Source organism: Serratia sp. LS-1, from assembly GCF_003719595.1.
Lineage (GTDB): Bacteria > Pseudomonadota > Gammaproteobacteria > Enterobacterales > Enterobacteriaceae > Serratia > Serratia ureilytica.
The window spans coordinates 1,078,961-1,194,303 of sequence record NZ_CP033504.1 but is presented as its reverse complement, the minus strand read 5'-3'; the positions used below and the strand labels follow the sequence as shown (position 1 = coordinate 1,194,303).

The window sequence follows — 115,343 nt, the reverse complement described above, 5'->3', positions numbered from 1 at the left end:
GATAATCGGCAGACGCCCTTGCAGTTCGGTGGAGAGGCGACGGATCACTTCGGTGCTGCGTGATTGCAACGGACGCCCACTTAACCCGCCCGCTTGTTCGCAGTAATTCAGCCCTTGGATCAATTTTCGATCCAACGTGGTATTGGTGGCGATCACGCCATCGATATTATGCCGCACCAGGCTATCGGCAATTTGGATCAATTCTTCTTCAGAAAGATCCGGCGCGATCTTTACCGCTACCGGCACATATTTGTGATGGCGCGCATGTAATTCCTGCTGCTTATTTTTAATCGCAGCCAAAAGATCGTCCAACGCTTCGCCATACTGTAAGGATCGTAACCCCGGCGTATTCGGTGAAGAGATGTTAATCGCGATATATCCGGCATACGGATAAACTTTATCCATGCAGATCAAATAATCGTCTTTGCCCTGCTCGACCGGCGTGTCTTTATTCTTGCCGATATTGATCCCAAGAATGCCGCCGAAATGGGATTTCTTAACGTTTTCAACCAGATTGTCCACGCCATGGTTATTGAACCCCATGCGGTTAATCAGGCCTTCCGCCTCAACCACGCGGAACAAGCGCGGCTTGTCGTTGCCCGATTGCGGACGCGGCGTCACGGTGCCGACTTCCACATGGCCGAAGCCCATCGCGCCGAACGCATCGATGCATTCGCCGTTTTTATCCAGACCGGCGGCCAATCCCAGCGGGTTTTTAAACGACAGCCCCATGCAGCTGACCGGTTTGGTCGGCACGGACTGACGGACAAGAAACGCTAATGGGGTGCCGGTAATACGGCTGAGCTGACGAAAGGTCACTTCGTGCGCGCGCTCCGGATCGAGCTGGAACAACGCTTTCCTGATGAGGGGGTAGTACATGGACTCTCCTGATTTCCCGGTTGCAAACCGGGGGCGTATTATCCGGTATCCCCCGCCTAATTGGAATTGATTAAAGGCAAAAAAAGCCGTTTTTACGCAATCGTTTTCCCTCTTCATCGCCAAATCGGCGCCAATCCGCTTTTACGCATATCCAAATCAAAAAATGAGATTTAAAAAACGCGCCCGGTTGCTGGTAGGTTTAAAACACTTCCCATTAATTTTCTAATTAAACCTAATTTTTAGTTATAAGGAGTGGCAATGCGCGTTATATCACTGGCCGGTAGCCCACGCATCCCATCACGTTCCGCCGCGCTGCTCTCGCTGAGTCAAAACTGGCTGCGGCAACAAGGGGTGGAGGTGACGGCCTATACCCTGCACGACTTCGATGCCGAAGATCTGCTGTACGCCAACTTCAACAGTCCGGCGATCAAGGCGTTTGCCGACCAGCTGGCGCAGGCCGACGGCCTGCTGATTTCCACACCGGTTTATAAAGCGTCGTTCTCCGGCGCGCTGAAAACCCTGCTGGACCTGCTGCCGGAACGCGCGCTGGACCATAAAGTGGTGCTGCCGCTGGCGACCGGCGGTTCTGTCGGTCACATGCTGGCGGTGGACTATGCGCTGAAACCGGTGCTGGCGGCGCTCAAAGCGCAAGAGGTGCTGCACGGCGTGTTCGCCGACGACAGCCAGATCCAGCTGACCGGCGAAAGTGCCACGCTCACCGACGCCGTGGCCGCCCGGTTGGAAGAAGCGCTCGCCAGTTTCTATCTGGCGCTTGGGCGCCGCAAACCGCCCGCGCTGCGCGTCGCCTCGCCGCTGACGGCGCGTCAAACCGCCTGAAATGCCTGGAAAAGGAGAGCCTGAATGAAACAACGCAACGCTTTGCGACGTTGGCTGAACGCAGCGGCCTTCACCGGCCTGCTGTCGCTGGTCTGGGCCAACGCCGCCGTCGCGCAGGATCCGGCGCAATTTCGCATCGGTTACCAGAAAGGATCGGTGAGTCTGGTGCTGGCGAAAAGCCACCGGCTGCTGGAAGAACGTTTTCCCACCACCCGCATCAGTTGGATTGAATTTCCCGCCGGCCCGCAGATGCTGGAAGCCTTGAACGTCGGCAGCATCGATCTGGGCAGCACCGGTGATATTCCGCCGATCTTCGCGCAGGCCGCCGGGGCGGACCTGCTGTATGTCGGCGTTGAGCCTCCCAAACCGAAGGCGGAAGTGATCCTAGTGCCGGAAAACAGCCCGATCAAAACCGTCGCCGATCTGAAAGGCCATAAGGTCGCATTTCAGAAAGGATCCAGCTCACACAACCTGCTGCTGCGATCGCTGCAAAAGGCCGGCCTGAAATTTACGGATATCCAACCCGCCTACCTGACCCCCGCCGATGCGCGCGCCGCATTCCAGCAGGGCAACGTCGATGCCTGGGCTATCTGGGATCCTTATTATTCCGCCGCGCTGCTGCAGGGCGGCGTTCGGGTGCTCGGCGACGGCACCGATCTGAACCAGACCGGTTCCTTCTATCTGGCGGCGCGCCCTTATGTCGAAGCCAATGGCGCCTTTATCAGCCAGGTCCTGACGGTGCTGACCCAGGCCGATGCGCTCACCCGCAGCGACCGGGCGCAAAGCGTGACCTTGCTGGCCAACGCCATGGGGCTGCCGGAACCGGTGATCGCCAGCTATCTGGATCACCGTCCCCCGACCGCCATCACACCGCTCGATGCGCATACGATCGCCGCGCAGCAGCAAACCGCCGACCTGTTTTACGCCAACCGGCTGGTGCCGGTGAAGGTCGACATCTCGCAACGCATCTGGCGCCCAAGCGCGCAATAAATACGGGAGAGCATTGACGATGAGCCTGAACGTTTTCTGGTTTTTACCCACCCACGGCGACGGCCACTATCTTGGCAGCGCACAGGGCGCTCGCAGCGTCGATCACGGTTACTTGCAACAAATCGCCCAAGCGGCGGACCGGCTGGGATTCGGCGGCGTGCTGATCCCCACCGGTCGCTCTTGCGAAGACTCCTGGCTGGTGGCCGCCTCGCTGATCCCGGTCACCCAGCGGCTGAAATTTTTGGTCGCGCTGCGGCCGGGTATCATCTCCCCTACGCTGGCGGCGCGTCAGGCGGCGACGCTGGATCGCCTGTCCAACGGGCGCGCCCTGTTCAATCTGGTCACCGGCGGCGATCCGGAAGAGCTGGCGGCGGAGGGGTTGCATCTCAGTCATGAAGAGCGTTACGAAGCCTCGACCGAGTTCACTCATATCTGGCGCCGGGTGCTGGAAGGTGAAACCGTCGATTTCCACGGCAAGCATATTCAGGTGAAAGGCGCCAAACTGCTGTTCCCGCCGGTGCAGCAACCGCGCCCGCCGCTCTATTTCGGCGGATCCTCCGCCGCCGCGCAGGATCTGGCCGCCGAGCAGGTAGAAATGTACCTCACCTGGGGAGAGCCGCCGGCGCAGGTCAAAGAGAAGATCGAAGAGGTGCGCGCCAAAGCGGCGGCGAAGGGCCGGCAGGTACGCTTCGGCATCCGTCTGCACGTCATCGTGCGGGAAACCACCGAAGAAGCCTGGCGCGCCGCCGATCGGCTGATCGCTCACCTCGATGAGGAAACCATCGCCAACGCGCAGCAGGCCTTTGCGCGCTTCGACTCCGTCGGCCAACGGCGCATGGCGGCGCTGCACGGCGGCAAGAAGGATAATCTGGAGATCAGCCCGAACCTGTGGGCCGGCATCGGCCTGGTGCGCGGCGGCGCCGGCACCGCGCTGGTGGGCGATGGCCCGACGGTCGCGGCGCGCATGCAGGAATACGCCGATCTGGGCATCGACACCTTTATTCTCTCCGGCTATCCGCATCTGGAAGAGGCCTACCGCGTCGGCGAACTGCTGTTTCCGCACCTCGATCTGGCGCAGGAGGAAACGCCCGCGCGCCTTCAACCAGTGCGCCCGCAGGGCGAAGTAGTGGCCAACATCTATGTTCCGCAAAAAGTGTCGCAGAGCTGAGGAGCGCCCCGATGGCAAAGAACGCGCAACGCATCCTGTACCGGCTGGCCCCTTGGGCGCTGCCGCTGGCGCTGGTGATCATCTGGCAAGTCGCCGTCGAAACCGGCTGGCTGTCCAACCGCATTTTGCCGGCGCCGAGTGCGGTGCTGGCCGCCTTCTGGCGCCTGAGCCAAAGCGGCGAACTGTGGCAGCACCTGAGCATCAGCAGCCAGCGTGCGTTGTTAGGCTTCGCCATCGGCGGCAGCATCGGACTGATTCTCGGCTTTATTACCGGGCTGTCGCGCTGGGGTGAACGCCTGTTGGACAGTTCGGTGCAAATGATCCGCAACGTGCCGCACCTGGCGCTAATCCCACTGGTGATCCTGTGGTTCGGCATCGATGAATCCGCCAAGATCTTTCTGGTGGCGCTCGGCACGTTGTTCCCGATTTATCTCAATACCTATCACGGCATCAAAAACATCGATCGCGGCCTGCTGGAGATGGCGCGCAGCTACGGTCTGAGCGGTTTTCGCCTGTTCACGCAGGTGGTGCTGCCGGGCGCGTTGCCGTCGATTATGGTCGGCGTGCGTTTCGCCCTCGGGTTCATGTGGTTGACGCTGATCGTCGCCGAAACCATCTCGGCCAACTCCGGCATCGGTTATCTGGCGATGAACGCGCGTGAATTTCTGCAAACCGACGTGGTGGTGGTGGCGATCGTGCTGTACGCCCTGCTCGGCAAGCTGGCAGACGTGGGCGCGCAACTGCTGGAACGCGTCTGGCTGCGCTGGCATCCGGCCTATCAACTGAAACAGGGAGAAGCGCTATGACCCTTCCCGCTCGCCTTGCGCAAGGCACGCCGGTGACGCTGGAGTCCATCGGCAAACGTTACGGCAACCGCACCGTGCTGGATAACATTCAGCTACGCATCTCTGCCGGGCAGTTCGTGGCGGTGGTCGGCCGCAGCGGCTGCGGCAAGAGCACCCTGCTGCGTCTGTTGGCCGGCCTGGAACAGGCCAGCAGCGGCGCGCTGCTCAGCGGCAATGCGCCGCTTGCCGCCGCCAAAGAGGATACCCGGCTGATGTTTCAGGATGCGCGCCTGTTGCCGTGGAAAACGGTGATCGACAACGTGGGTCTGGGGCTGCGCGGCCACTGGCGCGACGCGGCGCTGCAGGCGCTGGCCGCGGTCGGTTTGGCGGATCGCGCCCGCGACTGGCCGGCGGCGCTGTCCGGCGGACAAAAGCAGCGGGTCGCCCTGGCACGCGCGTTGATCCACCGCCCCCGCCTGCTGCTGCTGGACGAACCGCTCGGGGCGCTGGATGCCCTGACGCGCATCGAGATGCAAGGGCTGATAGAATCGCTGTGGCAACAGCACGGTTTTACCGTACTGCTGGTGACGCACGACGTCAGCGAAGCCATCGCGCTGGCGGATCGGGTGATCCTGATTGAAGAGGGCCACATCGGACTGGATCTGAGCATCGATCTGCCGCGGCCACGCCGTAAGGGTTCAGCCAGGCTGGCGGAACTGGAAGCTGAAGTGCTGGAGCGGGTGTTATCGCCGCCGGTCACCGCGGCCAGCCCACGCCAGGCGGCGAATTGAACGAAAAAAGGGACGGCGCAGGCCGTCCCTTTGGGTATTCACGGTGAAAAGATTAGGCGTCGAGCGCCTTGCTGATCTTCTCGTACAGATCGCCGGACAGGTTTTCCAACCCTTTCAGCTGTTCCAACGCTTTGCGCATCAGCGCCTGGCGACCGGCGTCGTAACGCTTCAGGCGAATCAGCGGTTCGATCAGGCGCGCGGCGATCTGCGGGTTGCGCTGGTTGAGATCGCTGAGGATCTCCACCAGGAATTGATAACCGCTGCCATCCGCCGCATGGAACGCCGCCGGATTGCCTGAAGCGAAGCCGCCGATCAGCGAGCGGGTGCGGTTCGGGTTGCTCAGGCTGAACGAGCGGTGTTGCAGCAGCGCACGCACCTTGCTCAACACATCCGCCGACGGGCTGCTCCCCTGCAGCACGAACCATTTGTCCATCACCAGGCCATCCTGATGCCAGCGCTCGTCGAACGCCGCCAACAGCGCATCGCGACACGGCAACTGGGCCGCAACCGCAGCGGACAGCGCCGCCAGCGAGTCGGTCATGTTATCCGCCTGGCGATACTGTTCGCTCACCAGTTGGTCCGCCAGCGCCGCATCTTCGCCGAACGCCAGATAACCCAGGCACACATTGCGCAAGGCGCGCTTGGCGATGTCGGCGTGCTCCACGCGGTAGCCGTCGGTCTTGTTGGCGTGATACACCGCCAGCCACTCATCGGCCAACTCCCGCGCCAGGCAGCGAACGATCGCTTCGTGCACCGCGGCGATCGCTTCCGGATCGATGGTGGCGAACAGTTCAGCGATTTCGTTCTCCGACGGCAGCGTTAGGATCTGCGCCGCCAGCGCCGGATCCAGCGTCTCGTTCAGCAACACCGCACGGAACGCGTCGGCCACGTGCAGCGGCAGCGACAACGGCTGCTTCTGCTGGTGCCGCGCCACGTTCAGTTTGATGTAGGTCGCAAGCAGGCTCTGCGCCGCATCCCAACGCGCAAACTCATTGCGCGCGTGCTGCATCAGGAAGGTCAGTTGCTGATCGCTGTACGGATAATCCAGTTTCACCGGCGCAGAGAATTCACGCAGCAGCGACGGCACCGGCTTGTGCGCCACGCCGTCGAACACGAAGGTCTGCTCCGCTTCGGTGACGTTCAGCACGTTGTTGACCGGCAGGCCGCCCTTCTGCAGCGCGATGACGTTGCCTTCGCTGTCGTACAGCTCGATATCCAGCGGAATATGCAGCGGCAACTTCTCAGGCTGATCGGCGGTCGGCGGGGTTTTCTGGCTGACATGCAGGCGATATTGCTGAGTTTCCGCATCGTACTCGTCGCGCACCGTCAACAGCGGCGTGCCGGACTGGCTATACCAACGGCGGAAGCGCGACAGATCCACGTTGGACGCGTCCTCCATCGCCTGTACGAAGTCATCGCAGGTGGCGGCGCTGCCGTCGTGGCGTTCGAAATAGAGCTGCATCCCTTTCTGGAAGTTCTCTTCCCCCAGCAGGGTGTGCATCATGCGGATCACTTCAGAACCTTTCTCATACACCGTCAGGGTGTAAAAGTTGTTCATCTCGATGACTTTATCCGGACGAATGGCGTGCGCCATCGGGCTGGCGTCTTCGGCGAACTGCGCGCCGCGCATCACGCGCACGTTATCGATGCGGTTGACCGAACGCGAGCCCAGATCGGAACTGAACTCTTGATCGCGGAACACCGTCAGCCCCTCTTTCAGGCTGAGCTGGAACCAGTCGCGGCAGGTGACGCGGTTGCCGGTCCAGTTGTGGAAGTATTCGTGGCCAATCACCGCTTCGATGTTCAGGTAATCTTTGTCGGTGGCGGTTTCCGCCTTCGCCAACACGTATTTGGAGTTAAAGATATTTAACCCTTTGTTCTCCATCGCGCCCATATTGAAGAAATCGACCGCCACGATCATATAAATGTCGAGATCGTATTCCAGACCGAAGCGGGTCTCGTCCCACTTCATCGAGTTTTTCAACGAGGTCATCGCCCAGTCGGCGCGATCCAGGTTGCCGCGATCGACAAACAGCTCCAGCGCGACCTTACGGCCGGAACGGGTGGTGAAGCTGTCGCGCAGCACGTCGAAGTCCCCCGCCACCAACGCGAACAGGTAGCAAGGTTTCGGGAACGGATCCTGCCATTGCACCCAGTGGCGACCATCGGCCAATTCACCCTGGCCAATACGGTTGCCGTTCGACAGCAGGAACGGATAGCGCGCCTTGTCGGCCACGATGCGGGTGGTAAAGCGCGCCAGCACGTCCGGGCGATCCTGGTAATAGGTAATATGATGGAAGCCTTCGGCTTCGCATTGCGTGCACAGCGCATCGCCGGACAGATACAGCCCTTCCAGCGCGGTGTTTTTCGCCGGGTGAATATCGTTGACGATGGTCAGAGTGAATTGTGCCGGCAACGCTTCGACGATCAGCTGGTTATCCTGCTGACGATAGGCGCTCCACGGTTGACCGTCGACCTGAATGCTCACCAGCGTCAGATCCTCGCCATCCAGCACCAGCGGTGCGCCGGCTGCGCCCTGACGTTTGATTTTACTGACGGCGGTCACGCGCGTGGTTTCCGCGTCCAGACTGAAGTCCAAATCGATGTCGGTCGTGGTGTAATCGGGCGCGCGATAATCGTGGCGATATTTTGCCTGTGGCTGTTGTGTCATAAAAACCCTTAAACGTCTCAGTGAGTTATAGGTGCCAGGCCGCTCTTCTCCTCCGCGCCGTCGCTGGGGATTTCCCCTGCGGCGCTCGGCGAACCTGATTGTGAATAAACTGTATCACAGCTGGCTGAAAAGCCCAGATCCGCCGGGCAAGCGCGATAAAGAAATCAGAGGCAAATCATAGTTCACCCACCAGATGGCAGCGCGGGTGACCAATGGCTAAATAAAAATCAGCATTTAATGCTAAAAAACCGCCTTCGCGGCGCTCCGGCATTGTTGAGGCGGCACAGGCGGCATGATGGTATAATTGCCGAATCAGGCTCAGGGATGACTCGCACTATGAAAATCAAATACGCTATCTATTTTTTCACCCTGTGCCTGATGACCTCCTTCTCGCTGTTCATCGTCGAGGAACTGCTCGAAGCCCATACCGAGTACCGCGATAACCAGCTCAACCTGTATAAGATCGATCGCGCCAAAGAAATCTCCGAGGCCTTTCAGGCTTCGCTGCAGGCTCACCGTCTCAAACGCTTGAGCCTGATCGATCCGCAAATCACTCGCGCGCAGTGTCTGGCCGCCGATCGGGTGGCGCGTGAGAAAATCGCCCGGATCCGCGAGCATCTGAATGACACGGTCGCCAGGGAGCTGGGTGTGCGGCAAAAAATCGCCGCGCTGTCGATGATCGGCCTGATGGAACAGTTGCTGGATAACGACAACCTGCAGCTTTCGCAGGTCAACAACGCCAACGCCAACCTGTTCAACATCAACAGCGCCTATTACATCTCGCAAACCAGCAAGAGCTATTACCGCTACACCTACGATACCCGAATGGTGGATACCGACTCCTTTATGTTTCTCGAGGCCATTCGCCTCAACAACCGGCTGAATATGTCGCTGACGGAGTTAAGCGATCAGATTATCGACGTCAACGTCAGCCCGCTCGATCGCAAAGACGCCTATCTGAAGTCCATTCAGTTGACCGGCGTCCTGAACGCGCTGAGCACCCGGTTGATCTTCATGAAGCTCAACTACGACGACGTGCAAACCACCAGCATCGTCAATCAGTTGCTCAGCCAGGTGTCTACCGAACGCCTCAAGCAGATTACCGATGGGCTATACACCGCCATCAATACCCAAAAGCCCTATCCCGCCGCGCTGATCTCGCGCTATGTCGACGAGTTGAGCGGGCTTTCTCAGACGCTGTATCAACGCAGCTTCGAGCTGGAAACCGTCGCTTCGCGTCACAAGATTTATGACAGCCAGACCACCATTTACGGCATGATCGCGCTCGCCGGTCTGGGGGTGCTGCTGTTCATTTTGCCGGCGCTGGTGTTCTGCACCAACATCAACCGCTGGTTGACCAAAACCCACAACAATATCGTGCGGCTGTCGCGCGGCGAGATGAATATCGATCGCAACGACGCCTTCTACAGCCGGGAACTGATCGCCATCAGCGACGCCATTCAACAGCTCAGACAATATCAGTTGGACAAGGTCTCGCTGGAAAGCGAGAAACAGCTGCTGATTAAAGAGCTTGAGGCCTCTTCCTTCCTCGATCCGCTCACCAACATTTATAACCGCCGTAAATTCTTCCTCGAATGCCAGCTATTGGGCGACGGTAGCTACCCGCAGGCCTTTTGCCTGATCGATATCGACAACTTCAAACAGCTCAACGACAGCTACGGCCACGATGTCGGTGACCGGGCGCTGGTGGAATTCGGCCATCTGTTGCAACGCGCGTTTCGCGCCAGCGACATCTTCTGCCGCTACGGTGGTGAAGAGTTCGCGGTGCTGCTGGGCAACTGTTCGTTGGACAACGCGCGGGACATCATGGAGCAATTGCGCGCCCGCACCCATCGCCTGACGCTGAATCTGGCCGACGGGCGGCAAGTGCGTTTCACCACCAGCTGCGGCATTGCGCCGGTCAACGCGTTCACTGCGCTGCAGGCGGCGATCAAACAGGCGGACGAAGCGCTTTATTTTTGCAAAAAGAACGGCAAGGATCGGGTCAGCGTGCACACCCAGGCCGGGTTTATCTGATTTGTTGTTTAAAATAATTAACATTATAATTTTTATGACTAATTAGGCTAAGTCATTCACCTTACAGGCATATCTGGCTTTTTTCCCCCGCCGCCGTCGCCAGCCCGCCATAAAGGCACGTTTAATCCTCGACCCGCTTCGGTGATTTATGGTGTGATGCAGCTTCAATAACAGGATAATCCGGGTATACTCCACCCCCACTTTTATGATTATCCGGATTTGGACACGCGCCTGACGAGGATGCTGTAACGCGCTATGACTCAATACGCTTCCCCGATTTTGACATCACTGCTTGATACCGATGCTTACAAGCTTCATATGCAGCAAGCAGTGTTCCATCGCTATCCCGCGATCAGCGTGGCGGCGGAATTCCGCTGCCGCGGCGACGAACTGCTGGGCGAATATGCCGACGAGATCCGCGCGCAGGTCGCCCTGATGAGCCAGCTGGCGCTGACCGACGCCGAATTCGCTTACCTTTCGGGCCTGCCCTTCTTCCGTCAAGATTACCTGAGCTGGCTGCGCACGTTCCGATACGATCCGCAGCAGGTGACCATCGACAACCGCGACGGCAAGCTGCAAATCCGCATCGCCGGGCCGTGGCGTGAAGTGATCATGTGGGAAGTGCCGCTGCTGGCGGTGATCAGCGAAGTGGTGCACCGCCGGCGTTCTCCGCTGGCGACGCCGGAACAGGCGGTAGCCCACCTGCAAACCAAGTTGGCGCAGTTCAAGACGCTGGCGGGCGATTTGGATCTTTCACGCTTCAAGCTGATGGACTTCGGCACCCGTCGCCGTTTCTCCCAGGGCGTACAACAGGCCATCGTCAGCACCTTGCAGGCCGAATTCCCGTACCTGTCGGGCACCAGCAATTACGATCTGGCGCATCAGCTCGGCCTGGCGCCGGTCGGCACGCAGGCGCATGAATGGTTCCAGGCGCATCAGCAGATAAGCCCGGTGCTGGCCAACAGCCAGCGCGCCGCATTGCAGGCCTGGCTGGATGAATACCCGGATCAGCTTGGCATCGCGCTCACCGACTGCATTACCATGGATGCTTTCCTGCGCGACTTCGGCCCGCAGTTCGCCGAGCGTTATCAGGGGCTGCGCCACGATTCGGGCGATCCCGTCGAGTGGGGCGAGAAAGCCATTGCCCACTATCAGAAACTGGGCATCGACCCCATGAGCAAAACGCTGGTGTTCTCGGACAACCTGGATCTGGAAAAAGCGCTGGCGCTCTATCGCCACTTCTATCAGCGCATCAATCTCAGCTTCGGTATCGGCACGCGCCTGACCTGTGATATTCCGGGCGTTAAACCGTTGAATATCGTGATCAAGCTGGTCGAATGCAAAGGCAAACCGGTGGCTAAGCTCTCCGACAGCCCCGGCAAGACCATCTGCCAGGACCAGGCATTCGTGCGGGCCTTGCGCAAGGCCTTCGATCTGCCGCTGGTGAAGAAAGCCAGCTGAACCTTCTCTATATAGAGAGAAAGAAAGCCGGCCCGGTTTACGCGCCGGCTTTTTTGTTTTTATCCCGAACGCCCTCTTTTCAGTCAGCCGCGATAAATGTTGCGACAATCCGATGATTTCTGCTTGTGCTCTGCACCGCGGCAAGTAACATAGCCATTACCCCCATATTCTTGGGTTGTAAGCTATTTCTAAACCAAATTATTAAAGAGAGAAATCTATGAGCGTAGTGCCTGTAGTCGACGTACTGCAAGGTCGTGCTGCGGTTGACAGTGAAGTCACCGTACGCGGCTGGGTACGTACCCGGAGAGATTCAAAAGCTGGTATCTCCTTCCTGGCCGTCTATGACGGTTCCTGCTTTGATCCGTTACAGGCCGTCGTTAATAATTCTCTGCCGAATTATCAGGATGAAGTGCTGCATCTGACCACCGGTTGTTCGGTTGAAGTCACCGGCAAAGTCGTCGCTTCACCGGGCGAAGGCCAGAGCTTCGAACTGCAGGCTACCGCGATCAACGTGGTCGGCTGGGTCGACGATCCGGACACTTACCCGATGGCGGCCAAGCGCCACAGCATCGAATACCTGCGCGAAGTGGCTCACCTGCGCCCGCGCACCAACCTGATCGGCGCCGTGGCGCGCGTACGTCATACTCTGGCGCAGGCGATCCACCGCTTCTTCCATGAAAATGGGTATTTCTGGGTCTCTACTCCGCTGATCACCGCCTCCGATACCGAAGGCGCCGGCGAGATGTTCCGCGTGTCCACGCTGGATCTGGAAAACCTGCCGCGCACCGACAAAGGCACCGTCGATTTCAGCGAAGACTTCTTCGGTAAGGAAGCCTTCCTCACCGTTTCCGGCCAGCTGAACGGCGAAACCTACGCTTGCGCGCTGTCGAAGGTTTACACCTTCGGCCCAACCTTCCGCGCCGAAAACTCCAACACTAGCCGCCACCTGGCGGAGTTCTGGATGATCGAACCGGAAGTGGCCTTCGCTACGCTGGACGACGTCGCCGGCCTGGCCGAAAGCATGCTGAAGTATGTGTTCCAGGCGGTGCTGGATGAACGTGCCGACGATCTGAAATTCTTCGCCGAGCGCGTGGATAAAGACGCTATCGCTCGTCTGGAGCGCTTCGTGTCTTCCGATTTCGCCCAGGTGGACTACACCGACGCCATTGAGATCCTGCTGGCTTCGGGCCAAACCTTCGAAAACCCGGTTTCCTGGGGCATCGATCTCTCTTCCGAGCATGAACGTTACCTGGCGGAGAAACACTTCCAGGCGCCGGTGGTGGTGAAAAACTACCCGAAAGACATCAAAGCGTTCTACATGCGCATGAACGAAGACGGCAAGACCGTCGCGGCCATGGACGTGCTGGCGCCGGGCATCGGCGAAATCATCGGTGGCTCGCAGCGTGAAGAACGCCTCGACGTGCTCGATCAGCGTCTGGAAGAGATGGGGCTGAATAAAGAAGACTACTGGTGGTATCGCGATCTGCGCCGCTACGGCACCGTGCCGCATTCCGGTTTCGGCCTGGGCTTTGAACGTTTAATCGCCTATGTCACCGGCGTGCAAAACGTGCGCGATGTGATTCCATTCCCGCGCACGCCGCGTAACGCAAGCTTCTAATTTATACGATCACACGTTTTTTAAACGATTTCGTTACAAAACAAAGGCCAGCATCGCTGGCCTTTCGCATTTTTTAATATTGACGCACGTCACAAAGTTCCCGAAAAATTACATTTGGTTACACATGTTTTCCTTTTGCAACCTGATTGGGACATTGGTATCATTTTCGTCCTAGATTAACCCGCCTGTGAATGGAACACTGCGTTCAGACACAGGACGACACCAATCTATCAACAATAGTTCCCAAAGAATTATTGGCGGCAGTGGCAAAGGTGTCCGAATAACACCAATGAGGGTAATAATGATGAAGCGCAACATTCTTGCAGTGGTAATCCCGGCTCTGTTGGCTGCTGGTGCAGCAAACGCAGCTGAAATCTACAACAAAGACGGCAACAAGCTGGATCTGTACGGCAAAGTTGACGGTCTGCACTACTTCTCCAAAGACAAAGGTAATGACGGCGATCAGACCTATGTTCGTTTCGGCTTCAAAGGTGAAACCCAGATTACTGACCAACTGACCGGTTACGGCCAGTGGGAATACAACGTTCAGTCCAACCACGCCGAATCTCAGGGCACCGAAGGCACCAAAACCCGTCTGGGCTTCGCCGGTCTGAAATTCGCTGACTACGGCTCCTTCGACTACGGCCGTAACTACGGCGTACTGTACGACGTGGAAGGCTGGACCGATATGCTGCCAGAGTTCGGTGGCGATACTTACACCTACTCCGACAACTTCATGACCGGCCGTACCAACGGCGTTGCGACCTATCGTAACAACAACTTCTTCGGTCTGGTTGACGGTCTGAACTTCGCTCTGCAATACCAGGGCAAAAACCAGAACGACGGCCGTGACGTCAAAAAACAAAACGGCGACGGCTGGGGCATTTCCTCTACTTATGACATCGGCGAAGGCGTAAGCTTCGGCGCTGCATACGCTTCTTCCAACCGTACCGACGACCAGAAACTGCGTTCAAACGAGCGTGGCGACAAGGCTGACGCATGGACCGTGGGCGCGAAATATGACGCCAACAACGTCTACCTGGCGGCAATGTATGCAGAAACCCGTAACATGACTCCGTTCGGTGGCGGTAACTTCACCAACACTTGCGCAGCGACTGAAAACTGCGGCGGCTTCGCTAGCAAAACTCAGAACTTCGAAGTGACTGCTCAGTATCAGTTCGACTTCGGTCTGCGCCCAGAAGTGTCTTACCTGCAGTCTAAGGGTAAAAACCTGAACGTCCCAGGCGTGGGTTCTGACCAAGATCTGGTTAAATATGTTTCTGTTGGTACCACTTACTACTTCAACAAAAACATGTCCACCTATGTTGATTACAAAATCAACCTGCTGGATGACAACGACTTCACCAAAGCAACCGGCATCGCAACTGACGATATCGTAGGCGTTGGTTTGGTATACCAGTTCTAAGTTGTCTCGCTTATCGGCGGTTCACCGTCGACTAAGTTAAAAAAACAGGGCTTCGGCCCTGTTTTTGTTTGTATCAGCCGGTAACTTTTTATCCTGCCGATTCCCCCTTCCCCATCATTTTTTCTGTCGAATCCTTCACGTTCATAAGATCGCGGTGTTTTTATCGCAAACGGTTGGCAAAGCCGATAACTGGCGCTACCCTGATGCTTCTGTCTGCTTAACTCCGAGATTTGGAAGCACCTGACATGTTTGAAAAAATCACCGCCGCACCCGCCGACCCGATCCTGGGCCTGACCGACATTTTCCGCGCCGACGCCCGCCCGAATAAAATCAATTTAGGCATTGGCGTTTATAAAGACGAAACCGGTAAAACCCCGGTGCTGACCAGCGTAAAGAAAGCTGAACAGTATCTGTTGGAAAATGAGACCACCAAAAACTATCTCGGCATTGAGGGCATCCCGGCGTTCGCCAGCTGCACGCAAGAGCTGCTGTTCGGTAAAGAGAGCCCGATCGTCGCCGATCGCCGCGCGCGCACCGCACAGACGCCTGGCGGCACCGGCGGCCTGCGCGTGGCGGCAGACTTTATCGCCAACCAGACCAGCGCCAAACGCATCTGGATCAGCAACCCAAGCTGGCCGAACCACAAGAACGTCTTTAGCGCCGTGGGCCTGGAAGTGCTGGAATACGCCTACTATGACGCCGCCAACCACGCGTTGGATTTTGACGGCCTGCTGAACAGCCTGAAACAGGCGCAGGCCGGCGATGTCGTGCTGTTCCACGGCTGCTGCCATAACCCGACCGGTATCGATCCAACGCCGGAACAGTGGGCGCAGCTGGCTGAACTTTCCGTCGCCAACGGGTGGTTGCCGCTGTTCGACTTCGCTTATCAGGGCTTCGCCAACGGCCTGGAAGAAGATGCGCAGGGCCTGCGTATTTTCGCCGCCAAACATAAAGAACTGATCGTCGCCAGTTCCTATTCGAAAAACTTCGGTCTGTACAATGAGCGCGTCGGCGCTTGCACTATTGTAGCCGCCGATGCCGAAACCGCCGATCGCGCCTTCAGCCAGGTGAAAGCGGCCATTCGCGCCAACTACTCCAACCCGCCGTCACACGGCGCCGCCGTTGTCGCCACCATTCTGGGCAACGATGCGCTGCGCGCGATGTGGGAACAAGAGCTGACCGATATGCGCCAACGCATTCACCGCATGCGTCAGCTATTTGTGAACACCCTGCAGGAGAAAGGCGCGCAGCAGGACTTCAGCTTCATCATCCAGCAGAACGGCATGTTTTCGTTCAGCGGCCTGACCAAAGAGCAGGTGCTGCGTCTGCGTGAAGAGTTTGGCGTTTACGCTGTGAACTCGGGCCGGGTGAACGTGGCGGGCATGACGCCGGACAATATGGCGCCGCTGTGTGAAGCCATCGTCGCCGTGCTCTAAGCGCGTCGGCGAAAGCCACCAGTTTGAAGGGGCGCGCTATGCGCCCCTTAATTATTTCTGCCGGGAAATGATCGTTACCACACCGCCGGCTCTTCGCGCAGGAACGGGTTGGTCTGGCGCTCGTGACCGAAGGTCGACATTGGACCGTGGCCGGGAATAAAGCGAATGTCGTCGCCTAACGGCAACAGCTTGGTGCGAATAGAGGCGATCAGCGCCTGATGGTCACCGCGCGGGAAGTCGCTGCGCCCCACGCCGCCGTTAAACAGCACGTCACCCACCAGCGCCAAACGCGCCTGCTCATTGATAAAGACAATGTGGCCCGGTGTGTGCCCAGGACAATGCAACACCTTGAGCTTCATCTCGCCCACCTGCATCTCATCGCCTTCCGACAACCAACGGGTCGGGGTCAGCGGCGCACACTCTTCCAGCCCGAACATCCGGCTCTGCGCCGGCAAACCATCCAGCCAAAAAGCGTCCTCTTTATCCGGGCCGTAAATCGGCACCTGATAATGTTCCGCCAGCTCCGCCGCCGCGCCGACGTGATCCAAATGGCCGTGCGTCAGCAAAATCTGCGTGATTGTCACACCCTGCTTCGCCACTTCCGCTTTGATTTTTTCCGCTTCGCCGCCGGGATCGACCAACGCCGCCTGCTGCGTGTTTTCACACCAGATCAGGCTGCAATTCTGGCTAAAAGCGGTAACGGGAATAAGATGGTATTTCATAAGGCTCCAACGACAATAACGCCGCCTCCGCAAGGAGCGGCGTTATTCACTGAGGGCACCGCGATTACCAGCTCCGAACCGGGCCGGTATCGATGTGCACGAAGTTGCTACGTGGGTAATATCCTACACCACCAGCGCGCATTTTTAACGCCGCTTTACGGATATTACTCAATTGGATACCTTCAATATGGAAATCCATCGCCTGGCCCTTGGTATGGTAGCTGTGCTTGGCCACACCACGGCTGTGCGCGCGCAATTCGTTGTTGGTATCTACGGAACGGTAACCGGAGATCAGCTGCACCGGCTTGCTGGTACCCAGCAGCCCCTGCAGGCGATAGAGGTGATCAAACAAACTGGGATCGATCGATTTAACCTTGTTGGCGCGATAATCGCGGAACAGATGATTTAGCCGAACCAACTCTTCTTTATTGTAGCCTTTGCCGTCAAAGAACTCGGCTTTAATAGATTCACCGGTATTCAGGTTATTCAACACTAAAATACGCGGTCGAGCGGTGGAAAGACTGGCAAACGCCTGCCCAGGGAGCAGCGCTATGCCCATAGCTGCGCCGCCTAGCGCCAGCCATTTACGGCGATGATGATCAATTTTGTCCATGACTCTGTTAAACCCGGCAAGAATGTCAAAATAAATGCACAAAGCAGCGCACTGTCCGAACCATAACCGCCTGCGTATGCTGAGTCAACCCGCGATACGCCTAGGTTTACAGGCCCCCAGGTAAGAGGGCCTGCGGTATAGCCAAACATTCTGACCGTTATTTATTTATAATTACTGCATTTACTGCATTAATTTTTTGGCCTGAGCCAAAATTTGTGCGCCCGATCTCACCGTATTATCATAATTGTAAATATCTGTACGGAATTGCGGTTGGCCGTCATCCGAAACCCAGGCGGTCAGATAATACAGTTTTACGGGAATACGCTGGCGAATATTCACATAAGTAGTATTCCCTTCTTTCAGCGTGGAGGAAACGCGGCTATTGTTCCAGCCGGCATCCTGCAGCAGCATATTTGCCAAATCGGAAGCCTTGTTCACCCGCACGCAGCCGGAGCTGAGCGCGCGAATGTCTTTCTGGAACAGGCTGTGGTTCGGGGTATCGTGCAGGTAGATCGCGTCCGAACTCGGCATATTGAACTTGAAACGCCCCAGCGAGTTGGTGGCGCCCGGCGCCTGGCGCACACGATACGGGAAGTTGCGCGCAGAGACCATGCTCCAGTCGATCATCGCCGGGTTGATCACCTCCGCATCGTTGCTCCAACCCGACAGCACGGTATAGCCGTGTTTCTGGAAATAGTTACCGTCGCGCATCGCCTTCGGCACGATATCCTCACGCACCAGCGTAGTCGGTACGTTCCAAGGCGGGTTGACCACCACGTTGTTCAACGCGCTGCTCATCAGCGGTGTCTTGCGGCTCGGCCGCCCGACGATAACGCGGGAGGACAGCACTTCGTTGCCGTTCTGGTAGTAGGTCAGCGAGTAGTTGGGAATATTCACCATAATGCCGGTGCCGACATGCCCCGGTAAAATTCGCAGACGTTGGATATTCAACGCCAGCAGCGCGGCGCGGGTTTTCGGTGACACGTTGAGCCACTCGCGAGTGCGCACGCCGATCACGCCGTCCGCCGTCAGCCCCTGCCATTTCTGGAAACGTTTGACGCCCTCCACCAGCTCGTTGGTATAGAGGTTGTCGCTCACCACGCTGCCGACCTGCGGCGGCGTCTGTTCAGCGGTCAACTCCGTCACTGGCGCCGCCGACGGACTGACCGTCACACGCCCCTTCTCTTCGTCTACCGTCAGCCCGCCGTCATCAGGCTCATTGCTCTTCGCCGAGACGACCGCCGGCTCCGGCTCGGCCTCCGGCGCCGAAGCGGCCAGCATGCCAGTGCGCGTCAGGATCTCACGCAGCGCAGGAATATCGTTGCTCATTTGTCCTGGGCGCAGGCTCGGGCCGCTGCCCACCTGTGGCCAGGGGCGGTTATCCGCCAGCATATCGCGCAGCGCCTGATGCATCTTGGCGTATTGCGGGTGCTGCGGCGCGAGCGAATTCACGTAGCTCAGCGTGCGCGCCTGACGCACCGCCAGCTGCCATTGGTTGATCACCGCAGTGGGCGGCAAGCCAAGCTTGTAGGGAATATTGCTGTACAGCCAACTGGTGCCGTTGGCGCCGATAGCGGACACGAACTGCAAATAGCCCAACATCGCATCGGACAGCACCACATCGCGGCCTACGTCATTGAGCGCCGGATTGGTCAACATCTTCACCCATTGGGTGAACTGCGGCTGCACGCCGGACATCGCCAGCTCGGCCAGCTGCTGTTGAAACTGCTGAACGGCCTCGCGATCCTGCCACATCGGCTGCATATGATTCGCCGCATACAGCGGCGCCAGCGTGGAAAGGTAGTGCAGATCCATGCCGCGCGGCAACGCGGCCAGCAGTTCAGAACGGCTCTGCGCAACGGACATGCCTGCTGATGCCACCGGTAACGCCGTTACGGTGGCCAATGCGGAAAACGACGACACAAGACTACAGGCGATAGCGCCACTCAGCGCCAAACGTCGTAGAGAGTTTCCCTTTTTAAGCAACATCCCTTGCCCCCTGTATGCTCACAAAAAAACGTCAAAAAACTGCATATAGCTTCAGTATACAAACAGAAAGGCCGTTTCGCCCTGCGGACGTCGAATTACTGTTTATCTGATTAAACTAACCGCTTTTCAACGGATAAAAAAGCAGGACTATCATCCACGCGCACAAAAAAATAGCCACCCTGCGGCGGCTATTTTCAGATTTTTAGGGCGTTTTTCTGCGTTACGGCGTTTCGACCGGCGCAGTACCCAGCGCCGGCGGCTCGCTGGCGAAACCGCGCAGCCCCACCACGTGCACATGCTCGTGGTTCTGGAACACCTTACGCACCAGTTTATAGGTGGTGCCCTTCTCAGGACTGATGTTTTCCGGCGCCGCGATAATCAGCTGCATCTCCAGACGGTCACACAACTCGAACAGCGTGGCGATCGATTTGGCATCCAGACGCGCCGCTTCATCGAGGAACAGCAAGCGACATGGCGAGATGTCTTTACCGCGCAGGCGGCGGGATTCTTCTTCCCAGCTCTGCACCACCATCACCAAAATTGACATCCCGGTACCGATGGCTTCACCGGTAGACAAGGCGCCGCTTTCCGCACGCAGCCAGCCGTCGGAGCCACGGTACACTTCCACTTCCATCTCCAGGTAGTTGCGGTAGTCCAGCAACTCCTCACCGATGGTCTGCGGCGTGCGCTGCCCCATATCGATCTGCGGATTCAGACGCTGATACAGCTTGGCCAACGCTTCGGAGAAGGTCAGGCGGTTGCTGTTGAACAGATCCTGATGCTGTTCCTGTTGCTCGGAGAGCACGTCCAGCAGGGTGGCGTGCGCTTCGCGCACGTTGACGTTCAGACGGACGCTCTTCACCTGGCCGAAAGCAACGGCCTGCAACCCCTGGTTCAGCATGCGAATGCGGTTCTGCTCGCGCTGAATGGTTTTGCGAATGATGTTGGCCACGCTTTTCGAACTGATCGCCAGCTTCTGCTCGCGCGCGGTCAGTTCTTCGGTCAGACGGCCCAGCTCAATCTCCATCTGCTCGATGGCCTCGACCGGATCATCGGTACGGATGATGTCCTGGCGGATACGCTCACGCAGGTGTTGATACACCGCGATATAGAACTGAATCTTACGCTCCGGCCGCTTCGGATCTTCCGACAGACGCAGCACGTCGCGCAGGTGTTCGTTGTCCGCCACCGCCAGACGCAGCGCGCCGAGCGCCTTATCCGACATCGAGCGCAGCTCGTCGCCATCCATATACGCCAGCTCGCGGCGATGCAGGCGGCGTTCCACGCCGTTGTCTTTCACCAGACGCATCACCGCGCACCAGCCCGCCTTGGCGGTCACCACCTGCTCGCGCAGCTGATGGTAGTCGCGTTCCAGCTTGCGCAGTTTCTTCTGCAGGCCATCCATTTCGGCTTCGCAGAAGGTCAGCTGTTTCTCCAACTGATTGCGGCGAGCGCGGTTGTTGCTCAGCGCCGCATGCAGCTCGTCGCGGCGCTGACGCGCGCGCGCTTCCGCGTTGGCGTCGGCCTGCACGCCGATATCCACCAGCTCCTGGCTCAGCTCTTTCAGCATGTCGCGCTTGGCGTCATACGAGCTTTTCAGCGAGGCCAGCACCTGGCTGTATTGGGTGAACTGGGTTTGATATTGACGCAGTTGCTCACGGGCGCGGGCGCGTTCGGCTTCCGCCTGTTCCAGACGCTGGCGCAGCTTGTCGTTGAGATCGTTGTTGGCATTCTGCATGCCGGCGGAGTCGGTATAGCTGAAGTGCGCGCGACGCTGCACCACCTCTGTCAACGCGAACGCCTGCTGTTTGGCCTGACGCTGCACGCTTTGCGCCTGCGCGTAGTCCTGCTGCAGCTGTTCATGCTGCTGCGGATCGCTCTGCAGCACCGACAGCAGCGGCTCCAGCTTGGTCAGCGACACCCCGTGCTGTTGAATGTGGCGCGCGGCGTCCTGCGCTTCTTCCAGCTCTTCACGGATCTCATCGACGCGATCCTGCAGCGTTTCATCGTTCAGCAACGACACCAGCGGCATCAGGCGGTTGAGCGCGGAAATGCCCTCTTTGGCCTGCTCGTACTGCTGGCGCTGCTGCTGATTCTGCGCTTCGTGATTGTTCAGCGCACGCTCGATCTCGCCGCGACGGGCGTTCAGATTGCGGATCTCCGCTTCCGGGTCAGCGTCGAACGCCACCGCCAGATGGGTGCCGATAAAGCGGCTGAAGGCCTGATGCGAACGCTGGGTTTTCTGCACGTCGAACGACAGCGTGGCATAGCGCTCCGCCAGCGTTTCACGCTCGGCATGCAGCACTTCCAGACGGTTTTCGCGCGCCGCGCGGCCGAACAACGGCACTTCCGGGTAGCGGGAATAACGCCACTGGCGATCGGCGATCTTCACCACCACCGCTTTGTCCTGCTCTTCGACGGCGAATACGCTGTCATCGAACGACTGCGGATCCCCTTCGATCAGGTAAAGATCTTCCGGGCAATCCTCCAGCCCTTCCAGCATCTCGCGCACCAGCGACAGATCCGGCACCACGATGGCGTGGCGCGAAGGGCCGTACAGCGCCGAGAAGTAAGGCGCGTCGTCGATGGTGACGTCATCGTAAATTTCCGACAGCAACACGCCGCCGAAACGTTCGGCCAAGGTGACCAGGCGTTGATCTTCCGCGCCGCCCGGCTGGCTGAGACGTTCGATCTGCGCTTCCACTTCGCGCTTGCGGGCCGCCACTTCGTCGCGCTCGACGGTGGTTTCACGCTCGCGCTCCAGCAGCTGCTGCATGTATTCGGTCACCTGCTGGCTATTTTCCAGCGGCTCTCCGCTCTGATCGCTGAGCTGGCTCAGGGCGTCCTGCGCCGCCAGCCACACCGGTGCGCGCGCCGTCAGCTCACGGATGCGCTGCTGGATCTGCTCCAGCTCCTGGCGCATCTCCATGCGGCGTTCACCGGCTTCGCTGACGTTCTGCGACAGCGCTTCCAGGCGCTCTTCCAGCTCCTGCTGCAGCATGTCGAGATCGTCCGGCTGGTACTCCTGACCATGGCGTTTGCAAAATTCTTGCAGCAGCCGCTCGGCGTCCTGCTGCGAGCGCAGGCGCTGTTCCAGTTCGCTCAGGCGCAGTCGCAGCGGCTGAACGCGCTCGGCGAGGTGTTGCTGCGAAGGCCAGTCGCGCAGCAATTCGCGCGCGCACTGCCAGGCTTCGCTGCGGCTGACCTGGCCGGCGATTTTACCCACCAGCTGATAGGCCTGCTCGAACTGGCCGTGCGCGGCGTCGGCCACGCTCAGCTTTTGCTCCAGCATCAGCAGCGCTTCGGTCGCCTCCTGCTCGCGAGCCTGGAAGGTGTCCAGCCACTGTTCGGCGTTGTCGGCGGTCAGGTCCGGCAGTTGGCACAGCGCGCGCGCGCGCTCCAACGCCTGCAGCGCCTGTTGGTACTGAATGGCGCGGGTCTGCTGCACGTCAAGCGCCTGCTGGTAGTCGGCCAGCTGGCTCTTCAGCTCGTCCACTTCCAGCTCGGCCGCTTCGGCGCGCGCTTCGTTCTCGGCCTGCTGCTCGCTCGCCTCGGCCACCACTTCGTTCTGCTCTTCCAGGCGGTAGGTCAGCTCTTCCAGATCGGCTTCATAGCGTTCGATCTTCTCCTGCTGACGCATCGCCGTCTGCACCAGGTTCAGGTGGTCGCTGGCGGCCTGGTAATCGGTTTCCAGATCGGATTCGGCGCCGCTCTGCTCGCTCAGCTCACGCGCCATTTCCACATGGCGATACTGTTCGGCGGCCAGCTGCTTGCGGCTGCCCAACAGATCGCTGCGCAGCGCCAGCGCCCCGTCCAGGTGGATGCGGCGTTCGTTGGCGTGGCGCATATAGTCCGCCGCCACATAGGAGGTGGCCTCGGAGATCAAATGCTTGAACAGGTCGCGATCCGACTGGGTAACGCGGATCGCTTCCAGCGTCATGCGGTTTTCGCGCAGCGCCGCTTCCATGTCCTGGAACGCCTTGCGCACGCCGCTGTTTTCCGGCAACAGGTAGTCGCGCAGCGAGCGGGTGATGGCGCTGGAGATGCCGCCGTACAGCGACGCTTCAATCAGACGATAGAATTTGCTGCGATCGGCGGACGAACGCAGGCGTTTTGGGATCACGCCCAGATCGAACATCAGCGAGTGGTAATCGGTGATCGAGTTGAACTGCTTGAACTGCACGCCTTCCATCTCTTCCACGCGCTCTTTCAACTCTTGCAGCGACAGCACGCGCGCCTGGCGCTCACCCACGGTCTGGGTCAGCAATTCAGTCGGCTGTACCGCGGTCGGCAGGCCCTGGATGGTGAAAGGTTTGATATCGACCTTGCGATCGCGTCCCGCCACCTGCTGCAGACGCACGCCAACCACCACGCGCTGGTGGCGCGAGTTGACGACGTCGAGGGTGGAGTAACATACGCCGGCGCGCAGCTTGCCGTGCAGGCCCTTGTCGCGCGAACCGCTGGTGGCGCCCGCTTCGGTGGTGTTACGGAAGTGCAGCAGCGTCAGATCGGGGATCAGTGCGGTGACGAAGGCCGCCATGGTGGTGGATTTCCCCGCCCCGTTCCCGCCGGACAGCGTGGTCACCAGCTCATCGAGATCAAAGGTGCGGGCAAAGAAGCCGTTCCAGTTAACCAGCGTCAGCGAGCGAAATTTACCGCGTTCAATCATTCCTGTTCATCCTCTGCACCGTCAGGAGCGTTATCAACCTGCTGATCCTCAGCGTCATTCTCATCGTTAAGCGACAGGCTGGTTTCAACCGGCATCGCCTCGCCGTCGCGAATCATGCGCAGCTGCGCTTCACGCGGATCGTCGCCGCTGCGCACGTCGGCGCCGAAGCGGAACACCGCCTCGGTAATGCGGAACTTGCTGCTGTCATTGCCCATGAAATAGACCATGCCGAGGCGGCGCAGGCGGTTCAGCGAGGTGCGCACCTTCTCGTGCAGCTTCTGCCGATCGAGATCCGAACCGGTAGAGCGCTGGTTGACGAACTTGAGCAGCTTGTTCTCATCCGCCAGGCTCAGCAGTTCATCGTACAGCTCCTGATGGCTGAAAATGCCTTCGTGCGCCAGGCGCTCGGGGCTGAGATACAGGTAACACAAGATCTTGCCGACCATCATATCCAGCTCGGACAGCACCGAACGCGGGATCAGCGTGGTGGAGCGCGGGCGCAAATAGAAGAAACCTTCCGGCGCCCGAATCAGCTCGACGCTGTAACGGTTGTAAAACTCTTCCAGCTCATCCTGGAAATCCATTAAAAAGGCGTGGTTGTCCAGCTCATCGATACCGATGTGACGACCCGCGCGCAGTTGGCTGTCCAGCGCCGGGAACAGCGAGTTGGACAACGCTTTGGCCAGCTTGACTGGCATTACTTGTTCAATATTTGTCGATGACATGGGCCTGGACCTTGGCTCCGTAATCATTGATTGCCTGCCATTCCGCCGGCAACCCTGAGAAATCTGCTTCAGCCACACCGAGGCGCACTGCCTGGTCGACCACTAAACGTGCCACGTCGAAATGACGCGCACGCGGATATTGCGCCAGGTAATCGCGCATCACCGCTGCAAGGTTGAGCGGCATCTGCTGTTCCTGGTACACCTTCAACGCCTCTTCGATCATCGCCGCCAGCTGTTCGCGAATCTCGCTGAACTCTTCGAACTCCAGATCCGGCGGCAGTTCCCCGGTCACTTCCTCGCTGCGCAACGCCAGTTCTTCGTCGCGCATGTCCAGCAAACGATCGGCATTGGCATGGGTCAGCGCCCACGGGTGGTCGAAATAGGTTTGCACCGACTGGCGCAAGCGTTGGGCGAACACGCGGTTTTTATCCATATCGATAGCGGTACGGATAAATTTGTGTACGTGGCGATCGTAGCCGATCCACAGGTCGATCGCCTGTTGACCCCAGCTGATGATGCGATCCAGCTTGCTCTGCAGATCGAACACCAGCTTGTCGACGAAGCCCAGCTCCACGTTGCCGAGGGTCGCGTCCTGGATGCGCAGCAGGTTGGCCTGCAGCTTATCGCCCGCCGCATCCAGCGTATCCTGCAGTTCGCGCAGGGTGCCTGAGGTTTCCGACAGCAGCATTTCGCAGCTGGAGATCGCCGCCCGCCAGTCTTTGCTCAGCAGCGCCGCGATGTCATTTTTCACGCTCTGCTGCTGCTCGTCCATCACGCGTTGCGTCATGTCGATGCTGTCGAAGATTTCCGCCACCGAATATTTCAACGGCGCGAACACGTTGCGGTGCCAATGGAAATCGTCGCCGCCCTCGTCGGCGGCATCGGCGGCGCGCTTCAGTTCCTGCGCCACGATCGACAGCTGCATCGACAGACGCAGCGTGGAGAATTCGCGTTGGCGAATATAGTAATCGGTAATGCCGATACCCAGCGGCGTCAGGCGGTAAATCGCGTTACCGTCCGCCAGTTCGCTGGTAAAGCGGTTCAACAAGCGCTGGCGCACCATGTCGTTGATCGCATTGTTGGCGCGCATCGCCACCGTTTCATGCGTCTGTTCAAAACCCTTGCTGACATGGCGAAATGCATCAACCAGCTCACCTTCGCTCATCTCGCCGTCCAGCCGTTCGCCATTCAGGGTGGCGATAGCGAGCAGAAATGCGAGACGCTCCGTAGGGAGCGAAATAGAGAAATCATTTTTCCGTGCCCAGGCGACCAGTTCGGGTACTGTCTGGGAAAATTCACTCATAGTTCGTCCTTCAGGTTTGGTTTATGCGCCATGACGTGAATATAGCGCCCCAAACTCACGTACGGCTCCTGCCGGCAATAGTGCTGTTCAAGCGCCAGTAACTCTTCAAATTTTTGGGTTTGCAGCTGTCTGCTCTGCAGATAGTCGTGGAACACCCGCACGCCGGTTTTGCCGCTGATGCGCATGCCCAGCTGTTCCAGCCAGCCGTAGACCAATAGCGGATCGTGCGGATATTGCGGCGACAGCGAACGCTTGCGGCGCCGTCTGACCTCGGGATCCACCAATTGGAAGTTACCCAACACCACGTTACGCATCAAGAGACCGTTGGCGTTGAAGAACATCAGCGACAGCGCGCCGCCCGGCGTCAGACAATCGCACAACGCCTGCAGCGCCGCCACGGGTTCAGCGATCCATTCAAGCACTGCATGAAACAATATCAGATCAACCGGCTGTTCCAAATGTTGAGCGATATCCTGCGCAGAACTTTGTACGAATTGCATGTTCTGGCTCACACCTTTCTGCTCCGCCAGCTGCGCGGCGCGCTGGATCATCTCACCAGAAAGATCGCACAACAACACCTGATGTCCTAATTCTGCCAGTTGGCAAGCCATATGGCCTTCACCGCCCCCGGCATCAAGGATGCGCAGCGGCCGCTGCGGCAACTGGGCCAGCAGCCCGGTCAGATCCTGCCAAACCACCGCCTGGCGGATTTTTCCTTTCGTGGTGCCGTAAATATTACGCGCAAATTTTTCAGCAATATCGTCAAAATTACGATCCTGCATGGACAACGGCTCCGCTGATCTCAGTCTTGTCGGCGGCAAAGCGCACGCCCATTCAAACCTGCTATTTTGGCACAGACTGGCTTAGAATGTATCTTCTTGCGGCCTGTTTATGCCTGGATGCCGTTTTTTCACTCAAAAGGATCTGATTTTCGATGCTGTTCAACCTGAAAAAGTTCTTTGGCGCTCTGCTGATGCCGCTGCCGCTGTTGATGCTGCTGATGGGGCTGGCGCTGCTGCTGCTGTGGTTCACCCGCTGGCAAAAAAGCGGTAAGACGATTTTCACGCTGAGCTGGCTGTTTTTACTGCTTTTCAGCCTGCAACCGGTGGCCGACCGCCTGCTGCGGCCGATCGAAGCCGAATACCAGACATATCGCGGCAACGATGCGGTCAGCTACATCGTGGTGTTGGGCGGAGGCTATACCTACAATCCCGACTGGGCACCCAGCTCGAACCTGCTCGGCAACAGTCTGCCGCGCGTGACGGAGGGCGTGCGGCTCTATCTGGCGCACCCTGGCGCCAGGATGGTGTTTACCGGCGCGCCCGGCGGACGCATGCAGAGCAACGCCGCCACGGCAGCGCTGGTAGCGGAAAGCCTGGGCGTGCCGCGCAGCGACATGGTGATCCTGGGGGAACCGCGCGATACCGAGGAAGAAGCCGCTCAGGTAGCCAAGTTGGTCGGTGAACATCCCTTCCTTCTGGTGACTTCCGCCAACCATCTGCCGCGCGCCATGCGTTTCTTCGAGGCTAAGGGCCTGCACCCGATCCCGGCCCCGGCCAACCAATTGGCGATCGACTCGCCGCTGAATATCTGGGATCGCGCCACGCCGTCGTCAATGTTCCTCGGCCATACCGAGCGCGCCTGGTATGAAACGCTGGGCAGCCTGTGGCAGCGGCTGAAAGGCGCGGATAGCGCCGGCGCCGAGTAAGGCCCCGTTCAACCGGCCAGCCAGGGCAGCAGCTGTTGCGACGCATAGTCGAACGGCTGCCGCTCCAGCTTGCCGGTATGGATCAAACGCCCTATCGCTTCCCACACCACGTACAGCCAGCGCCGCGCCAGGAAAGCGTCGGCGACCGGCGCCCGCTGCAGATAGCTGAACAACAGTTGGCTGGGCATGCCCGCTTCACAGAGGCGGAAAAGATCGTATTCGCGCGGCGCCCACAGCACCACACCGGGATTAAGCATCGCCAACAGCTGATCGCTTTTGGGATCTTTCAACATGCTGCGCAGCGACAGGTTACCGTGCACCAGGACACAGGGATCGTCGAAACCGACGAAGAAATGGGTCAGCGCTTCGCGCGTGCGGTACAGCAAACGCCGATCTGCCATGGTCAGCTGCGGGGTAGTGAGATTGACCACCGTCGCCCACAGCACTTCGACCCGCTGTTGATACCAGCAAAACCAGTCATTCTCCTGCGTACTGTCAACGGTGCCGACGCTGCCATGGCTGTCGATGCGGTGCCAGGCCAACATCCCGTCAACGATCTGCTCCATTAACATGTTCCAGCGATCCGGCGAACGCGTTGGCGCTTCGGCCGACACGCCGCGCAGACGCTCGATCAGCAGGATTTCCGTATACGGCGCCTGGTGGGTGCATACCACGCCGTACACCGTGGGCAGGCGGATATCCCCGTCGCGCGCCAGCATCGACAGCTTGTACGCCTCCTGCTGGGCGATGCCCTGGCAGATAAAGCTTTTCGCCATCAGCGGGATGGCGTTGCCCTGGCGATCGTACAGTGAATACATGTGCGCATAAGGCTGTTCGCTCACCCGCTCCAGCCGGCTGACGGACTCACCCAGCACGATGCTCAGTTCGGCGCGTAACTGCTCCATAAGGCATTCACCTCAGGCTAATAAGGGAGTATGCGTAACATCATCGAACGGTGAGCGGAAAAATTCTTCAACGCAGATCAACAAAACGGGGATCAATAATGGGAGGTATTGCATCGTCGGCGCGTTGCGCGCCGCGCCGACGAAATCAGGCTCAGGGTTGAATGCTGTCGCGCACGCGCTGGAGATCTTCCGGCGTATCGACCCCCACGCTCGGGACCGCTTTCGCGACCGCCACGTGGATTTTTTCACCGTACCACAGCACGCGCAGCTGTTCCAACAGCTCGATCTGCTCCAACTGGCTCGGCGCCCAGCTGACGTAGCGGCGCACGAAACCGGCGCGGTACGCATAGATGCCGATGTGGCGCAGCAGGCTATCGCCGATGCTCTCCTTCGACGCGGCGAAACGCTCGCGATCCCAGGGAATGGTGGCGCGCGAGAAGTAGAGCGCGTAACCCTGCGCGTCCATCACGACCTTCACCGCATTGGGGTTGAATGCCTCTTCGGCGCTGTCGATCGGCACCGCCAACGTCGCCATGCCTGCCTGGCTGCCCGCCAGGTTTTCCGCCACCTGCTGCACGATAACGGGTGGGATCAGCGGCTCATCGCCCTGCACGTTAACGATGATCTGGTCGTCGGCAAAGCCGTAGTGCGCGATCACTTCCGCCAAACGCTCGGTGCCGGAATGGTGATCCGGGCTGGTCATGCACACTTCGCCGCCGGCGGCTTCCACCGCTTTGGCGACTTCAGGGTGATCGGTCGCCACGATGACGCGGCTGGCGCCGGACTCACGGGCGCGTTCCATCACGTGCACCACCATCGGCTTGCCGTGAATATCGGCCAGCGGTTTGCCCGGCAAACGGGTTGAGGCGTAGCGGGCGGGAATAATAGCGATAAAACTCATGCGTGCTTCTCGTCCAGCGACAGCGCACGCGCTTCATTTTCCAACAGCACAGGAATGCCGTCGCGCAGCGGGTAAGCCAACCCGTCCGCTTTGCACACCAGCTCCTGGTTTTCTTTATTGAAATAGAGTTTGCCGTTGCATACCGGGCAGGCAACGATTTCGAGTAAACGGTGGTCCATGCATCCTCCGCAAGGGGATAGGTCATCTGGGAAGGCTGTGAGGATAGCATAACGCCCGGCCTCAGGTTAATCATCGGCGGCGCCAAGCCGCCGATATTTCCTCATGGCGCCCGCGCAATGGCTTGAACTGCGGCGCCACACGGCGTAGAATTTTGTGATTAAAATCACAAAAAAGACCGTAATACGTGATCAAACGTCTGCATAAAATCATCGCTCTGTTCGCTAACTTCAGCCACTGAGCCCCCTTTGTAACGAGCGGCGCTTAACTTCGTTTTACCCCACCGACGGCGTCGCTCGTTATCCCACTTCCCAGCCGGCTCCCCATTCAGCGGCCAACGCCGCCGGAATGTCGCCCAGCGCAACGCGTTGCGCGCCGTGCCAATGAGCCGTGCGCGCGATGGCTTGCCGGATATCCTGCGTTCGCTGTTTGCCGAAGCGCACCTGCGGCTCCGCATGGAAACTGATGATCTCGAAGATGCCCTGGCGTCGGTGAGCCTTGGCGTCAATCCGCCCTACCAGATCGCCCCGATGCAGCACCGGCAACGTGAAGTAACCGTAGCGGCGTTTTTCTTTCGGCGTGTAACACTCCAGCCGATAGTCAAAGTTGAACAGCTCCAGCGCCCGACGACGATCCCACACCACCGGATCAAAAGGCGACAACAGGCTGGTGACCGCCGATTTGAGTTTGCCCTGCTCCGCCAGCGGCAGCAGTTCCGCCAGTGATTCATGCACATAAAACGGCCCTTCCAGCCCCTCGACCCGCACCGGCATAATCTCGCCCTGCTCCTGCAGCGCTGCCAGCAAGGCTTTAGGCGCCACGCGCTTCAGCCGATAGTAGTCCGCCAACCACTCGGCGCGGAAAATGCCCAGATAGCGGCAGGTGCGGCACAGCATCTGCCGGCGCGCCTGTTCCACGGGCAGCGCATGCCGCGCATCGTCCCAGGCCGGCAGCAGCCTTTCGGTCAGATCGTAAACCCGGTGGAAGTTGCGACGTTCGGCCACCATCAGTTTGCCGGCGGTAAACAGGATCTCCAGATGCCGTTTCTCCGGTTTCCAGTCCCACCACCCGCTGTTGCCCTTCTTCTCGGCGCTGAAATCCGCGGAGCGCACCGGCCCCTGTTGTTCGATGTGCCGCAGCAAGCTGTCCATCGCGGCCTGGTGCTGCTGCACCCAGTCGGCGGAGTATTTCCAGCCCATATCATGCGGCGCCAGCATGCGGTGGCGCAGCAGACCAAAATCTTCGATCGGCAGGAAACAGGCCTCGTGCGCCCAATACTCGAACAGCTTGCGGCCGGCGAGCGCCTGTTCAAGCCACTCCGGCTGATAGGCTCCCAAACGGCTGAACAGCACCAGATACGGGCTGCGAGCAACGACGCTAATGGTATCGATTTGTAACAGCCCCATGCGCTGGATCGCATTCACGACGTCATCGGGCCGAGCCTGGCGTTTAAGCGGAGAAAGCAGCCCCTGGGCGGCAAGGTGCAGCGCGCGAGCGGCGGTAAGGGAAATGGTCGGGGTGGTCATCCTGATATCCGTGGCGAGTAGGCAATGGCCTGATAATAGTGGATATCGCGGGATTTATCTTCGCCAGTGCTTGCGGGTGGCGACACCGGCACTGGCGAGGAAGGAGGATGCGATCAGAACGCGATAACGTCTGCCGCGGACAGCCCATGCGAGCTGCGATAGATCGAGAACTCAACGTTCTGACCTTCGTTCAACGACTTATTTTTGGTGTTGGCGATAGCGTTGCGATTGACATAGATTTCGTCGCTGCCATCTACCGGTGAAATAAAACCATAGCCTTCGGCCTGATTAAACCATTTCACACGGCCCATTTTTAACACAGTATTTTTAAACATAACTTATATCCTTTTACTTGAGCATCCTTGACAACGTCATTTTTTATATTGTCTGGACGCTACCAGCCCATCCTAAAGTTTTTCGTAACAAACCTCTCGTGAGCAAAAAATTAAAAAACCCGCACTAAGGCGGGCTTGTTGAACTTAATATCTTCCGCATGACTCAGCGCTGAGCGTCACCATGGTTGTATTAAGATCTCTTTATACGCGTTCCCTGTCTTCTTACAGAGCAACTACGTTGGCGGCAGCCGGCCCGCGCGGGCTGTCCTGGATGGTGTACTCGACGCGCTGGCCTTCAGCCAGGGTCTTGAAACCGTCGGTCATGATTGCGGAGAAGTGTACGAATACATCTTTGCCGCCATCGTGCTGCTCAATGAAACCAAAACCTTTGCTTTCGTTGAACCACTTAACTTGACCCGTCTTCTTAGACATTACTTTTACCTTTAAATATATTTACAAAATCTGCCATAAGAGGCAATTGCGGCCATTTCAGAAACATTACTTATGGGAGGTACTTAGAAGGTTCGTCTTTGAAGCGGAATCGGATGATAACGTTTTTGGAGGAACTGCTTAACTCTAAACTCGAACATAAATAGGTCTGGATTACAGGCCGACTTGCATTTACTCATAAAAATGGTGAATGCACAAGGGGTTTATTGCATTAAATTCATAAATACGCCGAATTTATTTTTATCCCTCTGAATATGCATGACTTAATTTAACGCTCGCCGCGGCCGAACCATCGCATTCCCCTCCTCACCGGGGCATCATTTGTCCGTCCGTGCGCTGCAAATGAGAGCTAACGCATAAAACTCTAATATGCTTGCCACGTCTATAACAAATCCCAAATCAGATGGCTAAACTTGAGGGGAAAACAAGGCAGACGGCTTTTTCGCCAGCACTTTTGCCGCTAAAAACACTATTTTTCAGATTATGCTGAATCAAGGAGCTATGCGCATGACCGCCCAGCAGTTCGTTTCACCTAATGAAATCCGCGCCAGATTCTCTCACGCGATGTCGGACATGTACCAAAAGGAGGTACCGCTGTACGGCGATCTGCTGGAACTGGTGGCGGAAACCAACCGACAGGTTCTGCGCGAAGATGCCGCACTGGCTCATCAACTGCAAATCACCGGCGAGATCGAACGCCTTGCGATGGAGCGCCACGGCGCGATCCGGGTCGGCACGGCGGACGAACTGGCCACCCTGCGCCGTCTGTTCCAGGTGATGGGCATGGCGCCGGTCGGTTACTATGATCTGTCGGTGGCGGGCGTTCCCGTGCACTCGACCGCCTTTCGCGCCGTACACGAAGACGCCCTGCAAATCAGTCCGTTCCGCGTGTTTACCTCCCTGCTGCGCCTGGAGCTGATAGAAGATCCCGCGCTGCGTGAGCTGGCCGAGCGCTTGCTGGCGCGCCGCCGCATCTTTACCGATCGCGCGTTGGAACTGATCGCGCTGCAGGAAGCGCAAGGCGGGCTGAATGAAGTGCAGGCGCAAGAATTTGTCGAACAAGCGCTGGAAACCTTCCGCTGGCACAACCAGGCGACGGTCAGCGCCGAAGAATACCAGCAGTTGCACGATCAGCATCGCCTGATCGCCGACGTGGTGGCGTTTAAAGGGCCGCATATCAATCATCTGACACCGCGCACGCTGGATATCGATCGCGTTCAGCAGGCGATGCCCGCCCGCGGCATTACGCCCAAGGCGGTCATCGAGGGCCCGCCGCGTCGCCGTCGCGCGATCCTGCTGCGCCAGACCAGCTTCAAGGCGTTGGAAGAACGCGTCGATTTCGTCGAGCATGACGGCCGCGTCGTCGCCGGTCATCATACCGCGCGCTTTGGCGAGATCGAACAGCGCGGTGTGGCGCTGACGACTAAAGGAAGAGAACTCTACGACCGTCTGCTGAAGGCCACCAACGATGCGCTGCAGGCGCCGCCGAGCGAGAAAAATGCCGAACGCTATTATCAGCTGCTGGAAGAAAACTTCCGGGCGTTTCCGGATGATTACGCCACGCTGCGCGAGCAACAGCTGGCCTGGTTCCGCTATTTCCCGACCGAATGCGGCCTGGCGGCCAAAGAATCACTGGATAAGCACAGCACCCTGGAGCAACTGATTGAGAAAGAACACGTTCGCTTCCAGCCACTGGTATATGAAGATTTTCTGCCGGTCAGCGCGGCGGGGATTTTCCAATCGAATCTGGGGGACAGCCGCCATGCACAGTACAATGCGGCGTCAAGCCGGGCAGCGTTTGAACAAGCGTTGGGCAGTGAGGTGATCGACGAGCTGGCGCTGTATCAGCAAACCCAGCAGCGCTCGCTGGAAGCCTGCGCGCAAGCCTTGGGGCTTGTCACGCTGGCATCCTGAGATTACTTGGACAGCAGGGACTCGATATCCTGCAGCAGTTGCTCAGCCTGAGCGGACGGTAGCACCGCATCAACCGGTAGATACCACCAATTGGGCTGGGCAAAGGCGCGACACTTCACCGCGTCCTTCTCCGTCATCAACAGCGTTTGATCTGCATTAACCAACGCCGCCAGCTGCGCCTGCTGATATTCCTGATGATCGGCAAACGCCACTTCCTGCACGACTTCGACGTTCAACTTTTCCAACGTCGCGAAGAAACGCGGCGGATGGCCGATACCCGCCATCGCCACCACGCGCGGCAGCTCGGCCGCCGGGCGACGTTCACCGCTCAGCAGGTTCACCGCATCACGCGCCTGCAGACGCATGGCAATTTCCCCGGCCTGCGCCACGCCGCCATTGGCGACGCGCGCATCGACGCTGCCAAGCCGCGCAGCGCGCTCGCGCATCGGCCCGGCCGGCAACCACCAGCCGTTACCGAACCGACGCACACCGTCGATGACCACCAGCTCGAAGTCACGCTGTAAAGCGTAGTGCTGCAAGCCGTCGTCGGTGATGATCACATCCAGCGGCTGTTGTTGCAGCAGAGCCTGCACCGCCTCGGCGCGCTTGGGCGCGATCGCCACGGGCGCCCCGGTACGCTGATAAATCAGCACCGGCTCATCGCCCGCCTCGCGGGTCGACGTATTCTGACCCAGCACCAGAGGATAGACCGCTGACTTGCCGCCGTAGCCGCGCGACACCACCCCAACTCGGTAGCCCCGTTGCTGCAGGTGCTCCACCAGCCAGATCACCATCGGCGTTTTGCCGTTGCCGCCGGCGGTGAGATTACCCACCACCACGACCGGCACCGGCGAACGCCAACTTTTACGCAGGCCGCAGCGGTAACTAAGGCGGATCAGCCAACTGAACAGGCCATACAGCCACGAGAGCGGCAATAGCGCCAGATAAAGCAGCGAACCGCCGGACCAGATGCGCTCAATCATTATTGACCAAACTGCATACGGTGCAGCTGCGCATAGGCGCCCTGCCGCTCAAGCAACTCGGCGTGCTCACCGCGTTCGACGATGCGGCCGTCTTCCACTACCAGGATCTCGTCCGCCTTTTCAATGGTCGACAGACGGTGCGCGATCACCAGTGAAGTTCGGTCTTTCTGCAGTTCGTCCAGCGCGGCCTGAATGGCCCGCTCGGACTCGGTATCCAGCGCAGAGGTCGCCTCATCCAGGATCAGGATCGGGCAGTCACGCAGCAGCGCGCGCGCGATGGCGATGCGCTGGCGTTGGCCGCCGGACAGCATGACACCGTTTTCACCGATCACCGTATCCAGGCCGTTTTCCATCTTGTTGATGAAGTCCATCGCGTACGCCATTTCGGCCGCTTTTTCGATCTGCTCGCGGCTGTATTCGCTCTCACGCGCATAGGCAATATTGTTGGCGATGGTGTCGTTGAACAGGTGCACGTTTTGCGAAACCAGGGCCACCTGATTACGCAGTGAGGCCAGGGTGTATTCGCGCAGATCGTGGCCATCCATCAGAATTTCGCCTTCCTGGATATCATAGAAACGCGTCAACAGGTTGGCGATGGTCGATTTCCCCGAACCGGAACGGCCCACCAGCGCTACGGTCTTGCCTTCGGCGATGTTCAGGTTGATATCACGCAGCGCCGGCGTTTCCTTGGACGGGTAGTAGAAGGTGACATTGCGGAATTCGATATCGCCTTTCGCGCGCTTCACTTCGCGGGTGCCGGTATCTTTTTCCTGTTCCATATCCAAAATGGAGAACAGCGTCTGGCACGCCGCCATCCCGCGTTGGAACTGGGCATTGACGTTGGTCAGCGACTTCAGCGGACGCATCAGCGCAATCATCGACGAGAACACCACGGTAATGGTACCGGCGGTCAGGGTTTCCATCACGCTTGGGAAGCTGGCGGCAAACAGCACGAACGCCAGCGCCAGCGAAGCGATCAGCTGAATGATCGGATCGGAAATCGAAGACGCGGAAACCAGCTTCATGCCTTGCTGACGCATGCGGTTGCTGACCGAATTAAAGCGCTCGGTTTCCACCTGCTGGCCGCCGAAGATCAGCACTTCTTTATGGCCTTTCAGCATCTGTTCGGCGCTGGTGGTCACCTGCCCCATCGTGTTCTGCATGTTCTTGCTGATGTTGCGGAAACGCTTGGACACCAGGCGAATGGCAATGGAGACGATCGGCGCCAGCACGATCAGGATCACCGACAACTGCCAGCTGTAATAGAACATCATGATGAACAGGCCAATGATCGAAGCCCCTTCGCGCACCACGGTCACCAGCGCGCTGGAAGAGGAGGAAGCCACCTGTTCGGAATCATAGGTAATGCGCGACAACAGGGTCCCGGTGGACTGTTGATCGAAGAAGGCCACCGGCATTCTCATCATGTGGCCAAACAGGCGGCGGCGCATCTGCATCACCACCATGCCGGAAACCCAGGAAATGCAGTAGCTTGAAACAAAGCTGGTTACGCCGCGCATCAACATCAGCGCGATGACGGCCAACGGCATCCACACCAGCACGCTGCTGTCGGTTTTTCCAAACCCATCGTCCAATAGCGGTTTAAGCAGAGACAGCATCAGCGTGTCCCCCGCTGCGTTCATAATCAACGCAATGGCGGCTACAATCAGCCCGGTCTTAAAAGGAGTGATCATCGGCCAGAGTCGACGGAATGTCTGCCAGGTCGAGAGATCTTTATCATTCATCATGCAAATACCAGCATCGGAAGAAATAGCGGCCTATTTTACTCATTATCACCCTCTACGCCAAACCGCTGATGGTACCAACGGGGCATTAATTGTTCGCGAAAGCCTTTAATTTGCCAATCGTTGTCGAAAAAAAGTACCGATAACTGGCCGGAGCGCGTCGTATCGCGCCATATAATGCCATTTGCCCGGTATCTGGCGACCACTTTACGCGCCGGCAAACGCCATTTGTTGTAACGAGATGCTGACGCCAATGCCGCCTGAGGATTGACCGCGCGCAGAAACGGCGGCGTGGAAGAGGTTCGGCTGCCATGATGCCCTACCTGCAACACCGTCGCCGCCAAGCGATCGCGCCGCAATCGGAGCAGCTGCGCCTCCGCCTTTTTTTCCGCATCACCGGTAAGCAGCAGGCTGTGTTTCCCGTCGTCGATACGGATCACGCAAGAGTCGTCATTGCCCGGCTTTTTACGCGTTTTCGGCGGCCACAGCACTTCGAATTGCAACCCTTGCCAGCGCCAGCGCTCACCGGCGACGCAGGGCAAGTGCCCCTCCCCGCGCATCGGGCTGCGTACCGTAGCCCCTGGAAACGCCCGTCGCACCGTCGGCAGGCCACCGGTATGATCGAGATGATCATGGCTGATAATGATCTGTTCCAATTCAATCCCCCGCCAGTTCAACATTGGCAAAATATGCCGTTCGGCGGCGCTGCCGCCCGGCCAACGCTCGCCGGTATCGTACAGTATTCCCTTGCCGTTTCGCTCAATGACCACCGCCAAGCCGTGCCCGACATCGAGCATATCGACTCGCCAGCGGTATCCCGGCTCTTTTTCCCGCCACAGCACACAGCATATCGCTACCGTCGCCAGCCCCGGTGCATAACGCCGCCACCAATGAAAGCGCCAACAGACGACGATGAGCCACCCCGCCGCGCTGGCCAGCAGCGAGGCAGCCCCCAGATCCACCCAACCGCGTTGCAGGTAATGCAGCGGCACAAACACCCAGTGCAGCGTGAAGTCCGCCAGCCACCATAGCCCGTAGCTTAACGAGGGAAAGAAGCCAAATATCACCGCCAGCAAAATCAGCGGCACCGTCACCAATGAGACAATAGGTACCGCCCACAGATTGGCGGGTAGCGAGGTCAACGTCAGGCCCAGAAACAGCGCGGCCTGCATCGGCACCAGCAGCAGCGTCATGCCGAGCTGAATATGCAGCCAGCACACCGGCGCCCAATACCAGGCCGACCGGAATCGCTCACCGAGCGGCGCCCATTCAAACCAAAAAATCAGGCAACCTACCGCCAGCACCGACAGCCAGAAACTGTCTGACAATACCGCCAGCGGATCGCACAGCAAAATCAGCCCGATACACCATAGCCACACCTGCCAGGAAGAACAATGAACGCCGCGCAGGCGCAGCAACATCCACAATGTCATGGCCAACACGGTACGCACCGCCGGCGGCTGGGCGCCCACCAACCAGACATAGATCAGCGTCGCCACCCAGCCCGCGACCAGGGGAAAACGATAGCCAATCAGATGGGAGGGAAGAAAAAACTGCAGCGCCCGCAGCGCAGCCCAGAACAAAATGGCGACCATCGCCACATGAAGCCCTGAAATGGCCATTAAGTGCGCAATGCCGGTTTTCAGCATCAGCGTGCGTAAAGGCTGTTCCAGCGCGGTTCGCTCCCCAAACGCCAGCGCCAACAATACCGCCTTGTAACGCAGCTCACCGATGTTGGTTTCCGCATGGCTGATTATGCGCTGACGCAGGCTACAATCGCCATCCAGCAAACGGGCCTGCCTGACCAGGCCCGTCAACGGCTGGCGCTGTGCGATCGCCCAACGTTGGCTGTCGAAGCCCCCTTCATTGAGCTTGCCGTGCACCGGCCGCAAGCGCAGTTTCAATTGCCAACGCTGCCCGGCGCACAGCCGCTGCTGTTCCGGGGCCCATAGTGTGGTAAACATCAATCCAGGCGCCAGCCAATGGCCATCGATCCGCTCGATACGCATTAGCGTCTGCTTGCTGGCGGCCGGATTCAACGCGATGCTGCTTACCTGCACCACCGCCGTCACTTCCGGCCCGCGGCTCAAACGCTCCATTTGCCCTATCAGGCTTCCGGCATTGAAAACCGCCCACGCGAACCCCAACCCCAGGCAGGCCAAATAACGGCAGAATGGCCTGCGCGTACGCAGCAGTAAACAGACAACAAGCAAAAGCGGCCACAGCTGCCATTGCTCAGGCAACTGCGGTAAAACCAATAGCGGCAGGATGCCGCAGATAACGGCGAATATCGCCAGATCCAGCGAAATTTTGATCGCTTTTCTCCCATCGGCTCCGCCATGAGCAAAGACGCGTCACGGCAAGCAAGCAGGATCATTCAGGCGACACGTCGCCGCCAGCGGGCTTTAACGAAGATGCGCTGAACATGGCAGGATAAGAGAGATCTATGCAGGAGCCACATCGTAAATGCGGCGCAGTACGCAACTCGCTAGCATATCGCGGCGAATTGCAGGCAAAAAAAACGGCGCCTTACAGGCACCGTTTTATATTCTTTTCAAGCAACAACGCTATGAGCAGTCAGCGACTAGCCATAGATATTGGCGCGGTCACGCAACTCTTTGCCTGGTTTGAAGTGAGGAACGTACTTGCCGTCCAGCTCAACTTTGTCACCGGTTTTCGGGTTGCGACCTACACGCGGGGCACGGTAGTGAAGAGAAAAACTGCCGAATCCGCGGATCTCAATGCGTTCGCCCTCGGCCAGCGTAGCGGCCATGTGCTCAAGCATCTCTTTCACTGCATCCTCAACGGCCTTCGCCGGAATATGAGATTGCTGGCCAGCAAGTCTTTCAATAAGTTCAGACTTGGTCATAGTACCTCCAAGCTTTGCAGCTAAACTACCGTATCGGGGCGGTCAGAGACCGCCCCCCGTCATTACTCGCCTTTAGCCGCTTTGAAAGCTTCAGCCATTGCGTTAGAGAAGTTGCCTTCTTCCTGTTTGTTGTTAACAGTTGCGATGGCGTCTTTCTCGTCAGCTTCGTCCTTAGCACGTACGGACAGGCTTACAACGCGGTTCTTACGGTCAACGCCGGTGAATTTAGCTTCAACTTCGTCACCTACGTTCAGAACCAGAGTTGCATCTTCAATGCGGTCGCGAGAGGCTTCAGATGCACGCAGGTAACCTTCTACGCCGCCTGCCAATTCAACTGTAGCACCTTTGGCGTCAACTGCAGTGACTTTACCAGTAACAATAGCACCTTTCTTGTTCATAGACAGGTAGTTATTGAACGGGTCTTCAGCCAGTTGCTTCACGCCCAGGGAGATACGCTCGCGCTCTGCGTCAACTTGCAGAACAACCGCAGCGATTTCGTCGCCTTTCTTGTATTCACGTACTGCTTCTTCGCCTGCAACGTTCCAGGAGATGTCAGACAGGTGAACCAGGCCGTCGATGCCGCCGTCCAGGCCGATGAAGATACCGAAGTCAGTGATAGACTTGATTTTACCTTCAACGCGGTCGCCCTTGTTGTGGGTCTCTGCGAACTGCTGCCATGGGTTGGATTTGCACTGCTTCAGGCCCAGGGAGATACGACGACGTTCTTCATCGATGTCCAGAACCATCACTTCCACTACGTCGCCCACGTTAACAACTTTGGACGGATGGATGTTTTTGTTGGTCCAATCCATTTCAGAAACGTGTACCAGACCTTCAACGCCTTCTTCGATTTCTACGAAGCAGCCGTAATCAGTCAGGTTGGTTACACGGCCAGTCAGCTTGGTGCCTTCTGGGTAACGTTTCGCGATAGCAACCCATGGATCTTCGCCCAGCTGTTTCAGGCCCAGGGATACACGAGTACGCTCGCGGTCGAACTTCAGCACTTTAACAGTGATTTCATCGCCAACGTTGACGATTTCGCTTGGATGCTTAACGCGCTTCCAAGCCATGTCAGTGATGTGCAGCAGGCCGTCTACGCCGCCCAGATCAACGAATGCACCGTAGTCAGTGAGGTTCTTAACGATACCTTTAACTTCCATGCCTTCCTGCAGGTTTTCCAGCAGTTGATCGCGCTCAGCGCTGTTCTCGGATTCGATAACCGCACGGCGAGAAACGACAACGTTGTTGCGCTTCTGATCCAGCTTGATGACTTTGAACTCAAGCTCTTTGCCTTCCAGGTGCAGAGTGTCACGTACCGGACGCACGTCAACCAGGGAACCTGGCAGGAACGCGCGGATGCCGTTCAGCTCGACGGTGAAGCCACCCTTCACTTTGCCGTTGATAACACCGGTTACAGTCTCAGCTTCTTCGTAGGCTTTTTCCAGCGTGATCCAAGCTTCGTGACGCTTAGCTTTCTCACGGGACAGCAGGGTTTCACCGAAGCCGTCTTCAACAGCATCCAGAGCAACGTCAACTTCGTCACCAACCTGGATTTCCAGCTCGCCCTGGGCGTTTTTGAATTGCTCAGCCGGGATGGCAGACTCAGATTTCAGACCGGCGTCAACCAGTACGATATCTTTGTCGATAGCAACAACGACGCCACGAACGATGGAACCCGGGCGGGTTTCGATTTCTTTTAAGGATTCTTCAAAGAGTTGAGCGAAAGATTCAGTCATGTTGTTAATCTTCAGGGTTCTTTAGTTTAACGTCCATTTAGCGTCCCGCCGAATGGGGTTGTTTCACATACCCCGCCATTGGCTCCATGCCGACAGGGTTTAAGGTTACAGGGGTAAAATTTTACCCGATATATTGCGATACCGCTATGACAAATATGACAAAAAGCCAATAGCGCCGCCGCGCTTATTGCTGCGGCAACGCCAACACTTTCTGTGCATACGTCAACGCCTGCCGGATCACTTCTTCGATCGACATGCTGGTAGAATCCAGCACGAGGGCGTCAGAAGCGGGCACCAGAGGCGCGATAGGCCGATTACGGTCACGGTCGTCCCGTTCCTTTATCTCGGCTAAAAGACGTTCAAAGTTAACATTAAAGCCCTTTTCCTGCAACTGCAGCATGCGGCGGTGTGCGCGCTCCTCCGAGCTGGCGTCGAGGAAAATCTTGACCGGCGCGTCCGGGAACACCACCGTGCCCATGTCGCGGCCATCGGCAATCAGGCCGGGCGCCTCGCGAAACGCGCGCTGGCGGCGCAGCAGCGCCTCGCGCACGCGCGGAAACGCCGCCGCTTGCGACGCGGTGTTGCCGACGGTTTCGGTGCGGATCTCATTGCTGACGTCCTCACCTTCCAAAATCACTTGCAGCTTGCCGTCCTGGGCAACGAAGCGAACATCGAGATGTGCGGCCAGCGGAACCAGCGCTTCCTCAGAAGTGATATCCACCTGATGATGCAACGCCGCCAGCGCCAGCACGCGATAGATCGCGCCGGAATCCAGCAAACGCCAACCAAGGGACTCGGCCAACGCTTTACACAGCGTGCCTTTGCCTGCGCCACTTGGTCCATCAACGGTTATCACCGGGGCTGTAGCCGTCATTTCTCTCTCCTTCAGGTAGAAAACCTCACAGAGACACGGCGCGCTTCGACTCGAAGCCCGGGTGCTCTGTCACCTGCCCAATCAGGGGCAAATACGGTGGCGTATTATACGCTGCCCTACGGCGATCTGTTACCCTGGAACTGTCCGGTTGTTGAAAATAAGCGCACAACCGCGAAAAAGTATAGAAGAAACGCCGGTCGCCGGGGGTTAAAAACGATAAAGGCCCGCAAAGGGGCCTTAAAAGAAATGATCTGACGGTTACGCCGGCTGGCTGATGCGCGCCAGCTGTTCGAAATAGTCCGGGAAGGTTTTCGCGGTGCATTTCGGATCGAGAATGGTGACCGGGGTATCCGACAGCGCCACCAACGAGAAGCACATCGCCATGCGGTGATCGTTGTAGGTGCCGATCTCGGCGAACTGCAGCTTGGCCGGCGGCACGACGTGAATGTAGTCTTCGCCCTCGTCAACTTCCGCCCCCACTTTACGCAGCTCGGTGGCCATCGCCGCCAGACGGTCAGTTTCCTTTACCCGCCAGTTGTAGATATTGCGGATGGTGGTCGGCCCCTCGGCGAACAGCGCCGCGGTGGCGATGGTCATCGCCGCATCCGGAATGTGGTTCATGTCCATATCTATGCCGCGCAGTTCACCGCGGCTGCACTCGATAAAATCGTCGCCCCAGGTGATGCGCGCCCCCATCTTCTCCAGCACATCGGCGAATTTGGTGTCACCCTGCACGCTTTTGCGGCCGATGCCGGTCACGCGCACGGTGCCGCCTTTGATCGCCGCCGCCGCCAGGAAGTAGGACGCAGAAGAAGCGTCGCCTTCAACCAGATAGTCGCCCGGCGCGATATACGTCTGGCGCCCCTGAATATGGAACACCCGGTAATTGTCGTGGCTCACCGATACGCCGAAGGTGCGCATCAGGTGCAACGTGATGTCGATGTACGGCTTGGAAACCAACTCGCCCTTGATGTGGATCTGCGTATCCTGCGGCGCCAGCGGCGCGGTCATCAGCAACGCGGTCAGGAACTGGCTGGAGACGCTGCCGTCGACGGTGACATCGCCGCCCCGGAAGCCGCCACGCAGGCGAATCGGCGGGTAATCGGTCTGTTCGAGGTAATCAATTTGCGCCCCGCCCTGGCGCAACGCGTCCACCAAATGGCCGATCGGACGTTCTTTCATACGCGGTTCGCCGGTCAGCACCACGTCGCCTTCGCCGAGGCACAGCGCCGCCGCCAGTGGGCGCATCGCGGTGCCGGCGTTGCCGAGGAACAGTTCCAGCGGCTGGTCGGCCACCAGCGGCCCGGCCACGCCGGTGACTTCACACACGGTGCGGTCGGCGGAAAGCTGGTAGTTCACGCCCAAAGCCTGCAGCGCATTCAGCATATGACGCACATCGTCGCTGTCCAGCAGGTTGGTCAGCCGGGTCGTTCCCTCCGCCAGCGCCGCCAGCAGCAGAGCGCGGTTAGAAACGCTCTTCGAGCCGGGTAAGTTGACGGTGCCATTGACCAGGGCGACCGGTTGTAACGTCAGGGAATCCACCATGTGAACAAAACTCTCCAATTCTGATAAACGAAACGGCTCCGGAATAATGCCGGAGCCGCTTTAATGCAAAAGGACAACAGCTTGGTCAGCCCGCGCCAGGCGAGCTGACGGGATCAACCGTGACGACGCTCGAAATCGGTCATAAAGTCGGTCAGCGCCTGTACGCCGGCCAGCGGCATCGCATTGTAAATAGAAGCGCGCATACCGCCAACTACCCGGTGGCCTTTCAGCGCCTGCAGGCCGATGGCCTCGGCTTCGCTGAGGAACACCTTATCCAGCGCCGCATCGGCCAATTGGAACGGCACGTTCATCCACGAGCGGTTGGCGATCGCCACCTGGCTGCGGTAGAAGTCGGATTTATCGATGGTCGCATACAGCAACTCGGCCTTGGCCTGATTGCGTTTTTGCATCTCCACCAGGCCGCCCTGCTCTTTCAGCCATTTGAACACCAACCCGGACAGGTACCAGGCGAAGGTCGGCGGGGTGTTGAACATCGAATCGTTCTCAGCCAACACGGTGTAATCGAGGATCGAGGGCACTTCTTTACGCGCCTTGCCCAACAGATCGTCACGCACAATCACCAGCGTCAGGCCGGCCGGGCCGATATTTTTCTGTGCGCCGGCGTAAATCACGCCGAAGCGGCTGACGTCGAGCGGGCGGGACAGGATGGTCGAGGAGTAATCGCCGATCACCACTTTGTCGCCGAAGTCCGGCGTTTCATCGATGGCTACGCCGTCGATGGTTTCATTTGGGCAATAATGCACGTAAGCCGCGTCGTTGCTCAGCTGCCACTCTTTCATCGGCTTGATGCCGCTCAGGCCGTCGATGCGGGTTTTCACGTCGATGACGTTCGGGGTGCAATACTTTTCCGCTTCCTTGATGGCGCTGTGCGCCCAATAGCCGCCGTCGATGTAGTCGGCGGTGGCCTTGTCGCCCAGCAGGTTCAGCGGCAGCGCGGCGAATTGCGCGCGGGCGCCGCCGTGGCAAAACAGCACTTTATAGTTGGAGGGGACTTTCAGCAGATCGCGCAGATCCTGTTCCGCCTGCTCGGCAACGGCGATGAATTCTTTGCTGCGGTGACTGATCTCCATCACTGACGTTCCCAGGCCGTGCCAGTTGCACAGTTCCTGTTCCGCACGACGCAACACTTCCACCGGCAGCATCGCCGGGCCAGAGCTAAAATTATAAACCTGAGTCATTTCCCCTCACCACATTCACTGTTCGCCGCAGAAAAGCGACCTGTCGAAAAGACGCCCGAAGTTAACGCTCGCGTTAACCAACCCTTCGGTTTTATCACTCACGCCCCATGGCTGCAACGCTTATTCGCCCGCCGGCGGCAAACAGGCGCACCGGGTGATGACAGGCTCTGCGGTCGGCGCGTTTTTTTGGACGATAAAACCCTGCGACATGGGGAAATTCAGCGGGTTAACGCGGTGTTTTATGCTGTATTCAGCCGAGATGGCTGCGGGAGCCCGGACGGCCCCCGCAGGAGAGAAAACGATCAGTACTGATTGAACATTTGCTGGATCTGCTTCGCATCTTTGGTTTGCGTCAACGCCAGCTGCAGCAGAATGCGGGCCTTTTGCGGATTCAGCGTGCCGGCGGCCACGAAGCCGTACTTGGCGTCGTCCACTTCCGCATCCTCCGTGGTGGCGCCGGTCGGCACGCGCGAAGAACGCACTACCGCCACGCCGCTGTGCGCCGCCGTCGCCAGGGTGTCGAACACGGTTTTATACAGGTTGCCGTTGCCGACCCCGGCGCTGACGATGCCCTGGTACCCTTCGGCGATCAACGCCTTGACCGGCGCATCGGAGGCGTTGGCGTAGTTGTAAATGATGCCGACCTTCGGCAGTTCGTTCAGCTTGCTGACGTCGAACGGCGTCTCCCGGGTGTGCTTGCGCTGTGGCGAACGCTGATAATCGATCTTGCCGTTGTGGATATACCCGAGCGGGCCGAAGTTCGGCGACTGGAAGGTTTGCACGGCGGTGGTGCTGGTTTTGGTGACATCCCGTGCGTCCAGCACGCTGTCGTTCATCGCCACCAGCACCCCGCGGTTGGCCGATTGCGGATCCGCCGCCGTCACCACCGCGTTATACAGATTGAACGGGCCGTCGGCGCTCATCGCCGTCGCCGGCCGCATCGCCCCGACCAGCACTACCGGCTTGTCGCACTTCACCGTCAGATCGAGGAAATAGGCCGTCTCTTCCAGCGTATCGGTGCCGTGGGTGATGACGAAGCCGTCGGTTTTGCCGCAGTCGGCGTCAATTTTCTTCGCCAACGTCAGCCAGACCTGATCGTTCATGTCCTGCGAGCCGATGTTAACCACCTGCTCCCCCTGCACGTTGGCGATGTTCTTCAGCGCCGGCACCGCATCGACCAGCGCCTCGATGCCCAGTTTGCCCGCGGTATAGTTGGATTTCGTCGCCGAATCGCCGCCGCCGGCGATGGTGCCGCCGGTCGCCAGCAGGGTGATGTTGGGCAGCGCCAGCGCCGAGGCGCTGACGCCGGTCAACAAAAGGGTTAACACGCTGAGTTTCACTGATTTCATTAGATTTCTCCGTGACAGATAACTCGCTGAATTATGGCCTTTATCCTTAAAAAAACTGTGACTTTGCCGCCGCTTTAGGAATACGTGGAGCTCCAGCGTAAAACCCCGTATCATTGCGCGTTTTTAGTACGCGCAAAAAGTGAAGACAATGACGCAAACTTTTATCCCCGGTAAAGACGCCGCCCTGGAAGATTCCATCGCCCGTTTCCAGCAGAAACTGAGCGATCTCGGTTTCAACATCGAAGAAGCCTCCTGGCTGAACCCGGTGCCGCACGTATGGTCGGTGCACATTCGCGATCGCGATTGTCCGCTGTGCTTCACCAACGGCAAAGGCGCCAGCAAAAAAGCCGCGTTGGCCTCTGCGCTGGGTGAATATTTCGAGCGCCTGTCCACCAACTACTTCTTCGCCGATTTCTATCTGGGCAAGCAGATCGCCGAAGGCGACTTCGTACACTACCCGAATGAGAAATGGTTCCCGATCCCGGCGGACGATGCGCTGCCGGCCGGCATCCTCGACGAGCGTCTGCACGCCTTCTACGATCCGCAACAAGAGCTGAGCGCCAGCGATCTTGTCGATCTGCAGTCCGGCAATGCCGATCGCGGCATCTGCGCGCTGCCGTTCACCCGTCAGTCCGATCAGCAAACGGTATACATTCCGATGAACATCATCGGCAACCTGTATGTTTCCAACGGCATGTCCGCCGGCAACACCGCCAACGAAGCGCGCGTGCAGGGCCTGTCGGAAGTGTTCGAGCGCTATGTGAAAAACCGCATTATCGCCGAATCCATCAGCCTGCCGGCGATCCCGGACGAGGTGCTGAACCGCTACCCGGGCGTGGTGGAAGCCATCGCCAAGCTGGAAGAGGAAGGTTTCCCAATCCTCTCCTACGACGCCTCGCTGGGCGGCAACTACCCGGTGATCTGCGTGGTGCTGTTCAACCCGACCAACGGCACCTGCTTCGCCTCGTTCGGCGCGCACCCGGACTTCGGCGTGGCGCTGGAGCGCACGGTGACCGAACTGCTGCAGGGCCGCAGCCTGAAAGATCTCGACGTGTTCACCGCGCCGACCTTCGATGACGAAGAAGTGGCGGAACACACCAACCTGGAAACGCACTTCATCGACTCCAGCGGTCTGATCTCTTGGGATCTGTTCAAGCAGGACGCGGACTATCCGTTCGTTGACTGGAACTTCAGCGGCAGCACGCAGGAAGAGTTCGCCACCCTGATGAGCATCTTCGACAAAGAAGACGCGGAAGTGTACATCGCCGACTACGAACACCTGGGCGTCTACGCTTGCCGCATCATCGTGCCGGGCATGTCCGATATCTACCCGGCGGAAGACCTGCTGCTGGCCAACAACAGCATGGGCGCGCACCTGCGCGATACGCTGCTGGCGTTGCCGGGCAGCGAGTGGGAGCCGGAAGAATACCTGGCGCTGATCGAGCAGTTGGACGACGAAGGGCTGGACGATTTCACCCGCGTACGCGAACTGCTGGGCATTGCCAGCGGCAAAGACAACGCCTGGTATACCCTGCGCGTGGGCGAGCTGAAGTCGATGCTGGCGCTGGCGGGCGGCGATCTGGATCAGGCGCTGATTTGGACCGAATGGACGCAGGACTTCAACGCCTCGGTGCTGAGCCCGGCGCGCAGCAACTACTACCGTTGCCTGCAAACGCTGTTGCTGCTGGCGCAGGAGCCTGAGCGCGAAGCGGCGCAATACTATACCGCGTTCGTGAAAATGTACGGCCAGGAAGCGGTGGACGCGGCCTCGGCCGCCATCAGCGGTGAAGAGCGCTTCAACGGGCTGTTCGCCGTCGATGCCGATCTGAAGGCGTTGCCGGCCCATCAGGCGCTGCTGGCGGCCTACGAGAAGCTGCAGGCGGCCAAGCGCCGTCACTGGGCCAAGGCCTAATCGCCATTGGGGGTACCGCCACTTTTGGGGTACCCTCCCGGTCAAACGCCGCACTCCGCTGCGGCGTTTTCATTTTGCGGTTTATTTCAACGCATTCTGTTTTATTTTCCCGCAGGAAAATAGGCGGTTAAACGAGCATAAGAATAAATAAACCGGCGATTGTTGCCGGACGGTGAAATAATAATTAACCGATAATTAAACTTTCAGCGACGAACGGCGACAAAACGCCTAAAAATTTAACTTTGACACCCTCGGCACACCGGGTGAATTCAAAAAAAATTGCAAACATTAAAAAATTGTTTTTTGTTTAAATTCAATTAATTAGACATAAAAACCACACTAAAAACATGCCATTTTGGTGCTCTACTTCCCCGCCTTATGATCCAAATCAAATTTTCCCCTATACTGCTTTGCTAGTATCTCATTGCGTTGTTTTAACCCTTAAGAGCGAGAGTTAGTTTGAAAACTGACAGCCCATTCGATCTGATTTTACCTGCGGCAACGGCGAAAATCGCTGAAGATGCCGGCGTGTATAAAGCCACCAAACATCCGCTGAAAACGTTTTATTTGGCGATCACCGCCGGTGTCTTCATTTCCATCGCCTTCGTTTTCTACATTACGGCGACCACCGGCACCGCCGGCGTGCCTTTCGGGCTGGCGAAACTGGTCGGCGGCATCTGTTTCTCTCTCGGGTTAATGCTGGTGGTGGTGTCGGGCGCCGACCTGTTCACCTCTACCGTGCTTATCGTCATCGCCAAGGCCAGCGGCCGCATCAGCTGGGGCCAACTGGGCGCCAACTGGCTGAACGTTTATCTCGGCAACCTGGTCGGCGCGCTGTTCTTCGTGGCGCTGATCTGGTTCTCCGGCGAGTATATGGTCGCCAACGGCCAGTGGGGCCTGAATGTTCTGCAAACCGCGGACCACAAGCTGCATCACACCTTTATCGAAGCCGTCTGCCTCGGCATTCTGGCTAACCTGATGGTCTGCCTGGCGGTCTGGATGAGCTACTCCGGCCGTACCCTGACCGACAAGATGCTCGCCATGGTGCTGCCGGTCGGTATGTTTGTCGCCAGCGGCTTCGAACACAGCATCGCCAACATGTTTATGATCCCTATGGGCATCGTGGTCAAACACTTCGCTACGCCGGAGTTCTGGCAAGCCGTAGGGGCGGTACCTGAGCAATTCGCTCATCTGACAGTAAGCAACTTCATCATCGACAACCTGATTCCGGTCACCATTGGTAACATCATCGGCGGCGGTCTGCTGGTTGGGTTGACTTACTGGGTAATTTATCTGCGCGGGGGCCGCGAACAGCACTAAGCTGTGAGTTACCGCGCGCAGAGTTAGAAATCCACAATCAAAGGTAGGTGTACAATGACCGAACTTAACGAGAAATTAGCCAACGCTTGGGAAGGTTTCAGCAAGGGTGACTGGCAGAATGAAGTCAACGTTCGTGACTTCATCCAGAAAAACTACACGCCTTATGAAGGTGACGAATCCTTCCTGGCTGGCGCAACTCAAGCCACCACCACCTTGTGGGACAAGGTTATGGAAGGGATCAAACTGGAAAACCGCACTCATGCGCCGGTTGATTTCGACACCAACGTTGCTTCAACCATCGTTTCTCACGACGCGGGTTACATCGCCAAAGAGCTGGAAACCATCGTGGGTCTGCAGACCGACGCCCCTCTGAAACGCGCGCTGATCCCGTTCGGCGGCATCAAAATGGTCGAAGGTTCGTGCAAAGTGTACGGCCGCGAACTGGATCCGCAGCTGAAAAAAGTGTTCACCGAATACCGTAAAACCCACAACCAGGGCGTATTCGACGTTTACACCAAAGACATCCTGAACTGCCGTAAATCCGGCGTGCTGACCGGTCTGCCAGACGCTTACGGCCGTGGCCGCATCATCGGCGACTACCGCCGCGTGGCGCTGTACGGCATCGACTTCCTGATGGCCGACAAGCTGAACCAGTTCAAATCGCTGCAGGAAAAACTGGAAAACGGCGAAGACCTGGAAATGACCATCCAGCTGCGCGAAGAGATCGCTGAACAGCATCGCGCTCTGGCTCAGATCAAAGAGATGGCCGCCAAATACGGTTACGACATCTCCGGCCCGGCCACCAGCGCCCAAGAAGCGGTGCAGTGGACCTACTTCGGCTACCTGGCCGCGGTGAAATCCCAGAACGGCGCCGCCATGTCCTTCGGCCGCGTGTCCACCTTCCTCGACGTGTTCATCGAACGCGACATCAAGGCGGGCAAACTGACCGAAGAGCAAGCGCAGGAACTGATCGACCACCTGGTGATGAAACTGCGTATGGTGCGCTTCCTGCGTACCCCTGAGTACGATGAACTGTTCTCCGGCGACCCAATCTGGGCGACTGAATCCCTGGCCGGTATGGGCGTCGACGGCCGTACCCTGGTCACCAAAAACAGCTTCCGCTTCCTGAACACCCTGTACACCATGGGGCCGTCGCCGGAGCCGAACATGACCATCCTGTGGTCTGAGAAGCTGCCGCTGAACTTCAAGAAATTCGCGGCGAAAGTGTCCATCGACACCTCTTCCGTACAGTACGAAAACGACGACCTGATGCGTCCTGACTTCAACAACGATGACTACGCCATCGCCTGTTGCGTCAGCCCGATGATCGTCGGTAAGCAAATGCAGTTCTTCGGCGCCCGCGCCAACCTGGCGAAAACCATGCTTTACGCCATCAACGGCGGCGTTGACGAGAAACTGAAAATGCAGGTCGGCCCGAAAGAAGCGCCGATGATGGACGAAGTGCTGGACTATGACAAAGTCATGGCCCGCATGGACCACTTTATGGATTGGCTGGCCAAGCAGTACGTGACCGCGCTGAACATCATTCACTACATGCACGACAAGTACAGCTACGAAGCTGCGCTGATGGCGCTGCATGACCGTGACGTTTATCGCACCATGGCTTGCGGCATCGCCGGTCTGTCCGTTGCGGCCGACTCCCTGTCCGCCATCAAGTACGCGAAAGTCACCACCATTCGCGACGAAGACGGCCTGGCTATCGACTTCAAAGTGGAAGGCGAGTACCCGCAGTTCGGTAACAACGACGCCCGCGTCGATGACATCGCCTGTGACCTGGTGGAACGTTTCATGAAGAAAATTCAGAAACTGCGCACCTACCGCAACGCGGTACCGACTCAGTCCGTACTGACCATCACCTCCAACGTGGTGTACGGTAAGAAAACCGGTAACACCCCGGATGGCCGCCGCGCAGGCGCACCGTTCGGCCCAGGTGCCAACCCGATGCACGGCCGTGACCAGAAAGGTGCAGTCGCCTCCCTGACCTCGGTAGCCAAACTGCCGTTTGCCTACGCGAAAGACGGGATCTCCTACACCTTCTCCATCGTGCCTAACGCGCTGGGTAAAGACGACGACGTGCGTAAAGCCAACCTGGCGGGCCTGATGGATGGTTACTTCCACCATGAAGCCTCCATCGAAGGCGGTCAGCATCTGAACGTCAACGTAATGAACCGCGAAATGCTGCTGGATGCGATGGAAAATCCTGAGAAATACCCTCAGCTGACCATCCGCGTCTCCGGTTACGCCGTGCGCTTCAACTCGCTGACCAAAGAGCAACAGCAGGACGTCATTACTCGTACCTTCACTCAAACGATGTAATAACGCCGACCGGGCGGGAGACCGCCCGGTGCCAACGTCGGGGCCGGTTCTGCCGGCCCTTTTCTCCCACCGCTCTCCCCTGACTCTGTGCGAGTCTGTTTTGCCGGACATCTATACTGAATGGATAGCCGGCAAAACAGTTATCCGGCAACTGACCGGCCGACAGGCATCATTACCCCCGGTGGCGGATCCCCCGCCGCTGCATCGCAGATACCTGGCCGGCGGCCACGCGCCTATTTTTAGACTGCGTTTGACAGTCCATATTGGAGAAAACCCCGCAATGTCAGTAACTGGTCGCATCCACTCCTTCGAATCCTGCGGCACCGTCGATGGGCCCGGGATCCGCTTTATCGTCTTCTTCCAGGGCTGCCTGATGCGCTGCCTCTATTGCCATAACCGTGACACCTGGGACACCCACGGCGGCAAAGAAGTGACCGTCGAAGAGCTGATGAAAGACGCGGTGGCCTACCGCCACTTCATGAACGCTTCCGGCGGTGGCGTGACCGCGTCCGGCGGCGAGGCGATCCTGCAGGCTGAATTCGTGCGCGACTGGTTCCGTGCCTGCCACGCCGAAGGCATCAATACCTGCCTGGACACCAATGGCTTCGTGCGCCGCTACGATCCGGTGATCGACGAGCTGCTGGACACCACCGATCTGGTGATGCTGGACCTGAAACAGATGAATGACGAGATCCACCAGAACCTGGTCGGCGTCTCCAACCACCGCACGCTGGAATTCGCCCGCTACCTGGCGAAACGCAATCAGCGCACCTGGATCCGCTATGTGGTGGTGCCGGGTTGGTCAGACGACGATAAGTCGGCGCACCTGCTGGGCGAGTTCACCAAAGACATGACCAACATCGAGAAAATCGAGCTGCTGCCCTACCACGAGCTGGGCAAGCACAAATGGGTGGCGATGGGGGAAGAGTACAAGCTGGACGGCGTTCATCCGCCGAAGGCCGAGACCATGGATCGCGTCAAAGGCATCCTGGAAAGCTACGGCCACAAAGTCATTTACTGATTGGCGCAGCGCCAAAGAAAAACCGGCTCATGGCCGGTTTTTTTATGCTCAGGCGGCGGCGAACGGCGTGTGATGGTGATCCGGCTTCTGCTTCTTCAGCAGCATCAGCAGGTAAACCAGCGCCACGGCGGCGATCATCACGAACAGCACGCGATCGGAGTAGTTTTGCATCAGCAGCGCCGTCATCGACGGGCCCAGCAGGCTGCCGATGGTGTAGCTCATTAGCAGTGCCTGGTTCATCGCCACCAACTCGTGCGGCAGCGCCTTCTCGCAGGCCCAGGACATCGCCACCGGATACAGGGTAAAGCCGGCGCAGCCGAGGATGAACAGTGAAGGCGCCATGGCGTAGTTGCCGAGCATCGCCACGCTGGCGAGGATCACCACAAACACCTGAATGCGCAGCACCAGCAGGCGCCCGTAACGATCGGCCAGGCGCCCGACAGGCCATTGGCCGACGATGCCGGAGCTGACCAACAGCGCCATCCAGTAGCCGACGTTAGCGTCGCTCATGCCCTGATGAGAGAGATACAGCGGCATCAGGCCATACAGCGAGCCGAGCACGATGCCGGAGATGATGCAGCCGTTGATGCCCAGGCGCGCGCTGCGGCGTCTCAACATTGTCCATACCGCCGCCTGCTGCGGCTCGTCTTCATGGCGGTTTACCCGCGCGAACAACATCGGCAACATGGCGCTGATCACGATCGCGGTCACCCACGGCACCACATGCAGCAATTCGGTCGAGGTCATGCTCAACAGTAATTGGCCGGTCACCGTACCGAGGTAATAGACAATCATATAGGCCGCCAGCAGCTGGCCACGGTTGCTCAAATTGCCGCTGCGCAAAAGCGCGCTCTCCACGATCACCCAGATCCAGGCACACCCGACGCCGGCGAAGAAGCGCCAGCCCAGCCAGCTCCAGAAATCGATCGACAGCACCATGCCGGCGGTCGCGGCGGCGAACAGCAAACAAGAGAGATGATAGCTGCGGGTGAAGCCAACGCGCTGGATCAGTTTGCCCGCTACCAACGTGCCCAACAGGTTGCCGCTGAAATAAGAGGAACTGACCATACCCACTTGCCAGGTCGACAGCTGAGCATGGGTTAACCAAAGCGGCACTAACGTATTCAAAACGGCAATGGATACCGTGAGCAGCAAGAGGCCGCAGAGCAATAAGAGCACCGGGCGGGAGTAAGCGGACATAGTGAAATTGTGACCGAACGCGCAATGAGAGTGCGCGCATCATGCCACTGGCGATAAAAAAGTCAATCGCCTCTTATCATTCCAGCGCACGATTTGTTTCCGGCTAAGCGGCTGAAAAAGCGCTATGCTCAGCGCAGAGCGGATTTAACGACGGAGAAGCGAGATGATTCAGGCAAATAATGCGGCGGTCGAAACCTTGCTGGCAGACATCGGCAGCACGCACGGTGAGCTGCTGGAGATCGTACAACAGGTGCGTCGGGTCGCCACGGCGAGCGGCAACGGCGTCACCGAATCGGTCAAATACGGCGGCATCATGTTCTCGCATAGCCAATTTTTCTGCGGCGTTTTCGCCTATCGCCACCACGTCACGGTGGAGTTCGGCCACGGCTACCGATTGGAAGATCGTTATCTCCAGCTCGAAGGCAACGGCCAGTATCGGCGGCACATCAAGCTCCACTCGCCCGACGAGGTGAAAAGCAAGCATCTGGCGGACTACATTCAACAGGCTTATACGCTGGCGACGGGCTGAACTCTCGGCATAAAAAAAGCGCCCGCAGGCGCTTTTTTCGTGGTTTGTCGTTTAGCCGATGTATTCCAGGCCGCCCATATATGGACGCAGCACTTCAGGTACCTGAATGCGGCCGTCGGCCTGCTGGTAGTTTTCCAGCACCGCCACCAGCGTACGGCCAACCGCCAGGCCGGAGCCGTTCAGCGTGTGGACCAGACGCGGCTTCTTGTCGGCTTTGCTACGGCAGCGCGCCTGCATGCGGCGTGCCTGGAAGTCCCACATGTTGGAGCAGGACGAGATCTCGCGGTAGGTATCCTGCGCCGGCAGCCACACTTCCAGATCGTAGGTTTTGCATGCGCCGAAGCCCATGTCGCCGGTGCACAGCAGCACCTTGCGGTAAGGCAGGTTCAGCAGCTGCAGCACTTTTTCCGCGTGGCCGGTCAGCTCTTCCAGGGCATCCATCGAATCTTCCGGACGAACGATCTGCACCATTTCAACCTTGTCGAACTGGTGCATGCGGATCAAACCGCGGGTGTCACGGCCGTAAGAACCGGCTTCCGCACGGAAGCATGGCGTGTGCGCGGTCATCTTCAGCGGCAGAGTTTCCTCTTCCACGATCTCGTCGCGCACTAGGTTGGTCAGCGGCACTTCCGCCGTTGGGATCAGCGCGTAGTTGCTGCTGTCGGCTTCTTCTTCCAGCGGGCGGGTATGGAACAGGTCTTCGCCGAACTTCGGCAGTTGGCCGGTGCCGTACAGCGTGGCGTGGTTGACCAGGTAAGGCACGTAGGCCTCCAGGTAGCCGTGCTGTTCGGTGTGCAGATCCAGCATGAACTGGGACAGCGCGCGGTGCATGCGGGCGATTTGCCCTTTCATCACCACGAAGCGCGAACCGGTCAGCTTAACCGCGGCGGCAAAATCCAGCCCGCCGGCCATTTCGCCCAGATCGACATGATCGCGCACCGCGAAGTCGTATTGGCGCGGTTCACCCCAGCGGGTGACTTCCAGGTTTTCGCTGTCGTCTTTACCGTCCGGCACGGCGTCGTCCGGCAGGTTAGGCAGCGTCAGGGCATAATCGCGGATCTCGCTCTGCAGCGCATCCAGTTCCGCCTTGGCGGCATCCAGCTTGTCACCCAGCTCGTTCACTTCGCGACGCAGCGGCTCGATGTCTTCCCCACGCGCTTTGGCCGCGCCGATGGATTTCGATCGGGAGTTGCGTTCCGCTTGCAGCGTTTCAGTTTCTACCTGCAGAACTTTGCGGCGTTCTTCCTGCGAACGCAGCAGATCCAGATCGAGTTTAAAGCCTCGGCGAGCCAGTTTGACGGCGACTGCGTCTAGCTCATTACGCAGCAGATTGGGATCGAGCATGCTAATCCTGTGCTTGTTGTTATTGAAAGAAGTGTTGTTGTTCTATGCGGCTGATTTATAGCCGCATAAAAGAAGAGTGATACCCGCTAACCTTACCGCAACGGCCACGCTAGCGGTAGCGTTTTGTCGGGCTATTTTGATCCTGCTCAGCCAGCCATGCCAACTTTTCGCCGATTTTCCCTTCCAGCCCGCGCGAGGTCGGTTGGTAGTAGCGCGTGTTGGCCATTTCGGGCGGGAAGTAGTTCTCGCCGGCGGCGTAGGCGTTGGGTTCGTCGTGAGCGTAACGGTATTCCGCCCCCAGCCCCATTTCCTTCATCAGCTTGGTCGGCGCGTTGCGCAAATGCTCCGGCACGTCATAATCGGCCTGCTCTTTGGCGTCGCGCATGGCGGCCTTGAACGCGGTGTAAACCGCGTTGCTTTTCGGCGCGCAGGCCAGGTAAACAATCGCCTGCGCAATGGCGCGCTCGCCCTCCGCCGGCCCCACGCGGGTAAAACAATCCCAGGCGGCGATCGCCACCTGCATGCCGCGCGGATCGGCGTTGCCCACGTCTTCAGAGGCAATCGCCAACAGACGGCGCGCCACATAGAGCGGATCGCCGCCGGCGGTAATGATGCGCGCATACCAGTACAGCGCGGCGTCCGGCGCCGAACCACGCACCGATTTATGCAGCGCGGAAATCAGGTCGTAATAACGGTCGCCCTTGTTGTCGAAGCGCGCGCTGCGCTCGCCCGACACCTCCTTCAGCAGCTCCGGCGTCAGCACCCGTACGCCTTTGGCGTCGAGCTCCGCCATGTCCGCCATCATTTCCAGGCTGTTCAGCGCCCGGCGCGCATCGCCCCCCACCAGCTCCGACAGCAGGCGGCGCGTTTCCGCCGGCAGCTCGACGTTCTGGCCGCCAAAACCGCGCGCCTTGTCGTTCATCGCCTGATCCAGCACCTGGCCGATATCTTCGGCAGTCAGCGCCTTCAACAAATAGACGCGGGCGCGCGACAGCAGCGCCGAGTTCAGTTCGAACGACGGGTTTTCGGTAGTGGCGCCGATAAAGGTGATGGTGCCATCTTCAATGTGCGGCAGGAAGGCGTCCTGCTGACTTTTGTTGAAGCGGTGCACTTCATCGACGAACAGAATAGTGCGACGGCCGGCGTCGCGGTTTTGCCGCGCCCGCTCGATCGCCTCGCGGATCTCCTTGATCCCGGAGGTCACGGCGGAGATCCGTTCGACGTCCGCCTGACCGTAACGGCCGATCAGCTCTGCCAGCGTCGTCTTCCCTGTGCCCGGCGGCCCCCATAAAATCATCGAGTGCAGCTGCCCGGCCTCGATGGCGCGCGGCAGCGGCTTGCCGGCGGCCAGCAGATGCTGCTGGCCGATATACTGCGCCAGCGTGGTCGGCCGCATACGCGCGGCCAACGGCTGGAACTCGTTCTGGGAAAAATCGAGCGACAGATTATTACTCACTTGCACCTCACTGGCGCTGGTCGTCCAGCGTCACCCCCTTCGGCGGGGTAAATTTGAATTTGGCCGGATCGGCGATGACGTTCTGCTGGCTTTTCAGCGTATAAGCGCTGCGCTGGCCGTCCTGCTCCACCGCGGCGAAGCTGCGGATGGTGCCGCTGTTGGTCACGCTGATGGCGAACTGCTTCAGGTTGCCGCTGGCGGATTTCGGCGTCAGCTCGAAATCATCGCCCTTTTGCTTCACGTTGTACTGCTTCCAGTCGCTGGCATTGTTGCGGGTGATCAGCATAAACGGCGTATTGCCGGTGGCGTTCTTCAGCCAGGTCGCCGTCACCTGCTCAACGAACGGGTTATAGAACCACAGGGTTTGGCCATCGGAGACCAGCACGCTCTCATCGGGTGACGTCATGTGCCAGTTGAACAGGTTCGGCCGCTTTACCCACAGCTCGCCTTCCCCCTGTTGCACCGCGGCGCCGTCGGCGCTGGTCACGGTTTGCGAGAAGCTGGCGTGGAAACTGTTCACCTTCGCCAGGCGACTTTGCAGATCCTGTGCGGCGTCGGCCAGCACGGAGGTAGAAGCGAATCCCGAAAGCAGACAGCAGGCAACTAACAGTTTTTTCATTATTCCAGATACCTTATGAAATGCGTTAACCGCAAGGCGGCGCCGTGCGGGTCAAATCAACCCTTTACCCCGTTACTTTACCCGAAGCCGGTGAACGGCCGGTAGGCCAATGTTCCGAGAAGAAACGGGTTTACGCTTCTTTGCACAAGGGCCGCTTAAGCGGCCCTTTCTTATTGAGTTGCAATGGCTAAACGACCATCAATCGTGCCGCGGCGGCGCCAGCACCTCGCGGTTGCCGTTGTGCCCCTGCTCGCTGACGATGCCCTGCGCTTCCATCTGTTCGATGATGCGCGCGGCGCGGTTATAGCCGATGCGGAACTGGCGCTGTACGCCGGAGATGGAGGCGCGGCGTTTATCCACCACGAAATCCACCGCCTGATCAAACAGCGGATCCAGCTCTTCGTCACCGTCCATACCGCCGCCGGCACCGCCCTCGCCGTCTTCACCGCCGCTGAGAATGCCCTCTTTATATTGGGGCCGCTCGCGCGCTTTCCAATCCTTGACCACCGCGTGCACTTCCTGATCGCGCACGAATGCGCCATGTACGCGCACCGGGATCGAGGAGTTCGGCGCCAGATAAAGCATATCACCCATGCCCAGCAAGGACTCGGCGCCCCCCTGATCGAGGATGGTGCGGGAGTCTATCTTGCTCGACACGGTAAAGGCGATACGCGTCGGGATGTTGGCCTTGATCAGGCCGGTGATCACATCCACCGACGGACGCTGGGTCGCCAGCACCAGGTGGATGCCCGCCGCACGCGCTTTTTGCGCCAGACGGGCGATCAGCTCTTCGACCTTCTTGCCGACCGTCATGATCAGGTCGGCGAATTCGTCGACCATCACCACGATGTACGGCTCTTTCTCCAACACCGGCGGCGTGATGTCCATGCTGTCGGTCGGTTTCCAGAACGGATCCGGGATCGGACGCCCCATCGCTTCGGCCTGATCGACACGTTCGTTGTAGCCGGCCAGGTTACGCACGCCCAGAGCTGACATCAGCTTATAGCGGCGTTCCATTTCGCCCACGCACCAGCGCAGCGCATTGGCGGCATCTTTCATGTCGGTGACCACGTCGGTCAACAGGTGCGGAATGCCTTCGTAAACCGACAGTTCCAGCATTTTCGGGTCAATCATGATAAAGCGCACTTCTTTCGGCGTGGCCTTATACAGGATGCTCAGGATCATGGCGTTGACCCCGACCGATTTACCGGAGCCGGTGGTACCGGCGACCAGCAAGTGCGGCATTTTGCCCAGATCGGCCACCACCGGCTCGCCGGAGATGTCTTTACCCAATACGATGGACAGCGGCGACGGGTTGTCGCGGAAGGCCGGGCAATCCAGCACCTCGCGCAGGTATACCGTTTGCCGCTTGGCGTTCGGCAGCTCCAGACCGACATAAGGCTTACCGGGGATCACTTCCACCACGCGCACCGCCGAAGTCGACAGCGAGCGCGCCAGATCGCGCGACAGGTTGGAAATGCGCGCCGCTTTAACGCCCGGCGCCAGATCCAGCTCGAAGCGGGTGATGACCGGCCCCGGCAGGATGTCCACCACGTCGGCTTTCACGCGATAATCGGCCAGGCTGGCCTCCACCAGGCGTGCTTTCTGCTCCAGCGCGAAGGAATCGACCGGCTCCACTTCTTTCGGCGCTTCGGTCAGCAGATCCAGCGTCGGCAGAGGCGTAGTCGGTTTCTGCAGCGGCTGATCGTTGCGCATCAGGAACGGGTGAATCAAGCTGTCCATCGCCGGATGCTGCTCGGCCTGAGGTTGCTGAGGCTGCTGCACCTGCGGCTGTTGCTGCGGCTGCTGATGCTGATATTGCTGCTGCCACGGCTGCTGATACGGTTGTTGCTGCGGCTGCTGGTATTGTTGAGGCTGAGGGTGCGATTGCTGAGGTTGAGCAGCCGGCGCCGCAGGCTCAAACTGGCCGAACGGCACGTCGTCCTCTTGTTCGCTTTCCAGTTCAATGCGCTCTTCAAGCTGCGGCGACAGCGTGAACATCGGCTCGCTCGGACCATCGTCCACCAGATCCGCCATCGGCGAGAAGCTGAAAGCATTGCGGGTATCGACCGGGCTGGCGGCCGGCGCCTGCGGAGCAGGCTCTTGCTGGCCATAACGCGCCTGCTGCTGCTCGGCGAATGCCTGACGCAGCGCAGCCTCTTGCCGCGCCGCTTCGTCGTCCTGCTGGTCTTCGCCGTAACGCTGGCTCTGTTGCTCGGCGAACGCTTTGCTCAGCTCAGCCTCCTGCTGAGCCTGTTCATCATCCTGCTCCGACGCGTAGCTTTCGCCGTAGCGCTGGCTTTGCTGCTCGGCGAACGCCTGGCGCAGCGCGGCTTCTTGCAGCGCCTCTTCTTCCTGCGGGTTCGCCGCCGTCAGCTGTTGAGGCTCCGCCTCTGTCTGGCGCTGTTCCTGTTCGGCCGCACGCTGCGAAGGCAGCTTGATGCCGTAGGAAGCCAGCTCGCGACGGGTCGGGATGCGCACCGGGTTCGGCCGCGGCAGCTCAGGGCCGATGCCCTGCTTAACCTGCGGATTGCCGTCGCTGGTCGCCGTGAAGGCCGGCATAAAGGTCGCCGCCGCAACGCCCGCAGCAGCGGCTGCCGCCGTATCCGGCTGCGGTTTGGCGCCGGTGGCGCTGAAACCGCTCGAACTGCCGATGTCAACGCTGTCACGCTGTGCGGCGGTAAAATCAAAGGGAGAACGCGCCGGCGGCTGCGGCGCGGCCGGCTCTTGCCAGTTGCCAAGGCGCGGCTCATCGTCATCCTGATAAGGATCGACAGGACGCGTCGCCTTAGGCGCAGGCGTTTCTTCCGGGATCTCGAAGGAATACAGCGGCGGCGTAGCGTCTTGCGCCGGCGCACTTACCGGGTGCTGATTGACCGAGGCCGGCGCGGCCGGCGCCACCGTTACCGACGGCGCCTGAGCGGCGATCGGCGCAGCAACGGGCTCGTGGATCTCTGCCTTCACCGTCGGTGCAGGCGAAGCCGCCGGCGCGCTGGGTGCGGCTTCTGCTTCAAACTCGCCATCGTCGGCGCGCAGGCCGCTGAGCAACGGATCGGCGGCGTCTTCCGCCGCCGCTTTGGCGCTTTCGGTGACCGAAGGCGCGGAGAACAGCACGTCGTCATCGGCGGCCGCAGCTCCGGCGGCGGTCGCGGCAACCGCTGCGGCGGCGCCCTTCCCTGCCTGCTCAGGCTCGACGTCAACGTAACGCTCGTCATCCTCGAAATAGCGCTCTTCGCGACGTGAGCGATTGGTCATCACCGTCGCAACGCCCAACACCGCCCCGCCGATCTTCTCGGCGATCACCAGCCAAGACCAGCCGGTAAACAGCGTCAACCCCGCCGCCCATACGCACAGCAGCGCCAGCGTAGCGCCGATGCCGTTGAACCACGGCAACATGGCGTTGCTCAGCAGGCTGCCGATCACGCCGCCGGAGGCGAAGTAATAGAGATCGTCAACGTTCAGCGCCGCCAACCCACAGGAGGTGAGCACTAACGCCAGGGTGCCGATCAGGCGCAGGGAAAGCGCGAAATAGTCGATGTAGTCTCTGTTGCTGCGTTGGCGATAAGCCGCCCAGCACAGGACCAGCATGATCGGCGGTATCGCGTAGGCGAGCACCCCGAAGGTGAAGAACAGCGTATCGGCCAACCAGGCCCCGACACCGCCGCCCAGATTGTGAATCGGCTCATGCCACGCGGTCTGCGACCAGCTTGGGTCAGACGGGTTGAAACTGACCAGCGCAGCCATGAGGTAAACGGCAAAAATCGCTACCACGATAAGCACAGCTTCCAGCAAACGCCGGCCACTGCTGAGTCTTTTCAGGGTAACTTCTTTATCTTCTGTATATTCCTGGCTCAAGAAAGGCTCTCCAGGTTCCTGTTAGCTGACATAGCAACAGCGCCGAGAAACTGCCCCGGCGCCGAAACTGTATGAATAAACAGGAGTGTAACCAATTTAATCAGGTTTTGCACCTGCACCTTACCGTGTTTTGATAACCAGACGGTTACTCTGTTTCACTTCTTCCATCACTACGTAGGTACGGGTGTCGTTAACCCCCGGCAAACGCAGCAAGGTTTCGCCCAGCAATTTGCGGTAAGCCGACATGTCCGGTACGCGGGTTTTCAACAGGTAGTCGAAATCGCCGGAAACCAGATGACACTCCTGAATCTCTTCAAGCTTCTGCACTGCCGAGTTGAATTGCTCAAACACATCCGGCGCGCCGCGGTTCAACGTGATCTCCACGAAAACCAGCAGGGACGCATCCAGATAATGCGGGTTCAGCAATGCGGTATAGCCATGAATGAAACCCTGGCGCTCGAGACGGCGCACGCGTTCCAAACATGGTGTCGGGGATAACCCCACGCGCTTCGAAAGCTCGACGTTCGAAATACGCCCATCCTTCTGCAGCTCATTCAGGATGTTGCGGTCGATACGGTCAAGATCTTTACCCGGGCGTTTCTTGTTGTCTGCCATTATTATTGTCTCTCTTATTTTCTTCCGTGCACTTGCCACACCCTAGCCAACGTCAATGTGTAAGGGTTCGTTCCAAGCGAAGACCCGATGCCTGTCATGTGCTTCTTCACTACCATCATTCCACGCCGCGCAGCCTGTCTGTCCAACTCCGCGCAGCGCCGGCAACGATGTTTCGGTCGAGAAAAAATCAGCAAACGCTTGCGCGCCCTGCTCCGCACTCCCGCTGCGTATCGTCGCCTTGCGGCGCAAATACGTACGATTTGCTGGTGTTACGGGGATAATTTCTTCTTCCTATGATGTTTTCGCAAATGCGCAGCGGATTGTCAAAGTAAAAGAAGCAAAATCAGAACAACGTACCGTCATGAAAAGTCTGCATCCCATTTTTGATTATGAATCGCTGGCTGATAAACCCCGGTCGGGAGCGGCGGAAGCCGCAGAGTGCGCCGTTTTTGCACGGTTGGCGATTCGCTGGCCGAATGCGGCTTTGATAAGTTAAATTTCTGCGTTCGACGACCGATTTACCGACAACGGATGCATTAATAGGCGACAACTATCATACAAATCGTTAACAACGTCGCCCGGCGCTTTTTTTACTGCGCCATTTTCCCTACAATCGGCTTCATTGTCCGCCATTGTGGAATAAAGAGGTTATTCATGGGCACGGCTAAACATAGCAAATTACTGATTCTGGGTTCCGGCCCGGCCGGTTACACCGCCGCCGTCTACGCGGCGCGCGCCAACCTGAACCCGGTGCTGATCACCGGTCTGGAACAAGGCGGCCAGCTGACCACCACCACCGAAGTGGAAAACTGGCCCGGCGACGCCGAAGGCCTGACCGGCCCGGCGTTGATGGAGCGCATGCGCGAGCACGCGGAGAAGTTCCAGACTGAAATCGTCTTCGACCACATCAACAGCGTCGATCTGCAGCAGCGTCCGTTCCGCCTGTTCGGCGACAGCGGTGAATACAGCTGCGACGCGCTGATCATCGCGACCGGCGCCTCCGCCCGCTATCTTGGCCTGCCTTCCGAAGACGCGTTCAAGGGCAAAGGCGTTTCCGCCTGCGCAACCTGCGACGGTTTCTTCTACCGCAACCAGAAAGTCGCGGTGGTCGGCGGCGGCAATACCGCCGTTGAAGAAGCGCTGTACCTGTCCAACATCGCCGCCGAGGTTCACCTGATCCACCGTCGCGACAGCTTCCGTTCGGAGAAAATCCTGATCGACCGGCTGATGGAAAAAGTGAAGAGCGGCAACATCGTGCTGCACACCGACCATACGCTGGACGAAGTGCTGGGCGATGAAATGGGCGTGACCGGCGTGCGTATCCGCAGCACCAAAGCGGAAAACGAAACCCGTGAGCTGGAACTGGCCGGCGTGTTCATCGCCATCGGCCACAGCCCGAACACCGGCATCTTCGGTGGTCAGCTGGAGCTGGAAAACGGCTACATCAAGGTGCAGTCCGGCATTCACGGCAATGCGACCCAAACCACTATCCCCGGCGTCTTCGCCGCGGGCGACGTGATGGATCACATCTACCGTCAGGCGATCACCTCCGCCGGCACCGGCTGCATGGCGGCGCTGGACGCAGAGCGTTATCTGGACGGCATCGCCGGCGCAGAAGTCTGCTAAGACGTTTTCATCATCGGCAAAAAGCGGCTCTCGAGCCGCTTTTTTTGTTTCTGGGTTCAGCAATCTCTCTCTCCCATCTGTTATAGCCATATTTGCCCGCTTTATTCTTTTCAGTCTGCCGGGTCACGAGGTAACATGAGGCCTCGCTTGTTTGTCGCCGATTGCGCCAAACACTATTATTTAACAGTACGTTAACCCAGCCCGTAACAAACGGGCGCCGGCGACGCAGACGCATATCTGATGAAAAAAACCAGACAGCAACAGTTAACCCGTTGGCTTAAAACCCAGAGTTCGTTAGCGCAGCGTTGGCTGCGCCTTTCCATGCTGTTGGGGCTGTTCAGCGGCCTGCTGATCGTGGCGCAGGCGTGGCTGCTGGCCAGCCTGCTGCACGCCCTGATCATCGAACATACCCCGCGTGAGCAACTGATCCCTTCGTTTATTTGGCTGGCCATCGCGTTCGCGCTGCGGGCGCTGCTGAGCTGGCTGCGGGAACGGGTCGGTTTTCTGTGTGGGCAGGTGATCCGCCAGCGCATGCGCCGGCAGGTGCTGGATAAGCTGCAGCAGCTCGGGCCGGCCTGGATCCAGGGCAAACCGGCGGGCAGCTGGGCCAGCATCATCGTCGAGCAGATCGAGGATATGCAGGACTATTACTCGCGCTATCTGCCGCAGATGTATCTGGCGGTGTTTATCCCGCTGCTGATCTTGATCGCCGTCTTCCCGATCAACTGGGCCGCCGGTTTGATTCTGTTGGCGACCGCGCCGCTCATCCCGCTGTTTATGGCGCTGGTGGGCATGGGGGCCGCCGACGCCAACCGCCGCAACTTTGTGGCGCTGGCGCGATTGAGCGGTAACTTCCTCGACCGCCTGCGCGGCCTGGACACCCTGCGGCTATTCGACCGCGCGCAGGCCGAAACCGCGCAGATCGCCAAATCCTCCGAAGACTTCCGCAGCCGCACCATGGAAGTGCTGCGCATGGCCTTCCTCTCCTCCGGCGTGCTGGAGTTCTTCGCGTCGATCTCCATCGCCGTAGTGGCGGTGTATTTTGGCTTTTCTTACCTCGGCGAACTCAACTTCGGCAGCTATGGCCTCGGCGTAACGCTGTTTTCCGGTTTTCTGGTGCTGATTCTGGCGCCGGAGTTCTTCCAACCGCTGCGCGATCTCGGCACCTTCTATCATGCCAAGGCGCAGGCGGTCGGCGCGGCGGAAGCGCTGGAAACCTTCCTCAGCGCCGAAGGCGAGCAGATGGGCAACGGCACGCGGAAGTTGCCCGCCGATCAATCGCTGACGCTACAGGCGAACGAATTGGAAATTCTGTCGCCGAACGGCGTGTTGCTGGCCGGGCCGCTGAGTTTCACCCTGCAACCGCAGCAGCGCGTGGCGCTGGTCGGGCTGAGCGGCGCCGGCAAAAGTTCGCTGCTCAATCTGCTGCTCGGCTTCCTGCCCTACCGTGGATCGTTGACCGTCAACGGCATCGAACTGCGTGACCTGTCCGCAGAGAACTGGAGGCAGCAGCTGAGCTGGGTCGGGCAAAACCCGCACCTGCCGGCGCAAACCTTGCGCGCCAATATCCTGCTGGGCTGCCCGCAGGCCGACGAAGCGCAGCTGCAGCAGGCGGTGGAACACGCCTACGTCAGCGAGCTGTTGCCGTATCTGCCGCAGGGGCTCGACACCGAAGTGGGCGATAACGCCGCCCGCCTGTCGGTCGGCCAGGCGCAGCGCGTGGCGGTCGCCCGGGCGCTGATCGGCCCGCGCCGCTTGCTGCTGCTCGATGAACCGGCCGCCAGCCTCGATGCCCATAGCGAACAACGGGTGATGCAGGCGTTGAATGCCGCTTCGCATCAACAAACCACCCTGCTGGTGACGCATCAGCTGGAAGATACCGAAGACTACGATCAGATTTGGGTGATGGATAACGGGCGTATCGTGCAACAGGGCGATTACGCCACCCTCAGCGCCCAACCGGGCCTGTTCGCCACTCTGATCGCCCACCGCCGCGGGGAGCTTTAATCATGCGCGTGTTGCTGCCGTTTTTGGCGTTGTATCGCCGCCATAGCCTGCTGATTAGCCTGGGCATCATTTTGGCGATCGTCACCCTGCTGGCCAGCATCGGCCTGCTGGCGCTCTCCGGCTGGTTCCTGGCCGCCTCTTCGCTGGCCGGATTGGCGGGTCTGCTGACCTTCAACTACATGCTGCCCGCCGCCGGCGTGCGCGGCGCGGCGATCTTCCGCACCGCCGGGCGCTACGCCGAGCGTGTGGTCAGCCACGACGCCACCTTCCGCGTGCTGTCGCACCTGCGGGTGTTCACCTTCAGCAAGATCCTGCCGCTGACGCCGGGCGGCATCGCCCGTTTCCGCCAGGCCGACCTGCTCAACCGCCTGGTAGCGGACGTGGACACGCTGGATCACCTTTATCTGCGGGTGATCTCGCCGCTGATCAGCGCGGCGGTGGTGATCCTGGTCGTCACTTACGGCCTGAGCTGGCTGGATCCTGCACTCGCCCTGACGCTGGGCGGCATTCTGCTGCTGCTGCTGCTGCTGGTGCCGCCGGTGTTCTATCGCGCCGGCAAACCGATCGGTGGCCAACTCACCGCGCTGCGCGGTCAATACCGCACCGACCTGACCGCCTGGCTGCAGGGGCAGGCGGAACTGGTGGTGTTCGGCGCCGTCAACGACTTCCGCCAGACGCTGAACGCCACCGAACAGCGGTGGCAACGCCGCCAGTGGCAGCAGGCCTCGCTGAGCGGCAAGGCGCAGGCGCTGATGATCCTTGCCAGCGGGCTGACGGTGACGCTGCTGCTGTGGCTGACCGCCGCGGGCATCGGCGGCGATACCCAACCCGGCGCGCTGATCGCGCTGTTTGTCTTCGCCGCGCTGGCGTCGTTCGAAGCGCTGATGCCGGTGGCCGGCGCCTTCCAGCATCTCGGTCAGGTGATCGCCTCCGCCACGCGGGTCAAACAGATCATCGATCGCCAACCGGAAGTCACCTTCCCTGCCGCTGGCCCGGCCGTTGCCGATCGGGCGCAGCTCAGCCTGCAGCAGTTGAGTTTCACCTACCCCGATCAGCCGCAGCCGGTGCTGCGCGACGTTACGCTCGAGGTGGCAGCAGGCGAACACATCGCCTTGCTCGGCCGCACCGGCTGCGGCAAGTCCACCCTGCTGCAGCTGCTGACCCGCGCCTGGCGCACCGACGGCGGCAAAATTCTGCTCAACGTCGAACCGCTGGAGGATTATGATGAAACCACGCTGCGCCGAATGACCACGGTCGTCAGCCAGCGAGTGCATATCTTCAGCGATACGCTGCGGGAAAACCTGCGGCTGGCCGCACCGGATGCCGACGACGCTCGTTTGAGTGACGTCCTGCAGCAGGTGGGGCTCGGCAAATTGCTGGCCGGCGACGGCGGACTGAACGCCTGGCTCGGCGAAGGCGGCCGGCAGCTGTCCGGCGGCGAACAGCGCCGACTGGGCATCGCCCGCGCGCTGCTGCATCCGGCCCCGCTGCTGCTGCTTGACGAACCGACCGAAGGGCTGGACGCCGAAACCGAGCAGCAGATCCTGGCGCTGCTGCGCCGGCATTGTCAGGGCAAGACGCTGATTCTGGTGACGCACCGCCTGTACGGCCTGGAACATCTCGACCGCATTTGCGTGATGGACGACGGCCGGATTGTCGAACAGGGCAATCACGCGGCCCTGATGCGCCAGCAGGGCCGCTATGCCCGCTTTCGCAACCGTATCAGCAACCTGGCGCCTTAATCGGCCCGTAGAGGACGCAGAGACCCTGTATGCGCATCGTTAAACTCTCCCCGCAGTCGCTGGCGTTTCCCTCGCCTGAGGGCGCCCTGCGCGATCCCAATGGCCTGCTGGCGATCGGCGGCGATCTCACGGCGCCGCGGCTGCTGGCGGCCTATGAGCGCGGCATCTTCCCCTGGTATTCGCCGGGAGAGGCCATCCTGTGGTGGTCGCCCGACCCGCGTGCGGTGCTGTTCCCGGCCGAGTTTCATCTTAACCGCAGCCTGAAACGCTTTCTGCGCCACGATCCGTTTCGCATCACGCTCAATCACGACTTCGCCGCGGTGATCGCCGCCTGCGCCCACCGGCCGGATGAAGGCACCTGGATCGGCCCGGAGGTGCAGCGCGCCTATCAGCATCTGCATCGCCTCGGCTACGCGCACTCGGTGGAGGTCTGGCAGGATGATCAACTGGTTGGCGGCATGTACGGCGTGGCGCAGGGCGCGTTGTTCTGCGGCGAATCGATGTTCAGCCGCGTCACCAACGCCTCAAAATGCGCATTGATGGCCTTTTGCCGCCATTTTGCCGCTTATGGCGGGGAATTGATTGACTGCCAGGTGCTGAACGCTCACACTGCCCGCCTTGGCGCGCGTGAAATTCCGCGCCGTCAATTCTTGCAGCAGCTCAGCACCCTTCAACGGCGGCCTTTGGCACCGGCGTGCTGGGCGCCGCAAGTCATATCCCCACAGCCGGTTGAACCGCCCTATCCAGTAAACTAATTGATGGAAACGGTGCAATGTTCACCGACACATCTTTACATAATGGGGGTTTTTCGGCATTATCTTGCCGGTTAAAAACTAAGGTAGTTAGACCTAGAGGATTCGATGGCCAAAGAAGACAATATTGAAATGCAGGGCACCGTTCTTGATACGCTGCCCAACACCATGTTCCGCGTTGAATTGGAAAACGGGCACGTGGTAACCGCACACATCTCCGGTAAAATGCGTAAAAACTATATCCGCATCCTGACGGGCGACAAAGTCACTGTAGAGCTGACCCCGTACGACCTGAGCAAAGGCCGCATTGTCTTCCGTAGCCGTTAATCGGCTCACCGCGCGCCACACGCTGGCGGCATCGAGGATGTAATCCCTCGGGAGCCCTTTCCGTTTACCCCCGCAGCGACGTTAAACAACGGGTTGCAGGTGCGCAGGTAAACTGAGAGGGCTCACTCGTTTCTGTTGTACGGTGAATCTCACCCATAAAAAAAGCGATGCCGAAGCATCGCTTTTTCTTTGCCTGCAGGCAGCCTTAGTGCACCGCGCCCTCGTCCGCCTTGCGCTTGGCGGCGCTGAGGAAGTGGTAAGTCAGCTGTTTCTTGTCCTTGTCCAGCTCGACCTTCACGGAACCGCCGTCCACCAGCGAACCGAACAGCAATTCGTTGGCCAACGGTTTCTTCAGGTTTTCCTGCATGACGCGCGCCATCGGACGAGCGCCCATCGCACGGTCGTAGCCCTTCACCGACAGCCAGTCGCGCGCTTCGTCGCTCACTTCCAGCGAGACGCCCTTCGCATCCAGCTGCGCCTGCAGTTCGACGATAAACTTGTCGACCACCTGCTGGATCACCTCGGTAGACAGATGGTTGAACCAGATGATGTTGTCCAGACGGTTGCGGAATTCCGGCGTAAACACCTTCTTGATCTCTTCCATCGCGTCGGTGCTGTTGTCCTGCTGCACCAGGCCGATCGACTTGCGTTCGGTTTCCCGCACACCGGCGTTGGTGGTCATCACCAGGATCACATTGCGGAAGTCCGCCTTGCGGCCGTTGTTGTCGGTCAGCGTACCGTTGTCCATCACCTGCAGCAGCAGGTTGAACACGTCCGGGTGCGCCTTCTCGATCTCATCGAGCAGCACCACCGCATGCGGATGCTTGATCACCGCATCGGTCAGCAGCCCGCCCTGATCGTAACCGACGTAGCCCGGAGGCGCGCCGATCAGACGGCTGACGGTATGCCGCTCCATGTACTCGGACATGTCGAAACGCAGCAGCTCGATATCCATCGCCTTGGCCAGCTGTACGGTGACCTCGGTTTTCCCGACCCCGGTCGGCCCGGCGAACAGGAAGGAACCGACCGGCTTGCGCTCGTGGCCCAGACCGGCGCGGCTCATCTTGATCGCTTCCGTCAACGCTTCGATCGCCTGATCCTGGCCGAATACCAGCATCTTCAAGCGATCGCCCAGGTTTCTCAGCACGTCGCGATCGCTGGCCGACACGGTTTTCTCCGGGATGCGAGCGATACGCGCCACCACGGATTCGATATCGGCCACGTTGACGGTTTTCTTGCGCTTGCTGGCCGGCATCAACCGGCTGCGGGCGCCCGCCTCGTCGATCACGTCAATCGCCTTGTCCGGCAGATGGCGATCGTTGATGTATTTCACCGACAGCTCCACCGCGGCGCGGATCGCCTTGGCGGTATAACGCACGTCGTGGTGCGCTTCATACTTGGTCTTCAGGCCGTTGATGATCTGAACGGTCTCTTCCGCCGTCGGTTCGGTGATATCGATCTTCTGGAAACGGCGCGCCAGAGCGCGATCCTTTTCGAAGATGTTGCTGAACTCCTGGTAGGTGGTCGAGCCGATCACCCGGATCTTGCCGCTCGACAGCAGCGGTTTGATCAGGTTGGCGGCATCCACTTGCCCGCCGGAAGCCGCACCGGCGCCGATGATGGTGTGAATTTCATCGATGAACAGGATGCTGTTCTGATCCTGTTCCAGCTGCTTGAGCAGCGCCTTGAAGCGTTTCTCGAAGTCGCCGCGGTATTTGGTGCCGGCCAGCAGCGAACCGATATCCAGCGAATACAGCGTGCAGTCCGCCATCACTTCCGGCACGTCGCCCTGCACGATACGCCAGGCCAGGCCTTCGGCAATGGCAGTCTTGCCCACGCCGGATTCGCCGACCAGCAGCGGGTTGTTTTTACGACGACGGCACAGCACCTGAATCGCGCGCTCCAGCTCACGATCGCGGCCGATCAGCGGATCGATGCCGCCCACACGGGCCAACTGATTGAGGTTGGTGGTGAAGTTTTCCATACGGTCTTCCCCTCCGGACTGCTCTTCGTTCACCGGGTTTTCCGCATTCGGCGCTTGGCCCGGCTCGTCTTTACGCGTGCCATGTGAAATGAAGTTCACCACGTCGAGACGGCTGACGTCGTGCTTGCGCAGCAGATAGGCCGCCTGCGATTCCTGCTCGCTGAAAATAGCCACCAACACGTTGGCGCCGGACACTTCGCTGCGGCCGGAGGATTGCACATGGAAGACCGCGCGCTGCAGCACGCGCTGGAAGCTGAGCGTCGGCTGAGTGTCGCGCTCTTCTTCGCCGGCGGGCAGCGTCGGTGTGGTTTGTTCGATGAAGGCTTCCAGCTCCTGGCGCAACGCGGCCAGATCCACCGTACATGCCTCGAGCGCTTCTCGCGCGGCAGGGTTGCTCAGCAACGCCAGCAACAGGTGCTCCACGGTCATAAACTCGTGTCTGTGCTCACGCGCCCTGGCGAAAGCCATGTTGAGACTGAGTTCCAGTTCTTGATTGAGCATAAGCACCTCCCCAATAGATTGCCTTATTCAGGCTTTTTCCAGCGTACAAAGCAACGGATGCTCGTTCTCCCTTGCGTACCGGTTCACATGGACGACTTTGGTTTCCGCCACCTCGGCGGTAAAAACACCACAGATCGCCTTGCCTTGATAGTGGACCGTGAGCATCAGTTGCGTTGCGCGTTCAATATCATAAGAAAAGAACTTTTGCAGAACGTCAATCACAAATTCCATCGGTGTGTAATCGTCGTTGTTAAGTATAACTTTATACATAGACGGCGGTTTTACCGCATCGATTTGTTTTTCTTCGGCCAAGTGTTCAAAGTTTAGCCAATCGTTGTTATTGCCCATCGCTGCTCATCTTCTCTGCTCTGCCCTCTGATATGGGGACAGGTTTCGGTTATTCAAAGTGGGGATAGTTACTATTTTATCATCTTCGGCATCGTCCCGCCGCACTGTAACGTGCGCAAAAAAACGGGCCAATTGTGACTGAATCGTGGCAATAGCGTTACCTGCTTCAAACTTTGGTGAACTGCTCCCCGCCGACAAAAGCCGATCCCTTGACGCCCCGATCATTTGCTCTAGAGTGTAAATTCGTGGCTGGTGGTCTTTTAACCACCCCTTGTCCACCCTGCTACTCGCCCACGGCGAGTGCGAAATCAGTTATTCATCTCACTTAAAATAGCGTTGCGAGGGATGTAAAAGCATGGAGACGGGTACTGTTAAATGGTTTAACAACGCCAAAGGTTTTGGCTTCATCTGCCCAGCCGGCGGCGGCGAAGATATTTTCGCGCATTATTCCACAATCAAGATGGATGGTTACAGAACGTTGAAGGCGGGCCAGCAGGTCAGCTTTGACGTGCATCAAGGGCCCAAAGGCAACCATGCCAGTCTTATTGTGCCAGTGGAAAGCGAGGCGCTGTCCTAAACGCTTCCGGCAGCGTCGCGCTGCACTGACTCTGACTCTGACTGCGATAAAAATGCCAGCCGCCGTGTGACTGGCATTTTTTATGCCTGTGACTTACTCGCGCGCCAGCGCATCGATCGGATTCAGCCGCGCGGCATTGCGCGCCGGCAGATAGCCGAACACCACGCCGATGCCGGTGGAACAGAGGAACGCGCTCAGCAACGCCGCCGGCGGGAAACTGATCTGCCAACCCGGCAACACCAGCTGCACCGCCAAACCGATAGCGAACGACAACGTAATCCCCAGCGCGCCCCCCACCAGGCAGACCAAGACCGCCTCGATCAGGAACTGCTGCAACACATCGCCGGAACGCGCGCCCACCGCCATGCGGATGCCGATCTCACGCGTGCGCTCGGTCACCGACACCAGCATGATGTTCATCACGCCGATGCCGCCCACCACCAGCGAAATCACCGCCACCAGCGTCAGGAACAGCTGCAGCGTGCGGGTGGTTTTCTCGGCGGTTTGCACCAGGCTGTCCATGTTATAGGTGAAGAAGTCCTTTTTGCCGTGGCGCAGCGTCAACAGGCGCGACAGCTGCTGTTCCGCTTCCTTGCTGTCGTAGCCGTCGCGGATGCGCACGGTGATCGAGTCGAAATAATTGTTGCCCATCAGCCGGTTGGCCATGGTGCTGTAAGGCACCCACACGTTCAGCGTCTTGCTGCTGCCGAACATCGACTGCTTCTCCTTGGCCACGCCAACCACCGTCGCCGGCATGTTGCCCACCAGGATCACCTCGCCCACCACGTTTTTCTGGTGCGGGAACAGCCGCCGTTGGGTATTGGCGTCGATCACCACCGTCTGCGCCTGCGACTGCACCTGCATCGGATCGATGCCGACGCCCTGGGTAAAGCTCATGCCGTACACGCGGAAGAACTGCTCGCTGACGCCGTTGACGTTGGCCGCCGCGTCGACGTTACCCAGCCGCAACCGCATGCTGCTGCTGATGCTCGGCGACAGCGCGCTGATGTACGGCTGTTCGCGCAGCGCGTCGAGATCGCCGTATTTCAACGATTGCCGGTAGGTCGGATCGTCGTCGCCGAAGTCCTTGCCGGGGTAGATATCGACGGTGTTGGTGCCGATCGATTTGATGTCCGCCAGCACCATCTGCTTGGCGGCGTCGCCGATCACCAGGATCGACACCACCGAGGCGATGCCGATAATGATGCCGAGCATGGTCAGCGCGGTACGCATCTTGTTGGCAGCCATCGCGCGCCAGGCCATCACCAGCGCTTCGCGAAAGCGGCCGCCCATCTGCCGCCAGGAGGGCGCGGCGGCGGCCAGCGCCAGCGGCTTGGCCTGGGTATCCTCCGACGGCGCCGGACGCGAGTCGGCAATGATTTCGCCGTCGCGGATCTCGATGATCCGCTCCGCCTGGCGCGCCACCGCCGGATCGTGGGTCACCAGGATCACCGTGTGGCCCTGGGCGCACAGCTGTTTGAGGATCGCCATCACCTCTTCACCGGAGTGGCTGTCGAGTGCACCGGTCGGTTCATCCGCCAGAATCACCTGCCCGCCGTTCATCAACGCGCGGGCGATACTGACGCGCTGCTGCTGACCGCCGGAAAGCTGGCTCGGCCGGTAGTTGACGCGCTCCCCCAACCCCAGACGGCGCAACAGCGCCTCCGCCCGTTCGCGCCGCGCCGCTTTGCCCAGCCCGGCGTACACCGCCGGCACCTCGACGTTATGCGCCGCGCTCAGGTGAGGCAGCAGATGATAACGCTGAAAGATAAAGCCGAAATGCTCGCGCCGCAGCTGCGCCAGCGCATCGTCGCTCAGCGTCGCCACGTCCTGGCCGGCCACCCGATAGACGCCGGCGCTCGGCTTGTCCAGACAGCCGAGAATATTCATCAGCGTCGATTTGCCGGAGCCGGAGGCCCCCATGATCGCCACCATTTCACCGGCGTCGATGCTCAGACTGATCCCCTTCAGCACCTCCACCGTCTGCTCGCCGGAACGGTAGCTGCGGCGAATGCCGCTCAGCTGCAACAACGTCGCCATCAGCCGGCCTCCACGCCGCCGCGGCTGACGATCACCTCATCGCCCGCCTCAAGCCCGCTGAGGATCTGCACATCGATATTGTTGCGCAGGCCGATAGCCACCTCGCGCTTCTCTTCCTTGCCCTGTTTCAGCACCGAGACGTGGTAACGATTGTCGGCGATCTGATCGCCCAACGCCGCCAGCGGGATCACCAGCGCCTGCTGGACGCCGGCCAGTTGAATGTGCACCTGCGCCGTCATTTGCAAGCGCAGCAGCCTTTCCGGGTTGGGCACTTCGAAACGCGCGTAATAGAAGATGGCGTTGTTGACCTTTTCCGGCGTCGGCTGAATGTCTTTCAGCACGCCGTCGAAGCGCCGGGTCGGATCGCCCAGCACCGTGAACCAGGCCTTCTGACCCGGCTTGAGGTTAATGACGTCGGCCTCCGAGACCTGCGCCTTCACCAGCATGGTGCCGAGATCCGCCAGCGTCAGAATGTTCGGCGCCTGTTGCGCCGCGATCACCGTCTGGCCCTGCAGCGTGGTGATCTGCACCACGTCGCCATCCATCGGCGCTTCGATGCGGGTATAGGCCAAATTGATCTTGGCGGTATCCAGGCTGGCCTGGTTGCGGGCGATCTGCGCATTGATGGTGCCTACCTGCGCCTTCTTCACCGCCAGCTGCGTCGCCGCCTGATCCAGATCCTGACGCGATACCGCCTGCAGTTTGGCCAGCGCCTGGTTGCGCTGCAGCGTAACCGCCGCCAGCTGCTGTTCCGCCTGCGCCTGCAGCAGCTGCGCATGCAGCTCGCGCAGCGTCGCCTCGCCTTCACGGATGCTGTTCTGCGCCTGTTGCGGATCGATAACCCCCAGCAACTGACCTTTTTTCACCTTGTCGCCGATCTCGACATACAGCTTTTCCAACTGCCCGCTAACCTGCGCGCCGACGTCAACCTTGCGCACTGCGTCCAGCTGGCCGGTCGCCAACACGTTATGCTGCAGATCGCGCTTGGTGACCTTTACCGTTTTGAAATCGGTCGGCGCCGGATGGCGGAAGTGCCAAACGGCCGCCGCGGCAATCGCCGCAATCACCGCCAGTGCGAGTATCCAGCGGCGTTTATGTCCTTTAAACCCTGTCAAAATTGACCTGCCTGTGCTTGTGAATATCGACCGCCCATTGCGGCGGCGGAGCTAAATTAGCACGCACCGTAGGGAATAACTAAACCTTAGCTCAACACAATGTGGAGACACGCTTGGTTACAGTTCGGCATTGAACTCCCGTTTAGTGAAGCCTTGATGAAATAGCGCCATTCAACACAGCCAAGGATTTCATCATGTCACAGCTCAGCTACCCACTCGCCTCCGCCCGGCCGCTTAACGGCTGGCAACTGATGACGGCGCTGATCAATGGCGAAAAGGCGCCAAGCAACGCCTGGAAAAAAACCTCGTTTCGCCTGAAGTTTCTCGGCCGTTCGCTGCTCAACTGGCGCACCACCAGCGGCCTGCTCAGCACCCTGGCCAGCAACCCGCTGCTGGAGGAGATCCTGAACGCGCAGCCGAACCTGCCGTGCAAGCTGCATCGCCCCTACCTGGCGGCCAACATGAGCAAGATCGAATGCCTGTTCGCCCTGCGCGATCATTACGATCTCATCGTGCAGCGCATGCCGCTGAAGATGCGTCTCGGCCATCTCGGCCCGAGTTCTTTCGTGTTGGCCAGCGCAATGGGCAAGAACGAAGCGCCAATCACGCTGGAGCTGGCGGCGATCGACAAGCTGAATAAGGAAGGGGAAGCCACGCTGCTGCTGCGCAACGCCAACGGCGTGATGCTGGCGGAGATCACCTTTGCGCTGATGCATTATCAGCAGCAGCCGACGTTGTTCATCGGCGGCCTGCAGGGCGCGAACCATGACGTGCCGCACGCCGAGATCCAGCACACCACCAAAGAGTGTCACGGCCTGTTCCCTAAACGGCTGGTGCTGGAAGGCATCTGCACGCTGGCGCGGCACCTCGGCATCCGCCAGATTGTGGCGGTCGGCAACGCCACCCATATCTATCAAAACTGGCGCTACCAGAGTAAGAAGAAGGACAAGCTGCACGCCGATTACGATCAGTTCTGGCTGTCGATGGGCGCCAAACCGCTCGACAGCGGCTATTTCCTGCTGCCCGAACGCATCGCCCGCAAGCCGATCGAAGAGATCGCCAGCAAGAAGCGCGCCGAGTATCGCCGCCGCTATCAGCTGCTGGACGAGCTGGAACAGGGATTGGCGGCGCACTTCTGCGCCCGATAACACCCGGCGGGCCGTCAGTCCGCCCGGCCGCGCGCCAGCCAGATCACCCGTGAGAACATTTTCTTCAGCAGCGGCGGCACCGAGTCCGTGCCCCATTCGCCGGCCTGCATCGCGACCTCGATCGCCAGATCCGGCTTCGAAGAGTGGTGGACCGCTTTCAGGATCACCTTGCGCACCGGCATCTGCGCGTTGAGCGGCACCGACGCCATCCGGTGATAAACCGGGCCGAACCCTTCGCGGAACATGAAGTGCTCCATGTCCGGCGCCGGCAGCGCGGTCAGCCGATCGCGCTCGTTGTCTTCATGATTGTCCAGTAGGCTGCGCACGGTATTGGCGTACTTTTTGCCCGCCTCGTCGCCGTCCACCAGCGCATGCCACTCGATGCCCATGCGGCGGGCAAAGCGCAGCAGCGGCTTCAGGCCGCACTGGGCGAATTCGATGACCCTCACCCCTTCCGCCTCGAAATGGTAGCCGCACTGGCGCGCCAGCTCGTTCAGCAGCCACACTTCGGTCTCGCCTTCCACCAGCAGCCAGCAGCGAGCGAACAGCGACGACGGCCGGTTGAAACGGATGTGAAACGCGATGCGCCGCCCGTCTTCGGCGCTCAACCCGCGCGGCCCGAGACGATAGGTCGCGACGCGGCCCGACTCGCGCACCAGCCGGCACACGTGCTCCACCGGCACCAGCGACACCAGTTCGCTGGAGTTGGTGGTGGTGATGCGCTGCAGCGGCAGCTGATTGAGCAGCCCCCAGGCCACCGACAGCATGATCGGATGCAGGCGAGTTTCCGGGTCTTCCACCAGCAGCAGCGGCCGGGCGTGCGGATCCAGCTTGACGTCGCCCTTGGCCTGCAGCAGGGTGGAAAACATGCCCAGCAGGATCAGACGCATGCTGCGGCTGTTCGGCTCGGCGACCATGCGGTTGATGCCGTCCAGCGCGCGCCAGGCGTCCTGCTCCGGTTCACCGCCGCGGCGGCGCGGCCGCGCCACCTGCGAGCTCTGCTCGGCAAAGTAGTGCTCCAGCAACTGCTGCATCGCCGCCAGCCCCTGACGCAGCTCGCCGTTGGTCAGCTTCTGCGGATTGCGCACCAGCTCGCGCGTCAGCTGATCCAGCTGCTGCGCCAACGCCTGGGTATCGGGTTTGCGTTCATCGCCGAGGCTGCTGGGGCGCAGGCGGCGAATAAAGCGCGCGTCGCGCAGGCGCAAAACCGGGTGGATGCGGATGATGGCGTGGGCCAGCTGTTCGATATGGTGCAGTTGAAAGGCGTTGCCGTCGGCGTCGAGAAAACCGCGCCAGGTACACACCGTACCGTCATCGGCCAGCTCGCCCTCGCAGCGGTAGTGAATGCGGCTCAGGCCGTCTTCCCCCTTGACCCACAACGGCGTCAGATGGCGGTAGCGCGGCAGGTGCGCGTGGCCGATGTCTTTCTCGCAGAAGGTGAATACCACCTGCAGGTGGCGCTCTTTGGCCGCCTCCTCACCGGGGGGAAAATGGAAGTCGTGCGCTTCAAATCGATACAGTTTCTGCTCCGGCGCCAGCAGCAGCGTCAGCGCATCCAGCAGGCTGGATTTACCCCAGGCGTTTTCGCCGAGCAACAACGTGTTATCGTCCAGCATCAGGGACAGCCGATTAATACCGCGAAAACCTACAATTTCGATACGCTCCAAGAACATCCGCCGCCTCCCGTGCGCGCCGTCGCCTCTTCAATGAGGCGACTTTCACAGAGCATGGTCAAAAAACCCCTTGCAGGTCAAGCGGCCAACGTCAAATCTGCCGCTTTACTCCGGCCGGGCTTTTGGTTAGCGTGTGCTCCTCGCCGCCGTTCGGCGCGCTTCAAAACTCAAGGACACAAGCTGCACCATGTACTCAGGACTGTTGATTATTCTGTTACCGCTGATTGTCGGTTACCTCATTCCCTTACGCCATCGCCCGCTGCTGGTGCTGATCAACCGGCTGCTGAGCTGGATGGTGTACGTGATCCTGTTTTTCATGGGTATCAGCCTGGCGTTCATGGAAGATCTCAGCAGTAACCTGGTGCTGATCTTCCAGTACAGCGCGGTGTTCTTCTTCTGCATTCTCTGCGCCAATCTGCTGTTGCTGGCGCTGCTGGAGCGGCGCATGCCGTGGCGCAGCAGCCATAAACAGGAAAAGCTGCCTTCGCGCGTGCACATGGCGCTGGAGTCGCTCAAGCTGTGCGGCGTGGTGCTCGGCGGCTTCCTGCTCGGCCTGACGCAGTGGCAATGGTTGCAGTTCGCCCATAAAGGCAGCGAATATGCGCTGATCTTCCTGCTGTTGCTGGTCGGCATTCAGTTGCGCAACAGCGGCATGACGCTGCGCCAGATCGTGCTCAACCGCCGCGGCACGCTGGTGGCGCTGGCGGTGGTCGTCGCGTCTCTGGCCGGCGGCGCGCTGGCGGCGCAGCTGCTGGGGCTGCCGGTCAAGGCCGGGCTGGCGATGGCCTCTGGCTTCGGCTGGTACTCGCTGTCCGGTATTCTGATCACCGACGCCTACGGCCCGGTGATGGGCAGCGCCGCGTTCTTCAACGATCTGGCGCGCGAGCTGGTGGCGATCATGCTGATCCCGACGCTGGTGCGCCGCAGCCGCTCCACCGCCCTCGGCCTGTGCGGCGCCACCTCGATGGACTTCACCCTGCCGGTGCTGCAGCGCAGCGGCGGACTGGACATGGTGCCGCCCGCCATCGTGCACGGCTTCCTGCTGAGCCTGCTGGCGCCGGTGCTGATCGCCCTGTTCTCCTGATCCTTTCCCCTTGGGGGCCACCCGGCCCCCAAAGGGTAATAATTCCCATCCGCACGGCAAAATTGCGCTAAATCAAACTTGCCCGCAGTAGTCGCACAAAAGCCTTTTGCAACCCCGATCGCCGATCTATGCTTTTAAACAAGCATTATAAATGCAACTTTAAAAATAAAAGGAAGCGACTATGTTCTGTGTGCAATGTGAACAAACCATTCGAACCCCGGCAGGCAACGGCTGCGCGTATGCTCAGGGCATGTGCGGCAAAACGGCGGAAACCTCCGATCTGCAGGATCTGCTGGTGGCGGCGCTGCAGGGCCTCTCCGCCTGGGCGCTGCAGGCGCGTTCGCTGGGCATCGTCGACCACGAAATCGACAGCTTCGCCCCGCGCGCCTTCTTCTCCACCCTGACCAACGTTAACTTCGACTCCCAGCGCATCATCGGTTACGCGCGGGAAACCCTGCTGCTGCGCGACTCGCTGGCCGCCCGTTGCCGGTTGCTGGATGGCGGCGTGCGCGTCGATCACCCGATGGCGGCGCTGCAGCTGGCCGGCGACGATATGCCCGCGCTGCTGCAGCAGGCGGCGCAGTTTGCCCTCGACAGCGACAAGGCCGAGGTCGGCGACGACGTCCACGGGTTGCGCCTGCTGTGTCTGTATGGCCTGAAAGGTGCAGCGGCCTATATGGAACACGCGCACGTGCTCGGCCAGTTCGACGAACAGCTCTATGCCGACTACCACGCTTTCATGGCCTGGCTCGGCACCCGGCCGCGCGACGTCGATACCCTGCTGAACAACGCCATGGGCATCGGCAAGATGAACTTCAACGTGATGGCGATCCTCGATCGCGGTGAGACCCAGGCCTACGGCGATCCGCAGCCCAGCGCAGTCAACGTGCGCCCGGTGGCCGGGAAAGCCATTCTGATTTCCGGCCACGATCTCAAAGATCTGCGCATGCTGCTCGAGCAAACCGAAGGGCAAAACGTCAACGTCTACACCCACGGTGAAATGCTGCCGGCGCACGGCTATCCGGAACTGAAAAAATTCAAGCACCTGGTGGGCAACTACGGCAGCGGCTGGCAAAACCAGCAGACGGAATTCGCCAAATTCCCTGGCCCGATCGTGATGACCTCCAACTGCATCATCGATCCTAACGTCGGCAACTACGGCGATCGCATCTGGACCCGCAGCATCGTCGGCTGGCCGGGCGTCAACCATCTGGAAGGCGACGACTTCGGCGCCGTGATCCGCCAGGCGCAGGGCATGAACGGCTTCCCTTACACCGAGATCGAGCACCTGATCACCGTCGGCTTCGGCCGCCAGACGCTGCTGAACGCCGCCGACACGGTGATCGATCTGGTGTCGCAGAAAAAACTGCGCCACGTCTTCCTGGTCGGCGGCTGCGACGGCAGCCGCGACGAGCGCAGCTACTTCACCGACTTCGCCCGCAGCGTGCCGCAAGACTGCCTGATCATGACGCTGGCCTGCGGCAAGTACCGTTTCAACAAGCTGGACTTCGGCACCCTGGAAGGGCTGCCGCGCCTGCTGGACGTCGGCCAGTGCAACGACGCCTACTCCGCCATCATGCTGGCGGTCAAGCTGGCGGACACGCTCGGCTGCAGCGTCAACGAGCTGCCGCTCAGCCTGGTGCTGTCCTGGTTTGAACAGAAGGCGATCGTCATTCTGTTGACGCTGCTGTCGCTGGGGGTGAAAAACATCGTCACCGGCCCGACCGCGCCGGGCTTCCTGACCGACAACCTGATGGCGATCCTCAACGAGAAATTCGGCCTGCGTCCGATCACCACCGTCGAGCAGGATATCGCAGCGCTGCTCGCCTGATGCCGTTACGTTATGGGGCCGCCTGCGCCGGCCCCTTTGCTTTTTGAGGTGCCCGATGACTCAACCCACTCCGCTTTGCCCGAACCGCATGCAGGTGCATTCCATCCGGCGTGAAACCGCCGACGTCTGGACGCTGAACCTGATCTGCGACGTTTTCTATCCTTACCAGGCCGGCCAGTTCGCGCTGGTCAGCATTCGCAACAGCGAGGAGACGCTGCGCGCCTATACGCTCTCCTCCTCGCCTGGCCAGAGCCGCTTTCTCAGCATCAGCGTGCGCTGCCTGCCGGACGGCGTCGGATCGCGCTGGCTGACGCAAGAGGTCAAGCCCGGCAACACGCTGTGGCTGTCCGACGCGCAGGGCGAATTCTGCTGCGAACGCCACCCGGCCGATCGTTATCTGATGCTGGCGGCCGGCTGCGGCGTGACGCCGATCGTCTCGATGTGCCGCTGGCTGACCGCCAACCGTCCAACCTGCGATATCGCCGCGATCGTTAACGTGCGCACCCCCGCCGACACGATTTTCGCCGATCAGTGGCGCGCGCTGTGCGCCGCCCATCCGCAGCTGCGCCTGACGCTGATGGCCGAGCAGGATCTGCAACCCGGCTACCTCAGCGGCCGCATCGATGAACAGACGCTGCGGCAGGCGGCGCCGGATATCGCCGAACGCACGGTGATGACCTGCGGTCCTGCGCCCTACATGGATCAGGTGGAGCAGCTTTGTCGCCGGCTCGGCGTGCCGGCCGAGCGTTTCCATAAAGAGCAGTTCCACACGCCGACGGCGCAGGCCGATGCCACCGAAGGGCTGACGCTGCGCGCCGCCCGCCCGCTGCGCGAATTCCGCGTGCCGGTCGGCAGCACGCTGCTGGCGGCGATGGAGGCCCATGCCCTGCCGGTCAACGCCGCCTGTCGCGCCGGGGTGTGCGGCTCATGCAAAACCCGCATCCTCGAGGGCGACTACACCACCACCAGCACCATGACGCTGAGCGCGGAAGAAATAGCGCAAGGCTACGTGCTGGCCTGCAGTTGCCAACTGCAGGGTGACGTCACGCTGGCGTGATCCCCTGGCCCCATCACCGCGATGGGGCATTTATCGGCAAGTTCCCCGCGCCCAGCCCGGTTACACTTTTCCCCGTTCTACGCTCTTTACCCTTCCTGACCGCATCTCGTCCACAGCCGGTAAGCTATGCTTGCAGTTGTTCTGCTGCCACTCACCGGATCGAGTACACATCGTTTTTCAAACCATGTTTGGGGGAACCATGAAGCAAACCGTAGCCACACTGATCGCCAAAACGCTGGATCAAGCCGGCGTAAAACGCATTTGGGGCGTGACCGGCGATTCGCTCAACGGCCTTAGCGACAGCCTGCACCGCATGGGCACCATCGAATGGCTGGGCACCCGCCATGAAGAGGTGGCCGCCTTCGCCGCCGGCGCCGAAGCCCAGCTTACCGGCCAGTTGGCGGTGTGCGCCGGTTCCTGCGGCCCCGGCAACCTGCATCTGATCAACGGCCTGTTCGACTGCCACCGCAACCATGTGCCAGTGCTGGCGATCGCCGCACACATCCCTTCCAGCGAAATCGGCAGCGGCTACTTCCAGGAAACCCATCCGCAGGAGCTGTTCCGCGAATGCAGCCACTATTGCGAGCTGGTTTCCAACCCGGAACAGCTGCCGCGCGTGCTGGAGATCGCCATGCGCAAGGCGATCCTCAATCGCGGCGTGTCGGTGGTCGTCTTGCCGGGCGACGTGGCGCTGCGCATGGCGCCGGAAGACGCGGCCGTGACCTGGCATACCCCGGCGCTGCCGCTGGTGCAGCCGCCGATGAGCGAGCTGAACAAGCTGGCGGAAACGCTGAACAAGGCGAAGAACATCACCCTGATGTGCGGCAGCGGCTGCGCCGGCGCGCACGATGAAGTGGTCAAGCTGGCCGAACTGCTGCAGGCGCCGGTGGTCCACGCGCTGCGCGGTAAAGAACATATCGAATGGGACAACCCGTACAGCGTCGGCATGACTGGACTGATCGGTTTCTCCTCTGGTTATCACGCGATGATGAACGCCGACACGCTGGTGCTGCTCGGCACCCAGTTCCCCTATCGGGCGTTCTACCCCACCAACGCCAACATCATTCAGATCGACATCAACCCCGGCAGCATCGGCGCGCACTGCCCGGTCAATATGGCGCTGGTGGGCGACATCCACACCACCCTCACCGCCCTGCTGCCGCAGCTGGAGCCGAAGCGCGATCGGGCGTTCCTCGACAAGGCGCTGGAGCATTACCGCAACGCGCGCAAGGATCTCGACGGGCTGGCGACCGCCGGCGACGACCAACCGATCCACCCGCAGTATCTGGCGCAGCAGCTCAGCCACTATGCCAGCGACGAGGCCATCTTCACCTGCGACGTCGGCACGCCGACGGTGTGGGCCGCCCGCTACGTGAAAATGAACGGCAAGCGTCGCCTGCTCGGTTCGTTCAACCACGGTTCGATGGCCAACGCCATGCCGCAGGCGATCGGCGCTCAGGCCACCGCGCCGGAGAAACAGGTGATCGCCATGTGCGGCGACGGCGGCTTCACCATGCTGATGGGGGATTTCCTGTCGCTGGCGCAGCTCAAGCTGCCGGTGAAGATCGTGGTGTTCAACAACAGCGTGCTGGGATTCGTGGCGATGGAGATGAAGGCCGGCGGCTACCTGACCGACGGCACCGATCTGCATAATCCGGACTTCGCGGCGATCGCCAATGCCGCCGGCATCAAGGGCATCCGCGTGGAAAAAGCCTCGGAGCTGGACGGCGCGCTGCAGGAGATGTTGGCGCACCCCGGCCCGGCGCTGCTGGACGTGGTCACCGCCAAGCAAGAGCTGGCGATGCCGCCGCAAATCAAGTTCGAACAGGCGAAAGGCTTCAGCCTGTACATGCTGCGCGCCATCATCAACGGCCGCGGCGACGAAGTGGTCGAGCTGGCGAAGACCAACTGGCTGCGCTAAGCAAGCTGCCCCCGGTAAAATAAGGGTATATGATGCCATGTACCCTTTTCCTCTCCCTTACATTCCAGGAACCCTATGCTTATCGATCTACGCAGCGACACCGTCACCCGCCCCAGCGCCGCCATGCGCCAGGCGATGGCTCAGGCAGAAGTCGGCGACGACGTCTACGGCGATGATCCGACGGTCAACGCGCTGGAGGCGGAGGCGGTGCGTCTGTCGGGCAAAGAAGCGGCGCTGTTTCTGCCCAGCGGCACCCAGGCCAACCTGGTGGCGCTGCTGAGCCACTGCCAGCGCGGCGATGAATATCTGGTCGGCCAGCAGGCGCACAACTACAAATACGAAGCCGGCGGCGCAGCGGTGCTGGGCAGCATCCAGCCGCAGCCGATCGAGGCCGACGCCGACGGCACGCTGCCGCTGGACAAGCTCGCCGCCGCCATCAAACCCGACGATATCCACTTCGCCCGCACCCGGCTGTTGAGCCTGGAAAACACCATCAGCGGCAGAGTCTTGCCGCAGGCCTACCTGCAGCAGGCGTGGCAGTTTACCCGCGAGCGGCAGTTGGCGCTGCATATCGACGGCGCGCGCATCTTCAACGCCGCCGTGGCGCTGAACCTGCCGCTAAAAGAGATCGTGCAGTACTGCGACACCTTCACCATTTGCCTGTCGAAAGGGTTGGGCGCGCCGGTCGGCTCGCTGCTGTGCGGCAGCGAGGCTTTCATCCAACGCGCGCTGCGCTGGCGCAAGATGACCGGCGGCGGGCTGCGCCAGGCCGGCATTTTGGCGGCGGCCGGCCTCTACGCGCTGGAGCATAACGTCGCGCGGCTGCGCGAAGACCATGACAACGCGGTCTGGCTGGAGCAACAGCTGCGGCAGATCGGCGTGGAGATCGCCGAACCCGGCGCGCAGACCAACGTGCTGTACCTGCGCCAAACGCCGGTGCTGGCGGCCAAACTCGGCCCGTGGATGCGCGAACGCGGCGTGCTGATCAGCAGCGGCCCGCTGACGCGCATTCTGACCCACCTCGACGTCAGCCGTCAGGATCTGCAGCGGGTGGTCGAACTGTGGCGGGAGTTTCTTCAGCAGCACGCCTGATCGCTCGGGGCGCAGACCGCGCCCCGCACTCAGAAGATCCAGCGGCCGTAAACCCAGTACCACAGCCCCAGCACCGCCGCCAGATTGAGCGCCACGCTGAGGATGAACCAGGTTTTAAACGGCTGCTTCTGGGTCTTGTGGCGAAACAGCTGCTGCGCCAGCAGCGCGCCCAACCAGCCGCCCAGCGCACCGAACAGCAACAGCGTCGTCTCCGGCACCCGTCGCCATCCCTTGTGCGCCGCCAGCTTATCGCCGCCGTAGATCAGAAACGTCAGCAGGTTGGCCGACAGCAGCCACATCCACACCGGATGCGGCGAGAACAGGCTGGCGATCAGCGCCAGGCCCAGCAGGGCGTAACAAATCACATTGAGTTTCATGGCATTCGGTTTTTCGTGCGATAAGGGGCGCGTAGTGTGAACTCGCGCCGCGGCGGATGCAACCGGCTTATACCCATACAAAAAGTGCATTTAAACCCTGAATTTGGCATCCTGTCGTTCTGCCAATCCTCTACCGCACAAGGCGGCCCGATGACACCCCAACGCGTACTGGTTCTTGGAGCCAGCGGCTATATAGGCCAGAACCTGATCCCGCACCTGATCGAACAGGGGCACCAGATTACCGCCGCCGCGCGGCGCATCGAGTGGCTGCAGGAGCAGAACTGGCCGCAGGTCAACTGCCTGTATGTCGATCTGTACCGCCCGGAAACCCTGAGCGCGGCGCTGTGGGAGATAGATACGCTTTACTATCTGGTGCACGCGATGGGCGACGGCGACGACTTTATCGAGAAGGAACGCCAGGCGGCGGAAAATCTGCGCGATGCGCTGCGCAATGCCTGCGTCAAGCAGGTGATCTTTCTCGGCGCGCTGCAGCCGAACGACGACAGTTCGCCGCACCTGGCGGCGCGCCGCCTGACCGGCGAGATCCTGCGCCAGAGCGGCGTGCCGGTGACCGAGCTGCGCGCCGGCATCATCGTCGGCCCCGGCTCGGCGGCGTTCGAAGTGATGCGCGACATGGTCTATAACCTGCCGGTGCTGACGCCGCCGCGCTGGGTGCGCTCGAAGTCCTCGCCGGTGGCGCTGGAAAACCTGCTGGTTTATCTGGCCGATCTGCTGGCGCACCCGGCGGAGGAACACCGCATCTTCGACGTCGCCGGGCCGGAATACCTCAGCTATCAGGATATGTTCAAACGCTTTATCGCCATCAGCGGCAAGCGGCGCTGGCTGATCCCGATCCCCTTGCCGACGCGACTGATTTCAGTGTGGTTCATCAGCCTGATCACCTCGGTGCCGACGCCGATCGCGCGCGCGCTGATCCAGGGCCTGAAGCACGATCTGCCCGCCGACGGCAAACCGTTGCAGGCCCTAATCCCGCAACGTCTGCACACCTTCGATCAGGCGGTCACCGCCACGCTGCAGCGCGAACTGGAGGTGGTCGATTCCGCCGACTGGGGCTACGATCCGGCGGCGCGGGCCCGCTGGCGCCCCGGCTACGGCTATTACCCGAAACAGGCGGGATGTTCGCTCGACACCGCCGCTTCCAGCCAGGCGCTGTGGCAAACGGTGCAGCAGTTGGGGGGCGAGGAAGGCTATTTCTACGCCAATATCCTGTGGCGGATCCGCGCCCGCATGGACGACATGATCGGCAACGGCGTGGTCTATGGCCGCCCGGCGCGCGCGTCCCTGGCGCTGGGCGACGAGATCGACGGGTGGAAAGTCATCACGCTGAAGCCGCTGCGGCAGCTGGCGCTGCTGTTCGGCATGAAGGCGCCGGGGCTGGGGCGGCTGAGCTTCACCATTACCGATCGCGGCGATCGCCGCACGCTGGACGTGCGCGCCTGGTGGCATCCGGCCGGCTTCAGCGGGCTGCTGTATTGGTTCGCCATGATGCCCGCGCACCTGTTCATTTTTCGCGGCATGGCGAAGCGCATCGCGACGCTGGCCGAGAACCTGGACCGCCAACAGCGCTGAATGCCGTTCATTTGTCGATCAACCGCACAGTTTGCCGCTGTGCTTCGGGGCTTTCCGATTGCATAGCGCACGAAATCACGGAAGAATGGCATCTTATTTGCTGGGAGCGCCGCAAGCGCCCGCCGGTATTCCGATTTTGGGTGAGAATAGAGTCCGTTATGAAGGTATTGGTCACCGGTGCAACCAGTGGGTTAGGCCGTAACGCCGTTGAATATCTGCGCCGCCAGGGCATCAAAGTGCGCGCCACCGGTCGTAACCAGGCGATGGGTGGCCTGCTGGAAAAAATGGGCGCGGAGTTCATTCATGCCGATCTCACCAACCTGATCTCTTCGCAGGCCAAAGCGATGCTGGCGGACGTCGATGTGCTGTGGCACTGCTCCAGCTTTACCTCACCCTGGGGCACCGAAGAAGCCTTCGAACTGGCCAACGTCCGCGCCACCCGCCGCCTCGGCGAATGGGCGGCGGCCTATGGCGTGGCGCAGTTCATTCACATCTCTTCCCCGGCGATCTATTTCGATTACCATCATCACCGCAATGTAACCGAAGACTTCCGCCCGCAGCGCTACGCCAACGAGTTCGCGCGCAGCAAGGCCGCCGGCGAGCAGGTGATCCAGCAATTGGCGCTGTCCAATCCGCAGACCCATTTCACCATTTTGCGCCCACAGGGGCTGTTCGGGCCGCACGACAAAGTGATGCTGCCGCGGCTGCTGCAGATGATCAAACGCTACGGCAACCTGCTGCTGCCGCGCGGCGGCGCGGCGATGGTGGACATGACCTATCTGGAGAACGCGGTGCACGCCATGTGGCTGGCGACGCTAAAAGAAGACACGCCGTCCGGCCGCGCCTACAACATCACCAACCAGCAGCCGCGTCCGCTACGCACCGTGGTGCAGCAGCTGATCGACGATTTGGGCATGAAATGCCGCATCCGCTCCGTCCCCTATCCGATGCTCGACATGATGGCGCGCGGCATGGAGCGCCTGGGCAGCAAAAGCGAGAAGGAGCCGGTGCTGACCCACTACGGCGTCGCCAAACTCAACTTCGACCTCACGCTCGATACCACCCGCGCACAGCAAGAGCTGGGCTATCAGCCGATCGTCTCGCTGGAGGAAGGCATCGCGCGCACCGCCCGCTGGCTGCAAGATCACGGTAAACTGCACGGCCTGTAATCAACGCGCCGCGCCGTACTTCACCAGCAGCGCATCGATAATCGCCTCACTCTCAGCATCCGGCTCACCGCGCACATCGTCGGGCCGGAAATGCATCTGAAACGCCGCCAGCACGTTGCGCTGCTGCCGCGCATCCCACGACGGGTCTATCGCGTAACCGTAACGCGCCAGCTTTTCGAGCAGCGGCGCCATCGGTACCGGCGTATGGCGATCGCGCCCCGCCAGCAGTCGCTGCACGTCTCGTTCATCCGGCCAGGCACCGATGCCGGCCTGCGCCAGCTGCCGCCAGGGGAACAGCGGGCCAGGATCCTGTTTGCGCTGCGGGGCAATATCGCTGTGCCCCACCACGTCCTGCGGCTGGATGTCATAGCGTTGGATGATGTCGCGGCTCAGCGGGATCAGCACGGCAATCTGCGCCGCCGTATAAGGCTGCCAGTGGGTGAACAGCATGCTGCGGGTGAAACCCTTGTTGACGATTTCAATGCCGATCGAGGTGTCGTTGAGATTGCTGCGCCCGCGCCAGCCGCTGGTGCCGGCATGCCAGGCGCGCATAGCCTCCGGCACCAACCGGTACACCGTCGGTTTGCCGTGTTCGCGCTGCGGGTGCGCCGGCAACAGGTAGTGTGCGCTGACGTGTTCATCGGTCAGCGTTTTCAGTGATGAATGAAAGTCTTCCGCCGTATAGTGCATCACCAGAAACCGAATGCGCTGATCGGCGCCCTGCGCCTGATGCAAGGTTTCGAGCTGGTAAGCGCCACGATCGACGAGCGTGTCCTGCTGCGGATTTTGGCATCCCGCCAACAGCACGGCGGCGATGATCCCTGGCCAAATTTTCACTTATCCTCCTGATTGACGTCCGTGAAAGATGTAACGCGACGCGATTGATCTGTATCCAATCATCACGCTCATCGAGAAATAATGACAGATAGCGCCGATGTGCAAGCGAGTGTTGCTCCCGGCTGGCGGCCTTTCCCGCCCATGATAGTCTCAAAGTATCATCTGCGCTGAAAGAGCGGAGTCGAACATGTTCACGCCACGCTATCTGTCCTGGTTGCTCTGTGCCGCCATGCTGCCGCTCAGCGGCTGCGATCGGCAAAAAGTCGCCGATGCGATGGGCGGGAGCGCCCCGCCCTCGGCCGCGCCCGTCACGAGTGCCAGCGCGCCGGCCTATACGCCGCTGAGCGCCGATCAACTGTACCAGTTGGTCAGCCCGGTGGCGCTGTTCCCCGACAAGCTGCTGGCGCAGGTGTTGGCCGGCGCGGGCTATCCTGACCAAATCAGCGCCGCGGATGCCTGGCTGGCGCAAAACCGCGGCTTGCAACCGGCGGCGCTCAGCTCAGCGGCCGACGCTCAGCCCTGGGATCCCAGCGTGCGCGGCCTGGTGCAATTCCCCGACGTGCTCGATCAAATGGCGAAAAACATCCCCTGGACCACCGCCCTGGGCAGCGCCTACCTAAACGATCCCACCGACGTGATGAACGCCATTCAGGTGATGCGTCAACGGGCGGCCAGCCAAGGCACGCTGAAAAACACCCCGCAGCAGCGCATCGTCGTGGCGCCGACGACGCATTATGTCGAACAGCAGCCCTATCGCCAGCGCGTGGTAGCGGCGCCGGGCGAAACCATCGTCATCGAACCCAGCCAGCCGGATACGGTTTACGTCCCGCATTATGATCCCTGGGTGGCCTACGGCACGCCGATCCCAGCCTATCCGAGCTATCGGTATCAACCTTCGGGCTACAGCGGCGGCGACATGTTGGCGGCCGGCGTGATCAGCTTCGGTGTCGGCATTGCGGTCGCCTCATTGTTCAATCAGCACAACAGCGGCTGGCACAACTGGGATATGCGCTGGGACGACCGACGCCAACCGGTGGTCTACCGCGATGCGCCCTACGTATCGCATTCCACCACCGTGGTGAATCGCGTCACCAACATCAACCAATATAACAACGTGAACACTGTGAATCGCAGCAGCACCAGCACGGTGAACAACTACAATACCGCCGCCGCGCCGGCGCCCCGCGTCACTCAACCGACGCCCATCGGCGCGCCGCAACAGCCGCACGTCGCGCCTGCGGCCCACGCGCCGATGACGCTGCCGAACTTTGCGCATACCCAGCCGGTGGCGCCTCACGTACAGCAGCCGGTAGCCATACACCAGCCGGTAGCGGCCGTCCCGCACGTGCGACAGCCGGTCATCGCGCCTCATGCACAGCAGCCGATGAGCACGCCGACGTTCACGCATGCCGTTCCGACGGCACCTCACCCGCAGCAGCCGACAGCCGTACATTCAGCGCCGCTACAGACGCATCCAATGCCGGCCGCTGCGCCGGTGCATCCAGCCGTCGCGCGCCCGCAGGTTCTGCAGGCCCCACACGTCGCTCAGCCGGTGATCCGCGAACCGGCAGCGCCGCAGCATCCGGCGGCGATAAGCCCGATGCCGGCGCCGCAACAGCGCATCATGCCGCATGCGGCCCCGGCGCCGCAGCGCCATCAGACGTCCGTTCAGCCGATGCCGCATCGCCAGGAGCCGGTGCCCACGAAGCCGCAGGAACACCGCCCAATCGTCGAGCAGCACAAGGTGGGATAAATCAAGAGGATGTCGCCCCGGCGGAATGGCCGGGGCGAAAAGAAAGCATGGCGTTAGCGGCTCACTTTCACCGCGGTGCCGCTGACGGTCACCATCAGCATGCTGCCGTCTTTACCAACGGTTTCATAATCGATATCAATGCCGACCACCGCGTTGGCGCCCAGCTCTTTCGCCTGGTCTTCCAGCTCTTCGAATGCGATCAGGCGCGCCTTGCGCAGCTCTTTCTCATAAGCGCCCGAGCGGCCGCCGACGATATCGCGCACGCCGGCGAAGAAATCACGAAAAATGTTGGCGCCGAGGATCGCTTCGCCGGTGACGACGCCGCAGTATTCGGTGATGGTAAACCCTTCCAGGGTCGGGGTAGTTGAAAGCTGCATCAGAACTCCTTGTTTGATTAATTCAACGTATCTATGACCAGAAGATTGGCATTATGTTCGCTTAATCAATGGCACGCAGTACGAATGCAAGGCCAAAAAACGCATTTATACTGTAAGCTATCGGTCTTCATGGTAGAGACTTTCACATAAGGTAATAAGATGAAAACAAAAACGATTGCGGCTGTTTTACCCTTAGCGCTGTTGCTGAGTGCCTGTACCACGGTGGAACCGGCATACAAGGATATCGGCACCCGCAGCGGCAGCTGTGTGGAAGGCGGCCCGGATACGGTCGCGCAAAAGTTCTATGACCTGCGCATCCAGCAAGGTTCCAGCCTGCCGGACAGCAACCGCCTGGCGCAGCTGCAGCCTTATCTGAGCAAAGTGCTGTATCAGGATCTGGTCAGCGCCGCTCAAAATCCGGGCAAGCATCAGATAACCGGCGATCTGTTCTCCGGCAACGCGCAAGGGCCAAGCAGCGCGTCCGTCGCCAGCGCCTCGACCATTCCCAACACCGATGCGAAGAACATCCCGCTGCGCGTTGACTTGAGCTACCAGAAAGACGCCAACAGTACCGTGAACTGGCAAGACGAAGTGCTGATGGTGCGCGAAGGCACCTGCTGGGTGGTTGATGATATTCGCTACCTGAATGTTCCAGCACACGCCACCAACGGCAGCGTGCGTCAGGTGCTGGAAAACCGATAACCCGCACTCCCCGGCCGACGCGGACCCGCCGCGTCGGTCGTTCCCGTCTCCCCTTGCGCCGCTCAGATTTCGTCCGATAGAAAAAATTTCGCTACCGATCTCACAGCCTGCGCCACAAATCCCCTCCCTCGGCCTGAGTCGCGGTATCTTGTGCTAATCTTTTACTGTCTCGCCGCACACTCATAAATTTTAACGCACAAAGATTGCATAAGTATTCTGTGGAAGTTAACATTTGCGGCATCAATGTCTATTCAATTCTGGCGCATGAGTATTCAACTTAACGGTATCAATTGCTATTACGGCGCTCACCAGGCGCTGTTTGACATCACGCTGGAATGTCCAGCCGGGGAAACCCTGGTGCTGCTTGGCCCAAGCGGCGCCGGGAAAAGTTCATTGCTGCGGGTGCTGAACCTGCTGGAAATGCCGCGTTCGGGTCAGCTAAAGATCGCCGGCAACCAATTCGATTTCAAGCAGGCGCCGGGCGAAAAAGCCATTCGCGAACTGCGGCAAAATGTCGGCATGGTCTTCCAGCAATACAACCTGTGGCCTCACCTCACCGTGGTCCAGAACCTGATCGAAGCGCCTTGCCGCGTGCTGGGTCTGACCAAGGCTCAGGCGATGGAGCGCGCCGACAAGCTGCTCAAGCGTCTGCGCCTGACCGACTTCGCCGATCGCTTTCCGCTGCACCTTTCCGGCGGCCAGCAGCAGCGCGTAGCGATCGCTCGCGCCCTGATGATGGAGCCGCAGGTGCTGCTGTTCGATGAACCGACCGCAGCGCTGGATCCGGAAATCACCGCCCAGATCGTCAGCATCATTCGCGAACTGGCCGGCACCGGCATCACTCAGGTGATCGTCACCCACGAAGTGGAAGTGGCGCGCAAGACCGCCAGCCGCGTGGTGTACATGGAAAACGGCCATGTAGTGGAGCAAGGCGACAGCAGCCACTTCACGCAGCCGCGGACCACCGAGTTTGCCAACTACTTATCACACTAACAATTAACTTGCTGTAATTTGGGGAGTTTGCGATGAAAAAACTAATAATCGCCGCCGTTCTGGCCGGCATCAGCGTTTCCGCCTCCGCAGCCGAAACCATCCGTTTCGCTACCGAAGCCTCCTATCCTCCATTTGAATTTATTGACGCCGGCAACAAAATTCAGGGTTTTGATGTCGATCTGGCCAACGCGCTGTGCAAAGAGATGCAGGCCGAGTGCACCTTCACCAATCAGGCGTTCGACAGCCTGATCCCAAGCCTGAAGTTTAAGCGTTTCGATGCGGTCATGGCCGGTATGGACATCACGCCGGAGCGTGAAAAACAGGTGCTGTTCACCAAGCCGTACTACGATAACTCGGCGCTGTTTATCGCGCAGAAAGGCAAAATCGCCGACGTGGCGGCGCTGAAAGGCAAGAAAGTGGGCGTGCAAAACGGCACCACCCACCAGAAATACCTGACCGACAAGCACCCGGAAATCACCACCGTGCCTTACGACAGCTACCAGAACGCCATTTTGGATCTGAAGAACGGCCGCGTTGATGCGGTGTTCGGCGATACCGCGGTGGTCAACGAGTGGCTGAAGCAGAATGACGCGCTGGCGGCAGTGGGCGCCAAAGTGACGGACAAAGACTACTTCGGCACCGGCCTCGGCATCGCGGTGCGCCAGAAGAACACCGATCTGCAGGGCAAGTTCAACGCCGCCCTGGACAAGATCAAGCAGGATGGGACCTATGAAACCATCTACAAAAAATGGTTCCAGCAGTAATACGCCCCGATGAATGAATTACAACCTTTAGCAAGCGCCGCCGGCATGACCGTCGGCCTTGCCGTTTGCGCCCTGATCCTCGGGCTGATTCTGGCGATGCTGTTCGCCGTATGGGAATCGTCCCGCTGGAAAGCGGTCAGCTGGCTCGGCACCGCCTGGGTGACCGTGCTGCGCGGCCTGCCGGAAATCCTGGTGGTGCTGTTTATCTATTTCGGCTCGTCGCAGCTGCTGCTGATGCTCTCCGACGGCTTTACCCTCAACCTCGGTCTGTTCCAGCTGCCGATTCAGTTGGCGATAGACAATTTCGAAGTCAGTCCGTTCCTGTGCGGGGTGATCGCTCTGGCCCTGCTCTATTCCGCCTACGCTTCGCAGACGCTGCGCGGCGCGCTCAAAGCGGTGCCGCAGGGGCAGTGGGAATCCGGCCAGGCGCTGGGACTCGGCAAGGCAGCGATCTTCTTTCGCCTGATCATGCCGCAGATGTGGCGCCACGCCCTGCCCGGCCTCGGCAACCAGTGGCTGGTGTTGCTGAAAGACACCGCGCTGGTGTCGCTGATCAGCGTGAACGATCTGATGCTGCAAACCAAGAGCATCGCCACCCGCACCCAGGAGCCTTTTACCTGGTATGTGATCGCGGCGGCCATCTACCTGCTGGTGACGCTGTTCAGCCAATACGTCATCAAACGCATTGAGCTGCGCGCCACGCGCTTTGAGCGGGGGCCGGTCTGATGATTGAGTATTTACCGGAGATCCTCAAAGGGTTGCATACCAGCCTGACGCTGACCGTCGCCGCGCTGATCGTCGCTCTGCTGCTGTCGCTGCTGCTGACGGTGATCCTGACGCTAAAAACGCCGATCCTGACGCCGCTGGTCAAGATCTACGTGACGCTGTTCACCGGCACGCCGCTGCTGGTGCAGATCTTCCTGATCTACTATGGTCCCGGCCAGTTCCCGGCGATCCGCGACTACCCGTGGCTGTGGAACCTGCTGTCGCAGCCCTGGCTGTGCGCGATGATAGCGCTGGCGCTGAACAGCGCGGCCTACACCACGCAGCTGTTCTATGGCGCGGTACGCGCCATTCCCGCCGGGCAGTGGCAGTCGTGCGAAGCGCTGGGCATGTCGCGCCGGCAGACGCTGCGCATCCTGCTGCCGTTCGCCTTCAAGCGCGCGCTGTCGTCTTATTCCAACGAAGTGGTGCTGGTGTTCAAAAGCACCTCGCTGGCTTACACCATCACGCTGATGGAGGTGATGGGCTACAGCCAGCTGATGTATGGCCGTACCTACGACGTCATGGTATTCGGCGCCGCAGGCCTGGTGTACCTGTGCGTCAACGGTCTGCTGACGCTGCTGATGCGACTGGTGGAGCGCCGCGCGCTGGCGTTTGAACGCCGCAACTGAGGCCGCCTCCCCCTATGAGCCCCGCCATTGTGCGGGGCTTTTTTTTATCCCCACGCAATATTTAATCATTCATATTGCATTTTAATGCACTCAGTGGCAGGGTTATCAGCAGACGCACGCGCAAAAACCTCTGGCGATTACCAGTAAAAACAAACGATAGCGAAATAATCACTTTCAGGATCCAGACAGGAGCTCTACGCATGAAAAAACTGCTGCTTGCCGCGACGATGTTGGCCGGAATGACCTTTAACGCCACCGCAGCCGAGACTATCCGCTTCGCCGCCTCCGCCACCTATCCGCCGTTCGAATCGCTGGACGCCAACAACCAGATCGTCGGCTTCGATATCGACTTGGCCAACGCGTTGTGCAAACAGATGCAGGCGCAGTGCACTTTCACCAACCAGGCGTTCGACAGCCTGATCGCCGCGCTGAAATTCAAAAAATACGATGCGGTGATTTCCGGTATGGATATCACGCCGGAGCGCAGCAAACAGGTCGCCTTCACCCAACCTTACTATGCCAACTCGGCGATTGTGATCGCGCAAAAAGGCAAGTTCAGCTCGCTGGCTGATCTGAAAGGCAAAAAGCTCGGCATGGAAAACGGCACCACCCACCAGAAATACATGCAGGACAAGCACCCGGAGATTAACACTGTCTCTTACGACAGCTACCAGAACGCTATTCTGGAGCTGAAAAACGGCCGTATCGACGGCGTCTTCGGCGATACCGCCGTAGTGAACGAGTGGCTGAAAACCAACCCGCAGCTGGCGCCGGTCGGCGAACATATCACCGATGCGCAATACTTCGGCACCGGCCTCGGCATCGCGGTGCGTCCGGACAATCAGGCGCTACTGGCCAAGCTGAACGCCGCGCTGGACGCCATCAAGGCCGACGGCACCTACAAGGCCATCAACGACAAATGGTTCCCGCAGTAAGTCCGCATGTGGAGTCGCCATCCTTCGGCGGCTCCATCCGATTGCCACCCCATTCGGTTAGTGCTAAATTTGATACTAAATTTAGCATCAAGGATAACATCATGACGGTTCAACCCATTCTTGCCGACTCGGCTGTCAGCATCAGCGATTTTAAGAAATCGCCCAACGCCGCCCTTAAAGAGGCACAAGGGCAACCGGTCGCCGTCCTGACCAACGGTAAGATTTCGGGATATTACGTCTCTCCGGAAACCTGGGAGGCGATCGCGGAATACCTGGAAGATATTGAACTCGCTGAAATCGTTCGTTCACGGATGAACGGCAAACGCATTAAGGTCAATTTGGATGACTTATAAGCTTGAATTCGAAGAACATGCGCTGAAGGAATTTAAAAAACTGTCCCCGGTGATCCGGGAACAGTTCAAAAAAAAGCTGGCATCGGTGCTGGTTAATCCCCACGTCCCCGCCAACAAACTCGCCGGTTTGCCCGATTGCTACAAAATCAAACTCAGAGCCTCAGGCTTTCGTTTGGTATATCGCGTCATGGAAACGGAGATCGTGGTTCTGGTCCTGTCTGTGGGCAAACGCGAACGTTCAGCGGCTTACACGGCTGCCAAAAAGCGCCTTTAACGCCGCACCAACAGCGTCAACACTTCGTAGTGCGCGGTATGCGGGAACATGTCGAACAACTGCACCCGTTCGATGCGGTAGCCCGGCAACATCTCGATATCTTTCGCCATGCTCTCGGCGTTGCAGCTGGAATACAGAATGTAATCCGGCGCCATCCGGCTCAAATAATCGCACAGCGCCTGGCCGATGCCGCGGCGCGGCGGGTTGACCAACACCAGCTGCGGCACCTGCCCTTCGGCGGTGGCGAAGCGGGTGGAATCGAGCGCCTGAAAATCGACCTGCAGTAACCCCAATCGCTGCGCCGACTGACGCGCGCAGGCGATCGCTTCCGCGCTGATTTCGATGCCGGTCAGGCGAGTTTGCGGCTGCGCGCAGTGCAGACCGAAACCGCCGACGCCGCAAAACAGATCCCACATGCTGTCGATACCCAGCGCGCGCACCCAGTCGCGGGCGGTGGCATACAGCTCGGCGGCCACCTGCGGGTTGGTCTGGAAGAAGCTTTGCGGGCGGATGAACAACGGCACCTGATTGAACTGTTCCTCCAGCGCCTGCTGTTCGGTCAGCGCAATCTCGCGCTCCCCTTCCATGATCGCCATATGCACCGGCTGAATATTGGCGGAGATCACCTTGAGCTGCGGCAGCTGCTGCTGCAGCCACGGCAGCGCGGCGCGCAGCTGCGCCAGCTTGGTTTCCGAGCGCAGCACGAAGCGCAGCATCACGCCGCCGTCGAGCGTGCTTTCGGTCAGCAGCAGGTATTTCAGCTCGCCGCGTTTGCGCGCCACGTTATACGGCGTCAGGCCGGCGCGGGCGATGAAGCTTTTCAGCACCGCAAACATCGGCGCAAAGCCGGCGGGATACAGCGGGCAGTCGCTCAGATCGACCGGCGTGCCGTCGCGGTGCAGCATGCCGAGCAGCGGGCGCTCCACGCTGCCGCTGACCACCATCTTGGCTTTATTGCGAAATGCGCTCAGCTCCCCCGCCGCCGGCTGCAGCCACTGCGCGACATCGCGCCCGGCCAGCAGCGATTGCAGGTGATGCTGTTTGTCGGCCAGCTGCTGCGGATAGGGCTTTTCCAGCCACTGACAGGAACGGCAGGTGCCCGCCGTATACAAAGCGCAATGCATGAAGATACCGTGAAGTCCAGGATGACGAATTAAGGGCGCAGAGTTTACCACTCCGCGCGCCTAAAATCTCACTTGCGCGCGGTGAAGAAGCGGCGGCTGGCGGTGGGGACGAACAGCAGCGCCAGGATCACCGCGTCGGGGATCTTTTGCAGGATCAGAACGTGCAGGATTTGGCCGCTGGTTTCCCCTTCCACGGTGAACACCTCGGGGAAGACGCTGCCGATGGTGGCCAGCAGCAGGTAAAGCACCACGATGCACTGACAGGCCACGTAGCCCCAGCGCCCCCAGTTGCGGCCGCGCATCACCGCAAAACCGCAGCTGATTTGCAGGCACAGCAGCATCAGCCCGGCCAGAAAGATAAAGGTGGAATCCCACGCCTGCGCGCTGGTGCTGACAAACTCCTTCGCGCCGTCGACGCCCAGCTCGCCCAGCAGCAGCACCACGCTGATACACTTGATCGCCACCATGGCGGTGCCCGCCACCATCACCGGCACCGGCGCATCCGAAGTCGATCTTATTCCCTGCCCGCTTTTCAGCATGTCTGACATATCCGTGTTCCGCTACGACGCGCCACTGCCCCTACGCCTTTCGCATTGCCGCGTTGTTGGCGGCAGTGTGAAATTCATTGGAGCCATTCAAATGGCGCATGTAAAGTCAGGTAGTTAGTTGCAATACTTATTGATTGCAAAAATAGCAGGTTTGTTACGATTCAGCTACGGGCCGCCCGCTGCAATTCACGCGATCGTTGTTTTTCCGAGCGCGCCATAAACCACCAGGCGATCAGGCCGAGAATGCCCACCACCAGCAGGATCAGGCTGGCCAGCGCGTTAATTTCCGGATTCACCCCCATGCGCACGCTGGAGAACACCAGCATCGGCAACGTGGTGGCGCCCGGGCCGGAGACGAAACTGGCGATCACCAGATCGTCCAGCGACAGGGTAAACGCCAGCATCCAGCCGGAGATCAGCGCCGGCGCAATCATCGGCAAGGTGATGACGAAAAACACCTTCAGCGGCGGCGCCCCCAGGTCCATCGCCGCCTCTTCAATTGAGCGATCCACCTCGCGCAGGCGCGAACTGATCACCACCGCCACATAAGCGGTACAGAAGGTGACATGCGCCAGCCAAATAGTGAACATGCCGCGCTCCGACGGCCAACCGAAGGCGTGCCCCATCGCCACGAACAGCAGCAGCAACGACAGGCCGGTGATCACGTCCGGCATCACCAGCGGCGCGGTCAGCATAAACGCAAAGCCGGTCGAACCGCGAAAGCGGCCGAAACGCACCATCACCACCGCGGCGATGGCGCCCAGCACCACCGCGGCAGTGGCGGCGGCGGCGGCGATGGTCAGGCTGAGCCCCACCGCGCTAATCATCGCCGAATCGTGAAACAGTTCGGTATACCAGCGCGTGGACCAGCCGGCCCACACCGTCACCAGCTTGGAGCTGTTGAAGGAGTAAATCACCAGCATCAGCATCGGCGCATACAGGAAGGTAAAGCCGACAGTCAGGATGGCGATGCGCCACGGTGAACGTACTACCGGCAAGTTGTTCATGCCTGGCCTCCCATTTCCTTGTTCTGGTGCTTGTGGAACCACAATATTGGCACGATCAGCAACAGCAGCATGATGGTGGCGACCGCCGAGGCCACCGGCCAGTCGCGGTTATTGAAGAACTCCTGCCACAGCACGCGGCCGATCATGATGCTGTCCGGCCCGCCGAGCAGCTCCGGGATCACGAACTCCCCCACCGCCGGAATGAACACCAGCATCGAGCCGGCGATGATGCCGCCGCGCGTCAGCGGCACGATCACGCTGAAAAAGGTTTTCAGCGGCCGGGCGCCCAGATCCAGCGACGCCTCCACCAGCGAGTAATCCAGCCGGATCAGCGCCGTGTAGATCGGCAACACCATAAACGGCAAGTAGGAATAGACGATGCCGATATACACCGCCAGGTTGGTGTGCAGGATCACCAGCGGCTGGTCGATCACCCCTAACCACATCAGAAAGTTGTTCAGCGTGCCGTTGTTTTTCAGAATGCCCATCCAGGCATAGACGCGGATCAGGAACGAGGTCCAGGAAGGCAGGATCACCAGCAACAGCAGAATGTTGCGGGTCGACGCCTTGCTGTGGGCCACCGCCCAGGCCAGCGGATAGCCGATGATCAGGCAACACAACGTCGAAACCGCCGCCACGCGCAGCGACTGCAGATAGGCGTCGATATACAGCGGATCGTCGGTCAGCTGCAGGTAGTTGGCGAAGTTGAGCGCGATGTTCAGTTTGCCGTCCACCCAGCTCATCAGCTCGGTGTAGGGCGGCACCGCCATCGCCAACTCCGCCAGGCTGATCTTGAACACGATCAGGAAAGGCAGCATAAACAGCAGCGTCAGCCATAAATACGGCAGCGCGATCACCAGCTTGCGGCCATGGGCCATCAGCAGGCGATGGAACAGCGCCCTGAGGGCGCCAGGCGCTTTGGCCGGCGGTTCCGGCGCGCGTTCAGAAAGCAGGGTCATACGGGTTACTCCTCACCGGCTCCACTACACCGTCAACACGACGCAGCTGTCGGTTTCCCAACATAGACGCACTTCATCGCCCCAGGTGGGCATCCCCTTGCGGAAACGATGGCCGTTTTGCAGCTGGGCGCTGATGATCTGCCCGCTGTGCAGCTTCACGTGGTAGATGGACAGATCGCCCAGATAGGAAATGTGCGCCACTTCCCCCACCGCGAAGTTGCAGCCGTCTTCCGGCACTTGTTCGCACAGCAGGATCTTTTCCGGCCGCAGCGCAACCTGGATCGGCACGCCGTCCACCACCGAGGCGTCCGGATCCACTTTGATCGCATGACGCAGCCCCGGGCTTTGCAGGATCAGCGCATCGTCGTGACGCTCTTGCAGCACGCAGTCGAAGACGTTGACCGAACCGATAAATTCGGCGCTGAAGCGGCTATTCGGATGTTCGTAGATCTCTTCCGGCTCGCCGATCTGCACGAATTTGCCGCGGTTCATGATGGCGATGCGCCCCGCCATGGTCATCGCCTCTTCCTGATCGTGCGTCACCATCACGCAGGTGACGCCGACGCGCTCGAGAATGTCGGTCACTTCCAGCTGCATGCGATCGCGCAGCTTCTTGTCCAGCGCGCCCATCGGTTCATCCAGCAGCAGCAGTTTGGGCCGCTTGGCCAGGCTGCGCGCCAGCGCCACCCGCTGCCGTTGGCCGCCGGAAAGCTGGTGCGGTTTGCGCTTGGCATACTCCTGCATGTGCACCAGCGCCAGCATTTCCGCCACCCGTTCGGCGATCTCCGCCCGCGGCATTTTGTCCTGCTTAAGGCCAAACGCGATGTTCTGCTCCACGGTCATGTGCGGGAACAGCGCGTACGACTGAAACATCATATTGATCGGCCGCTGGTACGGCGGCACATGCGACATATCCTGCCCGTCGAGCACGATCTGCCCTTCCGTCGGCTGTTCAAAACCGGCCAGCATGCGCAGCAAGGTGGACTTGCCGCAGCCGGACGGGCCAAGCAGCGCAAAGATCTCACCCTTATAGATGGTGAGGCTGACGTCTTCGACCGCATTCTGCCCGTCGAAGGTTTTGGTGAGGTTACGGATTTCCAGCAGAGGGGTGAAAACCTTCTGCGACTTGGCTTGAGGACGAGGAATAGCGTCGTTCAATCGGGGTGCTCTCCGGCGTAAAGCGGCACAAAACCACGGCGAGCGCCGTGGCCCAAAACGGCAATGCAGGCGGGAAACACCCGCCTGCCGGTTTACCGACGATGGGGGGCTCCCCCATCATCACTTCCCGCTTTTAACTTTAGTCCATGCGCGGGTAATGACACGGTCCAGCTTCGGCGACTGCACGTTGAGCGTGAACAGCTTGGCGCGCAAATCGGCCGGCGGATAGACGTTCGGGTTATCGCGCACTTCGGCGTTCACCAGCGGCGTGGAATCTTTCACCGCATTGGCGTAGTAAATGTGGTTACTGATGTCCGCCATCACGTCCGGCTTGAGCAGGAAGTTCAGGAACTGGTAGGCGGCGTCCTTGCTTTTGGCGTCCGCCGGCATGGCGAACATGTCAAAGTAGGTCAGCGCCCCCTCTTTCGGGATCGCATAGGCCACATTCACGCCGTTCTTCGCCTCTTTGGCGCGGTTGGCCGCCTGCATCACGTCGCCGGACCAGCCGATCGCCACGCAGATGTCACCGTTCGCCAGATCGTTGATGTACTGAGAAGAGTGGAAATAGCGGATGTTCGGCCGCAGCTTCAGCAGCAGATCGTTGGCCGCGCCGGTGTAGTCCGCCGCGTTGGTGCTGTTGGGATCTTTGCCCAGATAATGCAGCACGGTAGCGTAGACTTCGCTCGGGGCATCGAGGAAGGAGACGCCGCAGCTCTTGAGCTTCTCCAGGTTTTCCGGCTTGAAGATCAGATCCCAGCTGTTGACCGGCGCGTCTTTGCCCAACGCCGCCTTCACCTTGTCGACGTTATAGCCGATGCCGGTGGTCACCATCATGTAAGGGATGCCGTATTTGTTGTCTTTGTCGTTATGCGCCACCAGCTTCAGCATCTCGGGATCGAGATTTTTGTAGTTGGGGATCTTGCTCTTGTCGAGCGGCTCGAAAATGCCGGCCTGCGACTGACGCTCGAGGAAGTTGGATGAAGGGACCACCAAATCGTAACCGGTGCTGCCCGCCATCAGTTTGCCTTCCAACACTTCGTTGGAGTCAAAGACGTCGTACACCACTTTGATACCGGTTTCTTTCTGGAATTTGGCCAGGGTATCCGGCGCGATATAGTCGGACCAGTTATACACGTGCAGCGTTTTCTCTTCGGCTGACGCCGTGACGGACGCGGCCATCAACAGACCGGCAACCACACCCGATAACCACTTTTTACGTTGGGTGACCATCCGTAACTTCCTCCAAAACAGGGTAAATCATAGAATTGAACTTGTATCTGCAGCGATACAAAACCTTTCCTGATTGAGCGCAATCGTTGCAACCGCGAAATGAATGGCTATGCATATGATTGCATGCGCCTTTTTGCACTGCCCTGCTCGCGTGGTTACAAGGGAAATCGCAAGCCCTTTGCAGAATCAGCAGCATAGCCGCTGCCATCGCAACCCGCCAGCCCCCAGGGTAAAAAACGCCATTTATCGATTTTTTATGCAATTTTTCTCTATGTGATACGGCATTAACGGCGTAAAAGCCGAGAAAGATCGGGCGGCAGAGGCCAAAGTGCAGAATATTTAATTGCGGAGGGGAGTCACGGCAGCATGCCGCCGGAGCGACGGCATGCTTAAGGTACAGCGAGGATCAGTGCAGCATCGGCTGACGCAAGGCGCCAGCGGGGATCTCTTCTTCGTCCCCCATAAACAGCAGATCGTTCGCCCGCGCCTCGAGGATGACCATCGAGACCTGCTCTTCGCCCTGCTGCATGAAGTGGGTGAACTGCTCGTAGGTGATGCCGACCGCCACGCTCAGCGACTGGCAGACGATCAGCTTCGGCAGGTTGTCGTCCTGAATGTCGACAAAGGCCTTGATGGTCAGCGAGCTGGCGTTGATCTGGCTCAGATCCGCCACCAGCGGGATCAGCGCGGTCGGCTTCACCTCGGCCAGCGCGGAGAACAGAATGACGTTGTCCACCAGATCTATCTTGGCGTCGAACACGCCGTCGAAGTTCTGCATGTGCGGCAGGTGCAGCGCCTGGCAGGAATCGCACTCAAAGAAAGAAATGCCCGACTGATCCAGCCAGCGCCGCAACAGCGCCAAATCGGGGACAATGAGTGAATCCATAATAACCAGCCTCACAATATTCAAAACGCGAAAAGGCGCATAGCTTACGGAATATTCACCCGATACGCCACGATCAATGCGGCTTAATTCACTAATTAAGATATTGCTCGGCGGGAAAAGCGCAACGCGCGTACCGTCAGCCGCCCGATTTCAGGCGGAACCCCGGCCGGCCGCGCTGCTCGATGTATTCGATCATCATGCCGGCAATGTCCAGCCCGGTAGTGGTTTCCACCCCTTCCAGCCCCGGTGAGGCGTTGACCTCCATCACCAGCGGGCCGCGCTCGGCGCGCAGGATATCCACCCCGGCGACGTCCAGCCCCAGCGTGTTCGCCGCTTTGACCGCAATCGCCCGCTCCCTGGCGGTGATGGTCACTTTGCGGGCGCTGCCGCCACGGTGCAGGTTGGAACGAAACTCGCCGGGCTTCGCCTGCCGCTCGATGGCGGCCACCACCCGGCCGCCCACCACCAGGCAGCGCACGTCGCGGCCCTGCGCTTCGCGCACGTACTCCTGCACCAGAATATGGGCGTTCAGGCCGCGAAAGGCGTCGATCACGCTTTCCGCCGCCTGGCGAGTTTCCGCCAGCACCACCCCGATGCCCTGCGTGCCTTCCACCAGCTTGACCACCAGCGGCGCGCCGCCGACCAGTTCGATCAGATCGCCGGTATCGTCCGGTGAATGGGCGAAACCGGTGATCGGCAGATCGATACCCTGCCGGGCCAGCAGTTGCAGCGAACGCAGCTTGTCGCGGGCGCGGGTAATGGCCACGGATTCGTTGAGCGGGTAGCTGCCGAGCAGCTCGAATTGGCGCAGCACCGCGGTGCCGTAAAAGGTGATGGCGGAACCGATGCGCGGGATCACCGCGTCATAACGCTCCAACTGACGGCCGCGATAGTGAATGGTCGGCGCCGCCGGGTTGATGTTCATATAACAGGAAAGCGGATCGATGATATCGATGCTGTGCCCGCGATCTTCCGCCGCTTCACGCAGCCGCCTGCACGAATAGAGCGATCCGTCGCGAGAAAGAATGGCAATTTTCACTCGTCACCCCAAAAAAGGCCAACGCCTGCCCCGCAGGCGGGTTAGCGGCCGCGGCGCTCAGGCGCGCGGATCGCTGTCCTGATGATTTTTCGATGCGTCCGCATCTTGCGGCTTACGGCGATCGTTTTCCGGCGGCAGGCCGCCGCGCATCAGCGGCCCGAACCCCTGCACCACGCGCCATACCAGAAACGCCGCCGCCGGCACCATCAGCGCCACGCCGAGGAAAATCATGCCGACCGCCGCCTGCTGCGACGCCAGCCAGCCCGGCAGCTGCAGGTGCCCGTGAATGCTGAGGTAGGCCAATACCAGCATCACGATGCCCAGCCCTTCCAACACCAGCACCGGGCGCGGTAAGTCACCGAATGAACGCATATTTTTCTTCTCCAGAAGGTCTGCCCCCAGTGTAGTGAATTCCCGTCGGCGGCGACAGCCCCGGCAGACTAATTGGTTACATGAATCAGATTAACAGGTAATTCCTGCTTTTTTTTCACCGCCTCAACGGGCATAGTAGGCGCCATCTGACGCAGGTAATGACTTTTTCGGTGACGGGATGTCGTTGCGGTAGCGAACAATTTTTTGAAAATCCAATTAAGGAGCGTTGCATGTTTGCAGTAATCTTCGGGCGTCCTGGCTGTCCTTATTGTGTCCGCGCTAAAGAACTGGCGGAAAAACTGACTGAAGAACGCGACGATTTCAACTTCCGTTACGTTGACATCCACGCGGAAGGCATCACCAAGGCCGATCTGGAAAAAACCGTCGGTAAACCGGTTGAAACCGTGCCGCAGATCTTCCTGGATGAGAAGCACATCGGCGGTTGCACCGATTTCGAAGCTTACGCTAAAGAACACCTGAACCTGTTCCAGTAAGTTTTTGAACGACAAAAAAGGCGCTTAACGCGCCTTTTTTTATTGCCGCTGCCGCCGATGCAGCTGCTGGAGCGTGTGCAACAGACCGAGGGCGAACAGCATCAGCATCGCGCCGAACACGCACCAGAACACCGCGCTGGTGGCGTAAGCCAGCTCCTGCCAGAACGAATAGGACGGCGTCAGCCAGAAGTGACGGATCAGCAGGCAGAGCGGCAAGGCATAAAGCGCCCCCAGCAGCGGACACAGCAGCCGCTTGCGGCTCGACAGATAGCTGGCGATCGCGCCGGGGATCACAAACAGCAGCAGGCCGGTTTCCCCGTGGTGCTCATGATCCGTGCTGCCGAACAGGCCGGTTTGCTGGCCGAGAAACACCAGGTTGAACAACAGAAAACAGCTGAGAATGCCCAGCCAATATCGATAACTCGTCATGCGAATTCTCCCCCGCCCAATTACCGCATCAATAGAAATCAGCCCGGCCACCCGTCAGGTGACGCTGAACCGAATTTTTTCCTTGGTCAAAAGAGAGTTAAATGCGCACGGCGGCGCAGGAAATCAGCTTTCTGTGCTGGCTGTCATCGGTCATAGCGTCTAGAATGAACGCCGCCGAACGATGGTTCGCTTCGCTTTCTGCTGGTGGTGATTTATGACGTCGTTTTAAGGCTGAATTTATCTCTTATAGTTATCTATATCAAGCACTTACTGGTAAACAATAAGTTATCCTCCGTGAACATAAACGTCGCTAGTTTGTTAAACGGTAACTACATTCTGTTACTGTTCGTGGTACTCGCGCTGGGGCTGTGCCTCGGTAAACTCCGTCTGGGCTCCGTCCAACTCGGTAATTCCATTGGCGTTTTAGTGGTTTCCCTGTTGCTCGGCCAGCAACACTTCGCCATTAACACCGAGGCGCTGAATCTCGGCTTCATGCTGTTTATTTTCTGCGTCGGGGTGGAAGCCGGGCCTAACTTTTTCTCGATTTTCTTCCGCGACGGCAAAAATTACCTGATGCTGGCGCTGGTGATGGTCGGTTCGGCGATGGTGATCGCCATCGGTCTCGGCAAGCTGTTCCACTGGGACATCGGCCTGACCGCCGGCATGCTGGCCGGCTCGATGACCTCCACGCCGGTGCTGGTGGGGGCCGGCGATACGCTGCGCAACACCATCGTCAACGGCCCGGCGCTGCTGGCGGCGCAGGATCATCTGAGCCTCGGCTATGCCCTCACCTACCTGATCGGTCTGGTCAGCCTGATTTTTGGCGCGCGCTACCTGCCGAAGCTGCAGCACCAGGATCTGTCCACCTCCGCCCAGCAAATCGCTCGTGAACGCGGCCTGGACACCGACAGCCAGCGCAAGGTCTACCTGCCGGTGATCCGCGCCTACCGCGTCGGCCCCGAGCTGGTGGCCTGGGCCGACGGCAAGAACCTGCGCGAGCTGGGCATCTACCGCCAGACCGGCTGCTACATCGAACGCATCCGCCGCAACGGCATTCTGGCCAACCCGGACGGTGACGCGGTGCTGCAGGTGGGCGATGAGATCTCGCTGGTCGGCTACCCGGACGCCCACGCGCGGCTGGATCCGAGCTTCCGCAACGGTAAGGAAGTGTTCGATCGCGATCTGCTCGACATGCGCATCGTGACCGAAGAGATCGTGGTGAAGAACAGCAACGCAGTGAACAAACGCCTGAGCCAGCTGAAGCTGACCGACCACGGCTGCTTCCTCAACCGCGTGATCCGCAGCCAGATCGAAATGCCGATCGACGACAGCATCGTGCTCAACAAAGGCGACGTGCTGCAGGTGAGCGGCGACGCGCGCCGGGTGAAGAGCGTGGCGGAGAAAATTGGCTTTATCTCGATTCACAGCCAGGTGACCGATCTGCTGGCGTTCTGCGCCTTCTTCATCATCGGCCTTTTGATCGGCCAGATCACCATACAGTTCAGCAACTTCTCGTTCGGCATCGGCAACGCCGCCGGCCTGCTGATGTCCGGCATTATGCTCGGCTTCCTGCGCGCCAACCACCCGACCTTCGGCTACATTCCGCAGGGGGCGCTGAACATGGTGAAAGAGTTCGGCCTGATGGTGTTTATGGCGGGCGTAGGCCTGAGCGCCGGCGCCGGCATCGGCCACAGCCTGGGCGCGGTCGGCGGCCAGATGCTGATCGCCGGGCTGATCGTCAGCTTGGTGCCGGTGATTATCTGCTTCCTGTTCGGTGCCTACGTGCTGCGCATGAACCGCGCCCTGCTGTTCGGCGCGATTATGGGCGCCCGCACCTGCGCACCGGCGATGGAGATCATCAGCGATACCGCGCGCAGCAACATCCCGGCGCTGGGTTACGCCGGCACCTACGCCATCGCTAACGTGCTGTTAACGCTGGCGGGTTCACTCATCGTGGTGCTATGGCCGGGCATACTCGGCTGATCGATTAGCGGGAGAGATGGATCGGCGATAAAAATATTTTGATTTTTTTGTCGCCGGCCAGAACTTTCGTTGGGGGCCGCAGTCTGAATTAGTGCCACTGCTTTTCTTTGATGTCCCCATTTTGTGGAGCCCGATAATCCCGCCTTTTAGGTTCAAGATTATCGGGTTTTTTGTTGCTTTTAAAAAATACCCTTTTAAAACAAACCATTAAAAACCGATGCCGTAGCTAATGGCGATAAAATGGCGACAGTGCTTTTGCACATCCACTTTGCACACTCATTTCAAGCCGAAAACTCTCAAATCATTTGCATTGATGGATGTTAGCAAACTTGCAATGATTAACTTATCAAGTCAATTTGGTTTAGCCACAGGAGGCGGCGTATGACTGAAAACGAAAAAGAATTTAAAGGCGGCCCATACTCGCGGGTTTTAACAGAGGATTTCTTCAAGTTTCTTGATAAAAACTCAGTAACAACGAACTGCGTTATGTGTGGCAACGGCGTATCGATAGTGTCAGAGACGTCGAAAGCAAATCTCGCAAATCCCTATCAGACAATTACTTATGTCACTTTATTCAAACATGTGCCGGTTATTCCAACAGAGCATGTTTTAAACTATTATTATATGCTTCACTGTGAGAAATGCGGCTTCAACACCACATTCTCGGCGCACAGGGTCCATAGTTGGCTAACCGCGCAACAAGTTAAGGAAAGCACGGAAGGCAAAGATGAATGATAATATATATCAATTAGATAATCGTCGTAGGGGTAGCAATGACGGTAGTAACGGCGGAGGAGATATGCCTGGTGATTTGGAAAAAAGGGTCGAAAAACTTGAACTTCAGATAGGTGAAATCAAAACTGATCTCGCTAAATTACTCGTTCGCTCAGAAAATTTTGCAACAAAAGCAGACCTTGCTAACTACAGTGCATCATCTAAAACAGACATCCAAACTCTACGTACCGAGATGCACCAGGCAATGGTTGGCGTTCACAAAGAAATTTCTACTCAAACGAAGTGGATTGCTGCAACTTTAATCGGCGTCGCAGCAATTTGCATGACTGCTGCAAAGTTACTTTTCTAATGAAGTAATTTCAGTTTGAGCAAAACAGCCGCATGGCCTCTAAACCCTTGCGGCATCTGGCTTACCACATTCTGCCAGCATTTCTTGGCGATCCATTCCAACCACGCCACGATCCACGTAATATATATTTATTCCATATTTTTCAATGCATTGTGCTTTACACCCATAACGCCACGCGATCCGAAAACTGAAAAACACTGAAATTCTTTTCAATCTTTTCAGTTTGGGTTTGCTCGCAAAGCCCCAGGCATGGCGCGGCCCGGCGGGGTGTTTTGTAGAAAATCAGAACTGAAAAAATTTCCTGATCCAAATTGCGCAGGCGGGTGCGGTGTAGTGCCGTTTTCGTGGGCAAGATGTTTATTTCGTGGGGTTTCTGCCGCGCTGGCGGCACGCTGCTGCGGTGATCGGATTTATTCGCGTGGGATTGTCGCCGGGCTGGAAAGCGGCTCAGAATGGCGCACAGGCGGCCAGATTGCGGGCATGAAAAAGCCCGCGCGGGGCGGGCTGGTGCTTCCTGGTGTTGGCTTTCTTGTTTGTTCAATTTCTACACGGTTACGCGCTCAAAAGATAATTGGTTGTGTAGATCAATTACTCATTATTGATCGGTGCGGGCGATCAATATTTAGCCCTATCCAATCACGGGCGCGTATTTGTCTTTCAGCTGGCTGGACTTCGTGCCGGCGGCGCTGATTGCCTGCGCGTTCTGCGGTGTGCCGGTGTTGCTGTGGGTGTGGGCGGCAGTCTGCTGCGCCAGCTCCTGCACCACCTCCAGCGTTTCCAGCATCAAGGCCATCACGTTGATTTGCTGGCTCCCCACCCACACCACCGGGGCGATCACGTCTTGGCGCGCTGCCGCTATGCTGCTGCGGATTTTGCCGATCTTCTCCATCAGGCTGCCGGCCACCGCCGTGGTGGCATCGCCGCCCACGCTGGCCACTGCGTTGGCCTGCGTCGCTACGCTGTAATCGCCCTCTGCGATGTGCTGCACCGCACCGGCCAACAAGGTGGATGTGCCCAGCACCGTGGTTTTATCGTTAGCCTGCACCGTTGTGCCCCTGGCCACCACGGTGCGCGTTTCCTCATCGGCCTGAATTTCCCTGGTCATGGAGTTTTCACGGATCGCCTGGTCGGTTTTCCGCTCCCAATCCCCTGCCTGCGTCACCCGCTGGGAAACCTCCTCCCGTTGCTGCTGTAGCTGCTCGCCGGGCTTCACATCCGGCAGCGTGTTGCCCTGGGCCAGCGTCTGCCGGATAAACGGCTTATCAGGCCGCCCATCAGTAAAAGCCACCTCAACCAGCGTTCCCACCGGCGGAAACTGGAACATGCCCGAATCCTGGCCCGCCATTGGCACCGGCAGCGGCACCGCTGGATAAATCGGCGTGTTTTTTGCCGGCTGGCCGTCTGCGTCCAACAGCTGCAAATCCACGGCGTAGCGTGGCCGGAACGGATCGGCCAGGTCACCACTGGTCACCGCCTCCGCGTGGGCCTCTACCCTGGCGAATTTTGGCAGATGCAGTCCCGCCGACAACTCCGGGTAAGCCGCATCAATCTGGCGCTGTGCCGGCGTCATGGCCACGGCCTTGCCCGTCAGCGGGTTTACCGCCAGCCAGGTGATCGTGGTGTCGTCGTTTTCCAGGCGAACACTCGACAGCCGGCGGCCATTGACCACCACACCAGGGCGCAGCGCCTGCACCATTGGCAATGTCATGCTGTTGCCGCCAGCGCGCGCCTGGCTAAACTCGGCGGGAATATCCACCGGCTTGCCGGCAAACATGGAATGCGCCCAGCTCCCCAGGAACACGCCGCCATCCGGCAACGGTTGCCAAACGTAATCAGGCACGCCAAACGCGGCCCCCAGATTGGCCAACAGCTGATAACCCGTCCCGCTATGGGTGAAGTGGGGGATCGGCTTGTCCAGGTAATCCGCCTGCGCCGGCAGCGCGATCGTTATTCCGCTGTTTTCCTCCAGCCAGCTGGCCACCTGGCGCAGCGTCGGGTGTTGGAACGAACACGGCCACAACCTTTCAAACACGCCGGCCAGCTCTCGCACAAACAACCGCTGAAAACCGTTCTCTGCCGGCTGCGCGCGCTCCACATACCCGGTGAACCAACGCAAAAGGCTATCCGTATAGCCGGCATCCAGGCGCACCAGCTTGCCGGTGTAGTCCGTTTCGGTCTGCGCGGTGATAAACCCGCGCCCGCAGCCGTTCAACTCCAGCACCAGGTTAAGATCAACCAGCGGCACCGCATCCCCGGACAAAATCAGACGCTTAATCGGTTTCATTCGCCCCCCACCACGCCGGCCAACGCATCATCCGCCGGCTTCAAAACACGGCGCTCGAACCAACTCAATTTCTGCTCGTCTTCTGCCGCTGCGCCCTTCCCGTTTACCTGCCCATTCGCGCCTGGCGTCTGTTTTTTGGCGGCGGTTTTGCTGCCCTCCCGCGCGTCTTTCTTTTCCGGCACGCTCAAATGCTCGCGCATCGTGAATGTCACCAGCCAGGCTTGCTTGCCGTCCTGTTTCGGCGCGTCAATCGAACCGGTGAACGTCGCCAGCCTAAAGTTAATGGCCTGGGCGGTATGGTTGGCCACACGGTAGCGTTTCAACTTGCCGCCCTCCGTGGCCTCCGCCAGGGCAAACAGACGCGTTAACACCTTGGCTTCGCTAAACGGGATCATGCCGGAAATGCGCAATTCCTTGGGCTTGATGCCCTGTTCGGCGTTCGCCGTGCTCGAGGTCTGCCCGGATTGGTCTTTATCTTGAAACTGCATCATCGGCGTCACCATGATCCCTTTAAGCGGGATAGCTTCACCATTAAGCGCCAGCGTGACTATCGTCATGGATCATCGCCTCCAACTGCCCTAAATCCTTGCCTACGAACAACACCGCCAGGGTAAAAACCGCATCCTGGTGGGGAACATCCTTTTTCATCGCCGCGCCAACGCTGGCGGCGGCCCCTTTCGCCGTAAACACCCACGCCGGCGCGCTTTTTCCCTGTAACGCCGTCATGGCATCGCTCACCATCGCCAGGGCGGATTGGCGAGCCTCGGCAAAGCCGGCCAAAGCCGACTGCAAGCCGCCAACACTCGCCCCAAGCGCCGCGCCCGCCTTGGCTTCTGCGATACGCTGCGCATTCATCGCCAGGCGCTGCGCACTGGTCGAAAGCACCGCCGCCGCCGGCAAGCCGCCGCCCATCTTCCCAGGCAGTTGCATCCGGGTAACGGCCTGCGTGGCCGCCGTCTGCGCCATGCGCTGCACCTGGTTTAACGCCGGCAGCGGCAGCACCCCCGACAGCGACGCCACCAACGGCATAAACTCGGCGTGTGAGTTGGCGCAGATCATAAACACGGTGGCGGTGATTTCGGCCCCCTGGCCGGCCAGCTTGCCCGCCAGGTAATCCACGGCGTTGGTCGGGCTGAGGTAACTACCAGATGCCTCTTGCCGCCCTACGCCATAAACCCACGGATGCGCCGGCACCATCGAGCACGTCAGCGCCTGCATATCACCAGGCATCCGCAAAACAGCCTTACGCCACACTCGGCACCTCCGGCCAGGTGATTTTGTCCGCGTGTTCCACATCGATGCGATTGAGCAAAACCCGATATTTCTTCCAGGCCAGCAACGCCGCTTTCTCTGCTTCTGACGCAATCCCCAAATCATCCGCATCCTGTAAGGGGGCGATCGCCTTGCCTGCCTTTTCCAGTAGCAGCCCTTTTTTCCAGGTGGCTGCAGCGGTCTGCGTTTCCTTTGCTGGAGCGGGAATATCAACCCAGCACGGCAAGCCGCGCTTATTTGCGCCGCGCTCTTTTCCTTCCGGGCCTTGCATACAATATTTTTCCCACACCTGATCGCTAACGGGCTTTACATCCTCCGGCCAATTACCGTTTGCCTCATAGCTTTCTTTATCTTCGTAAACATAAAAAGCCTTGGTCGTTGCGCTAAATCCATAGCTCATCGTTACACCCCCACCGATTGCCAAAACACGACCTGTTCTTGACCATCCATCATTGCATTAAACCCGTTGTTATCCAGATCCCGCCCCTGGATATTGACCCGACTATCGCCGAACCAATTCCCATTGGAACTGGCCAACGTCAGTTGCACACCGAAGCACTCCCGCACATAAGCGCGTGGGAAACCGACACGGTTTACATAGTCCACTCGGTTAACCACCCCGCCTTGAATAATGAACCCCGTCACCTCGTCCTTGTACCACCAGGCATTGCGGCCGCCGGCAACAGCTGAACGGCTGTTTACATAGTCAATAGTTGCCCTGGCCCCAACATCACGGTTGTACGTCCCCCAATCAACGCGGCCGTTAAAGTTCTGGTTCAACCAGTTGCTGAGATAACCGCCCCAGATAGAGCCACTGATATTGCCATCAACCTGATAGGCGGCTCCGCCTGCATACAAATTACCGGGGGCCACAAACTGCTTAGTGTTCGGATCAAACCGCCAGATAGCCTCTGCGTTGTTATCCCCCCGCACATGAATGCAGGGCTTAGCAAAGCTGCCTGCCCCATCCATCAGATAGCCAAAGCTAACAGCGGTTGGGTAACCCTGCCCTTTTCGGGTGCTTTTGCCTTTGACCAACGGGACATAGCGGCCACCCTCGACAACATCCCAATTGTAATTTTCCTGATAGAAAGGGGCTTTGGTGTCGAGTTGCGAGGAAAACGCGCCGCTCCCTTCTGGAGGTGCGCCCGTTGGCGTTGACAGATATTTCGCCGTAATTTCGGCACTGCTCGTCAACGTTCCCGAAAGCTGGCCGCCTTTCCTGGTTAGATAGCTTTCCCAGCCGGTGAATCCGCCGTTCACATCCGTTGCAACATAGAACTTGTTCGCGCTGCCGTGGGCGATAAACAGATAGTGGATAAATTTCCCGTTACCGGAGGCCGTGCTTAAATTGGTGCCGTTGGTAGTCACATACAGCGTTCCCCACGCAACAGGCGTCCAAGAGCTATTTTCCACGCTCCATACGCCTGGAGACGTCGGCTTTTCTGCCCCGGTAAGCACACGGGCAACCCCCATCCGCGCAGCAAAGTTATTGCTGTGGTCGGCGGCCTTCACATCGCTAATTGTCGGTTTGTAGTCCGTGGTGTACACCCGCGCCCACTCAGTAGAGCCAGGGCTATCTTTCCGCATGGATCGCAGGTAGAAAGAGCGGTCACCCGACCCCACCAAAAATTGCACGTTGCGAAACTCGTTTGCCTTACCGGTAAACAAAACCCCCATGCCACCCGGCACCGGATACCCCTTATGGGTGACCTCCGCCAACGATTCAACGGTAAATCCGTTGGGGCGGTTCACATCGCTATCCGCGTTCCCCGTAGCCCCATCAGGAAATACAATGCGCGGCACCGTCAGCGGCCCGATCATGGTGTCGCCGGCCTGTTTAACAAAACGCCCGTCTGCCTCGGTCTTGTTCCAGGCGTTCACATCCGACGCCAACAAGTTAACGTCACCGGTCAGCGGCTTACCGTTCACGCGGATAGAGCGCAGGGCATATTTCTGCGCCGCCTGGGCATCAGTCAGCGCACCAACATCCGCCGCCGTGGGCTTATTCGCCGGCGAGTAAACGCGGGCGTTACCATCCCACACGGATGCGCCAGTGATCCGCCCCTTGGCCGAGAATGACCCGGTGCGCACGTTCAAAAACGCCGTGCGCCCCTGGATCCCTTCCCCTTTGCAGGTGTTGAAAAAGCCAAGGCCATACCAACTTTTCACATCCACATTGCAGGTTTCATAGCTGGCCCCATCCCCGTTCCCAGGGAAAAGCCCGCCCGGCTTAGAACTCCAGCTATTTGCCACCGTCACGCCGCCGGATGCCTGGATTTCCTTCTTGAACTCGCCGCCCAGCGTGGCCGATACCGCGTCCACATCCTGCGCTTTCGGCTTAAATCGCGTGGTGTAAACCTGGAACCAGGTCACCCCGTTATCGGGAATATTCGACCGACCGATAAAAGCATCAGCGTTATTCTGCACCGCCAGATAGCCGCCTGACGGGCCACCGTCGCACGGCAGACTTAAGACGCCATAAACCTGATTGCCGGGGGCATTTTTCGAGGTGTTGTTTAACCGGTAGATTTCGCCCTGGTTACAGTAAGCATCATCACGATGCCGGGCACCCATGCCCAGGCCA

General features: G+C 59.5%; 99 protein-coding genes (2 of these 99 running past the window's edge). 45 read left to right on the top strand and 54 right to left on the bottom strand.

Annotated elements, in window-relative coordinates; translation table 11 throughout:
• Positions 1 to 879 carry the 5' portion of a quinone-dependent dihydroorotate dehydrogenase gene (gene pyrD, locus EDY99_RS05775; RefSeq protein WP_060421813.1) on the bottom strand. The gene continues 132 nt to the left of window position 1, outside the view, so the window shows 879 of its 1,011 coding nt (coding positions 1-879); it begins with the start codon at positions 877 to 879; the stop codon falls past the left edge of the window.
• A gap of 258 nt (positions 880 to 1,137) precedes the next feature.
• On the opposite strand from pyrD, the gene ssuE reads away from it, so the two are divergent.
• Genes ssuE through ssuB form a run of 5 tightly spaced genes read left to right on the top strand, consistent with a single transcriptional unit; the run spans position 1,138 to position 5,450 of the window.
• A complete protein-coding gene (gene ssuE / locus EDY99_RS05770; protein ID WP_033642583.1) occupies positions 1,138 to 1,716 on the top strand; it encodes an NADPH-dependent FMN reductase in 579 nt (192 codons plus the stop codon).
• A gap of 24 nt (positions 1,717 to 1,740) precedes the next feature.
• Positions 1,741 to 2,706 (top strand): sulfonate ABC transporter substrate-binding protein, encoded by a 966-nt coding sequence (locus EDY99_RS05765; protein ID WP_123061558.1) that lies wholly within the window; start codon positions 1,741 to 1,743, stop codon positions 2,704 to 2,706.
• 19 nt (positions 2,707 to 2,725) lie between these two features.
• Complete coding sequence (gene ssuD / locus EDY99_RS05760) at positions 2,726 to 3,874, top strand: FMNH2-dependent alkanesulfonate monooxygenase (protein ID WP_016928301.1); 1,149 nt, start codon at positions 2,726 to 2,728, stop codon at positions 3,872 to 3,874.
• An 11-nt stretch (positions 3,875 to 3,885) separates the two neighbouring features.
• A complete protein-coding gene (gene ssuC / locus EDY99_RS05755; protein ID WP_033642581.1) occupies positions 3,886 to 4,680 on the top strand; it encodes an aliphatic sulfonate ABC transporter permease SsuC in 795 nt (264 codons plus the stop codon).
• Positions 4,677 to 5,450, top strand: a complete 774-nt coding sequence (gene ssuB / locus EDY99_RS05750; RefSeq protein WP_042784124.1) for an aliphatic sulfonates ABC transporter ATP-binding protein — start codon at positions 4,677 to 4,679, stop codon at positions 5,448 to 5,450. Before ssuC ends, ssuB begins: the two co-directional genes overlap by 4 nt.
• Before the next feature lie 52 nt (positions 5,451 to 5,502).
• Here the strand turns inward: ssuB and pepN are convergent, their stop codons facing one another.
• Positions 5,503 to 8,121 carry an aminopeptidase N gene (gene pepN / locus EDY99_RS05745; RefSeq protein ID WP_047572033.1) on the bottom strand — a complete coding sequence of 873 codons (2,619 nt, stop codon included), beginning with the start codon at positions 8,119 to 8,121 and terminating at the stop codon, positions 5,503 to 5,505.
• A 336-nt stretch (positions 8,122 to 8,457) separates the two neighbouring features.
• On the opposite strand from pepN, the gene EDY99_RS05740 reads away from it, so the two are divergent.
• The 5 genes from EDY99_RS05740 (at position 8,458) to EDY99_RS05720 (ending at position 16,099) form a co-directional block, all read left to right on the top strand.
• Positions 8,458 to 10,158: a GGDEF domain-containing protein gene (locus tag EDY99_RS05740; RefSeq protein ID WP_033650680.1), complete on the top strand. Its 1,701-nt coding sequence runs from the start codon at positions 8,458 to 8,460 to the stop codon at positions 10,156 to 10,158.
• A gap of 255 nt (positions 10,159 to 10,413) precedes the next feature.
• Positions 10,414 to 11,619, top strand: a complete 1,206-nt coding sequence (gene pncB, locus EDY99_RS05735; RefSeq protein WP_033642577.1) for a nicotinate phosphoribosyltransferase — start codon at positions 10,414 to 10,416, stop codon at positions 11,617 to 11,619.
• A gap of 217 nt (positions 11,620 to 11,836) precedes the next feature.
• Positions 11,837 to 13,237, top strand: coding sequence for an asparagine--tRNA ligase (gene asnS, locus EDY99_RS05730; protein ID WP_042784118.1), 1,401 nt, complete (start codon positions 11,837 to 11,839; stop codon positions 13,235 to 13,237).
• A gap of 301 nt (positions 13,238 to 13,538) precedes the next feature.
• Positions 13,539 to 14,663, top strand: coding sequence for a porin OmpC (gene ompC, locus EDY99_RS05725; RefSeq protein WP_046686781.1), 1,125 nt, complete (start codon positions 13,539 to 13,541; stop codon positions 14,661 to 14,663).
• Between the two features lie 245 nt (positions 14,664 to 14,908).
• On the top strand, positions 14,909 to 16,099 hold the full coding sequence (locus EDY99_RS05720; protein ID WP_033642574.1) for an amino acid aminotransferase: 1,191 nt from the start codon (positions 14,909 to 14,911) through the stop codon (positions 16,097 to 16,099).
• Between the two features lie 74 nt (positions 16,100 to 16,173).
• On the opposite strand, the gene EDY99_RS05715 is transcribed toward EDY99_RS05720, so the two are convergent.
• The 7 genes from EDY99_RS05715 to cmoM all read right to left on the bottom strand — a co-directional run bounded on the left by EDY99_RS05715 (position 16,174) and on the right by cmoM (position 26,902).
• On the bottom strand, positions 16,174 to 16,821 hold the full coding sequence (locus tag EDY99_RS05715) for an MBL fold metallo-hydrolase (RefSeq protein ID WP_123061557.1): 648 nt from the start codon (positions 16,819 to 16,821) through the stop codon (positions 16,174 to 16,176).
• A gap of 64 nt (positions 16,822 to 16,885) precedes the next feature.
• Positions 16,886 to 17,434, bottom strand: a complete 549-nt coding sequence (locus EDY99_RS05710) for a YcbK family protein (protein ID WP_004928217.1) — start codon at positions 17,432 to 17,434, stop codon at positions 16,886 to 16,888.
• A gap of 180 nt (positions 17,435 to 17,614) precedes the next feature.
• A complete protein-coding gene (ldtD, locus tag EDY99_RS05705; RefSeq protein WP_071991639.1) occupies positions 17,615 to 19,423 on the bottom strand; it encodes a L,D-transpeptidase in 1,809 nt (602 codons plus the stop codon).
• Positions 19,424 to 19,643: 220 nt separating this feature from the next.
• Positions 19,644 to 24,092 (bottom strand): chromosome partition protein MukB, encoded by a 4,449-nt coding sequence (gene mukB, locus EDY99_RS05700; protein WP_089196851.1) that lies wholly within the window; start codon positions 24,090 to 24,092, stop codon positions 19,644 to 19,646.
• On the bottom strand, positions 24,089 to 24,817 hold the full coding sequence (mukE, locus tag EDY99_RS05695) for a chromosome partition protein MukE (protein WP_004928226.1): 729 nt from the start codon (positions 24,815 to 24,817) through the stop codon (positions 24,089 to 24,091). The genes mukB and mukE overlap by 4 nt, the downstream gene beginning before the upstream one ends.
• Positions 24,798 to 26,120, bottom strand: a complete 1,323-nt coding sequence (gene mukF / locus EDY99_RS05690; RefSeq protein WP_004928228.1) for a chromosome partition protein MukF — start codon at positions 26,118 to 26,120, stop codon at positions 24,798 to 24,800. The genes mukE and mukF overlap by 20 nt, the downstream gene beginning before the upstream one ends.
• Positions 26,117 to 26,902, bottom strand: coding sequence for a tRNA uridine 5-oxyacetic acid(34) methyltransferase CmoM (cmoM, locus tag EDY99_RS05685; protein ID WP_033642570.1), 786 nt, complete (start codon positions 26,900 to 26,902; stop codon positions 26,117 to 26,119). The genes mukF and cmoM overlap by 4 nt, the downstream gene beginning before the upstream one ends.
• 152 nt (positions 26,903 to 27,054) lie before the next feature.
• Between cmoM and elyC the strand changes: the two genes are divergently transcribed.
• Positions 27,055 to 27,828: an envelope biogenesis factor ElyC gene (gene elyC, locus EDY99_RS05680; RefSeq protein WP_042784114.1), complete on the top strand. Its 774-nt coding sequence runs from the start codon at positions 27,055 to 27,057 to the stop codon at positions 27,826 to 27,828.
• Positions 27,829 to 27,836: 8 nt separating this feature from the next.
• On the opposite strand, the gene EDY99_RS05675 is transcribed toward elyC, so the two are convergent.
• The 6 genes from EDY99_RS05675 to EDY99_RS05650 form a co-directional block, all read right to left on the bottom strand.
• The gene (locus tag EDY99_RS05675; protein WP_042784113.1) at positions 27,837 to 28,733 is read right to left on the bottom strand and encodes a YcbJ family phosphotransferase; all 897 of its coding nucleotides are present in this window, start codon (positions 28,731 to 28,733) and stop codon (positions 27,837 to 27,839) included.
• 151 nt (positions 28,734 to 28,884) lie between these two features.
• The gene (kdsB, locus tag EDY99_RS05670) at positions 28,885 to 29,634 is read right to left on the bottom strand and encodes a 3-deoxy-manno-octulosonate cytidylyltransferase (RefSeq protein WP_046686777.1); all 750 of its coding nucleotides are present in this window, start codon (positions 29,632 to 29,634) and stop codon (positions 28,885 to 28,887) included.
• A complete protein-coding gene (locus EDY99_RS05665; RefSeq protein ID WP_004928237.1) occupies positions 29,631 to 29,813 on the bottom strand; it encodes a Trm112 family protein in 183 nt (60 codons plus the stop codon). Before EDY99_RS05665 ends, kdsB begins: the two co-directional genes overlap by 4 nt.
• A gap of 297 nt (positions 29,814 to 30,110) precedes the next feature.
• Entirely contained in the window at positions 30,111 to 31,337 is a 1,227-nt protein-coding gene (locus EDY99_RS05660) for a winged helix-turn-helix domain-containing protein (RefSeq protein ID WP_046686776.1), read from the bottom strand.
• Positions 31,338 to 31,450: 113 nt separating this feature from the next.
• A complete protein-coding gene (locus tag EDY99_RS05655) occupies positions 31,451 to 31,672 on the bottom strand; it encodes a cold-shock protein (protein WP_004928241.1) in 222 nt (73 codons plus the stop codon).
• A gap of 222 nt (positions 31,673 to 31,894) precedes the next feature.
• Positions 31,895 to 32,104, bottom strand: a complete 210-nt coding sequence (locus EDY99_RS05650) for a cold shock domain-containing protein (protein WP_004928244.1) — start codon at positions 32,102 to 32,104, stop codon at positions 31,895 to 31,897.
• Between the two features lie 525 nt (positions 32,105 to 32,629).
• Here EDY99_RS05650 and EDY99_RS05645 point away from each other — a divergent pair.
• Positions 32,630 to 34,036 (top strand): VOC family protein, encoded by a 1,407-nt coding sequence (locus EDY99_RS05645; RefSeq protein WP_123061556.1) that lies wholly within the window; start codon positions 32,630 to 32,632, stop codon positions 34,034 to 34,036.
• A 2-nt stretch (positions 34,037 to 34,038) separates the two neighbouring features.
• Here the strand turns inward: EDY99_RS05645 and lpxK are convergent, their stop codons facing one another.
• From lpxK to ansB, 9 genes are all read right to left on the bottom strand, one after another.
• The gene (gene lpxK / locus EDY99_RS05640) at positions 34,039 to 35,019 is read right to left on the bottom strand and encodes a tetraacyldisaccharide 4'-kinase (RefSeq protein ID WP_042784110.1); all 981 of its coding nucleotides are present in this window, start codon (positions 35,017 to 35,019) and stop codon (positions 34,039 to 34,041) included.
• On the bottom strand, positions 35,019 to 36,767 hold the full coding sequence (gene msbA / locus EDY99_RS05635; protein ID WP_033642563.1) for a lipid A ABC transporter ATP-binding protein/permease MsbA: 1,749 nt from the start codon (positions 36,765 to 36,767) through the stop codon (positions 35,019 to 35,021). Before msbA ends, lpxK begins: the two co-directional genes overlap by 1 nt.
• 35 nt (positions 36,768 to 36,802) lie before the next feature.
• Complete coding sequence (locus EDY99_RS05630; RefSeq protein ID WP_370453983.1) at positions 36,803 to 39,079, bottom strand: ComEC family protein; 2,277 nt, start codon at positions 39,077 to 39,079, stop codon at positions 36,803 to 36,805.
• Between the two features lie 269 nt (positions 39,080 to 39,348).
• Complete coding sequence (gene ihfB / locus EDY99_RS05625; protein WP_004928264.1) at positions 39,349 to 39,633, bottom strand: integration host factor subunit beta; 285 nt, start codon at positions 39,631 to 39,633, stop codon at positions 39,349 to 39,351.
• A gap of 62 nt (positions 39,634 to 39,695) precedes the next feature.
• The gene (gene rpsA / locus EDY99_RS05620; protein WP_004928267.1) at positions 39,696 to 41,369 is read right to left on the bottom strand and encodes a 30S ribosomal protein S1; all 1,674 of its coding nucleotides are present in this window, start codon (positions 41,367 to 41,369) and stop codon (positions 39,696 to 39,698) included.
• A gap of 184 nt (positions 41,370 to 41,553) precedes the next feature.
• Positions 41,554 to 42,243, bottom strand: coding sequence for a (d)CMP kinase (cmk, locus tag EDY99_RS05615; protein WP_004928270.1), 690 nt, complete (start codon positions 42,241 to 42,243; stop codon positions 41,554 to 41,556).
• Positions 42,244 to 42,501: 258 nt separating this feature from the next.
• Positions 42,502 to 43,788, bottom strand: a complete 1,287-nt coding sequence (gene aroA, locus EDY99_RS05610) for a 3-phosphoshikimate 1-carboxyvinyltransferase (protein ID WP_103101147.1) — start codon at positions 43,786 to 43,788, stop codon at positions 42,502 to 42,504.
• A gap of 113 nt (positions 43,789 to 43,901) precedes the next feature.
• On the bottom strand, positions 43,902 to 44,987 hold the full coding sequence (gene serC, locus EDY99_RS05605; protein ID WP_028127991.1) for a 3-phosphoserine/phosphohydroxythreonine transaminase: 1,086 nt from the start codon (positions 44,985 to 44,987) through the stop codon (positions 43,902 to 43,904).
• A gap of 302 nt (positions 44,988 to 45,289) precedes the next feature.
• Positions 45,290 to 46,336, bottom strand: a complete 1,047-nt coding sequence (gene ansB, locus EDY99_RS05600; protein WP_123061554.1) for an L-asparaginase 2 — start codon at positions 46,334 to 46,336, stop codon at positions 45,290 to 45,292.
• A 148-nt stretch (positions 46,337 to 46,484) separates the two neighbouring features.
• Between ansB and ycaO the strand changes: the two genes are divergently transcribed.
• The 4 genes from ycaO to pflA all read left to right on the top strand — a co-directional run bounded on the left by ycaO (position 46,485) and on the right by pflA (position 52,926).
• Entirely contained in the window at positions 46,485 to 48,248 is a 1,764-nt protein-coding gene (gene ycaO / locus EDY99_RS05595; RefSeq protein ID WP_033642559.1) for a 30S ribosomal protein S12 methylthiotransferase accessory factor YcaO, read from the top strand.
• A 459-nt stretch (positions 48,249 to 48,707) separates the two neighbouring features.
• A complete protein-coding gene (gene focA / locus EDY99_RS05590) occupies positions 48,708 to 49,568 on the top strand; it encodes a formate transporter FocA (RefSeq protein ID WP_019454548.1) in 861 nt (286 codons plus the stop codon).
• 54 nt (positions 49,569 to 49,622) lie between these two features.
• Positions 49,623 to 51,905 (top strand): formate C-acetyltransferase, encoded by a 2,283-nt coding sequence (pflB, locus tag EDY99_RS05585; RefSeq protein WP_004928286.1) that lies wholly within the window; start codon positions 49,623 to 49,625, stop codon positions 51,903 to 51,905.
• Positions 51,906 to 52,185: 280 nt separating this feature from the next.
• Positions 52,186 to 52,926, top strand: coding sequence for a pyruvate formate lyase 1-activating protein (pflA, locus tag EDY99_RS05580; RefSeq protein WP_015377324.1), 741 nt, complete (start codon positions 52,186 to 52,188; stop codon positions 52,924 to 52,926).
• A gap of 48 nt (positions 52,927 to 52,974) precedes the next feature.
• Here pflA and EDY99_RS05575 read toward each other — a convergent pair whose 3' ends face one another.
• Positions 52,975 to 54,126: an MFS transporter gene (locus EDY99_RS05575; protein ID WP_004928291.1), complete on the bottom strand. Its 1,152-nt coding sequence runs from the start codon at positions 54,124 to 54,126 to the stop codon at positions 52,975 to 52,977.
• A gap of 163 nt (positions 54,127 to 54,289) precedes the next feature.
• On the opposite strand from EDY99_RS05575, the gene EDY99_RS05570 reads away from it, so the two are divergent.
• Entirely contained in the window at positions 54,290 to 54,655 is a 366-nt protein-coding gene (locus EDY99_RS05570) for a DUF1801 domain-containing protein (protein WP_123061553.1), read from the top strand.
• Positions 54,656 to 54,706: 51 nt separating this feature from the next.
• Here EDY99_RS05570 and serS read toward each other — a convergent pair whose 3' ends face one another.
• The 5 genes from serS to lrp all read right to left on the bottom strand — a co-directional run bounded on the left by serS (position 54,707) and on the right by lrp (position 62,544).
• Complete coding sequence (gene serS / locus EDY99_RS05565) at positions 54,707 to 55,999, bottom strand: serine--tRNA ligase (RefSeq protein WP_123061552.1); 1,293 nt, start codon at positions 55,997 to 55,999, stop codon at positions 54,707 to 54,709.
• Between the two features lie 109 nt (positions 56,000 to 56,108).
• A complete protein-coding gene (locus tag EDY99_RS05560) occupies positions 56,109 to 57,395 on the bottom strand; it encodes a replication-associated recombination protein A (protein ID WP_046897122.1) in 1,287 nt (428 codons plus the stop codon).
• A 67-nt stretch (positions 57,396 to 57,462) separates the two neighbouring features.
• Positions 57,463 to 58,074, bottom strand: a complete 612-nt coding sequence (gene lolA, locus EDY99_RS05555) for an outer membrane lipoprotein chaperone LolA (RefSeq protein WP_123061551.1) — start codon at positions 58,072 to 58,074, stop codon at positions 57,463 to 57,465.
• A 198-nt stretch (positions 58,075 to 58,272) separates the two neighbouring features.
• Positions 58,273 to 61,929 (bottom strand): DNA translocase FtsK 4TM domain-containing protein, encoded by a 3,657-nt coding sequence (locus EDY99_RS05550; RefSeq protein WP_123061550.1) that lies wholly within the window; start codon positions 61,927 to 61,929, stop codon positions 58,273 to 58,275.
• 120 nt (positions 61,930 to 62,049) lie between these two features.
• Positions 62,050 to 62,544, bottom strand: a complete 495-nt coding sequence (lrp, locus tag EDY99_RS05545) for a leucine-responsive transcriptional regulator Lrp (protein ID WP_004928318.1) — start codon at positions 62,542 to 62,544, stop codon at positions 62,050 to 62,052.
• Positions 62,545 to 62,599: 55 nt separating this feature from the next.
• Between lrp and EDY99_RS24505 the strand changes: the two genes are divergently transcribed.
• The 6 genes from EDY99_RS24505 (at position 62,600) to infA (ending at position 68,998) form a co-directional block, all read left to right on the top strand.
• A complete protein-coding gene (locus EDY99_RS24505) occupies positions 62,600 to 63,040 on the top strand; it encodes a hypothetical protein (RefSeq protein WP_129993320.1) in 441 nt (146 codons plus the stop codon).
• A gap of 158 nt (positions 63,041 to 63,198) precedes the next feature.
• Positions 63,199 to 64,170, top strand: coding sequence for a thioredoxin-disulfide reductase (trxB, locus tag EDY99_RS05535; RefSeq protein ID WP_019454557.1), 972 nt, complete (start codon positions 63,199 to 63,201; stop codon positions 64,168 to 64,170).
• A gap of 240 nt (positions 64,171 to 64,410) precedes the next feature.
• Entirely contained in the window at positions 64,411 to 66,177 is a 1,767-nt protein-coding gene (cydD, locus tag EDY99_RS05530; RefSeq protein WP_102948074.1) for a cysteine/glutathione ABC transporter permease/ATP-binding protein CydD, read from the top strand.
• 2 nt (positions 66,178 to 66,179) lie between these two features.
• Positions 66,180 to 67,919 (top strand): cysteine/glutathione ABC transporter ATP-binding protein/permease CydC, encoded by a 1,740-nt coding sequence (gene cydC / locus EDY99_RS05525; RefSeq protein ID WP_123061549.1) that lies wholly within the window; start codon positions 66,180 to 66,182, stop codon positions 67,917 to 67,919.
• A 29-nt stretch (positions 67,920 to 67,948) separates the two neighbouring features.
• A complete protein-coding gene (gene aat / locus EDY99_RS05520; protein ID WP_033642550.1) occupies positions 67,949 to 68,674 on the top strand; it encodes a leucyl/phenylalanyl-tRNA--protein transferase in 726 nt (241 codons plus the stop codon).
• Positions 68,675 to 68,779: 105 nt separating this feature from the next.
• Positions 68,780 to 68,998, top strand: a complete 219-nt coding sequence (infA, locus tag EDY99_RS05515; RefSeq protein ID WP_002211347.1) for a translation initiation factor IF-1 — start codon at positions 68,780 to 68,782, stop codon at positions 68,996 to 68,998.
• Between the two features lie 205 nt (positions 68,999 to 69,203).
• Here the strand turns inward: infA and clpA are convergent, their stop codons facing one another.
• The gene (clpA, locus tag EDY99_RS05510; RefSeq protein ID WP_025302261.1) at positions 69,204 to 71,483 is read right to left on the bottom strand and encodes an ATP-dependent Clp protease ATP-binding subunit ClpA; all 2,280 of its coding nucleotides are present in this window, start codon (positions 71,481 to 71,483) and stop codon (positions 69,204 to 69,206) included.
• A 27-nt stretch (positions 71,484 to 71,510) separates the two neighbouring features.
• Positions 71,511 to 71,831, bottom strand: a complete 321-nt coding sequence (gene clpS / locus EDY99_RS05505; protein ID WP_004928347.1) for an ATP-dependent Clp protease adapter ClpS — start codon at positions 71,829 to 71,831, stop codon at positions 71,511 to 71,513.
• Between the two features lie 355 nt (positions 71,832 to 72,186).
• On the opposite strand from clpS, the gene cspD reads away from it, so the two are divergent.
• On the top strand, positions 72,187 to 72,408 hold the full coding sequence (gene cspD / locus EDY99_RS05500) for a cold shock-like protein CspD (protein WP_004928349.1): 222 nt from the start codon (positions 72,187 to 72,189) through the stop codon (positions 72,406 to 72,408).
• Positions 72,409 to 72,501: 93 nt separating this feature from the next.
• On the opposite strand, the gene macB is transcribed toward cspD, so the two are convergent.
• Together macB and macA are read right to left on the bottom strand one after the other, a co-directional pair.
• Positions 72,502 to 74,448, bottom strand: a complete 1,947-nt coding sequence (gene macB, locus EDY99_RS05495) for a macrolide ABC transporter ATP-binding protein/permease MacB (RefSeq protein WP_123061548.1) — start codon at positions 74,446 to 74,448, stop codon at positions 72,502 to 72,504.
• The gene (gene macA, locus EDY99_RS05490) at positions 74,448 to 75,563 is read right to left on the bottom strand and encodes a macrolide transporter subunit MacA (protein ID WP_123061547.1); all 1,116 of its coding nucleotides are present in this window, start codon (positions 75,561 to 75,563) and stop codon (positions 74,448 to 74,450) included. The genes macB and macA overlap by 1 nt, the downstream gene beginning before the upstream one ends.
• A 194-nt stretch (positions 75,564 to 75,757) precedes the next feature.
• Between macA and EDY99_RS05485 the strand changes: the two genes are divergently transcribed.
• Positions 75,758 to 76,711, top strand: coding sequence for a VirK/YbjX family protein (locus tag EDY99_RS05485; protein WP_123061546.1), 954 nt, complete (start codon positions 75,758 to 75,760; stop codon positions 76,709 to 76,711).
• A 14-nt stretch (positions 76,712 to 76,725) separates the two neighbouring features.
• Here EDY99_RS05485 and EDY99_RS05480 read toward each other — a convergent pair whose 3' ends face one another.
• The gene (locus tag EDY99_RS05480) at positions 76,726 to 78,384 is read right to left on the bottom strand and encodes an ATP-dependent endonuclease (RefSeq protein ID WP_033642546.1); all 1,659 of its coding nucleotides are present in this window, start codon (positions 78,382 to 78,384) and stop codon (positions 76,726 to 76,728) included.
• 187 nt (positions 78,385 to 78,571) lie between these two features.
• Between EDY99_RS05480 and EDY99_RS05475 the strand changes: the two genes are divergently transcribed.
• The 5 genes from EDY99_RS05475 to ltaE all read left to right on the top strand — a co-directional run bounded on the left by EDY99_RS05475 (position 78,572) and on the right by ltaE (position 85,369).
• Positions 78,572 to 79,468 carry a lysine exporter LysO family protein gene (locus EDY99_RS05475; RefSeq protein WP_123061545.1) on the top strand — a complete coding sequence of 299 codons (897 nt, stop codon included), beginning with the start codon at positions 78,572 to 78,574 and terminating at the stop codon, positions 79,466 to 79,468.
• 181 nt (positions 79,469 to 79,649) lie between these two features.
• Entirely contained in the window at positions 79,650 to 81,299 is a 1,650-nt protein-coding gene (gene hcp / locus EDY99_RS05470; RefSeq protein WP_060659715.1) for a hydroxylamine reductase, read from the top strand.
• A gap of 55 nt (positions 81,300 to 81,354) precedes the next feature.
• Positions 81,355 to 82,356 (top strand): NADH oxidoreductase, encoded by a 1,002-nt coding sequence (hcr, locus tag EDY99_RS05465; RefSeq protein WP_089194503.1) that lies wholly within the window; start codon positions 81,355 to 81,357, stop codon positions 82,354 to 82,356.
• A 199-nt stretch (positions 82,357 to 82,555) separates the two neighbouring features.
• Positions 82,556 to 84,277: a ubiquinone-dependent pyruvate dehydrogenase gene (gene poxB / locus EDY99_RS05460; RefSeq protein WP_096242103.1), complete on the top strand. Its 1,722-nt coding sequence runs from the start codon at positions 82,556 to 82,558 to the stop codon at positions 84,275 to 84,277.
• 75 nt (positions 84,278 to 84,352) lie between these two features.
• A complete protein-coding gene (ltaE, locus tag EDY99_RS05455) occupies positions 84,353 to 85,369 on the top strand; it encodes a low-specificity L-threonine aldolase (RefSeq protein ID WP_101453223.1) in 1,017 nt (338 codons plus the stop codon).
• A gap of 29 nt (positions 85,370 to 85,398) precedes the next feature.
• Here ltaE and EDY99_RS05450 read toward each other — a convergent pair whose 3' ends face one another.
• Positions 85,399 to 85,746 carry a DUF1294 domain-containing protein gene (locus tag EDY99_RS05450; RefSeq protein WP_099783632.1) on the bottom strand — a complete coding sequence of 116 codons (348 nt, stop codon included), beginning with the start codon at positions 85,744 to 85,746 and terminating at the stop codon, positions 85,399 to 85,401.
• Between the two features lie 150 nt (positions 85,747 to 85,896).
• Here EDY99_RS05450 and EDY99_RS05445 point away from each other — a divergent pair, with 150 nt between their 5' ends.
• Both EDY99_RS05445 and EDY99_RS05440 read left to right on the top strand, forming a co-directional pair.
• Entirely contained in the window at positions 85,897 to 87,336 is a 1,440-nt protein-coding gene (locus EDY99_RS05445; RefSeq protein WP_047572070.1) for a DUF2867 domain-containing protein, read from the top strand.
• A 158-nt stretch (positions 87,337 to 87,494) separates the two neighbouring features.
• On the top strand, positions 87,495 to 88,505 hold the full coding sequence (locus EDY99_RS05440) for an NAD(P)-dependent oxidoreductase (protein ID WP_069100885.1): 1,011 nt from the start codon (positions 87,495 to 87,497) through the stop codon (positions 88,503 to 88,505).
• Here the strand turns inward: EDY99_RS05440 and EDY99_RS05435 are convergent, their stop codons facing one another.
• The gene (locus tag EDY99_RS05435; RefSeq protein ID WP_123061544.1) at positions 88,506 to 89,342 is read right to left on the bottom strand and encodes an N-acetylmuramoyl-L-alanine amidase; all 837 of its coding nucleotides are present in this window, start codon (positions 89,340 to 89,342) and stop codon (positions 88,506 to 88,508) included.
• A gap of 187 nt (positions 89,343 to 89,529) precedes the next feature.
• Here EDY99_RS05435 and EDY99_RS05430 point away from each other — a divergent pair, with 187 nt between their 5' ends.
• Positions 89,530 to 91,095, top strand: coding sequence for a DUF3300 domain-containing protein (locus EDY99_RS05430; protein WP_033642536.1), 1,566 nt, complete (start codon positions 89,530 to 89,532; stop codon positions 91,093 to 91,095).
• A 53-nt stretch (positions 91,096 to 91,148) separates the two neighbouring features.
• Here the strand turns inward: EDY99_RS05430 and EDY99_RS05425 are convergent, their stop codons facing one another.
• The gene (locus tag EDY99_RS05425; protein ID WP_004928400.1) at positions 91,149 to 91,472 is read right to left on the bottom strand and encodes a heavy metal-binding domain-containing protein; all 324 of its coding nucleotides are present in this window, start codon (positions 91,470 to 91,472) and stop codon (positions 91,149 to 91,151) included.
• Positions 91,473 to 91,631: 159 nt separating this feature from the next.
• On the opposite strand from EDY99_RS05425, the gene EDY99_RS05420 reads away from it, so the two are divergent.
• The 8 genes from EDY99_RS05420 to EDY99_RS05385 all read left to right on the top strand — a co-directional run bounded on the left by EDY99_RS05420 (position 91,632) and on the right by EDY99_RS05385 (position 96,887).
• Positions 91,632 to 92,174: a lipoprotein gene (locus EDY99_RS05420; RefSeq protein ID WP_033642535.1), complete on the top strand. Its 543-nt coding sequence runs from the start codon at positions 91,632 to 91,634 to the stop codon at positions 92,172 to 92,174.
• Between the two features lie 264 nt (positions 92,175 to 92,438).
• Entirely contained in the window at positions 92,439 to 93,167 is a 729-nt protein-coding gene (artP, locus tag EDY99_RS05415; protein WP_089192582.1) for an arginine ABC transporter ATP-binding protein ArtP, read from the top strand.
• A gap of 32 nt (positions 93,168 to 93,199) precedes the next feature.
• Complete coding sequence (artJ, locus tag EDY99_RS05410; RefSeq protein ID WP_004928409.1) at positions 93,200 to 93,931, top strand: arginine ABC transporter substrate-binding protein; 732 nt, start codon at positions 93,200 to 93,202, stop codon at positions 93,929 to 93,931.
• A gap of 9 nt (positions 93,932 to 93,940) precedes the next feature.
• Positions 93,941 to 94,657, top strand: a complete 717-nt coding sequence (gene artQ / locus EDY99_RS05405) for an arginine ABC transporter permease ArtQ (RefSeq protein WP_025159684.1) — start codon at positions 93,941 to 93,943, stop codon at positions 94,655 to 94,657.
• On the top strand, positions 94,657 to 95,325 hold the full coding sequence (gene artM / locus EDY99_RS05400; RefSeq protein ID WP_025302241.1) for an arginine ABC transporter permease ArtM: 669 nt from the start codon (positions 94,657 to 94,659) through the stop codon (positions 95,323 to 95,325). Before artQ ends, artM begins: the two co-directional genes overlap by 1 nt.
• Before the next feature lie 200 nt (positions 95,326 to 95,525).
• On the top strand, positions 95,526 to 96,260 hold the full coding sequence (gene artJ / locus EDY99_RS05395; protein WP_015377297.1) for an arginine ABC transporter substrate-binding protein: 735 nt from the start codon (positions 95,526 to 95,528) through the stop codon (positions 96,258 to 96,260).
• Between the two features lie 101 nt (positions 96,261 to 96,361).
• Entirely contained in the window at positions 96,362 to 96,613 is a 252-nt protein-coding gene (locus EDY99_RS05390) for a type II toxin-antitoxin system Phd/YefM family antitoxin (protein WP_004928423.1), read from the top strand.
• A complete protein-coding gene (locus tag EDY99_RS05385) occupies positions 96,603 to 96,887 on the top strand; it encodes a type II toxin-antitoxin system RelE/ParE family toxin (protein WP_033633469.1) in 285 nt (94 codons plus the stop codon). Before EDY99_RS05390 ends, EDY99_RS05385 begins: the two co-directional genes overlap by 11 nt.
• On the opposite strand, the gene rlmC is transcribed toward EDY99_RS05385, so the two are convergent.
• The 9 genes from rlmC to EDY99_RS05340 form a co-directional block, all read right to left on the bottom strand.
• A complete protein-coding gene (gene rlmC, locus EDY99_RS05380) occupies positions 96,884 to 98,011 on the bottom strand; it encodes a 23S rRNA (uracil(747)-C(5))-methyltransferase RlmC (RefSeq protein WP_122004040.1) in 1,128 nt (375 codons plus the stop codon). The genes EDY99_RS05385 and rlmC overlap by 4 nt on opposite strands.
• A gap of 68 nt (positions 98,012 to 98,079) precedes the next feature.
• Positions 98,080 to 98,559, bottom strand: a complete 480-nt coding sequence (locus EDY99_RS05375) for a YbjO family protein (protein WP_047024958.1) — start codon at positions 98,557 to 98,559, stop codon at positions 98,080 to 98,082.
• A gap of 161 nt (positions 98,560 to 98,720) precedes the next feature.
• Complete coding sequence (gene potI / locus EDY99_RS05370) at positions 98,721 to 99,566, bottom strand: putrescine ABC transporter permease PotI (protein ID WP_033642528.1); 846 nt, start codon at positions 99,564 to 99,566, stop codon at positions 98,721 to 98,723.
• Positions 99,563 to 100,525 (bottom strand): putrescine ABC transporter permease PotH, encoded by a 963-nt coding sequence (gene potH, locus EDY99_RS05365; RefSeq protein ID WP_042784087.1) that lies wholly within the window; start codon positions 100,523 to 100,525, stop codon positions 99,563 to 99,565. The genes potI and potH overlap by 4 nt, the downstream gene beginning before the upstream one ends.
• 24 nt (positions 100,526 to 100,549) lie before the next feature.
• Positions 100,550 to 101,683 carry a putrescine ABC transporter ATP-binding subunit PotG gene (gene potG / locus EDY99_RS05360; RefSeq protein ID WP_004938650.1) on the bottom strand — a complete coding sequence of 378 codons (1,134 nt, stop codon included), beginning with the start codon at positions 101,681 to 101,683 and terminating at the stop codon, positions 100,550 to 100,552.
• A 120-nt stretch (positions 101,684 to 101,803) separates the two neighbouring features.
• Positions 101,804 to 102,913 carry a spermidine/putrescine ABC transporter substrate-binding protein PotF gene (gene potF, locus EDY99_RS05355; protein ID WP_033642524.1) on the bottom strand — a complete coding sequence of 370 codons (1,110 nt, stop codon included), beginning with the start codon at positions 102,911 to 102,913 and terminating at the stop codon, positions 101,804 to 101,806.
• Positions 102,914 to 103,319: 406 nt separating this feature from the next.
• Positions 103,320 to 103,799 carry a YbjN domain-containing protein gene (locus tag EDY99_RS05350; RefSeq protein WP_047572081.1) on the bottom strand — a complete coding sequence of 160 codons (480 nt, stop codon included), beginning with the start codon at positions 103,797 to 103,799 and terminating at the stop codon, positions 103,320 to 103,322.
• A 136-nt stretch (positions 103,800 to 103,935) separates the two neighbouring features.
• Positions 103,936 to 104,838, bottom strand: coding sequence for a 30S ribosomal protein S6--L-glutamate ligase (gene rimK, locus EDY99_RS05345; RefSeq protein WP_123061543.1), 903 nt, complete (start codon positions 104,836 to 104,838; stop codon positions 103,936 to 103,938).
• A 57-nt stretch (positions 104,839 to 104,895) separates the two neighbouring features.
• Positions 104,896 to 105,210 carry a YbjC family protein gene (locus EDY99_RS05340; protein ID WP_033642522.1) on the bottom strand — a complete coding sequence of 105 codons (315 nt, stop codon included), beginning with the start codon at positions 105,208 to 105,210 and terminating at the stop codon, positions 104,896 to 104,898.
• Between the two features lie 230 nt (positions 105,211 to 105,440).
• On the opposite strand from EDY99_RS05340, the gene EDY99_RS05335 reads away from it, so the two are divergent.
• Positions 105,441 to 105,704 (top strand): GrxA family glutaredoxin, encoded by a 264-nt coding sequence (locus tag EDY99_RS05335; protein WP_004938676.1) that lies wholly within the window; start codon positions 105,441 to 105,443, stop codon positions 105,702 to 105,704.
• A 39-nt stretch (positions 105,705 to 105,743) separates the two neighbouring features.
• Here EDY99_RS05335 and EDY99_RS05330 read toward each other — a convergent pair whose 3' ends face one another.
• Entirely contained in the window at positions 105,744 to 106,133 is a 390-nt protein-coding gene (locus tag EDY99_RS05330) for an inner membrane protein YbjM (RefSeq protein WP_033642521.1), read from the bottom strand.
• A 294-nt stretch (positions 106,134 to 106,427) separates the two neighbouring features.
• Here EDY99_RS05330 and EDY99_RS05325 point away from each other — a divergent pair, with 294 nt between their 5' ends.
• The 3 genes from EDY99_RS05325 (at position 106,428) to EDY99_RS05315 (ending at position 109,200) form a co-directional block, all read left to right on the top strand.
• The gene (locus EDY99_RS05325; RefSeq protein ID WP_004938680.1) at positions 106,428 to 108,116 is read left to right on the top strand and encodes an aspartate:alanine antiporter; all 1,689 of its coding nucleotides are present in this window, start codon (positions 106,428 to 106,430) and stop codon (positions 108,114 to 108,116) included.
• 381 nt (positions 108,117 to 108,497) lie between these two features.
• A complete protein-coding gene (locus tag EDY99_RS24500) occupies positions 108,498 to 108,851 on the top strand; it encodes a hypothetical protein (RefSeq protein ID WP_164489261.1) in 354 nt (117 codons plus the stop codon).
• Positions 108,844 to 109,200 carry a hemolysin XhlA gene (locus EDY99_RS05315; protein ID WP_241157690.1) on the top strand — a complete coding sequence of 119 codons (357 nt, stop codon included), beginning with the start codon at positions 108,844 to 108,846 and terminating at the stop codon, positions 109,198 to 109,200. The genes EDY99_RS24500 and EDY99_RS05315 overlap by 8 nt, the downstream gene beginning before the upstream one ends.
• A 157-nt stretch (positions 109,201 to 109,357) precedes the next feature.
• Here EDY99_RS05315 and EDY99_RS24770 read toward each other — a convergent pair whose 3' ends face one another.
• The 6 genes from EDY99_RS24770 to EDY99_RS05285 all read right to left on the bottom strand — a co-directional run.
• Positions 109,358 to 109,741: a hypothetical protein gene (locus tag EDY99_RS24770; protein ID WP_241157689.1), complete on the bottom strand. Its 384-nt coding sequence runs from the start codon at positions 109,739 to 109,741 to the stop codon at positions 109,358 to 109,360.
• A gap of 87 nt (positions 109,742 to 109,828) precedes the next feature.
• On the bottom strand, positions 109,829 to 111,484 hold the full coding sequence (locus EDY99_RS05305) for a hypothetical protein (RefSeq protein ID WP_123061541.1): 1,656 nt from the start codon (positions 111,482 to 111,484) through the stop codon (positions 109,829 to 109,831).
• Positions 111,481 to 112,041, bottom strand: a complete 561-nt coding sequence (locus EDY99_RS05300; RefSeq protein ID WP_076741080.1) for a hypothetical protein — start codon at positions 112,039 to 112,041, stop codon at positions 111,481 to 111,483. Before EDY99_RS05300 ends, EDY99_RS05305 begins: the two co-directional genes overlap by 4 nt.
• Positions 112,016 to 112,714 (bottom strand): hypothetical protein, encoded by a 699-nt coding sequence (locus EDY99_RS05295; RefSeq protein WP_241157688.1) that lies wholly within the window; start codon positions 112,712 to 112,714, stop codon positions 112,016 to 112,018. The genes EDY99_RS05300 and EDY99_RS05295 overlap by 26 nt, the downstream gene beginning before the upstream one ends.
• A 13-nt stretch (positions 112,715 to 112,727) precedes the next feature.
• Complete coding sequence (locus EDY99_RS05290; protein ID WP_123061539.1) at positions 112,728 to 113,156, bottom strand: tail fiber assembly protein; 429 nt, start codon at positions 113,154 to 113,156, stop codon at positions 112,728 to 112,730.
• A 2-nt stretch (positions 113,157 to 113,158) separates the two neighbouring features.
• Positions 113,159 to 115,343 carry the 3' portion of a phage tail protein gene (locus EDY99_RS05285; protein ID WP_123061538.1) on the bottom strand. The gene runs 995 nt beyond the window's last position, so only the last 2,185 of its 3,180 coding nucleotides appear in the window; its start codon lies off the right edge, out of view — the gene reads right to left on this strand; it ends in the stop codon at positions 113,159 to 113,161.

Coding starts and splice junctions, on each gene's coding strand:
- ssuE (WP_033642583.1), top strand. CDS start 1,138: ATGCGCGTTATATCACTGGCCGGTAGCCCACGCATCCCATCACGTTCC.
- EDY99_RS05765 (WP_123061558.1), top strand. CDS start 1,741: ATGAAACAACGCAACGCTTTGCGACGTTGGCTGAACGCAGCGGCCTTC.
- ssuD (WP_016928301.1), top strand. CDS start 2,726: ATGAGCCTGAACGTTTTCTGGTTTTTACCCACCCACGGCGACGGCCAC.
- ssuC (WP_033642581.1), top strand. CDS start 3,886: ATGGCAAAGAACGCGCAACGCATCCTGTACCGGCTGGCCCCTTGGGCG.
- ssuB (WP_042784124.1), top strand. CDS start 4,677: ATGACCCTTCCCGCTCGCCTTGCGCAAGGCACGCCGGTGACGCTGGAG.
- pepN (WP_047572033.1), bottom strand. CDS start 8,121: ATGACACAACAGCCACAGGCAAAATATCGCCACGATTATCGCGCGCCC.
- EDY99_RS05740 (WP_033650680.1), top strand. CDS start 8,458: ATGAAAATCAAATACGCTATCTATTTTTTCACCCTGTGCCTGATGACC.
- pncB (WP_033642577.1), top strand. CDS start 10,414: ATGACTCAATACGCTTCCCCGATTTTGACATCACTGCTTGATACCGAT.
- asnS (WP_042784118.1), top strand. CDS start 11,837: ATGAGCGTAGTGCCTGTAGTCGACGTACTGCAAGGTCGTGCTGCGGTT.
- ompC (WP_046686781.1), top strand. CDS start 13,539: ATGATGAAGCGCAACATTCTTGCAGTGGTAATCCCGGCTCTGTTGGCT.
- EDY99_RS05720 (WP_033642574.1), top strand. CDS start 14,909: ATGTTTGAAAAAATCACCGCCGCACCCGCCGACCCGATCCTGGGCCTG.
- EDY99_RS05715 (WP_123061557.1), bottom strand. CDS start 16,821: ATGAAATACCATCTTATTCCCGTTACCGCTTTTAGCCAGAATTGCAGC.
- EDY99_RS05710 (WP_004928217.1), bottom strand. CDS start 17,434: ATGGACAAAATTGATCATCATCGCCGTAAATGGCTGGCGCTAGGCGGC.
- ldtD (WP_071991639.1), bottom strand. CDS start 19,423: ATGTTGCTTAAAAAGGGAAACTCTCTACGACGTTTGGCGCTGAGTGGC.
- mukB (WP_089196851.1), bottom strand. CDS start 24,092: ATGATTGAACGCGGTAAATTTCGCTCGCTGACGCTGGTTAACTGGAAC.
- mukE (WP_004928226.1), bottom strand. CDS start 24,817: ATGTCATCGACAAATATTGAACAAGTAATGCCAGTCAAGCTGGCCAAA.
- mukF (WP_004928228.1), bottom strand. CDS start 26,120: ATGAGTGAATTTTCCCAGACAGTACCCGAACTGGTCGCCTGGGCACGG.
- cmoM (WP_033642570.1), bottom strand. CDS start 26,902: ATGCAGGATCGTAATTTTGACGATATTGCTGAAAAATTTGCGCGTAAT.
- elyC (WP_042784114.1), top strand. CDS start 27,055: ATGCTGTTCAACCTGAAAAAGTTCTTTGGCGCTCTGCTGATGCCGCTG.
- EDY99_RS05675 (WP_042784113.1), bottom strand. CDS start 28,733: ATGGAGCAGTTACGCGCCGAACTGAGCATCGTGCTGGGTGAGTCCGTC.
- kdsB (WP_046686777.1), bottom strand. CDS start 29,634: ATGAGTTTTATCGCTATTATTCCCGCCCGCTACGCCTCAACCCGTTTG.
- EDY99_RS05665 (WP_004928237.1), bottom strand. CDS start 29,813: ATGGACCACCGTTTACTCGAAATCGTTGCCTGCCCGGTATGCAACGGC.
- EDY99_RS05660 (WP_046686776.1), bottom strand. CDS start 31,337: ATGACCACCCCGACCATTTCCCTTACCGCCGCTCGCGCGCTGCACCTT.
- EDY99_RS05655 (WP_004928241.1), bottom strand. CDS start 31,672: ATGTTTAAAAATACTGTGTTAAAAATGGGCCGTGTGAAATGGTTTAAT.
- EDY99_RS05650 (WP_004928244.1), bottom strand. CDS start 32,104: ATGTCTAAGAAGACGGGTCAAGTTAAGTGGTTCAACGAAAGCAAAGGT.
- EDY99_RS05645 (WP_123061556.1), top strand. CDS start 32,630: ATGACCGCCCAGCAGTTCGTTTCACCTAATGAAATCCGCGCCAGATTC.
- lpxK (WP_042784110.1), bottom strand. CDS start 35,019: ATGATTGAGCGCATCTGGTCCGGCGGTTCGCTGCTTTATCTGGCGCTA.
- msbA (WP_033642563.1), bottom strand. CDS start 36,767: ATGATGAATGATAAAGATCTCTCGACCTGGCAGACATTCCGTCGACTC.
- ihfB (WP_004928264.1), bottom strand. CDS start 39,633: ATGACCAAGTCTGAACTTATTGAAAGACTTGCTGGCCAGCAATCTCAT.
- rpsA (WP_004928267.1), bottom strand. CDS start 41,369: ATGACTGAATCTTTCGCTCAACTCTTTGAAGAATCCTTAAAAGAAATC.
- cmk (WP_004928270.1), bottom strand. CDS start 42,243: ATGACGGCTACAGCCCCGGTGATAACCGTTGATGGACCAAGTGGCGCA.
- aroA (WP_103101147.1), bottom strand. CDS start 43,788: ATGGTGGATTCCCTGACGTTACAACCGGTCGCCCTGGTCAATGGCACC.
- serC (WP_028127991.1), bottom strand. CDS start 44,987: ATGACTCAGGTTTATAATTTTAGCTCTGGCCCGGCGATGCTGCCGGTG.
- ansB (WP_123061554.1), bottom strand. CDS start 46,336: ATGAAATCAGTGAAACTCAGCGTGTTAACCCTTTTGTTGACCGGCGTC.
- ycaO (WP_033642559.1), top strand. CDS start 46,485: ATGACGCAAACTTTTATCCCCGGTAAAGACGCCGCCCTGGAAGATTCC.
- pflB (WP_004928286.1), top strand. CDS start 49,623: ATGACCGAACTTAACGAGAAATTAGCCAACGCTTGGGAAGGTTTCAGC.
- pflA (WP_015377324.1), top strand. CDS start 52,186: ATGTCAGTAACTGGTCGCATCCACTCCTTCGAATCCTGCGGCACCGTC.
- EDY99_RS05575 (WP_004928291.1), bottom strand. CDS start 54,126: ATGTCCGCTTACTCCCGCCCGGTGCTCTTATTGCTCTGCGGCCTCTTG.
- EDY99_RS05570 (WP_123061553.1), top strand. CDS start 54,290: ATGATTCAGGCAAATAATGCGGCGGTCGAAACCTTGCTGGCAGACATC.
- serS (WP_123061552.1), bottom strand. CDS start 55,999: ATGCTCGATCCCAATCTGCTGCGTAATGAGCTAGACGCAGTCGCCGTC.
- EDY99_RS05560 (WP_046897122.1), bottom strand. CDS start 57,395: ATGCGGCCGACCACGCTGGCGCAGTATATCGGCCAGCAGCATCTGCTG.
- lolA (WP_123061551.1), bottom strand. CDS start 58,074: ATGAAAAAACTGTTAGTTGCCTGCTGTCTGCTTTCGGGATTCGCTTCT.
- lrp (WP_004928318.1), bottom strand. CDS start 62,544: ATGGCAGACAACAAGAAACGCCCGGGTAAAGATCTTGACCGTATCGAC.
- EDY99_RS24505 (WP_129993320.1), top strand. CDS start 62,600: ATGTGTAAGGGTTCGTTCCAAGCGAAGACCCGATGCCTGTCATGTGCT.
- trxB (WP_019454557.1), top strand. CDS start 63,199: ATGGGCACGGCTAAACATAGCAAATTACTGATTCTGGGTTCCGGCCCG.
- cydD (WP_102948074.1), top strand. CDS start 64,411: ATGAAAAAAACCAGACAGCAACAGTTAACCCGTTGGCTTAAAACCCAG.
- cydC (WP_123061549.1), top strand. CDS start 66,180: ATGCGCGTGTTGCTGCCGTTTTTGGCGTTGTATCGCCGCCATAGCCTG.
- aat (WP_033642550.1), top strand. CDS start 67,949: ATGCGCATCGTTAAACTCTCCCCGCAGTCGCTGGCGTTTCCCTCGCCT.
- infA (WP_002211347.1), top strand. CDS start 68,780: ATGGCCAAAGAAGACAATATTGAAATGCAGGGCACCGTTCTTGATACG.
- clpA (WP_025302261.1), bottom strand. CDS start 71,483: ATGCTCAATCAAGAACTGGAACTCAGTCTCAACATGGCTTTCGCCAGG.
- clpS (WP_004928347.1), bottom strand. CDS start 71,831: ATGGGCAATAACAACGATTGGCTAAACTTTGAACACTTGGCCGAAGAA.
- cspD (WP_004928349.1), top strand. CDS start 72,187: ATGGAGACGGGTACTGTTAAATGGTTTAACAACGCCAAAGGTTTTGGC.
- macB (WP_123061548.1), bottom strand. CDS start 74,448: ATGGCGACGTTGTTGCAGCTGAGCGGCATTCGCCGCAGCTACCGTTCC.
- EDY99_RS05485 (WP_123061546.1), top strand. CDS start 75,758: ATGTCACAGCTCAGCTACCCACTCGCCTCCGCCCGGCCGCTTAACGGC.
- EDY99_RS05480 (WP_033642546.1), bottom strand. CDS start 78,384: ATGTTCTTGGAGCGTATCGAAATTGTAGGTTTTCGCGGTATTAATCGG.
- EDY99_RS05475 (WP_123061545.1), top strand. CDS start 78,572: ATGTACTCAGGACTGTTGATTATTCTGTTACCGCTGATTGTCGGTTAC.
- hcp (WP_060659715.1), top strand. CDS start 79,650: ATGTTCTGTGTGCAATGTGAACAAACCATTCGAACCCCGGCAGGCAAC.
- hcr (WP_089194503.1), top strand. CDS start 81,355: ATGACTCAACCCACTCCGCTTTGCCCGAACCGCATGCAGGTGCATTCC.
- poxB (WP_096242103.1), top strand. CDS start 82,556: ATGAAGCAAACCGTAGCCACACTGATCGCCAAAACGCTGGATCAAGCC.
- ltaE (WP_101453223.1), top strand. CDS start 84,353: ATGCTTATCGATCTACGCAGCGACACCGTCACCCGCCCCAGCGCCGCC.
- EDY99_RS05450 (WP_099783632.1), bottom strand. CDS start 85,746: ATGAAACTCAATGTGATTTGTTACGCCCTGCTGGGCCTGGCGCTGATC.
- EDY99_RS05445 (WP_047572070.1), top strand. CDS start 85,897: ATGACACCCCAACGCGTACTGGTTCTTGGAGCCAGCGGCTATATAGGC.
- EDY99_RS05440 (WP_069100885.1), top strand. CDS start 87,495: ATGAAGGTATTGGTCACCGGTGCAACCAGTGGGTTAGGCCGTAACGCC.
- EDY99_RS05430 (WP_033642536.1), top strand. CDS start 89,530: ATGTTCACGCCACGCTATCTGTCCTGGTTGCTCTGTGCCGCCATGCTG.
- EDY99_RS05425 (WP_004928400.1), bottom strand. CDS start 91,472: ATGCAGCTTTCAACTACCCCGACCCTGGAAGGGTTTACCATCACCGAA.
- EDY99_RS05420 (WP_033642535.1), top strand. CDS start 91,632: ATGAAAACAAAAACGATTGCGGCTGTTTTACCCTTAGCGCTGTTGCTG.
- artP (WP_089192582.1), top strand. CDS start 92,439: ATGAGTATTCAACTTAACGGTATCAATTGCTATTACGGCGCTCACCAG.
- artJ (WP_004928409.1), top strand. CDS start 93,200: ATGAAAAAACTAATAATCGCCGCCGTTCTGGCCGGCATCAGCGTTTCC.
- artQ (WP_025159684.1), top strand. CDS start 93,941: ATGAATGAATTACAACCTTTAGCAAGCGCCGCCGGCATGACCGTCGGC.
- artM (WP_025302241.1), top strand. CDS start 94,657: ATGATTGAGTATTTACCGGAGATCCTCAAAGGGTTGCATACCAGCCTG.
- artJ (WP_015377297.1), top strand. CDS start 95,526: ATGAAAAAACTGCTGCTTGCCGCGACGATGTTGGCCGGAATGACCTTT.
- EDY99_RS05390 (WP_004928423.1), top strand. CDS start 96,362: ATGACGGTTCAACCCATTCTTGCCGACTCGGCTGTCAGCATCAGCGAT.
- EDY99_RS05385 (WP_033633469.1), top strand. CDS start 96,603: ATGACTTATAAGCTTGAATTCGAAGAACATGCGCTGAAGGAATTTAAA.
- rlmC (WP_122004040.1), bottom strand. CDS start 98,011: ATGCATTGCGCTTTGTATACGGCGGGCACCTGCCGTTCCTGTCAGTGG.
- EDY99_RS05375 (WP_047024958.1), bottom strand. CDS start 98,559: ATGTCAGACATGCTGAAAAGCGGGCAGGGAATAAGATCGACTTCGGAT.
- potI (WP_033642528.1), bottom strand. CDS start 99,566: ATGAACAACTTGCCGGTAGTACGTTCACCGTGGCGCATCGCCATCCTG.
- potH (WP_042784087.1), bottom strand. CDS start 100,525: ATGACCCTGCTTTCTGAACGCGCGCCGGAACCGCCGGCCAAAGCGCCT.
- potF (WP_033642524.1), bottom strand. CDS start 102,913: ATGGTCACCCAACGTAAAAAGTGGTTATCGGGTGTGGTTGCCGGTCTG.
- EDY99_RS05350 (WP_047572081.1), bottom strand. CDS start 103,799: ATGGATTCACTCATTGTCCCCGATTTGGCGCTGTTGCGGCGCTGGCTG.
- EDY99_RS05340 (WP_033642522.1), bottom strand. CDS start 105,210: ATGCGTTCATTCGGTGACTTACCGCGCCCGGTGCTGGTGTTGGAAGGG.
- EDY99_RS05335 (WP_004938676.1), top strand. CDS start 105,441: ATGTTTGCAGTAATCTTCGGGCGTCCTGGCTGTCCTTATTGTGTCCGC.
- EDY99_RS05330 (WP_033642521.1), bottom strand. CDS start 106,133: ATGACGAGTTATCGATATTGGCTGGGCATTCTCAGCTGTTTTCTGTTG.
- EDY99_RS24500 (WP_164489261.1), top strand. CDS start 108,498: ATGACTGAAAACGAAAAAGAATTTAAAGGCGGCCCATACTCGCGGGTT.
- EDY99_RS05315 (WP_241157690.1), top strand. CDS start 108,844: ATGAATGATAATATATATCAATTAGATAATCGTCGTAGGGGTAGCAAT.
- EDY99_RS05305 (WP_123061541.1), bottom strand. CDS start 111,484: ATGAAACCGATTAAGCGTCTGATTTTGTCCGGGGATGCGGTGCCGCTG.
- EDY99_RS05300 (WP_076741080.1), bottom strand. CDS start 112,041: ATGACGATAGTCACGCTGGCGCTTAATGGTGAAGCTATCCCGCTTAAA.
- EDY99_RS05295 (WP_241157688.1), bottom strand. CDS start 112,714: ATGCCTGGTGATATGCAGGCGCTGACGTGCTCGATGGTGCCGGCGCAT.
- EDY99_RS05290 (WP_123061539.1), bottom strand. CDS start 113,156: ATGAGCTATGGATTTAGCGCAACGACCAAGGCTTTTTATGTTTACGAA.